The 108,128-nt window shown below is 65.1% G+C and carries 93 protein-coding genes, 1 tRNA gene and 1 pseudogene (1 of these 95 cut by a window edge); 28 read left to right on the top strand and 67 right to left on the bottom strand.

Going from position 1 to position 108,128, the window contains the following annotated elements; all coding sequences use genetic code 11:
* Positions 1 to 597 precede the first annotated feature (597 nt).
* Both D3260_RS07195 and argF read left to right on the top strand, forming a co-directional pair.
* Positions 598 to 1,203 carry a superoxide dismutase gene (locus D3260_RS07195; protein ID WP_120097891.1) on the top strand — a complete coding sequence of 202 codons (606 nt, stop codon included), beginning with the start codon at positions 598 to 600 and terminating at the stop codon, positions 1,201 to 1,203.
* Between the two features lie 192 nt (positions 1,204 to 1,395).
* Positions 1,396 to 2,298, top strand: a complete 903-nt coding sequence (gene argF / locus D3260_RS07190) for an ornithine carbamoyltransferase (RefSeq protein ID WP_120097890.1) — start codon at positions 1,396 to 1,398, stop codon at positions 2,296 to 2,298.
* Positions 2,299 to 2,318: 20 nt separating this feature from the next.
* Here argF and egtD read toward each other — a convergent pair whose 3' ends face one another.
* Entirely contained in the window at positions 2,319 to 3,314 is a 996-nt protein-coding gene (egtD, locus tag D3260_RS07185) for an L-histidine N(alpha)-methyltransferase (protein WP_120097889.1), read from the bottom strand.
* A gap of 69 nt (positions 3,315 to 3,383) precedes the next feature.
* Between egtD and D3260_RS07180 the strand changes: the two genes are divergently transcribed.
* Together D3260_RS07180 and D3260_RS07175 are read left to right on the top strand one after the other, a co-directional pair.
* Complete coding sequence (locus tag D3260_RS07180; RefSeq protein WP_158583427.1) at positions 3,384 to 4,121, top strand: class II glutamine amidotransferase; 738 nt, start codon at positions 3,384 to 3,386, stop codon at positions 4,119 to 4,121.
* A 23-nt stretch (positions 4,122 to 4,144) separates the two neighbouring features.
* Entirely contained in the window at positions 4,145 to 5,293 is a 1,149-nt protein-coding gene (locus tag D3260_RS07175; protein WP_120097887.1) for an SUMF1/EgtB/PvdO family nonheme iron enzyme, read from the top strand.
* Between the two features lie 99 nt (positions 5,294 to 5,392).
* Here the strand turns inward: D3260_RS07175 and metC are convergent, their stop codons facing one another.
* A complete protein-coding gene (gene metC, locus D3260_RS07170; protein ID WP_120097886.1) occupies positions 5,393 to 6,562 on the bottom strand; it encodes a cystathionine beta-lyase in 1,170 nt (389 codons plus the stop codon).
* 101 nt (positions 6,563 to 6,663) lie between these two features.
* Between metC and D3260_RS07165 the strand changes: the two genes are divergently transcribed.
* Positions 6,664 to 7,458, top strand: coding sequence for a glycerophosphodiester phosphodiesterase family protein (locus D3260_RS07165; RefSeq protein ID WP_158583426.1), 795 nt, complete (start codon positions 6,664 to 6,666; stop codon positions 7,456 to 7,458).
* Positions 7,459 to 7,475: 17 nt separating this feature from the next.
* On the opposite strand, the gene D3260_RS07160 is transcribed toward D3260_RS07165, so the two are convergent.
* Together D3260_RS07160 and sppA are read right to left on the bottom strand one after the other, a co-directional pair.
* On the bottom strand, positions 7,476 to 8,447 hold the full coding sequence (locus D3260_RS07160; protein WP_120097884.1) for a glutathione S-transferase family protein: 972 nt from the start codon (positions 8,445 to 8,447) through the stop codon (positions 7,476 to 7,478).
* Between the two features lies 1 nt (position 8,448).
* Positions 8,449 to 10,314 (bottom strand): signal peptide peptidase SppA, encoded by a 1,866-nt coding sequence (gene sppA, locus D3260_RS07155; protein ID WP_120097883.1) that lies wholly within the window; start codon positions 10,312 to 10,314, stop codon positions 8,449 to 8,451.
* A 174-nt stretch (positions 10,315 to 10,488) separates the two neighbouring features.
* Between sppA and trxB the strand changes: the two genes are divergently transcribed.
* Together trxB and D3260_RS07145 are read left to right on the top strand one after the other, a co-directional pair.
* Complete coding sequence (gene trxB, locus D3260_RS07150) at positions 10,489 to 11,505, top strand: thioredoxin-disulfide reductase (protein ID WP_120097882.1); 1,017 nt, start codon at positions 10,489 to 10,491, stop codon at positions 11,503 to 11,505.
* A 69-nt stretch (positions 11,506 to 11,574) separates the two neighbouring features.
* A complete protein-coding gene (locus D3260_RS07145; RefSeq protein ID WP_158583425.1) occupies positions 11,575 to 12,108 on the top strand; it encodes a C40 family peptidase in 534 nt (177 codons plus the stop codon).
* A gap of 235 nt (positions 12,109 to 12,343) precedes the next feature.
* Here D3260_RS07145 and rplS read toward each other — a convergent pair whose 3' ends face one another.
* The 5 genes and pseudogenes from rplS to ffh form a co-directional block, all read right to left on the bottom strand.
* Positions 12,344 to 12,691, bottom strand: a complete 348-nt coding sequence (rplS, locus tag D3260_RS07140; RefSeq protein WP_120097880.1) for a 50S ribosomal protein L19 — start codon at positions 12,689 to 12,691, stop codon at positions 12,344 to 12,346.
* A 246-nt stretch (positions 12,692 to 12,937) separates the two neighbouring features.
* Entirely contained in the window at positions 12,938 to 13,690 is a 753-nt protein-coding gene (gene trmD / locus D3260_RS07135; RefSeq protein ID WP_120097914.1) for a tRNA (guanosine(37)-N1)-methyltransferase TrmD, read from the bottom strand.
* A gap of 539 nt (positions 13,691 to 14,229) precedes the next feature.
* Entirely contained in the window at positions 14,230 to 14,760 is a 531-nt protein-coding gene (rimM, locus tag D3260_RS07130; RefSeq protein WP_120097879.1) for a ribosome maturation factor RimM, read from the bottom strand.
* 205 nt (positions 14,761 to 14,965) lie between these two features.
* Positions 14,966 to 15,202, bottom strand: a pseudogene (gene rpsP, locus D3260_RS17805) (30S ribosomal protein S16); the annotation flags it as partial.
* A 173-nt stretch (positions 15,203 to 15,375) separates the two neighbouring features.
* The gene (gene ffh / locus D3260_RS07120) at positions 15,376 to 16,785 is read right to left on the bottom strand and encodes a signal recognition particle protein (protein WP_120097877.1); all 1,410 of its coding nucleotides are present in this window, start codon (positions 16,783 to 16,785) and stop codon (positions 15,376 to 15,378) included.
* A gap of 212 nt (positions 16,786 to 16,997) precedes the next feature.
* Here ffh and D3260_RS07115 point away from each other — a divergent pair, with 212 nt between their 5' ends.
* Together D3260_RS07115 and D3260_RS07110 are read left to right on the top strand one after the other, a co-directional pair.
* Complete coding sequence (locus D3260_RS07115) at positions 16,998 to 17,804, top strand: inner membrane protein YpjD (protein ID WP_120097876.1); 807 nt, start codon at positions 16,998 to 17,000, stop codon at positions 17,802 to 17,804.
* Positions 17,805 to 17,866: 62 nt separating this feature from the next.
* On the top strand, positions 17,867 to 19,180 hold the full coding sequence (locus tag D3260_RS07110) for an HlyC/CorC family transporter (RefSeq protein ID WP_147418124.1): 1,314 nt from the start codon (positions 17,867 to 17,869) through the stop codon (positions 19,178 to 19,180).
* A gap of 200 nt (positions 19,181 to 19,380) precedes the next feature.
* On the opposite strand, the gene radA is transcribed toward D3260_RS07110, so the two are convergent.
* Positions 19,381 to 20,751 (bottom strand): DNA repair protein RadA, encoded by a 1,371-nt coding sequence (gene radA / locus D3260_RS07105; RefSeq protein ID WP_120097875.1) that lies wholly within the window; start codon positions 20,749 to 20,751, stop codon positions 19,381 to 19,383.
* Positions 20,752 to 21,163: 412 nt separating this feature from the next.
* Here radA and D3260_RS07100 point away from each other — a divergent pair, with 412 nt between their 5' ends.
* A complete protein-coding gene (locus D3260_RS07100; RefSeq protein WP_120097874.1) occupies positions 21,164 to 22,081 on the top strand; it encodes an alpha/beta hydrolase in 918 nt (305 codons plus the stop codon).
* Between the two features lie 211 nt (positions 22,082 to 22,292).
* Here the strand turns inward: D3260_RS07100 and alr are convergent, their stop codons facing one another.
* The 8 genes from alr to rnr all read right to left on the bottom strand — a co-directional run bounded on the left by alr (position 22,293) and on the right by rnr (position 30,344).
* Complete coding sequence (gene alr, locus D3260_RS07095) at positions 22,293 to 23,366, bottom strand: alanine racemase (protein ID WP_120097873.1); 1,074 nt, start codon at positions 23,364 to 23,366, stop codon at positions 22,293 to 22,295.
* The gene (gene dnaB / locus D3260_RS07090; RefSeq protein WP_120097872.1) at positions 23,366 to 24,721 is read right to left on the bottom strand and encodes a replicative DNA helicase; all 1,356 of its coding nucleotides are present in this window, start codon (positions 24,719 to 24,721) and stop codon (positions 23,366 to 23,368) included. The genes alr and dnaB overlap by 1 nt, the downstream gene beginning before the upstream one ends.
* 234 nt (positions 24,722 to 24,955) lie before the next feature.
* On the bottom strand, positions 24,956 to 25,561 hold the full coding sequence (gene rplI, locus D3260_RS07085; RefSeq protein ID WP_120097871.1) for a 50S ribosomal protein L9: 606 nt from the start codon (positions 25,559 to 25,561) through the stop codon (positions 24,956 to 24,958).
* A gap of 9 nt (positions 25,562 to 25,570) precedes the next feature.
* Positions 25,571 to 25,801 (bottom strand): 30S ribosomal protein S18, encoded by a 231-nt coding sequence (gene rpsR, locus D3260_RS07080; RefSeq protein ID WP_120097870.1) that lies wholly within the window; start codon positions 25,799 to 25,801, stop codon positions 25,571 to 25,573.
* 12 nt (positions 25,802 to 25,813) lie between these two features.
* Positions 25,814 to 26,170: a 30S ribosomal protein S6 gene (rpsF, locus tag D3260_RS07075; RefSeq protein WP_120097869.1), complete on the bottom strand. Its 357-nt coding sequence runs from the start codon at positions 26,168 to 26,170 to the stop codon at positions 25,814 to 25,816.
* A 116-nt stretch (positions 26,171 to 26,286) separates the two neighbouring features.
* Complete coding sequence (gene rlmB, locus D3260_RS07070; RefSeq protein WP_120097868.1) at positions 26,287 to 27,045, bottom strand: 23S rRNA (guanosine(2251)-2'-O)-methyltransferase RlmB; 759 nt, start codon at positions 27,043 to 27,045, stop codon at positions 26,287 to 26,289.
* Positions 27,046 to 27,254: 209 nt separating this feature from the next.
* Positions 27,255 to 27,998, bottom strand: a complete 744-nt coding sequence (locus tag D3260_RS07065; protein WP_199671400.1) for an OmpA family protein — start codon at positions 27,996 to 27,998, stop codon at positions 27,255 to 27,257.
* Positions 27,999 to 28,025: 27 nt separating this feature from the next.
* A complete protein-coding gene (gene rnr, locus D3260_RS07060) occupies positions 28,026 to 30,344 on the bottom strand; it encodes a ribonuclease R (protein WP_233543997.1) in 2,319 nt (772 codons plus the stop codon).
* 99 nt (positions 30,345 to 30,443) lie between these two features.
* Here rnr and D3260_RS07055 point away from each other — a divergent pair.
* A tRNA-Leu gene (locus tag D3260_RS07055) sits at positions 30,444 to 30,530 on the top strand.
* 158 nt (positions 30,531 to 30,688) lie between these two features.
* Here the strand turns inward: D3260_RS07055 and D3260_RS07050 are convergent.
* A complete protein-coding gene (locus tag D3260_RS07050; protein WP_120097866.1) occupies positions 30,689 to 30,985 on the bottom strand; it encodes a hypothetical protein in 297 nt (98 codons plus the stop codon).
* Between the two features lie 222 nt (positions 30,986 to 31,207).
* On the opposite strand from D3260_RS07050, the gene D3260_RS07045 reads away from it, so the two are divergent.
* On the top strand, positions 31,208 to 32,203 hold the full coding sequence (locus D3260_RS07045) for an adenosine deaminase (protein ID WP_120097865.1): 996 nt from the start codon (positions 31,208 to 31,210) through the stop codon (positions 32,201 to 32,203).
* A gap of 75 nt (positions 32,204 to 32,278) precedes the next feature.
* Here D3260_RS07045 and uraH read toward each other — a convergent pair whose 3' ends face one another.
* Positions 32,279 to 32,629, bottom strand: a complete 351-nt coding sequence (gene uraH, locus D3260_RS07040; RefSeq protein WP_120097864.1) for a hydroxyisourate hydrolase — start codon at positions 32,627 to 32,629, stop codon at positions 32,279 to 32,281.
* Positions 32,630 to 32,643: 14 nt separating this feature from the next.
* The gene (locus D3260_RS07035) at positions 32,644 to 33,981 is read right to left on the bottom strand and encodes a nucleobase:cation symporter-2 family protein (protein WP_120097863.1); all 1,338 of its coding nucleotides are present in this window, start codon (positions 33,979 to 33,981) and stop codon (positions 32,644 to 32,646) included.
* A 29-nt stretch (positions 33,982 to 34,010) separates the two neighbouring features.
* Here D3260_RS07035 and uraD point away from each other — a divergent pair, with 29 nt between their 5' ends.
* Complete coding sequence (gene uraD / locus D3260_RS07030; protein WP_199671398.1) at positions 34,011 to 34,589, top strand: 2-oxo-4-hydroxy-4-carboxy-5-ureidoimidazoline decarboxylase; 579 nt, start codon at positions 34,011 to 34,013, stop codon at positions 34,587 to 34,589.
* Positions 34,590 to 34,714: 125 nt separating this feature from the next.
* On the opposite strand, the gene pucL is transcribed toward uraD, so the two are convergent.
* On the bottom strand, positions 34,715 to 35,650 hold the full coding sequence (pucL, locus tag D3260_RS07025) for a factor-independent urate hydroxylase (RefSeq protein ID WP_120097862.1): 936 nt from the start codon (positions 35,648 to 35,650) through the stop codon (positions 34,715 to 34,717).
* 224 nt (positions 35,651 to 35,874) lie between these two features.
* On the opposite strand from pucL, the gene D3260_RS07020 reads away from it, so the two are divergent.
* The 3 genes from D3260_RS07020 (at position 35,875) to D3260_RS07010 (ending at position 41,088) form a co-directional block, all read left to right on the top strand.
* Complete coding sequence (locus D3260_RS07020) at positions 35,875 to 38,214, top strand: TonB-dependent receptor (RefSeq protein WP_199671397.1); 2,340 nt, start codon at positions 35,875 to 35,877, stop codon at positions 38,212 to 38,214.
* Positions 38,215 to 38,417: 203 nt separating this feature from the next.
* Positions 38,418 to 39,539 carry a purine nucleoside permease gene (locus D3260_RS07015; protein ID WP_199671396.1) on the top strand — a complete coding sequence of 374 codons (1,122 nt, stop codon included), beginning with the start codon at positions 38,418 to 38,420 and terminating at the stop codon, positions 39,537 to 39,539.
* Positions 39,529 to 41,088, top strand: coding sequence for a hypothetical protein (locus D3260_RS07010; RefSeq protein WP_199671395.1), 1,560 nt, complete (start codon positions 39,529 to 39,531; stop codon positions 41,086 to 41,088). The genes D3260_RS07015 and D3260_RS07010 overlap by 11 nt, the downstream gene beginning before the upstream one ends.
* A 556-nt stretch (positions 41,089 to 41,644) precedes the next feature.
* Here D3260_RS07010 and D3260_RS07005 read toward each other — a convergent pair.
* The 3 genes from D3260_RS07005 to xdhA all read right to left on the bottom strand — a co-directional run bounded on the left by D3260_RS07005 (position 41,645) and on the right by xdhA (position 46,634).
* On the bottom strand, positions 41,645 to 42,616 hold the full coding sequence (locus D3260_RS07005; protein WP_120097860.1) for an XdhC family protein: 972 nt from the start codon (positions 42,614 to 42,616) through the stop codon (positions 41,645 to 41,647).
* Between the two features lie 206 nt (positions 42,617 to 42,822).
* Positions 42,823 to 45,183 carry a xanthine dehydrogenase molybdopterin binding subunit gene (gene xdhB / locus D3260_RS07000; RefSeq protein ID WP_120097859.1) on the bottom strand — a complete coding sequence of 787 codons (2,361 nt, stop codon included), beginning with the start codon at positions 45,181 to 45,183 and terminating at the stop codon, positions 42,823 to 42,825.
* Positions 45,183 to 46,634 carry a xanthine dehydrogenase small subunit gene (gene xdhA, locus D3260_RS06995; RefSeq protein ID WP_120097858.1) on the bottom strand — a complete coding sequence of 484 codons (1,452 nt, stop codon included), beginning with the start codon at positions 46,632 to 46,634 and terminating at the stop codon, positions 45,183 to 45,185. Before xdhA ends, xdhB begins: the two co-directional genes overlap by 1 nt.
* A gap of 113 nt (positions 46,635 to 46,747) precedes the next feature.
* Between xdhA and D3260_RS06990 the strand changes: the two genes are divergently transcribed.
* A complete protein-coding gene (locus D3260_RS06990; protein WP_120097857.1) occupies positions 46,748 to 47,485 on the top strand; it encodes a GntR family transcriptional regulator in 738 nt (245 codons plus the stop codon).
* Between the two features lie 346 nt (positions 47,486 to 47,831).
* Here the strand turns inward: D3260_RS06990 and D3260_RS06985 are convergent, their stop codons facing one another.
* The 22 genes from D3260_RS06985 to pcnB all read right to left on the bottom strand — a co-directional run bounded on the left by D3260_RS06985 (position 47,832) and on the right by pcnB (position 72,848).
* Positions 47,832 to 48,152 carry a hypothetical protein gene (locus D3260_RS06985; RefSeq protein ID WP_120097856.1) on the bottom strand — a complete coding sequence of 107 codons (321 nt, stop codon included), beginning with the start codon at positions 48,150 to 48,152 and terminating at the stop codon, positions 47,832 to 47,834.
* Between the two features lie 124 nt (positions 48,153 to 48,276).
* Positions 48,277 to 49,584: an NCS2 family permease gene (locus tag D3260_RS06980; RefSeq protein ID WP_370456284.1), complete on the bottom strand. Its 1,308-nt coding sequence runs from the start codon at positions 49,582 to 49,584 to the stop codon at positions 48,277 to 48,279.
* 537 nt (positions 49,585 to 50,121) lie between these two features.
* Entirely contained in the window at positions 50,122 to 51,477 is a 1,356-nt protein-coding gene (guaD, locus tag D3260_RS06975; protein WP_120097855.1) for a guanine deaminase, read from the bottom strand.
* 133 nt (positions 51,478 to 51,610) lie between these two features.
* Positions 51,611 to 52,906: an adenylosuccinate synthase gene (locus D3260_RS06970; protein ID WP_120097854.1), complete on the bottom strand. Its 1,296-nt coding sequence runs from the start codon at positions 52,904 to 52,906 to the stop codon at positions 51,611 to 51,613.
* A gap of 11 nt (positions 52,907 to 52,917) precedes the next feature.
* The gene (locus D3260_RS06965) at positions 52,918 to 54,111 is read right to left on the bottom strand and encodes an ATP phosphoribosyltransferase regulatory subunit (protein WP_233543995.1); all 1,194 of its coding nucleotides are present in this window, start codon (positions 54,109 to 54,111) and stop codon (positions 52,918 to 52,920) included.
* Position 54,112: 1 nt separating this feature from the next.
* Positions 54,113 to 54,304 (bottom strand): DUF2065 domain-containing protein, encoded by a 192-nt coding sequence (locus D3260_RS06960; protein ID WP_120097853.1) that lies wholly within the window; start codon positions 54,302 to 54,304, stop codon positions 54,113 to 54,115.
* A gap of 12 nt (positions 54,305 to 54,316) precedes the next feature.
* A complete protein-coding gene (gene hflC, locus D3260_RS06955; RefSeq protein WP_120097852.1) occupies positions 54,317 to 55,204 on the bottom strand; it encodes a protease modulator HflC in 888 nt (295 codons plus the stop codon).
* Positions 55,201 to 56,628, bottom strand: coding sequence for a protease modulator HflK (hflK, locus tag D3260_RS06950; protein WP_120097851.1), 1,428 nt, complete (start codon positions 56,626 to 56,628; stop codon positions 55,201 to 55,203). The genes hflC and hflK overlap by 4 nt, the downstream gene beginning before the upstream one ends.
* Before the next feature lie 283 nt (positions 56,629 to 56,911).
* Entirely contained in the window at positions 56,912 to 58,249 is a 1,338-nt protein-coding gene (hflX, locus tag D3260_RS06945) for a ribosome rescue GTPase HflX (RefSeq protein WP_120097850.1), read from the bottom strand.
* Positions 58,250 to 58,263: 14 nt separating this feature from the next.
* Positions 58,264 to 58,518, bottom strand: coding sequence for an RNA chaperone Hfq (gene hfq / locus D3260_RS06940; RefSeq protein ID WP_120097849.1), 255 nt, complete (start codon positions 58,516 to 58,518; stop codon positions 58,264 to 58,266).
* A 56-nt stretch (positions 58,519 to 58,574) separates the two neighbouring features.
* A complete protein-coding gene (gene miaA, locus D3260_RS06935) occupies positions 58,575 to 59,516 on the bottom strand; it encodes a tRNA (adenosine(37)-N6)-dimethylallyltransferase MiaA (protein WP_120097848.1) in 942 nt (313 codons plus the stop codon).
* Positions 59,513 to 61,396 (bottom strand): DNA mismatch repair endonuclease MutL, encoded by a 1,884-nt coding sequence (gene mutL / locus D3260_RS06930; protein WP_120097847.1) that lies wholly within the window; start codon positions 61,394 to 61,396, stop codon positions 59,513 to 59,515. Before mutL ends, miaA begins: the two co-directional genes overlap by 4 nt.
* A 553-nt stretch (positions 61,397 to 61,949) precedes the next feature.
* Positions 61,950 to 63,065 carry a hypothetical protein gene (locus D3260_RS06925; RefSeq protein ID WP_120097846.1) on the bottom strand — a complete coding sequence of 372 codons (1,116 nt, stop codon included), beginning with the start codon at positions 63,063 to 63,065 and terminating at the stop codon, positions 61,950 to 61,952.
* Positions 63,062 to 64,537 (bottom strand): N-acetylmuramoyl-L-alanine amidase, encoded by a 1,476-nt coding sequence (locus D3260_RS06920; protein WP_120097845.1) that lies wholly within the window; start codon positions 64,535 to 64,537, stop codon positions 63,062 to 63,064. Before D3260_RS06920 ends, D3260_RS06925 begins: the two co-directional genes overlap by 4 nt.
* 220 nt (positions 64,538 to 64,757) lie before the next feature.
* Positions 64,758 to 65,237: a tRNA (adenosine(37)-N6)-threonylcarbamoyltransferase complex ATPase subunit type 1 TsaE gene (gene tsaE / locus D3260_RS06915; RefSeq protein WP_120097844.1), complete on the bottom strand. Its 480-nt coding sequence runs from the start codon at positions 65,235 to 65,237 to the stop codon at positions 64,758 to 64,760.
* Positions 65,234 to 66,754, bottom strand: a complete 1,521-nt coding sequence (locus tag D3260_RS06910; protein ID WP_120097843.1) for an NAD(P)H-hydrate dehydratase — start codon at positions 66,752 to 66,754, stop codon at positions 65,234 to 65,236. Before D3260_RS06910 ends, tsaE begins: the two co-directional genes overlap by 4 nt.
* Positions 66,755 to 66,771: 17 nt before the next feature.
* Complete coding sequence (gene pgi / locus D3260_RS06905; protein ID WP_120097842.1) at positions 66,772 to 68,388, bottom strand: glucose-6-phosphate isomerase; 1,617 nt, start codon at positions 68,386 to 68,388, stop codon at positions 66,772 to 66,774.
* A gap of 162 nt (positions 68,389 to 68,550) precedes the next feature.
* Complete coding sequence (gene panC / locus D3260_RS06900) at positions 68,551 to 69,390, bottom strand: pantoate--beta-alanine ligase (RefSeq protein WP_120097841.1); 840 nt, start codon at positions 69,388 to 69,390, stop codon at positions 68,551 to 68,553.
* Between the two features lie 15 nt (positions 69,391 to 69,405).
* Positions 69,406 to 70,242 (bottom strand): 3-methyl-2-oxobutanoate hydroxymethyltransferase, encoded by an 837-nt coding sequence (panB, locus tag D3260_RS06895; RefSeq protein WP_120097840.1) that lies wholly within the window; start codon positions 70,240 to 70,242, stop codon positions 69,406 to 69,408.
* 8 nt (positions 70,243 to 70,250) lie between these two features.
* A complete protein-coding gene (locus D3260_RS06890; protein ID WP_147418123.1) occupies positions 70,251 to 70,910 on the bottom strand; it encodes a deoxynucleoside kinase in 660 nt (219 codons plus the stop codon).
* Positions 70,892 to 71,425 carry a 2-amino-4-hydroxy-6-hydroxymethyldihydropteridine diphosphokinase gene (gene folK, locus D3260_RS06885; RefSeq protein ID WP_120097838.1) on the bottom strand — a complete coding sequence of 178 codons (534 nt, stop codon included), beginning with the start codon at positions 71,423 to 71,425 and terminating at the stop codon, positions 70,892 to 70,894. The genes D3260_RS06890 and folK overlap by 19 nt, the downstream gene beginning before the upstream one ends.
* 16 nt (positions 71,426 to 71,441) lie before the next feature.
* Complete coding sequence (gene pcnB, locus D3260_RS06880) at positions 71,442 to 72,848, bottom strand: polynucleotide adenylyltransferase PcnB (protein WP_255415811.1); 1,407 nt, start codon at positions 72,846 to 72,848, stop codon at positions 71,442 to 71,444.
* A gap of 308 nt (positions 72,849 to 73,156) precedes the next feature.
* Here pcnB and D3260_RS06875 point away from each other — a divergent pair, with 308 nt between their 5' ends.
* A complete protein-coding gene (locus D3260_RS06875; RefSeq protein ID WP_120097837.1) occupies positions 73,157 to 74,662 on the top strand; it encodes an amidase in 1,506 nt (501 codons plus the stop codon).
* Here D3260_RS06875 and lptG read toward each other — a convergent pair.
* Together lptG and lptF are read right to left on the bottom strand one after the other, a co-directional pair.
* Entirely contained in the window at positions 74,655 to 75,719 is a 1,065-nt protein-coding gene (gene lptG, locus D3260_RS06870; RefSeq protein WP_158583424.1) for an LPS export ABC transporter permease LptG, read from the bottom strand. The genes D3260_RS06875 and lptG overlap by 8 nt on opposite strands.
* On the bottom strand, positions 75,716 to 76,810 hold the full coding sequence (gene lptF, locus D3260_RS06865; RefSeq protein WP_120097905.1) for an LPS export ABC transporter permease LptF: 1,095 nt from the start codon (positions 76,808 to 76,810) through the stop codon (positions 75,716 to 75,718). The genes lptG and lptF overlap by 4 nt, the downstream gene beginning before the upstream one ends.
* Before the next feature lie 201 nt (positions 76,811 to 77,011).
* Between lptF and D3260_RS06860 the strand changes: the two genes are divergently transcribed.
* From D3260_RS06860 to D3260_RS06830, 7 genes are all read left to right on the top strand, one after another.
* Positions 77,012 to 78,520, top strand: coding sequence for a leucyl aminopeptidase (locus D3260_RS06860; RefSeq protein ID WP_120097835.1), 1,509 nt, complete (start codon positions 77,012 to 77,014; stop codon positions 78,518 to 78,520).
* Positions 78,521 to 78,549: 29 nt separating this feature from the next.
* Positions 78,550 to 78,984 carry a DNA polymerase III subunit chi gene (locus D3260_RS06855; protein WP_120097834.1) on the top strand — a complete coding sequence of 145 codons (435 nt, stop codon included), beginning with the start codon at positions 78,550 to 78,552 and terminating at the stop codon, positions 78,982 to 78,984.
* A gap of 154 nt (positions 78,985 to 79,138) precedes the next feature.
* Positions 79,139 to 82,087, top strand: a complete 2,949-nt coding sequence (locus D3260_RS06850; RefSeq protein ID WP_120097833.1) for a valine--tRNA ligase — start codon at positions 79,139 to 79,141, stop codon at positions 82,085 to 82,087.
* 59 nt (positions 82,088 to 82,146) lie between these two features.
* Positions 82,147 to 82,647 carry an FxsA family protein gene (locus tag D3260_RS06845; protein ID WP_158583423.1) on the top strand — a complete coding sequence of 167 codons (501 nt, stop codon included), beginning with the start codon at positions 82,147 to 82,149 and terminating at the stop codon, positions 82,645 to 82,647.
* 139 nt (positions 82,648 to 82,786) lie between these two features.
* The gene (locus D3260_RS06840; protein WP_120097904.1) at positions 82,787 to 83,659 is read left to right on the top strand and encodes a MoxR family ATPase; all 873 of its coding nucleotides are present in this window, start codon (positions 82,787 to 82,789) and stop codon (positions 83,657 to 83,659) included.
* A gap of 1 nt (position 83,660) precedes the next feature.
* A complete protein-coding gene (locus tag D3260_RS06835; RefSeq protein ID WP_158583422.1) occupies positions 83,661 to 84,614 on the top strand; it encodes a DUF58 domain-containing protein in 954 nt (317 codons plus the stop codon).
* Positions 84,611 to 86,593 carry a DUF3488 and transglutaminase-like domain-containing protein gene (locus tag D3260_RS06830; protein WP_120097830.1) on the top strand — a complete coding sequence of 661 codons (1,983 nt, stop codon included), beginning with the start codon at positions 84,611 to 84,613 and terminating at the stop codon, positions 86,591 to 86,593. The genes D3260_RS06835 and D3260_RS06830 overlap by 4 nt, the downstream gene beginning before the upstream one ends.
* Positions 86,594 to 86,619: 26 nt before the next feature.
* Here D3260_RS06830 and D3260_RS06825 read toward each other — a convergent pair whose 3' ends face one another.
* Positions 86,620 to 87,798 carry an MFS transporter gene (locus D3260_RS06825; RefSeq protein WP_120097829.1) on the bottom strand — a complete coding sequence of 393 codons (1,179 nt, stop codon included), beginning with the start codon at positions 87,796 to 87,798 and terminating at the stop codon, positions 86,620 to 86,622.
* A gap of 223 nt (positions 87,799 to 88,021) precedes the next feature.
* On the opposite strand from D3260_RS06825, the gene D3260_RS06820 reads away from it, so the two are divergent.
* Positions 88,022 to 88,582 carry an NUDIX domain-containing protein gene (locus D3260_RS06820; RefSeq protein WP_120097828.1) on the top strand — a complete coding sequence of 187 codons (561 nt, stop codon included), beginning with the start codon at positions 88,022 to 88,024 and terminating at the stop codon, positions 88,580 to 88,582.
* Between the two features lie 184 nt (positions 88,583 to 88,766).
* Here the strand turns inward: D3260_RS06820 and aldA are convergent, their stop codons facing one another.
* Genes aldA through rhmD form a run of 8 tightly spaced genes read right to left on the bottom strand, consistent with a single transcriptional unit; the run spans position 88,767 to position 96,710 of the window.
* Positions 88,767 to 90,209 carry an aldehyde dehydrogenase gene (gene aldA, locus D3260_RS06815; protein WP_120097827.1) on the bottom strand — a complete coding sequence of 481 codons (1,443 nt, stop codon included), beginning with the start codon at positions 90,207 to 90,209 and terminating at the stop codon, positions 88,767 to 88,769.
* 47 nt (positions 90,210 to 90,256) lie between these two features.
* Positions 90,257 to 91,552 carry an MFS transporter gene (locus D3260_RS06810; RefSeq protein ID WP_120097826.1) on the bottom strand — a complete coding sequence of 432 codons (1,296 nt, stop codon included), beginning with the start codon at positions 91,550 to 91,552 and terminating at the stop codon, positions 90,257 to 90,259.
* Between the two features lie 34 nt (positions 91,553 to 91,586).
* Positions 91,587 to 92,393 carry an HpcH/HpaI aldolase/citrate lyase family protein gene (locus D3260_RS06805; protein WP_120097825.1) on the bottom strand — a complete coding sequence of 269 codons (807 nt, stop codon included), beginning with the start codon at positions 92,391 to 92,393 and terminating at the stop codon, positions 91,587 to 91,589.
* 19 nt (positions 92,394 to 92,412) lie between these two features.
* Positions 92,413 to 93,183, bottom strand: coding sequence for an SDR family NAD(P)-dependent oxidoreductase (locus D3260_RS06800; RefSeq protein ID WP_120097824.1), 771 nt, complete (start codon positions 93,181 to 93,183; stop codon positions 92,413 to 92,415).
* Positions 93,184 to 93,202: 19 nt separating this feature from the next.
* Positions 93,203 to 94,261, bottom strand: coding sequence for an L-rhamnose/proton symporter RhaT (gene rhaT / locus D3260_RS06795; RefSeq protein WP_120097823.1), 1,059 nt, complete (start codon positions 94,259 to 94,261; stop codon positions 93,203 to 93,205).
* 33 nt (positions 94,262 to 94,294) lie between these two features.
* Positions 94,295 to 95,194: an amidohydrolase gene (locus D3260_RS06790; RefSeq protein WP_120097822.1), complete on the bottom strand. Its 900-nt coding sequence runs from the start codon at positions 95,192 to 95,194 to the stop codon at positions 94,295 to 94,297.
* Complete coding sequence (gene rhaM, locus D3260_RS06785) at positions 95,181 to 95,519, bottom strand: L-rhamnose mutarotase (protein WP_120097903.1); 339 nt, start codon at positions 95,517 to 95,519, stop codon at positions 95,181 to 95,183. The genes D3260_RS06790 and rhaM overlap by 14 nt, the downstream gene beginning before the upstream one ends.
* A gap of 6 nt (positions 95,520 to 95,525) precedes the next feature.
* The gene (rhmD, locus tag D3260_RS06780; protein ID WP_120097821.1) at positions 95,526 to 96,710 is read right to left on the bottom strand and encodes an L-rhamnonate dehydratase; all 1,185 of its coding nucleotides are present in this window, start codon (positions 96,708 to 96,710) and stop codon (positions 95,526 to 95,528) included.
* Between the two features lie 257 nt (positions 96,711 to 96,967).
* Between rhmD and D3260_RS06775 the strand changes: the two genes are divergently transcribed.
* Positions 96,968 to 97,930, top strand: a complete 963-nt coding sequence (locus D3260_RS06775) for a LysR family transcriptional regulator (RefSeq protein WP_199671393.1) — start codon at positions 96,968 to 96,970, stop codon at positions 97,928 to 97,930.
* Between the two features lie 52 nt (positions 97,931 to 97,982).
* Here the strand turns inward: D3260_RS06775 and D3260_RS06770 are convergent, their stop codons facing one another.
* The 9 genes from D3260_RS06770 to ilvN form a co-directional block, all read right to left on the bottom strand.
* Positions 97,983 to 98,522, bottom strand: coding sequence for a GNAT family N-acetyltransferase (locus tag D3260_RS06770; RefSeq protein ID WP_120097820.1), 540 nt, complete (start codon positions 98,520 to 98,522; stop codon positions 97,983 to 97,985).
* 444 nt (positions 98,523 to 98,966) lie between these two features.
* Positions 98,967 to 100,229, bottom strand: a complete 1,263-nt coding sequence (locus tag D3260_RS06765) for an MFS transporter (RefSeq protein ID WP_120097819.1) — start codon at positions 100,227 to 100,229, stop codon at positions 98,967 to 98,969.
* On the bottom strand, positions 100,226 to 100,696 hold the full coding sequence (rimI, locus tag D3260_RS06760; protein ID WP_233543991.1) for a ribosomal protein S18-alanine N-acetyltransferase: 471 nt from the start codon (positions 100,694 to 100,696) through the stop codon (positions 100,226 to 100,228). Before rimI ends, D3260_RS06765 begins: the two co-directional genes overlap by 4 nt.
* Positions 100,693 to 101,604 carry a uracil-DNA glycosylase gene (locus D3260_RS06755; protein WP_120097818.1) on the bottom strand — a complete coding sequence of 304 codons (912 nt, stop codon included), beginning with the start codon at positions 101,602 to 101,604 and terminating at the stop codon, positions 100,693 to 100,695. Before D3260_RS06755 ends, rimI begins: the two co-directional genes overlap by 4 nt.
* Before the next feature lie 10 nt (positions 101,605 to 101,614).
* A complete protein-coding gene (locus D3260_RS06750; RefSeq protein ID WP_120097817.1) occupies positions 101,615 to 103,225 on the bottom strand; it encodes a hypothetical protein in 1,611 nt (536 codons plus the stop codon).
* A 106-nt stretch (positions 103,226 to 103,331) separates the two neighbouring features.
* A complete protein-coding gene (locus D3260_RS06745) occupies positions 103,332 to 104,105 on the bottom strand; it encodes a phosphatidylcholine/phosphatidylserine synthase (RefSeq protein WP_120097816.1) in 774 nt (257 codons plus the stop codon).
* A 56-nt stretch (positions 104,106 to 104,161) separates the two neighbouring features.
* Positions 104,162 to 104,836, bottom strand: a complete 675-nt coding sequence (locus tag D3260_RS06740; protein WP_120097815.1) for a hypothetical protein — start codon at positions 104,834 to 104,836, stop codon at positions 104,162 to 104,164.
* 36 nt (positions 104,837 to 104,872) lie between these two features.
* The gene (gene ilvC / locus D3260_RS06735; protein ID WP_120097814.1) at positions 104,873 to 105,889 is read right to left on the bottom strand and encodes a ketol-acid reductoisomerase; all 1,017 of its coding nucleotides are present in this window, start codon (positions 105,887 to 105,889) and stop codon (positions 104,873 to 104,875) included.
* Positions 105,890 to 105,968: 79 nt separating this feature from the next.
* Positions 105,969 to 106,496: an acetolactate synthase small subunit gene (gene ilvN / locus D3260_RS06730; RefSeq protein WP_120097900.1), complete on the bottom strand. Its 528-nt coding sequence runs from the start codon at positions 106,494 to 106,496 to the stop codon at positions 105,969 to 105,971.
* 145 nt (positions 106,497 to 106,641) lie between these two features.
* Here ilvN and ilvB point away from each other — a divergent pair, with 145 nt between their 5' ends.
* Positions 106,642 to 108,128, top strand: the 5' portion of a protein-coding gene (gene ilvB / locus D3260_RS06725) for a biosynthetic-type acetolactate synthase large subunit (protein ID WP_120097813.1). It continues 358 nt past the right edge of the window; the window shows 1,487 of its 1,845 coding nt (coding positions 1–1,487); the start codon lies at positions 106,642 to 106,644; the stop codon falls past the right edge of the window.

The raw sequence follows: 108,128 nt of genomic DNA, 5'->3' as shown, positions 1-108,128 counted from the left end.
AACGCTGAGTCGCGCATTCTTGTGCGTGTTCATCCGGGTGGCTCCTTTGGCTTCTGGATTTCAGCACCCATCAGCTTCAAGGGTCGCGGCTCGGATGAACAATCTACTGAGAGGTCACACCTAGGGCCTGTTGATGTTTCGTGCGAGTCCGCGCCAAGTGCGCCCTGAAATTGACGATGGGCGACAAGACGAGGCATGGCACGCATGGCGTGTCATTCTGCGCCAGCGTGCTACAACGCTGGATTGCCGTCGTGTTTTTGATTTTGGGGGCACTTGTCCCTTCGGGTTGGGCCGCAAATCACGTCCGGCGGTGTTGCGAGCCTTGATCGTGGCACGCCACGATAAGGCGACTCGCGCCTTGCCGGACACACGGCGGTCTCTCGACGAAAAGGCGCTCGCACGAAACCTCAACACGCCCTAGCGAACGACAACGTCGGATTGCGGAGAAATACCGCCGTCTCGTCGGGTTGCGCCCAAAAACCGGCCATGCGGCGCTCCACGGCCGTCGCCGGTGTCCGTGAAGCCACGGGTTTGAAAAGCCGACATGAACCTATATAAATGGAATGCGTTGATTCATCCCTTACCAAGGAAGATGTCATGGCATTCGAACTGCCCGATCTGCCCTACGATTATGACGCGCTCGAACCGCATATCGATGCGCGCACGATGGAGATCCATCACACCAAGCATCACAACGCCTATCTGACGAAGTTCAACAAGGCCATCGAAGGCACACCGCTGGAAGACCAGGATCTCGAGACGATTCTGGCCAGCGCCGGCCAGCACGGGGCCGGCGTGCGCAACCAGGGTGGCGGTTACTACAACCACATCATTTTCTGGGAAAGCATGTCGCCCGACGGCGGTGGCAAGCCGAGCGGCAAGCTGGCCGAGGCCATCGATTCGGCCTTCGGCTCGTTCGATGACTTCAAGGAACAGTTCACGGCGGCCGCGACGGGTCTGTTCGGCTCCGGCTTCGTCTGGCTCGTCGTCGATGCAGGCCAGCTCAAGATCGTGTCTACGCCGAACCAGGACAATCCGGTCATGGACGTGGTCGCCGAGTCCGGCAAGCCGATCCTCGGTCTGGACGTCTGGGAGCATGCCTTCTATCTGAAGTATCAGAACAAGAAGCCGGACTACGTGGATGCCTGGTGGCACGTCGTCAACTGGGACGGTGTGGCCAAGAAGTTCGAGTCGGCCAGCTAAGCGCCGGCCCGCCGTCAGGCGAACGAGGCCCCGTCGCATTGCGGCGGGGCCTTTTTTATTGGAGGATGTCGGGCTTGCTGCGTACCGGCCCCGTGCCGGTATCGCCGTCAGTCAAAGGGCCCATCCGACGACGCTGTCGACACCGCTCGACGCATGCCCGCGTCATCGCAAGCAGGACATTACAATTCCATCATGAGTGCGCGACACTTCCTCAGCCTGGACGATCTGGGCGCTTCCGGTATCGATTCGGTGATCGCCAGCGCCATCGCTCGCAAGCGCGAGGCGCCGACCGATCGCCCCCTGCTCGGTCGAACCCTGGCCATGATGTTCGAGAAATCCTCGACTCGGACCCGTGTATCCTTCGAGGCGGGCATGACGCGCCTCGGCGGCCACGCGATCTTCCTGTCGCCCGGCGATACACAGATCGGCCGCGGCGAGCCGGTCGAGGACACCGCTCGCGTGCTGTCCGGCATGTGCGATGCCGTCATGGTGCGCAATCATTCGCATGCCGTGCTCGAACAGTTTGCAGCCTATGCCAGCGTTCCGGTCATCAACGGGCTGACCGATCGTCTGCACCCCTGTCAGCTGCTCGCGGATCTACAGACCTACGTCGAGCATCGCGGCGATATCCGCGGCCGCACGGTCGCCTGGATCGGTGATGGCAACAACATGTGCCATTCGTATATCAATGCCGCGCGCCTGCTCGGGTTCCATCTTCGGATCGCGGCACCGGAAGGCTACGCGCCAGATGACAGCCTCGTGCGCGCGGCCGGCGATCAGGTTTCGATATACGACAAGGCACAGCAGGCCGCCGACGGCGCCGACCTGGTGGTGACCGACGTCTGGGCCAGCATGGGCGACGAGCAGAGCCGCGAGGCACGGCTGGCCGACTTCGCCAACTTTCAGGTCAACAAGGCCCTGATGAGCTGGGCGGCACCCGATGCCCTGTTCATGCACTGTCTGCCGGCCCATCGCGGCGAAGAAGTCAGTGCCGAAGTCATCGACGGGCCGGCCAGCGTGGTCTGGGACGAGGCCGAAAACCGTCTGCATGCACAGATGGCCTTGCTGCTGCACCTGCTCGAGGCCGGCGCCTGAGCGGATCGCGCTGCCTGTTATCAGGCCTCGGCCGCCAACACCAGGGAGTACGCACCGCCCTCGGCTTCGAAATGATCCTGGGCTGACAGCCCGGCCCGATCGAGCAACTGCTGTATCGATGCCGGGCTGAACTTGCGGCTGATCTCGGTCCGGATGCCCTCGCCCGCGGTCATCTCGAATCCGGCGTCCAGGGCCTTGAAAGACACGCGATGGGCCGCCGTGGCGATGAGCCACATCTCGATACGCGATGCCTCGGCGTTGAACACCGATTGATGCCGATACGCTGCGATCGGGAAGTCCCCCCCGAGCTCGCGGTTCAGGACTGTCAGAACGTTACGGTTGAAACGCGCCGTATGCCCGGCCGCATCGTCATAGGCGGCCTCGAGCACGTCCGGGTCCTTGACCCGGTCCATGCCGAGCAGCAGCGCATCCCCCGGATTCATCAGTGCGCGGATTTCCGCAAGCAGCGCCTCACCGGCCGCCGGCTCGAAGTTGCCGATCGTGCCACCGAGAAACACGAACAATCGCCGGCCGCCGTCGGCAGCCAGCGGTAAGTTGGCCAGCCCGCCGGTGTAATCGCCGGTCATGGCCTCGACTTCCAGCCACGGATAGGTCGCCAGCAAGTCGCGAGCCGAGTCCAGCATGATCTGCGTACTGACCTCGAACGGCCAGTAACGCGTCTTGATGCCCTGGCGATCACAGGCCGCGAGCAGATGTCGCGTCTTGCGTGAGCTGCCGCTGCCCAGTTCGATGATGTGATCCGGCGCCACCCGCGCGATCACGGCATGCGCGGATTCGGCCAGCAGCGCGTCCTCGGTTCGCGTCGGATAGTACTCGGGCGTATCGCAGATCGCCTCGAACAGCTGAGAGCCTTCATCGTCGTAAAAATACTTGGGCGGCAGCGCACGGGGCGGCTCGAGAAGGCCGCGACGCACATCTTCGGCGAGCGAGGCCGTCTCGCGCGTGGGACGGACGTCGTGATGACGCAGTCGCGAGTCGTTGTCCGGTTCAGACATGGTGTGTTCATGACGAGAGATACAGCGACGGTATCATGGTCGCAACGATTACCCGCCGACCGCCGCACCATGTGTCGTATCGCTGCCTATCTGGGCCCGCCTCGCCGCCTCGCGGACTTCCTGACCGCGCCGGCGCATAGTCTGGCCCGTCAATCCTGGGACGCACGCGAGATGGCCAGCGCCACCGTCAACGCCGATGGCTGGGGCGTCGGCTGGTTCGATGACGACGGCTGTCCGGCCGTATACCGGCATACGCTGCCCATCTGGGCCGACGGTAACGTCGACGCCCTCGGCCGCAGCCTGACGCGCGGTCTCTGGATGGGCAACGTGCGCAGTGCCACCGCCGGTCTGGGCACCGATCACGTCAATACGCAGCCCTTCGCCGGAGACGGCCTGTTGTTCCTGCACAACGGTTACATCGAGGGATTCGCTCATCTCGTTCGGGCCCGGATGCGTGACGCAATCGCTCCCGCCGTCGAAGAGAGCATCAACGGCAACACCGATTCCGAGTACCTGTTCGCGGTACTCCGCTCGCAGCCCGGCACGCCGGCCGAAAAACTCGAGGCCACGCGGGATCTTGTACATGACTGGCTCGGCGAAACGCCCGAGCGCAAGGCGCTCTTGAACATGATGGTCACCGACGGGCGACGCCTGTCCGCCGTGCGCAGCGCGGTCAACGCACCGGCGCCATCGCTTTACGTGAACCGGGACTGGAACGGCGCCTGCGTGATTGCCTCGGAAGCCCTGGATGACACGCCCGGCTGGCGTGCGAGCGAGACGGAGCGCTCTGTTACCGTATCGATATAACGAATCGACGTTCTCACGTTGCGATGACCGCGAACCCACCCGATCGACTCACCACGCTGCGCGATCTGTCGCGTGCGATGCTCGACGGTTACGATGAAACGACTCTGCGTCGCCAACCGCACCCGGCACTCAGCCCGCTGCTCTGGCATGTCGGCCATGTCTTTTTCGTGGAGAATTACTGGCTGGCCGAACAGGTTTTCGGCGATACCCGGGTCACCGATCCCTGGCGCACGCTGTATTTTCCCGAGCTGTGTGCCAAGGGCGAGCGCAGCGCCCGGCTGCCCGGACCGGCCGAAATGGTCGCATGGACACGCGAGCTGGACGCGGTCAACGATACCTACTGGCAACGTGCCCAGCAGCAGACACACGATCTGCTGGCCGACGGCTATCTGCGCGCGTTTATCCGTCAGCACTATGCCCAGCACATCGAAACCATGCGCATGGCGCGTGCCCAACTGGCTCTCGGCGAGACGCCGCCAGCGCTGACCGACGTGATCTCACCCCGGCCGTCGGTTGCCGATCGGATCACGCTGCCGGCCGGCACGGTCGTGATGGGCACGACCGACATCGTGGCCTACGACAATGAACGGCCCACGGTCGAGCGCTCGTTCGAGCCGTTCGATATCGCACGGCGTCCGGTAGACAACGGGCAATGGCTCGGTTTCATCAACGACGACGGCTACCATGACTCACGATGGTGGGATGCAGCCGGCTGGGCCTGGCGCACACGACACGCCATCACCCACCCCCAGCACTGGCAGCCGACACGCGACGGGCACGGCTGGCATCTGGCCCGGGCCGACGACGCGCCGGTCGAGACCACCGACTCACCGGTCCACGGTATCGGCTGGCACGAAGCGCGAGCCTATGCCCGATGGGCCGGAGCGCGACTGCCCACGGAAGTCGAGTGGGAAGCCGCGGCACGCAGCGGTCGGCTGGAACACGTCGGTCAGGTCTGGGAATGGTGCGACAACGCATTCGCGCCCTATCCCGGATTTCAGGCCTTTCCCTACGACGAGTATTCGATGCCCTGGTTCGACGGCAAACATTTCGTCGCACGCGGCGCGAGCCGCGCCACCGAGGCCGATATCCGGCGGCCCGGTTTCCGCAATTTCTATCCGCCAACCCATCGACATGTCTTCGCCGGACTGCGCCTGGCCTGGTCGACATGACAAGACGGTCGGGCGCGGCACTATCACGACACAGCCACGCCCGGACCGTCACGCCGGCCTGGAGATCGGCTGGCAAGGGACCGGCGTCACTTGGTCAGGTCAGGCCAGCCCGGCCCGAGCCAGTCCGGCGGCCATGTCGTCGATGAGATCGTCGATATCCTCGAGACCGGCATGAATCCGCAGCAGCGGCCCGTCGGCCTGCCAGGCCACCGCACTGCGGCTGTGGGTCGGATCCACCGGCAGCACGAGGCTTTCATAGCCGCCCCATGAGGCGCCGAGACCGTAGAACGACAGCCCGTCGATCAGCGCAGCGAGACATTCGCGGGAGATCGGCGCAAGCTCGATCGCGAACAGCCCACAGGCGCCCGAAAAGTCACGCAGCCAGCGATCGTGTTGCGGATGGTCGGCGCGGGCCGGATGGAAGACGCGAGCCACACCGGGCTGCTCGGCCAGCCAGTTGGCCAGGGCCAGACCGTTGGCCTCGTGCACCGGCAGGCGCTGACCCAGCGTCCGCAGGCCACGCGCGCCCAGATAGACATCGTCCGGCCCGGCACAATAGCCGAGCGCGATCGCTGTCTCGCGCACGGCCCGATAACGCGCCTCGTCCACGGCACTGACGGTGCCGAGCATGGCATCGGAATGGCCGACGATGTATTTCGTGGCCGCGTGGACCGATAAATCCACCCCGTGCCCCAGGGCATCGAAGTAGACCGGCGTACCCCAGGTGTTGTCGGCGATCACCGTCACGCCGTGCTGATGCGCGCATTCGGCGAGCGCCGGCACATCCGCGATCTCGAAGGTCAGCGAACCCGGCGCTTCGACAAAGAGCGCGCAGGTCTGCTCGGTGAAACGCTCGGCCAGTGCCGCGGGCGTGCTCAACGGATCGAAGTATTCGCAGCGCACACCGTGTCGCGCCAGCAGGCCGTCGCACAGCTTGCGCGTCGGCCCGTAGACATTGTCGGCCACGAGCACATGAGCACCGGCCTGCGTCACCGCCAGTATCGCGATCGCGATCGCGGCCAGGCCCGAGCAGGTGCTCACGGTCCCATGCGCGCCTTCCAGTTCCGCGATCGCTGCCTCGAAAGCGAAATGGGTCGGCGTGCCAAGCCGCCCATAGTGCACGCCGGAAAACGGATCGACGCTGGCGGCATCGAATGCCGCCAGCGAATCGAACAAGACGGTGGAGGCATGATAGACCGGCGTATTGACCATGCCGTAATGAGCGGACGGCTGGCGGCCGGCATGAGCGAGTCGAGTGGCGCGCTTCATCGGAGGGCTGACGGTAACAGGACGCTCGCCAGCATACGACATCCACGGTCGCGTCACGACACCCGGCTATACTGTGCCCATCATCCGCCCGCCCGAGCGCCGTGAAACCCTGGCTCGAGGATCTGCTGACATCGGCCTGCGAGACCGTGCTGGCCGCCTGGCCGCGCCGGGCGCCGACGCGCGCCCAGCTCGAACGTGCCGTGATCGTCGCCCATCGCGGCGAGCGAGACGGCGTTGCGGTCAAGGAAAACACCTTCGCTGCCTTTGACCCGGTGATCGCCGCCGGCGTCGGCGCGCTCGAGTTCGATGTGCGCTACACGCGCGATGCGGAGCCCGTGATCAGCCATGACGCCACCCTCAAGCGTGTCTTCGGGCTCGACCGCGCCATCGCCGACATGGACTGGGCGACCCTGCGAGCCCGCGTGCCGGCGGTCCCGCATCTTGATGAGATGCTCGCCCGCTATGCCCGACGGGCGACCCTGATGATCGAGCTCAAGGAACGCGGCAGCGCACGCGGCGAGACGCGCCTGCATACGGCCTTGAGCGATCTGACACCGGCGCGGGATTTCTATTTCCTGTCACTCGAGCCGGCGTTGTTCGCGGCCTGCGGCGACGAGCCGGAGGCCGCACGCATCCCGGTGGCCAAGACGAACTGGGCCCGGATGCGCGACTGGACGCTCACACACGACTGCGGTGGCATCGCCGGGCCGTTCGTGTTCATCGGCCGTCGCGATATCGCCCGGCTGACGGCCGAATCGGCTTTCATCGGCAGCGGCTTCATTCGTCGCCGCGGCCTGCTCATGCGCGAGATCGGCCGCGACATTCCCTGGTTGTTCACCAACCGCCCGCTCGCCCTCCAGCGCATGCTCGATCAGGCTCGGCGACGCCGCGCATGAGATCGCCGTCGGGCGGCTCAATCATCCGCACACCGCAGATGCGAGCGGCCCGGCTCGGCTTCGAAATCCAACACCGGTCCCAGCGGCACGACACCGGTCGGGTTCACGCTTTGATGGCTGCGATAGTAATGCTGCTTGATATGCGCGATATCGACGGTCTCGGCCACGCCGGGCACCTGATAGAGCTCGCGCAGATACCCCGACAGATGCGGATAATCGACGATCCGGCGTCGGTTGCACTTGAAATGACCGTGGTAGACGGCGTCGAAGCGCACCAGGGTCACGAACAGCCGCCAGTCGGCTTCGGTCAGACGTGCACCGGTCACGTAGCGCTGTCCGGCCAGTCTGTCATCGAGCCAGTCGAGCGTTTCGAATAGCTGCATGAACGCTTTCTCGTAGGCCGACTGGGTCGTGGCGAAGCCGGCCTTGTAGACGCCGTTGTTCACGTCGTCGTAGACCCGAGCGTTGACGTCATCGATCGACTCGGCCAGCGCGGCCGGATAGTAATCCCGCTCGGGATGGCCGGCGAACGCATCGAAGGCGCTGTTGAACATCCGCACGATGTCGGCCGACTCGTTCGAGACGATCGTCTCGTGCGCGGTGTCCCAGAGCGTCGGCGTGGTCACCCGGCCGGTGTAGCCCGGTGCGGCCTTCTGGTACAGCTCGTAGAGATAATTCAGGCCATAGAGCGTATCCGGTATCGTGCCGCGCGCTTTTGAGAACCACCAGCCGTTCTCGCCCATGTATGGGTCGACGATCGACAGCCCGATGACATCCTCGAGGCCCTTCAAGCGACGCAGGATAAGCGTACGGTGCGCCCAGGGGCAGGCCAGAGAGACATACAGATGATATCGCCCGGCAGCCGGCTGGAACGGCTGGTCCGCGCCTTCGGCGACCCAGTTACGAAAGCCGGGCGACTCACGAACGAATTCGCCCTCTTTCGTGTCGTAGCCCCGGTCGTGCCAGACGCCGTTGATGAGCAATCCCATGTCACAAACCTCGATACATCGATGAAATCCGCGTCGTCTGCGCCGCGCTCCCGGCCGAATCGAGGCGACAGAAACAACGTGCGTACAGCCCGTTCGGGTCGTTCAGTCGTTTGAGGAACGACAGCGCATCGTCCTGGCTGGCACGGGCCAGCCAGGACGGCAGCATCGCCTCGGCGATGTGCACGCCCAGAGTCTGTGACAGCGCGCCGCGCCAGCTCGACGGCGGCGTCATCGGCTGCAGGCGATAGTCTTTCGGGTCGAGCCCGGCCAGTTTCGCGGCGGCCGCCTCGGCCTGGGTCACATCGCCCAGATGATCGACGAGCCCGATCCGGGCGGCATCCGCGCCGGCCCAGACCCGGCCCTGGGCGATCCGATCGACCTTGTCGATGGGCATGTCGCGCGCTTTGGCCACACGGCTCGTGAACTGGTGATAGCCGTGCTCGATGCCGGCCTGCAGGATCTGCCGGGCCTGGTCCGACAACGGACGATCCAGACGCATGGCCCCGGAGAGTGCGGTGGTACCCACCCCGTCGGTATGGATGCCGAGCTTGTTCAACGGCTCGTTGAATGTCGGCACGATGGCGAAGATCCCGATCGAACCGGTGATGGTCGACGGCTCTGCCCAGATCTGGTCCGCGTTCATCGAGATCCAATAGCCGCCCGAGGCCGCCAGCCCGGCCATGGAGACCACGACCGGCTTGCCGGCTGCGCGCATCGCCACGACCTGACGCCGGATGCGCTCGGCCGCGGTCACCGATCCACCGGGCGAATTCACCCGCAGGACCATCCCCGCGACGTGCTCGTCGCGACGAGCGGAGTCGATCAGCCGGGCGATCGTGTCGCCGCCGGCCGAGCCCGGGGTGCTCTCGCCGTCGATGATGTCACCCTCGACGGTGACCACGGCGATGCGATCGCCGTCACCGGTGGCCGTGTCCGTATCGGCGAGATAATCCGCGGTGTCGACGCGCTTGAAACCATGCGTGCGCTCATCCTGGCCGACGGCCTTGGCCAGGCGCGTGCTCACGGCATCGAGCGAGGCGACCGAATCGACCAGACCGGCCGCCTGTGCCAGTCGGGCCGCGTTGCCGTCATCGGCCGTCAGCCGGTCGGCATAACTATCGATATAGGCATCGATCGCATCCGGGTCGATCCCGCGATCGGCGGTCACTATCGTCTTGTAGGTGCCCCAGAGCGAGTGCATCCAGGAAAGCGCATCGGCCCGGGCCGCCGGCGACATATCGTTTCGGGTGTAGGGCTCGACATACGACTTGTACTTGCCGACGCGGAACACGTTGACGTTGACGCCGAGCTTGTCGAGCGCGTCCTTGTAGTAGTTGTTGTAGACCCCGTAGCCCTGCAGCAGCACGAACCCCAGCGGATCGACCACGATGCGATCGGCCTGGCTGGCCAGCTCGTACTGGGCCTGATTGTAGCCATCGGACCAGGCCACGACCGGCTTGTCCGAGGCTTTCTTGAAGCGCCGAATGGCCGCGACCACGTCCTGCAATTGGCCCGGCGTGGCGCCGTTGAAGTCATCCAGCTTGAGCAGCACCTGCTTGATGCGATCGTCATCGGCCGCCCGATCCAGGGCCGTGACGATATCGCGGGTCACCGACGGTTCCTCGTCGTCGGAGAACAGTCCGCCGATCAGCGAGCCCACGACATCCGGCTGCTCGACCAGCGTGTCACTCGGATCGACCACGAGCACGGCCTGCTGCGGCACCGGTGTCGGCGGTGCGTTGAACACGAAATAGAGCCCTACCGGAATGGCGATCAGTATCGCCAGGAACAGCAGCGAATACAGCAACGCCACCGTGCGCCACAGTCCCCCGATGACACGCCGGAAGAACGACGGTTGTCCAGCCACGCGATTTCCCCTTGGGCCGAGTCGCCCGGCGACACGGCGCTACTTCGATGAGCCAATACCCGCGCGCAGTGTAGCGCGAGTATCCGGCTCATCGGGCATCGCAGGGCCGATCGCTTGAATTCGGTTCCCGACCGCCTCACTTTTCGTTCGACGAATCCGACAGTGTGTCCCGTCATGAGCCAAGCACAGCCACAGCACCATCGTCTGATCATTCTGGGATCCGGCCCGGCCGGGTACACCGCGGCCGTATACGCCGCACGCGCCAATCTCGATCCGGTCATGATCACCGGTATCGAACAGGGCGGACAGCTGATGACCACAACGGATGTCGACAACTGGCCCGGCGACGTGGACGGTCTCCAGGGGCCGGCGCTGATGGAACGCATGAAGGCACATGCCGAGCGTTTCGACACCCGGATGATCAACGACCAGGTTCATACCACAGATCTTTCCGGCCGGCCGTTTCGGCTCGAGGGCGATTCGGGCACCTACACCTGCGATGCGCTGATCATCGCCACCGGTGCGACCGCCCGCTATCTGGGGCTGGCATCCGAGACCGCGTTCATGGGGCGCGGCATCTCGGCCTGCGCCACCTGTGACGGGTTCTTCTATCGCAACAAGAACGTCGCGGTCATCGGCGGCGGCAACACGGCGCTGGAAGAAGCATTGTATCTGTCGAATCTGGCAGCCCACGTGACCGTCGTGCATCGACGCGACAAGTTCCGCGGCGAGAAGATCCTGGCCGACAAGCTCTTCGACAAGGCACGCAACGGCAACGTCAGCATCATCTGGGACCACGAACTCGATGAAGTGCTGGGCGACGAGATGGGCGTGACCGGCGGGCGCATCAAGCATGCCCACACCGGCGCGACGCAGGAGCTGGACGTCGACGGCATCTTCATCGCCATCGGCCACAAGCCCAATACCGACATCTTCGCCGGCCAGCTCGACATGGCGAGCGGTTATATCCAGGTCGCCTCCGGCACCCAGGGCAACGCGACCGCGGCCAGCGTGCCCGGCGTATTCGCGGCCGGGGACGTCATGGACCATGTCTATCGCCAGGCGATCACGTCAGCCGGCAGCGGCTGCATGGCGGCACTGGATGCGGAACGTTTCCTGGATGCGCAGACGGTCGACGAAACGCCGCGCGAAGCGCATGTCGAAAGCCAGGTCGCCCATCGCCAGGTCTGAATGGCAACGGGCTGTCCGGCCAAGCTGCTGGGCAGCCCGTCTCGCTTGCGGCATCATGACGACATTCAGATGACACGTTCGTGTGTTTGCATGTTCAAGCCGTTGATCGGCGGTCTGGCGACTGCCCTGCTCCTGGCAGGCTGTGCCGGCGCCCCGCAGACTGAAAGCGTTGAAAAGAGTCTCGAGCAGACCTCGCCCGAGCGCCAGACCGTGGCCTCCACGGCACTGGCACAGATCGGCGACGCCTACGCGCCCAACATGGCCGGCCCGGATCAGTACGACGATGCCGGGCTGGCCTATTACGCCTATCGACAGAACGGGCGCAGCCTGCCGCGCACCCTGGCCGATCAGCTCAGTGCGGGCGTACCGATTTCACTCGACGCCGCCGAGCCCGGCGATCTCGTGTTCTTCCGCCTGGACACGCCGGACGGCAAGGGCCGACTCACCGTCGGCGTACTGGCCAGCGAGAGCGTTGCCGTGGTCACCCTGCCCGGCGCGACAAACGCCGGTGGCGGCGTACGACGAGTGTCCCTGGCCGGAGACTACTGGCGCGCCCGCTTGATCGGCGTCACGCGTATTCTCGCGGATACCGGCAACGACTGACCGCCGCTTGACCGCTGCCGGGCGCGGTCTGCAACACCTACCCGAGCGGTTACGGAATCGTTCACGCGATCGTCTTCGCGCCATCGCAGACGATATCCAAAAAAAGCGCCCGACGGGCGCTTTTTCTATCGCATCGCGTATCCGCGTGCTCAGGTCGTGTCGTCACGAAGTAGGCCGGGGGCGACCCGAAGGGCCAGCGGCCGTCTATCTCGTGACGAAGCGCCCTAGAAGCGCCCTAGAGCTTTTCGCGAATACGAGCCGACTTGCCGCTGCGCTCGCGCAGGAAGTACAGCTTGGCGCGACGGACGTCGCCCCGACGAAGCACCTTGATCTCGGCGATACCGGGGGAGAACGTCTGGAAGACACGCTCCACGCCTTCGCCGTGGGAGACCTTGCGTACGGTGAAGGCCGAATTGAGGCCGCGGTTGCGCTTGGCGATGACGACGCCTTCGAACGCCTGCAGGCGTTCCCGTTCGCCCTCGACCACACGCACCTGCACCACGACGGTATCACCAGCCGAGAAGTCCGGGATGTTCTTGCCGCTTTTCTGTTCGGCTTCCAATTCGTCGATGATGTTGCTCATGGCCTGCCTCGCAAGTCGTGTTCGAGCCGTGGGTGGGCTTCTAAAGTCGGCGGATTATACCGGAACGCCTGACCTTTGTGACCCTGAAAAACAGTTTTTTCGCCGATTTTTGGACATCGATGCCACACGCTCTCACCCCGGACCGGGCGGCCCGGTCTGGCAGCGCTCGAAACCGGCCGCCAGCCACCTCGCGCAGACACACTCCGCAACGCTTAGCGCGGACACGGCGAGCGCCGGACGGGCGCGTCAATCGGCGTCCTGCTCGGCGATGAATTCCTGCAACAGCCCAACCTGGCGCTCGGAAAGCGCCAGCTCGGCCAGCAGGCCCGGCCGACGCAGCCACGTCAGACCGAGCGCGCGTTTTTCGCGCCAGCGGGCGATCGCGGCATGATCACCGGACAGCAGCACGTCCGGCACCTGCCCTTGTGGCCCGTCGATGACCGGCGGACGCGTATAGTGCGGATGGTCCAGCCCGCTGACGGCGAACGAGTCCTCGGCCGCCGATCGGGCATCGCCGAGTACCCCGGTCTGCAGACGGGCCACCGCGTCGATGACCGTCATGGCGGGCAGCTCACCGCCGGACAGCACGTAGTCGCCGATCGACAGTTCAATATCGACCTCGCTGTCGACAAAGCGTTGATCGATGCCTTCATAGCGCCCGCAGACGACGACGAAACCGGGGCTGGCCGCCAGACGACTCGCCCATGCGTGGTCGAAACGCTCGCCGGCCGGCGACATCAATACGACCGGCGCGCCGTCGTCACCCCGATCGCGCCGGATAGCGGCCAACGTCGTCGATAACGGCGTCGCCTGCATGACCATCCCCGGCCCGCCTCCGTAAGGTCGATCATCGATGCGACGATCGGCACGCACGGCGTGATCGCGCGGATTCCAGGTGGCCAGCGTCAGACGCTGCTCTCTCAGGCCGCGTCCCACGACACCGAACTGCTCGAGCTGGTCGACCCATTCGGGAAACAATGTGACGGCATCAATACGCACGAAATGGATCTCCTGAGACCTGTTGATGTTGCCGCCGAGCAGCCGCGTTGGCATTCGTCAATCGCCCTCGGCACCGCGCTGGTCGCGGCGCCAGGCAGGTACCGACACAGGTCGGCGACACCGCGGGACGCCCCGCGCCGATTCGCACGACACCCCCACAAAACCCGGGGCGTGTCGATGCGACGTGAGTGCGTTCATCGCACGTTGCAGGCCGCCGCTGATGGCACAACCCGTGGACCAGGGCATGTCCTGTCGGCTGCTTCGACATGACTATGCCTGCGGGCAACGGTGACGTCGTCTGAGCGCGTATCCCGATTCGGCACGACTTCGTGCCGGACAGCTTAGCCTGCGAAGACTCGGTACGCGCCCTGGCCCGCGCTGGCTTGCCGACAGACACGCCCTGAGCCGCCGGCTTGAGGCAGACATCTCGAATGGCGCGTTGTGCGTCTGGATCAGGGCGCGCCAAAATACGGCGACACGCGTCTTGGCTGGCCCGGTTCGCGCTCACCAATACGGCGCGAACGACACATCAACAGGCCCTAGAATTCCGGGTCCCAGTCGACGGTCATGCGGTTCGCCTCGAAATCGACATCGATCACGAATTCGTCTGCAACGAGGGGAATGAGCCGTTCTCGATCACCGGTGACCACCAGCACATCGTTCGCGCCTGTCTCCATCATGGCCGTCACCCGGCCAAGCGGGATGTCCTGCGTGGTCTGCACATTCAGGCCGATGAGATCGACCCAGTAGTACTCGCCCGGTGCGGGATCGGGCAACGTTGCCCGCTCGACGGCGATGTCCTGCTCCAACAGGGCAACGGCGGCGTCGCGATCAGCTAGCGGCTCGCCGTCGTCATCGGCAAGCCGGGCAACCAGGGTCTTGCCCTGATAGCGTCCTTCCAGAACACGAAATGGCCGTGCCTCGTCGGCACGGCCGATCCACCAGCGTTCATGGTCGAGAATGGCCTCGCGGGGCCGCGTGAAGGAATAGACCTTGATCCATCCGCGGATACCGAACAGGCCATGCACTTGGCCGAGTACGACGGGACGCTCGGGCGTCGTACTCGCCATATCAGGTCGAAACGCGGCGCGGGACGCCGGTTCAGCCCTGCGGCTGCTCGCCCAGGCCGGACTCGTCGGTCTTCTGCTCGGCGGTTTCCGGGCCGGCGTCGGAGACATCGCCCGTTGCACCTGCCGGGACCTGCTGGTTCGCGGCTTCCTTGGCCTTGGAGACCGGCGGTGCCGCGCGCACTGCGGCTTCACCTTCGCCATGCTTGTTGAACGACTTGACGAGATTCGTCACGCGTTCGGAAAGCTGGGCACCGTGAGACTTCCAGTATTCGACGCGCTCGACGTCGAGCCGGAGCGGCACTTCACCGCCGACGGCCACCGGGTTGAAGAAGCCGAGACGCTCGATGTAGCGACCATCGCGCGCATTGCGCTTGTCGGTGACCACGATGTGGTAGAACGGGCGCTTCTTGGCGCCGGAGCGTGCGAGCCGGATTTTGACCATAGCGGATAGTGACTACTGTTGGGGCCTTAATGGCTTCTAGATCGTCAATGCGACAGCATCGGATGCAAGTGGCCGCATTCAAAGATCGCGCATTGTACGCTTCTTGCCGCGAATTGGAAACTTGTATTGCGCGTTCGACCACCGGCGTCATCCGACCCGGTGCCGGCATTGACTCAGCGGCCCATGCCGGGCGGCAGATTGTTGCCGCCCATACCTGGCGGCATGCCGCCGCCGGCGCCACCGCCGCCCATGCCCTGCATGGCGCGCATCATCTTCTTCATGCCGCCCCCCTTCATTTTCTTCATCATCTTGCGCATCTGCGTGTGTTGCTTGAGCAGACGATTGATGTCCTGGACCTGAGTCCCGGAGCCCGCCGCGATACGTCGCTTGCGCGAGGCCTTGATCACATCCGGGAAACTGCGCTCCTGACGCGTCATGGAATCCACGATGGCGAGCATCTTGGTGACCTGGGTCTCGTCTGCGGCGGCGGCCATGCCCTTGGGCATCTGGGCACCGCCGGGCATTTTTTCCATGAGCGCACCGATACCGCCCATTTCCTGCATCTGGCGCAGCTGATCGGCCAGATCGTCGAGATCGAAGCCCTTGCCCTTCTTGAGCTTCTTGGCGAGCTTGTCGGCCTTGTCGCGGTCGACCTTCTGCTCGGCCTCCTCGACCAGCGAGAGCACATCGCCCATGCCCAGAATGCGCGATGCCACCCGGTCCGGATGGAACGGCTCCAGACCCTCGAGCTTCTCGCCGGTGCCGAGGAACTTGATCGGGCGTCCGGTGACCTGGCGCACCGACAGGGCCGCACCGCCGCGCGCGTCGCCGTCGACCTTGGTCAGCACCACGCCGGTCAGCGGCAGCGCATCGCCGAAGGCCTTGGCGGTGGTCGCGGCGTCCTGTCCGGTCATGGAATCGACCACGAACAGCGTCTCGATCGGGTCGAGCACATCGTGCAGCTCGCGCACCTCGGCCATCATCTTTTCGTCGATGCCGAGACGGCCCGCCGTATCGACGATCAGCACGTCGTAGAAGCCGCGACGCGCCGCCTCGAGCGCCGACTTGGCGATCTTGACCGGCTTGTCGGTGGACGCGCTCGGATGGAAGGCCGCATCGACCTCCCCGGCCACGCGCTCGAGCTGATCGATAGCGGCCGGCCGATAGACGTCGGCCGAAACCACCATCACGGACTTCTTCTCGCGCTGCTTGAGGTAACGCGCGAGCTTGCCGACCGAGGTGGTCTTGCCAGCCCCCTGCAGCCCGGCCATGAGCACCACGCCCGGGGGCTTGGTGCGCAGATCTAGCGATTCGTTGGCCTCACCGAGCAGCTTGGTGAGTTCATCGCGCACGATCTTGACCAGCGCCTGGCCGGGCGTGAGGCTGGACATCACCTCCGAGCCGACCGCTCTGGCCCGGATGTCCTCGATGAACTGCTTGACCACGGGCAGCGCCACGTCGGCCTCGAGCAGTGCCATGCGCACTTCGCGCAGCGTGGCCTTGATGTTGTCCTCGGTCAGACGACCGCGGCCGGACAGCGTCTTGAAGCTGCGATTGAGCCGATCACTCAGAGAGTCGAACATGCAGGGATCCGTTGAATCTCGTATCACGTGGTCCGCGCCGTACGGCACGGAACGTCGTCGCCGGACGGCGCGACGAAGCCATGCGATCGACGATCGATGCCGCCACGGACCGGTCTTTTACAGTGCCATTATAACGATGATGGCGCGTCATCGTTTGTCGGGCACGAAATACGGCACAATGACGGGATGAATGCGCCTGACAATTGTTCGCGATGACGTTCGTGGTCATCGAAGTCCTCATCGCCGCGCTGGCCTACGCCGGCGCCACGCGTGCGGTATGGCAACATCATGCCCGGGGTGCGGCCTATCTGCCGGTCACGCTGCTGGCCGGTCTCGGCCTGCTGATGCAGCTGGTCGCGCTGGTGCACATGACGCTGCACGCCGGGGCGATGATCATCGGCCTGGGCACGGCGTTGTCGCTGTTCGCGTGGCAGGCGGCGCTGCTGCTCTGGCTGTTCTCGCTGCGCGAATCGGTCGGCGCGCTCGGGCTGGTCATGTATCCGGTTGCCGGCCTGTGTGCGATCGCCGGTCTCCTCGTGCCTGATCCCAACGGCGCACGCGAAGCGCTCGACTGGCCGATCCAGGCCCATATCCTGCTGTCGATCCTGGCTTATGGATTGCTCACGCTCGGTGCGGTCCAGGCCGCCGTGCTGTCGATGCAGCATCGCCAGCTGCGGCGACGCCCGCCGTCCGGCGTGTTCACGACCCTGCCGCCGCTGCAGACTATGGAGACGTTGCTGTTCCGGCTCATCGGGGGCGGCTTCTTTCTGTTGAGCCTGGCGATCGCCACCGGCGCCCTGTTCATCGATCATCTGTTCGCCCAGCACCTGGCCCACAAAGCGGTCCTGTCGGTTGTGGCGTGGCTGGTGTTCGCGGTGCTGCTGTTCGGCCGCTGGCGCTACGGCTGGCGCGGCCGGCTCGCGGTACGCGGCGTGCTGGTGGGCTATGTGCTGCTGGTGCTGGCCTATTTCGGCAGCAAATTGGTACTGGAACTGATCTTGGGCGAACATTGGTGGTGATTGCGATGTGCAACGGCCATTCGCCCGTACCACAACTCATTTGATCACGAGCCCCGAAGTCCTTGGACACGATCCCCTTATGGGTGCTGTTCTGCATCCTGTTCTCGATGCTGGCGCTGTCGGCATTCTTCTCCGGCTCCGAAACCGGGCTGATGACGCTCAACCGGTATCGGATGAAGCATCTGGCCCAGACCGGCCACGGCGGCGCGCGCCGGGCGGCAGACATGCTGGAAACACCGGACAAGCTCATCGGGCTGATTCTGCTCGGCAACAACCTGGTCAACATCATCGCCTCGTCGCTGGCCACGGTCATCGGCATCCGGCTCTACGGCGATTTCGGCGTGGTGATCTCGACCATCGTGCTGACGATCCTGGTATTGATCTTTTCCGAGGTCACGCCGAAGACGCTGTCGGCGCTCTATCCGGAACGCATCGCCTATCCCGCCGCGTATCTTTACAAGCCGATGCTGCGCGTGTTCTGGCCGGTGGTCTATCTGTTCAACTCGGCCGGCCGCGGCCTGTTGTGGATCCTGCGTGTCTCGCCCGAGGACGCCGCGTCCCATTCACTGTCGTCGGAAGAACTACGCACCGTGGTCACCGAAGCCGGCGCGATGATCCCGCGGCGCCACCAGCAGATGCTGCTGTCGATCCTCGACATGGAAAACGCCACGGTCGAGGACATCATGATCCCGCGCAACGAGATCGTGGGCATCGATATCAGCAAGCCCTGGCCCGAGATCCTCGAGCAGCTGGTCCACAATCAGCACACGCGACTGCCACTTTATGACGGCTCGATCGACGAGATCCGCGGCATCGTGCACATGCGTCGGGTGCTGGCCCTGATCTCGAACAACGAGCTGGACCAGAACAGCCTGCTGGCGATGGCCCGCACGCCCTACTTCATTCCCGAGAACACGCCGCTCAACCAGCAGCTGCTCAATTTTCAGAATCAGAAGCGCCGTATCGGTTTCGTTGTCGATGAATACGGCGACATTCAGGGCCTGGCCACGCTCGAAGACATTCTCGAGGAGATCGTGGGCGAATTCACCACCGACCCGCTCACGCGCGTGAAGAACGTCACCATGGACGGCGAGAACAGTTACCTCGTCGACGGCACCGTGGCACTGCGCTCGCTCAACCGGGCGCTCGGCTGGCGTCTGCCAGTCGACGGGCCCAAGACCATCAACGGCCTGATCACCGAACAGACCGAAACCATTCCGGAGCCCGGTACACGGCTCAAGATCGACAAATATGTCTTCGAGATCGTCGAAACCAGCGCGAGCCTGGTCTCGACCGTGCGCGTACGCCCGCCGCGTCGCAAGCGCCGGGCGCTGCCGCTGGCAGAACAGACAGCGCAGGCACACGACGAGCGCTGACACATCGGCGCACGCGCCAGCGCCTGCCTGTGCCCACCGGCCATGAGCGCGCACGGCCGACCGGCACCGAGTGCTGATCCACCCTCGGTGCCGGCCCGGCGCGTAACTCAAGACCGGGCCGAGCCGATACGGCGACTGGCCCCTTGCCGGGACACCGGGTATCGCGCCAACGCGGCGCGCATACGCAAAAGCGACGAGCCCTAACCCACCGCCTCGATGGCATCGGCCAGTCGGCCCACGCCGACGACTGCCAGGTCGCCGATCTGTCCGGAGCGCGGTGCATTGGCCTTGGGCACGATCGCCCGCTTGAAACCGTGCTTGGCAGCCTCCGCCAGGCGTTCCTCGCCGCCGGGCACCGGCCGTATCTCGCCGGCCAGACCGATTTCGCCGAAGATGATCAACGCCTCACCCAGCGGCCGATCACGAAAGCTCGACAAGGCGGCCAGCACGATAGCCAGATCGGCAGCCGTTTCCGAAACGCGCATGCCCCCGACCACGTTGACGAACACATCCTGGTCGCCGAGCGCGATCCCGCCGTGGCGATGCAACACAGCCAGTAACATGGCAAGACGCTGAGAATCCGGGCCGAGCGCCACCCGGCGCGGATTGGCCAGCTGCGAGCCGTCGACCAGAGCCTGGACCTCGACGAGCATGGGACGCGAACCCTCGCGGGTGACCATGACCGCACTGCCCGGCACCGCGGCGTCGTGACGCGAAAGGAAGATCGCGCTCGGGTTGGTCACCTGCTTGAGGCCGGCGCCCGACATGGCGAACACGCCCAGCTCGTTGACTGCCCCGAAGCGGTTCTTTACGGCGCGAATCACGCGAAAACGCGAAGAGGCCTCGGCCTCGAAATAAAGCACCGTGTCGACCATATGCTCCAGTACGCGCGGTCCGGCAATCGTGCCTTCCTTGGTGACGTGCCCCACCAGAATGAGTGCGGTCCCCGTAGCCTTGGCGAAACGCACGAGCATCGAGGCCGATTCGCGCACCTGCGAGACGCTGCCCGGCGCCGAGGACAACGCCTGCGAGAAGACCGTCTGGATCGAGTCGACAACCAGCAGTCGCGGCGCCTGCGGCTTGGCCAGCGCCAGCACGCGCTCGACGCAGGTCTCGGCCAGAACGGCCAGATCCGCGTTCGCCACGCCGAGTCGCTGCGCGCGCAACTGGACCTGCTCCAGCGATTCTTCGCCGGTATCGTAGAGTGCAGGTATATCGGCCGACAGCTGGGCCAGGACCTGCAACAACAGCGTCGACTTTCCGATACCGGGATCGCCGCCGATGAGAATCACCGAGCCGGGCACCAGGCCGCCGCCCAGCACGCGGTCGAGCTCGGACAGCCCGGTCGGTGTCCTGGGTGTTTCACGCGGCGTGATGGCGTTGAGTTTCTGAACCTGTGGCGTGGTTTCGCCAAAGGAAACGGGCGGTGCCGCGGCCCCGGGCTTGCTCGGCGCGGCCGGCACGGTTTCGGTCAGCGTGTTCCATGCGCCACAATCGGGACACTGGCCGGACCACTTGGGCTGGGTCGCACCGCAGCTATCGCAGACGAATACCGTCCTGTTCTTTGCCATCCCGTCTTGGATTGATGTAACAAACGGGCATACTAGGGCCTGTTGATGTTTCGTTCGAGCGCCTTTTCGTCGAGAGACCGCAGTGTGTCCTGCAAGGCGCGAGTTGCGGCCCAACACCGTGTTGGCGTTGCGCAAGCCTTGCCCTGCAAGCCGCGCCCTACAGATCGAGATGCGTCACGATCCAGACGGGCAACCGCGGACGACGGGCTTTGTCCCTGCGCCCTTTCGTGTCGGGCGCTGTTGGAGTCAAGCCCGCGCCGGGCACGGTTTGGGGCGAGTTCGGCGCTGCGCTGCGACCGGGCGACGGCGCGGCGAGCGAAATATTGCAGGGGCACGACAGTCACCGGCCGGCACACCGCGCGTCGATGAGCGAGCAGTGTGCCATGGCTTTTCCATCCCAGAACGAGTAGGCATGGTCGACCGCGAAGACTTCGAATTCCAGAGCCACGGCACCACCTGCCGCGCCTGGTTCTATCCGGCACAGCACGACGGACGCGAGGATGCCGCCGGCGTGCCGTGCATCGTGATGGCACACGGCCTCGGCGGCACGCGCGATGCCGGACTCGAACCCTATGCCGAGGCATTCGCCGGTGCCGGCTTCGCCGTGCTGTTGTTCGACTATCGTTACTTCGGCGCCAGCGACGGTCAGCCACGACAGCTGCTCAAGGTCGGCGCCCAACTCGCGGACTGGCGGGCCGCCGTGGCCGCGGCCCGCAAGGTCGAGGGTATCGATCCGGACCGTATCGGCGTTTGGGGCACCTCGTTTTCCGGCGGCCACGTCATCGCCGTGGCAGCTGCCGATGATCGCATCGCGGCGGTGATCGCCCAGGGCCCGATGCTGGACGGCCGTGCCTCGGTGCTGGAAGCCATGCGGCGTAGCGGGCTCTGGCACGTCATCAGACTCGGCTGGGCAGCGATTCGTGATCATCTGGCGAACCTGGCCGGTGCCGAGCCTTATCGCGTCCCGCTCGTTGCCCGGCCCGGTCAGCTCGCGGCCATGAACACCGCCGATGCCTATGACGGTTATCAGGCCATCACGCCGGAGGACTGGCGCAACGAGATGACTGCCCGGCTGTTTCTCACACTCGTGCTCTATCGCCCCGGCAAACGCCTCACCCGGCTCGACTGCCCGGCGCTGGTACAGCTCTGCGAAGCCGATACGGTCGCGCCGGCCGATGCCTCAGCGGCCTTGTTGATGCATGCCGATGATCATGTCATCGAGCAACATTTCGATATTGGCCACTTCGAGATCTATCGCGGCGCCGGCTTCCGAACCGCGATCGCCGAACAGATCGATTTCTGCAAGCGCGCCCTCGCCCGACGCCGTTAGGGCCTGTTGATGTTTCGTTCGAGCGCCTTTTCGTCGAGAGACCGCCGTGTGTCCGGCAAGGCGCGAGTCGCCGACCGTGGCGTGCCACGATCAGACTGACAACGCCGCAGGGCGCGATTTGCGGACCAACCCAAAAGGACAAGCAAGGCGCGGGCCGCCGAGCGGGGGCGGCGCATGAGGCCGCGGCGCGCGACGACAGGCTGGTACCGCGTCAGATGATGTCGAACTGGACGCGCGGGGTGAGCTGGCAGAACAGCTCGTAGGCGATCGTGCCCGCCGCCCGGGCCACCGTGTCGGCGGACAGACCGCGCCCCCAGAGCGTGGCCCGATCACCGATGGCAGCGCCCGGCGCGGTCCGCAGATCCACCGTGATCATGTCCATCGACACCCGCCCGATCAGCGGCACGATGGCATCGCCCAGCCGGATCGGCGTGCCGGAGGGCGCATGCCGCGGGTAGCCGTCCCCGTAGCCGATGCCAACCACGCCCACCGGCATCGCCTCCGGCGTGCTCCAGGTCGCGCCGTAGCCGATGGGCTCGCCGGCCGGCAGGTCGCGGCGACTGATGAGCGGTGCGGTGAGATGCATGACCGGCGACAGATCCAGCGCCTCGGCGTCGCGGTCGGTCATCGGTGAACTGCCGTAGAGCATGATGCCGGGTCGGAGACGATCGGCATGACTGTCCGGCCAGGCGATCACCCCGGCCGAATTCGCGATCGAGCGTTTGCCGGGCAGGCCAGCGGTGGCGTTGTCGAAACAGGCCAACTGGTGCAGGGTCAGCGGCGAGGTCGGATCGTCCGCGCAGCCGAGATGGGTCATCCAGCCGACGAGATCGACCGCGGCCAGGTCGGCGAACCGCGTTGCCAGCGCCCCGGCCTCGTTGGCCGGGAAGCCGAGTCGGTGCATGCCCGAGTCCAGCTTGCACCAGGCCGCAAGCCGCGGGCCGCGATAATCGGCGAGCGCCGCCCAGTGGGCGGCATCGAAGACCACCGGCGAGATCGCATGTTCGCCCATCGCGGCGAGCGTCGGCCCGTCCAGCGGCTGCGATAACGTCATGATCGGCGCCGCGATCCCGGCCCAGCGCAATGCGAGTGCCTCGTCGAGACTCGACACGGCGAACCCGTCGACGCCGGCCTCGGCGAGCGTGGCAGCGACTACGGCGGCCCCGTGTCCGTAGCCGTCTGCCTTGACGGCCGCGAAGATCTCACGCCCCGGCGCCATGGCGCGCACGCGCGCGAGGTTGTGCCCGAGCGCGGCTCGGTCGATCGTGGCAACGGCGCGTGTCATCAGTCGATGAAGTCTTCGTCGTAGTGATCCTGCAGATTCTCAAACCGCGTGAGATGCGACAGGAAGGCCGTGCGGGCGGTGCCGAGCGGGCCGTTACGCTGCTTGCCGATGATGATCTCCGCTACCCCCTTGTCTTCGCTGTCCTCGTTATAGACCTCGTCGCGATAGACGAACAGGATCACGTCGGCGTCCTGCTCGATACCGCCGGACTCACGCAGATCCGACATGCGCGGACGCTTGTTGTCGCGCTGCTCGACCTGGCGGTTGAGCTGGGATAGCGCGATCACCGGGACGTTGAGCTCCTTGGCCATGGCCTTGAGCTGACGCGAGATTTCCGAAATCTCGTTGGTCCGGTTCTCTGTCGTGCCCGGCACCTGCATGAGCTGGAGATAATCGACCACCACCAGGCCGATGTCATGCTCGCGCTTGAGTCGGCGTGCCCGCGCGCGCATTTCCGAGGGCGACATGCCGGCTGTGTCGTCGATGAACAGCTTGGCGTTCTCGTTCATGATGCCGATCGCCGAGGTGATCTTCGGCCAGTCGTCCTCGGTCAGGCGCCCGCTGCGCAGACGCGACTGATCGACCCGTCCCCAGGACGAAATCATACGGATGACGAGCTGCTCGGCCGGCATTTCAAGCGAGAACACGGCGACCGGAATCTTTTCCTTGATCGAGATATTCTCGACGATATTCATCGCAAGCGAGGTCTTGCCCATGGACGGCCGGCCGGCCAGGATCAGCAGATCGGCCGGCTGCAGGCCGTTGGTCAGCTTGTCGAACTCGATCAGGCCGGTCGGTACGCCGGAGAAAGCGCCTTCGCGCGCAACCAGCTGCTCGATGTGATTGACCGCCTTGGTCAGCAGCGCGTTCAGCCCGATCGGCCCCTCGCCGCCCTTGCGGCCGCGCTCGGCGATCGCAAAGATCTCTCTTTCGGCCGAGCCCAGCAGATCCTCGGCGCTCTGCCCTTGCGGGTCGAAAGACGACGTCGTGATCTGGTCGCCCGCCCGGATCAACTGGCGCATGATCGAGCGCTCGCGAACGATATCGGCGTAGGCCTTGATGTTCGCGGCACTGGGAATATCGGCCGCCAGATTGCCGATGTAGGTCGCTCCGCCTGCCTTCTCCAGCAGGTCGGTATTGCGCAACCACTCGGTCAGCGTGACCAGATCCCGCGGCTGGCCCCGGTCGGCCAGATCGGCGAGCCCGCGATACAGCAGGCGATGGTCCTCGCGATAGAAATCCTCTTCGTTGACGGCCCCGGCGATATCGTCCCAGGCCTTTTCGGAGAGCAGCAGACCACCGATGACCGACTGTTCGGCTTCGGTCGAATGCGGGGGCAACTTGGCTTCGGCCATGAAGACTCAGCTGACGGGTGAGCGAAGGTGTGCGCAGTTTACGACAGGAAATCCCCGGAATCATCGGGCGATTGCCGTCAGCGGTCTGCACCGGGGCCCGGCTCGGCCTGTGCCCGAATCACGGGGCGACCCGACCGGCCACGACGGCGCCGCTCGCCGGCGCGACAAGCATGACGAACGCGCAAAAAAACGCCGCCCGAAGGCGGCGTTTTCTGTCGGCGGCATACGATCGCCCTAGGGCGTTTCCCGCTCGCCGATAGGCGCGTCGGCTTCGGTGGCCGAGGCATCGGCGGGTTCGCCGGCATCCTCGACGCGCTCGCCTTCGACCTCATCGGCCGTGGCGTCGTCTTCGGTGTTCTCGTTGACGCGAGCCGGCATGTTGACGCCCATGTCGGTCTGCTGCGCGACGACGATCTCGATCTCGACGACGACTTCGGCGTGCAGGGTCAGCTCGGCCGTGTAGTAGCCGACCTGGCGGATCGTGCCTTCGACCAGCGTGATCTCGCGCGGGTCCAGCTCGATGCCGTCATCGTTGACCGTGGCCGCGATCTCCTGCGGCCCGACGGAGCCGTAGAGCTTGCCCTCGTCCGAGGCACGCATGGCGATGACGAAGCTCTGGTTGCGCAGCTGGCCGGCGCGCAGGTTCGCGCGGTCTTCACGCTGCTGCGATGCGGCTTCCAGCTCGGCACGACGTTCTTCGAACACCGACAGATTGGCCTTGGTGGCCGGCAGCGCCATGCCACGCGGGAACAGATAGTTACGACCGTAGCCGGCACGCACCTTCACGGTGTCGCCGAGGTCGCCCAGGTTGCGGATTTTCTGTAGCAGTACGACGTCCACGTGGATCTCCTACGACGAATGACGGTCGGTGTACGGCAGCAGCGCCAGGAAGCGCGCCCGCTTGACCGCGGTCGACAGCTGGCGCTGATAGCGCGCGGCCGTTCCGGTGATCCGGGACGGAACGATCTTGCCGGTTTCAGTGACGTACTGCTTGAGCGTCTCGATATCCTTGTAATCGATCTCTTCAACGCCTTCGGCGGTGAACTTGCAGTAGCGACGGCGACGGAAAAAACGAGCCATGTCGGTATTCCTTTAGCTGGCGGCCGGGGCCTTGGTGTCCTTTTCCTTCTCCGCGTTCTTGGACAGCGGCGAAGGATCGACATCGGCCTTGTGACGCGAAATGACGAGATGACGGAGCACCGCATCGTTGAAGCGGAACAGGTCTTCCAGCTCCTCGCGGGCTTCCTGGCTGCACTCGACGTTCAGCAGGACGTAGTGCGCCTTGTGGATCTTGGTGATCGGGTAGGCCAGCTGACGACGCCCCCAGTCTTCATGGCGATGTACCGTGCCGCCGTCGTTCTCGACGACGCCGCGATACTTGTCGACCATGGCGGGCACCTGCTCGCTCTGGTCCGGGTGGACCAGAAACACGATTTCATAATGTCGCATGGTGAATTCCTTGTGGTTGACAGCTCCCGGCGATGGACGCCGTGGAGCAAGGACATGCGGCCCTCGGCCGCAAGGCGCGCGATTTTATGCGCTCGACGCCGACAACGCAACGTCTGTCATGCGATCGCGCTGCGGCGACGCACGGTCTCGAACAGGGCCAGGCTCGTGGCCACCGACACGTTCAGGCTTTCCATGGCCGGCGCCATGGGAATCGAGACCAGACGATCACAATGCTCGGCCGTCAGACTGCGCAATCCGCCGGCCTCGCCGCCGGCCACCCAGACAATGGGCTCGGGCAACGCCGCGCTATACAGGCTTTCCCCGGCTTCGCCCGCGAGTCCGATGGCCCAGAAGCCATCACTTTTGAGTCGGTCGATCGCCCGGACGAGATTGCTCACGGGCACGAACGGCACGAGCTCCGCGCCTCCGGCGGCGACCTTGCGGGCCGCGCGGGTCAACCCGGCGGCCCGTTTGCGCGGGGCGATGACGGCACTTACACCGGCCGCGGCCGCGCTACGCAGACAGGCGCCGAGATTATGCGGATCCTGAACCTGATCGAGCGCGAGCACCCAGGGTTGCGACACCGCGGACAGTAGTGCCGGCAGCGCCGATTCCCGGATGATCCGGGTGCCCTCGATCTCCGCGGCACATCCCTGGTGACGGACATCCGGCAACAGGCGATCAAGTGCCGCCCGGTCGCAGTGCTCGACCGTCACCCCGGCCGCGGCCGCTGCGTCGAGCAACGCCCGGGTCCGGCCATCGGCGGTGCCCCGCGCCACGCGCACACGGCGCACGCGTCGCCCCTGCGTCAAGGCCATGGTCACGGCGTGCATGCCGCCGATCCAGTCCTGTTCCTGCTCGTCACGATCGGTCATCGACGCCCTGCGCGAAAATGGATGAAAACAGGCCGCCGTGCACCGCACGACGGCCGATCAGTAGAGACGCACAACACCTGATTTACACAAACGGTCGCCGGAATCTCGAGCGCCCAGGCCAAATCCGGTCGTGCCCAGGTACCGGCATCACCACACGGCTGCGCCGCGGCGACTATAGATACACGGAAATCAGATCGCCTCAGACCGTCTCAGCTGCCGCTCTGATTCTCGAACTGCGGGTTGCCGAGATTGGGCGGCGCGCTGAAGGCCTGCTTCTCCTGGCCCTGCACGATCGGCTTGATCACGATCGCGACGCGCCGGTTCTGGGCCCGACCGGCGGCGGTGGCATTGCTGGCCACCGGCTCGGTCTGTCCCCGCGCCCAGGTCAGAACGCGTTGCGAATTCACACCGCGCGAGTTCAAGAACTGCGCCACGGACTGGGCGCGCGACTGCGACAACGACAGGTTGTGCTGCGCACTGCCCGTACTGTCGGTGAAACCAACGACATGAGTGGCTGTCTTGTCGTAGTCCTTGAGCACGTTGGCGATCGTATTGAACGTGTTCTGGGCGTTCGGGCTCAGGCTGGCACTATCGACGCCGAACGAGGCATCGCTGGCGATGCCGACTTCGAGCGCATCGTTGCCGATCCGTCGAATGCTCAGCTGGTCCGCGGCCTGCTGTTCGGCCAGCTTGGCGTTGAGCTCCTGCTGCTGGCGATCCATGTAATGACCGACCCCCGCACCGGCGAGCGCACCGACGGCCATACCGATGGCACTGTTGGTGGTCGAGTGATCACCCAGCGCGGAACCGATCAGACCACCGACGGCCGTACCGATGCCGCCGCCGATCTTGGCGCGGCGGTTCGGATCGCCCGCGCAGGCGGTCACCGCCAGCGTGACGGCGAGCATGAGAGCGACGGCGGCAGCCGGTCGGCGTCGAACAGTTATCGTCATATCAGGCCTCTCGATGACTTGCGGGTATCAGGAAGAGTTCTTCTTCCGGCGCTTGCCGCCGTTGGACCGCTTGTTTCCGTTTTTGTTGCCGCCCGATTTCTTCTTCGGGCCGCCGCCGGACTTGTTCGTTTTCTTCGATTTCGATGCCCCGGCATCGCCCTCGACCGGCTCGAAGTCGATCTTGCGCTCATCGAGATCGACACGCGCCACGCGTACTCGCATCTTGTCGGCCAGCCGATAGACCCGGCCCGAATGCTCGCCGCGCAGGCAACGTGCCTGGGCATCGAAATGGTAGAAATCACTCGACAGACTGGAGACATGCACCAGACCGGTGGCGAAGATGCCTTCGAGTTCGACGAACAGGCCGAAACCGGTCACCCCGGTGACGGTGCCGTAGAAGACCTGCCCCAGCGAGTCCTGCATGTACTCGCACTTGAGGAAGTCGTCGACATCACGCGTGGCGTCGTCGGCCCGCTGCTCGGCTTCCGAGCAGATCTGGCCCAGACCCTCCATCGCTGCGTTGTCGTAATCGAAGGTCGCCGGCCTGCCCTTGGCCTCGAGATGCTTGATCGCGCGATGGACCAACAGATCCGGGTATCGACGAATCGGCGAGGTGAAGTGTGTGTAGTCGGCCAGCGCCAGCCCGAAGTGGCCATCGTTGTGCGGTGAGTAGACGGCCCGCTGCATGCTGCGCAGCATGACGGTCTGGACCAGATGCGCGTCGGGCCGCTTGGCCGCCTCGGCCAGAAGCCTGGCGTAATCGGCCGCTTCCGGATCGTCGCCGCCGCCCAGGTGCAGACCGCGCTCGCCGAGGAAGGTGCGCAGATCCGCCAGGGCGTCCGCTGCCGGCGTGGCGTGCACGCGATAAAGCAGCGGCATGCGTCGCTTGGACAGATATTTCGCAGTCGCGACGTTGGCCGCGATCATGCATTCCTCGATGATCTTGTGCGCGACGTTGCGCTCGGTCGGCACGATGCGCGCGATCTTGCGATCCTCGTTGAACACGATGCGCGTGGCCTGGGTCTCGAACTCGATCGCGCCGCGATCGCGTCGTTGATCGAGCATCGCCTTGTAGAGCGCATGCAGATCGTCGAGCGGCTTTTTCAGCGCGGCGTACCGGCTGGGCAGGTTGTCGGGGTTTTCCAGCCAGTCGGCGACCTGCTCATACAGCAGGCGCGCGTGCGAGCGGATCACCGCGGAATAGAATTTCGAGGCCTGGATCACGCCCGACTTGTCGAGACGCATCTCGCAGACGAGGCTCAGGCGATCGACTTCCGGGTTCAGTGAACACAGCCCGTTGGACAGGGCCTCCGGCAGCATCGGCACGACGTGATCCGGGAAATACACCGACGTCGCACGCCGCTGTGCCTCGGTATCGAGCGGTGCGTCCTTGGTCACATAGTGCGAGACATCGGCGATGGCCACCCAGAGCTTGAAACCGCGCGGCGTCTCGCGCGCATAGACCGCATCATCGAAGTCACGCGCGTCGGCGCCGTCGATAGTCACAAGCGGCAGGTCGCGCAGGTCGACGCGATCGGCCTTGTCGGCCTCGGCCACTTCGTCGCCGCACTGCTTGGCCTCTGCGATGACTTCGGAGGGAAATTCGTGCGGAATGCCGTGCGACCGGATCGCAACCTCGATTTCCATGCCGGGCGCCATGCGATCGCCCAGCACTTCGATCACCTCACCGACGGCCTGGGCCCGTTTCGACGGCGCCTCGGTCAGCTTCACGGTCACGACGTCGTTGTGCGCCGCACCGCCGCGCGCGCTTTCGGCGATGCGGATCTCGTGCGGAATGCGTGCGTTGTCCGGCACGACGAAATACACGCCGTGTTCTTCGACGAAACGCCCGACGATGGTGTCGTTGACGCGCTCCAGCACTTCGACGATGCGTCCTTCGCGCCGCCCGCGCTGATCACGACCGGTCACGTGAACGACCACCTTGTCGCCGTGCATCACCTGGCGCATCTGGCGCGGTGCGAGAAAGACATCATCGCCGTCGGTGTCTTCGGGCAGAAGAAAACCGAAGCCGTCGCGATGGCCCTGCACGCGTCCGCGCACGAGATCCATCTTGTCGATCGGGCCGAGCGCGCCGCGACGATTCTCGAGCAGCTGGCCGTCGCGCAGCATCGCGCGTAGCCGATGCGCGAACGCTTCGGCTGCGTCATCGACCAGCGCGTAGTATTCGACCAGCTCGTCCTGCGTCATCGGCCGGCCTTCGGCGGCCAGATCGTCCAGCACGAGCTGACGGCTCGGCACGGGCTCGTCGTAACTGCCCTGCTCGGCGCTGTAGTTGGGGTCTCGATCGCGCCAGTCGGCTGCGCGATCGTCCTGTTGCTTAATCAAGATCCTGCTCCATGGGGCGTTACGATACCGGAATGGAAAAATCGCTCAAGCGGTAATTGACAAGCCGCGAATCGATGTCTAAATTACGCGGCTTCCGCAGCCCAGGTGGCGGAATTGGTAGACGCGCTAGCTTCAGGTGCTAGTGACCTAACGGTCGTGGAGGTTCAAGTCCTCTCCTGGGCACCAAGACAAGGAAAAGCCCGGCCCGCGGCAAGCAGGCCGGGTTTTTTTATGGCCGCAATGCGCGCGTGTCCTTCACGAACGGATATGCCCGGTTCGATCAACGCCGGCGGCGTATCCAAGCAACCGTGGTGTTCGACCGGACACACCGGCAGGCGCACAATCTACGACGGCGTGATCTCCAGCGCGCTCAGCAATTCACGGAACGTCTCGGCGCGCGCGACCTCGATACCGTCGGCATCGCGGGCGAGATAGTGGCCCGTATGCGTGCGCAGGAGTGTCAGCGGTTCCCAGTCATTCGGATTGACGACCTCCAGCTCTTCGCACTCCCCGGTGTTGGACAGGGCCCCGTTCCAGCCGCGCCAGCCGCCCGGAAAACAATGGTCCGCCAGCGCGGCCTGGAGCGCATCGACTTCGGCCGGACCGAATGCATAGCGCTGGAAGGGAAGGATCGTGGCCATAACACATGTCCCGGGTCGGTGCCCTGCGTTCCATTATCGAATATCCGGGGACCGCGCATAAGACAGTACGTGCGTACCGGCATATTCGATGCACCCGGTTCATACCCCATGATCGAGCCTTTGCTAGGCTTTTGCACCATAAACCCGCACGGTCTGATGGCCCCGGCGCCGAAACGGGTCGGCCGCATCCGTGCATACAGCCCAAAGATCAGGATTCGCTGCATGAACGACTGGCTGACCGGCCTGCCGAAGGCCGAGCTGCATCTGCATATCGAAGGCACACTCACGCCGCATCAACAGTTCGCACTCGCGACACGAAACGGTGTGACGCTGCCCTACGACGACGCCGAGGCACTGCAGGCGGCTTACGAATTCGACGATCTCTCATCGTTCCTCGCCCTCTATTACCAGGGTATGAACGTTCTGCTCACCCGCGCCGATTTCTATGATCTGGCCATGGCCTATTTCGAGCGCGCTGCCGCCGACGGCGTCCGGCATGTCGATCTGTCTTTCGACCCGCAGGCGCATGTCAGCCGCGGCGTGGCGCTGGCCGATGTATTCGAGGGGCTACGTCAGGCCAGACAGGACGCGGCCGCGCGCCTGGATGTCAGCAGCGCCCTGATCATGAGCTTCATGCGGGATCGCGATGCCGATGACGCCATGACCACATTCAAGGCCGCGGCCCCCTGGCACCATCACCTGTCGGCGATCGGGCTCGACAGCGCGGAAGTCGGCAATCCGCCAGAGAAATTCACTGCCGTCTTCGAGCGCGCGCGGGCCATCGGCCTGCCGCGCGTCGCCCATGCCGGCGAGGAAGGGGGCCCGGAATACGTCCGCGGTGCACTCGATGCACTCGATGTCTGTCGTATCGATCACGGTGTGCGCGCCATGGAGGACGACACGCTGATCGAGCGCCTGCGCACGACCCAGACACCGCTGACGGTCTGCCCGTTATCGAATCTGTACCTGAAGGGCGTCGCCGATCTCGCGGACCACAATCTGCCGTTGATGCTGGAGGCCGGGCTCAACGTGAACATCAATTCGGACGATCCGGCCTACTTCGGCGGCGGCATGGTCAACAATTTCGCCGCCTGCGTGGCAGCTTTCGACTGGGACCGCGAAACCTGTCGTACTGTTGCGGCCAACGGTATCCGTGATGCCTTCATGCCCGAGTCGCGCCGCGCGGCCCTGCTGCTGGAACTGGCCCGCTATGAGTAGGCCGGGTACCGATCCGGACGCGCACCGCCTGTCGTGGTCGCCGTACCGGCCGTGCCGCAACAGCGCCCGGCGCGTTCAGCTGCCACGATAGGTCGTGTAACCGTAGGGCGATAACAACAGCGGCACGTGGTAATGTGCATCTGCCTCGTGGATCCGGAAACGCACGACCACGACGTCGAGAAACCGACGCGCATTGGGGTCGCCGATCGCGGCGTGATAATCGCCCACACTGAAGATCAGCTGATAGGTGCCCGCACGATGCGCCGCCCCGGATAGCAGCGGCGAATCGAGGCGACCATCGTCATTGGTCACCATCGTCGATAGAGACTCGGCCCGGCCGTCGTCGAGCCGTTCGAGCCGGATACCAAGGCCGACGGCCGGACAGCCGCGGGCCGTGTCGAGTACGTGCGTCGTGAGATAACCCATGCCATTGTGCTTTGTCAGTGGCCGGCCGCATCGTGCCGGCACTCTTGCTTCGGGGTGTGATGTCGGCCGTTGAGCAACAGATTGCTCGACACCGCCGCGATTGTCGTCAGCATGATGCCACTGTGCACGATGGGCGCGGCCCAGTCCGGCCAACCGGCGAAAAGCGCCGGTACCGTCTGCGGCATCAGCCCGAAGGCCAGCGCGATCGCGACGACCAACTGATTGGATCGTGCCGAGAGATCGGCCTGGGACATCACGTTCAGGCCAGCCGCTGCAATCATGCCGAACATGATCAGTGACGCCCCGCCGAGCACGGCCTTGGGCACCGCAGCCACGACGAAGGCCGCCTTCGGACAGAGGCTCAACGCCAACAGCACGCCACCGGAAACGACCGTCACGAAGCGGCTTCTGACGCCTGTCATGCCGACCAGGCCAACATTCTGGGCAAACGAGGTGTGCACGAACCCGTTGAACAGCCCGGAGAAGGCCGTCGTCAGACCGTCGGCAAGCAGCCCGCGATTCAGGCGATGCCGATCGACCGGTGCATCGACCATGTCGCCAAGCGCCATGAACATGCCGGTCGACTCGACCAGCGTGACGATCATCACAATGCACAGTGCGGCGACGGCGGCCGGTGGGAATGTCCACATGCCGAAATGAAACGGCGTGATGACCTCGATCCAGGGCCGCTCGGCCAGTCCCTGCCAATTGACCAGGCCAAACGCCGCAGCCGCGACATAGCCCGAAGCCAGACCAATCAGAACGGAGATGTTGACCCAGAAACCACGCCCGAGGCGATTGATCAGCAAGATGATGACGAATACCAGGCCCGCCAGAACCAGATGGCCGAGCGCGGCGAAATTACCGGCCTGCGCCCCGCCGCCGACCCATCGGATGCTCACCGGCAACAACGACAGCCCGATCGAGGTGATCACCAGCCCTGTCACGAGTGGCGGAAAGAACACGAGCAACCGTGAAAAAAGCGGCACGATCAGCATCGCGAACACCCCGCTGACTGCAGTGGCGCCGAACATGCCGGGCAGGCCGATCTGGCCACCGTCAGCCATCGCCACCAGCGGCCCGACGCTGACGAAACTCGCGCCCATGATGACCGGCATGCGAATGCCGAAACACGCCACACCCGCCGACTGGATGAGCGTGCCGAACCCTGCGCACAGCAGATCCGCGTTGATCAGATAAGCCAGTTCATCGTGCGGCAGCGCCAACGCATAACCAATGATGAGCGCCACGGCGACCGACGCGGCATACATCACGAGCACGTGCTGAAGACCGGACAGACCGAGCATCATCGGCGAGCGCCTCGGCACGTTAGCCGGCGTTTTTCGTGTCATCTTGTCCCAGGTCTTGTATACGGTCTGGCATGAAAACCGCACACATTTTCTATGCCACCCCTGCCCTGGAGAGCGACATGCACGAACCCGCCCCGGCAACCGCCGCGTCCCCGAGCCAGTGGTCCCGCGTGGTCTTCGTCGATCGCTTCGCAAGCATCTACGAACATTCGCCCTGGGTCGCCGAGCAGGTCTTCGATGCCGGGCTCACGACCACCGACGACACACTTGCCGGTCTGGCCGCGCACATGGCGGCCGCGGTGGATGCGGCGAGCGATGAAGAACAAATGCGCCTGATTCGTGCCCATCCCGATCTGGGGGCCCGCGCCGGCCGGACCGATCATCTCAGTGCCGCCTCGCAGGCCGAACAGGCCGACGCCGGGTTGGCTCATTGCAGCGCAAGCGAGTACGCCGAGCTGCAGACTCTGAATCGAGCCTATACCGACCGCTTCGGTTTTCCGTTCATCATCGCCGTGAAAGGCATGACACGACAGGACATCCTCGTGGCGATGCGCGCCCGTCTGGAAAACGATGCCGCGACCGAGCGCGCCCGTGCGTTAACCGAGATTCATCGCATCGCGCACGCGCGCCTCGCGGCGCTGATGTCCTGATGACAGAACACAGGCCGCCAACCGGACGGGCGCCCTCGCCCGCCCGCCGTGATCACACCTGGCATGCCCGACGTTGTCGACGTTGCCATCGAGCGACACGCCGAAACCAACCCCGGCCGGCACGCCTAGGGCGTGACCGTGAGCAATATGTGGCCGTAGGGCGGGCGCGGGTCGCAATACACCTTGGCCTCACCGGCGCCGGTTGCCCCGGCATTGGCCTCGAAGGCCGTGTCCCAGAGCCGATTCTGGGCCTCGAAATGCAACCAGGCCAGTTGCGGGAAGCGGGCAAGGATTCGCTGCCCCATTTCGTGCACGAGATGCTGGATGGACAGACTGTTGAACTCGTGAAAGACAACCTGCACGAGATCGCGGACCTGCGCCGCATCCACGTAATCGACCGGGCTCTGTCGCGAGACGGCATCTCCGTCGCGATAGCGCCAGTACACGTCCAGATGAATGAACAACGGCCGATCCTGTCGTTCAGGTAGCGTCGTGTGCGCATCGCGTGGGAAATTCATGAAGGAGCTGCCGGTCAGCTTGATCAGCTGCAGATCGCGGCGACCGCACTGGTGGTCGGTCAACGCCGGGCCGTCGTCTTCGCGCATGACGGTGAGCCGCGCATGGCCATGGTCGCCGCGGCTTCGCGAGAACAGGCGATCGGAGGGAATGAGCGCACCCTCGGCATCGGGCACTGTCGCTGCCAGAAACGGCTGTTCATCGCCCGCAATATGGATGCCGGCCATATCACCGTAGGTCGCCAGGAATTGTTCAGCGATAAAACGCAGCAATCCCTCGAGCGTGCTGCCGGCGAACACCTGCGCCTGATACAGGATGAAGTTCTTCATCGTATCCGTCGCCACGACCGCTGAGTTGTCGCCTTCTGTGTAGGCCGCCTCGACGTGATGGCCCAGCACATGCACCGCAATATTCACGGCGAACAGTCGATTCTCGCGCCCTGTAAACGCGGATTCCGGGATTGGGCGCAGACCGTGCAGTGGCGTGGCATAGCTGCGATAAAGGCTCACCTCGCATTTACCGTATTCGACGTGTTCGATTTTCATCAGGACTCCCGGGTCAATTTAGTCACTTATAAACTGTGACTAATATCAAGCAATATCTGTACACAAAAATCGAAACGATCGAGCAATTTCGTAATCGCTTGATTGATACAACTGCTCATGCCCGCCTCTGCAATCCAACTGGAACATAAATTGCGTCAATCCTGTTGACAGTCGAAAACGCTTAATTGCACCAATCCAGAACGACTGCACTATCAGGGGGAACCATGAAGACAGTAATGGCACGCCAGCCACTGTGGCGTTGGGGGGTTTTTCCGGGGAGTCTGCTGGCCACGATGGTCTGCCCACCGAGCTGGGCCGACGAAGACCGAGAGACCGACAGGCCCCCTGTCGCTGCCGCACCGGCCGAGCCGGCCACATCCGAGTCTGCACCGACCGCCGCCGCGCCTGCCGCTGCGGTGCCGGCCACCGCGAGCACAGCCGCGAGCAGCACATCGCCGGCGCAGACGCTCTCGGCGATCACCGTGACTTCCGACCGGGCACCGGCCAACGTTCAGGACGTGGCCTCGTCGGCCACGGTGATACCGCGGGAAAAGATGGAAGCGCTCAACACGAGCGGTCAGGACATCCGCGTGCTGTCCGGCAACACGCCGAGCCTTTACGTGGAGTCCTCGAACGGACGGACGCTGCCGCGTTTCTATATCCGCGGCTATGGCAATACGGATTTCTCGATCTTCGCCTCGCAGCCCGTCGGGCTGGTCTACGACGATATCCAGCTCAACAACGCGGTCCTGAAGAGTTTCCCGCTCTACGATCTGGCGAATGTGGAAGTGCTACGCGGCCCACAGGGCGCGCTTTACGGCCGAAACACGCCGGCCGGCGTCGTCAAGCTCGAATCGGCGGCCCCGTCCCTGACCGACGACGGCAGTGGCTATTTAAAGACCTCCTGGGGACGCTACAACACCATCAACGTGGAGATGGCACATAACACCGTGCTCAGCGATAGCCTCGCGCTACGGGTCTCTCTACTCGAGGAGCATCGGGACGACTTCATCGACAACACCTATACCGACCAGGATGATCAGCTCGGCAGCTACGACGACCGTGCCTACCGGGTGCAACTGCTCTACAAACCCAACAGTGCTTTCCGTGCGCTGGCCAACGTCCACGGCCGGATTCTGGACGGCACGGCCCGAGTCTTCCACGCCAACGCCTTGAACACCGGTAGCAATTCGCTGCGGCCCGGCTTCGATGTCGACAAAACCGATACCGACGGGCGTAACGACCAGGATCTGTCGACCTTCGGCACCAATCTGCATCTCAGCTACGACACCGGGCATGACATCACGCTGTATTCCATCACCGGCTACGAGTCGGTGCTGAACTACTACAGCCGCGGGGATATCGACGGCGGCAATCCGACCAATACACCTTTCTCGGTGGAAACCGCTTCGCGGATCAACGATCTCGCCCAGATCACACAGGAATTCCGGGCGCAATCAGACTACGACGGCCCTCTCAACTGGCAGGGCGGACTCTATTACTTCTATGAAGACGTCGATGGCTCGAACCTCACCTACGACACGCTGGCCGGCGGCGACGAGGTCAGCAGCATCACCGACGAGCAGACGACCCAGTCCGGGGCGGTGTTCGGTGCTCTGACCTACGACTTCACGGACCGGTTGCAGTTCAAGGCAGGCGTGCGCTACACCTACAATGACAAGAAGTTCGCCGTGAAGCGCATCGACAATCTGTCGATCATTGGACCGCGGCAGGACGACACCAGCGAGGGCAAGGTCAGCTGGGATGCCACCCTGTCCTACGACTGGACCGACGACGTCATGACCTATGCCCGTGTGGCGACCGGTTTTCGAGCCGGCAGCTTCGCCCGACCGGACAGCAACCTGCCGATCACCCAGGCCGGCAGCGAAGACGTCATTTCCTACGAGCTGGGTGCCAAGACCGAATACTGGGATCGTCGCATTCGCACCAACTTCGATATCTATTACTACGATGTCGACGGCCAGCAGCTCACCGCCACCGGCGGGCAACGCAACATCACGCGGCTGCTCAATGCCGATTCCACGCAAGGCTACGGCGCGGAGCTGGATGTCGACGCCTTTCTCACATCGCGTCTGATGATCACGCTCAACGGCAGCTACAACCACACCGAGCTCGACGATAACAACCTGTTCTCGAGCGGTTGCGGTGCCGCCTGCACCGTCACCGACCCGTCCGTCGGAAGCGGGCTGTACGCCCTGGACGGCAACCCGCTGCCGCGGGCCCCGAAGTTCATCGGCACCATCAGCGCGCGCTACGACTGGCCGCTGTCCGACGGGCGCGGTATTTATCTGTACACGGACTGGTCCTACCGCGACGATTTCAACATCTTCCTCTACGAAGCCAAGGAGTTTCGTGCGAAATCGCTCGTTCAGGGGGGCGTGCGCCTCGGCTACACCTGGGATAACGAGAAATACGAAGTCGCTGCCTTTTGTCGCAACTGCACCAACGAGATTCGTTCCAATGGGGCAATCGACTTCAACAATCTGACCGCTTTCGTGAACGACCCGCGGATCTGGGGGGCCCAGTTCAAGATGCGTTTCTAGACGTCCGTCGCCCGGGCGTTGTCTCGGCGGCGACAATACTGAATTGTCGCCGCCGGACCACGGCTCTTTCGAGCCTGACCGGCCGGACGCACCCGCGGCGGGCCGGGATTTACTGACAACGTCGCCTGCGCCGGCCGGCTGCCACACCCACCGGCCGACACGCACCGATGTCGGCCGGCTCATCAAAACAAAAGGGGAAATCATTGATCCGTTTCATCCGCATACACCCGGCCCTGATCGCGGCCGCCAGCCTCCTGCTGCTCCTGGCGACCCGGACGTGGGCGGCCCCCGCCCCGGCGCATGACGATGCATCACCGATTCCGATCAAGGCCGTGGTCGTCACCATGTTCGAGATCGGCGAGGATGAAGGCGATACGGCCGGCGAATTTCAACTCTGGAAGAAACGCGCCGGCTTGACACAGCGTTTGAGTCTGCCCGGCGCCTATCACGATGCCTGGCTCAACCCCAAGACCGGCGTGCTGGGCGTGGTCACGGGCGTGGGCACGGCCAACGCCGTCTCCACGATCGCCGCCGTCGGCTACGACCCGCGGCTGGATCTGTCGCATGCCTACTGGGTGGTGGCCGGTATTTCCGGCGGCGACCCCGCCGATACGTCGCTCGGGTCGGCGGTCTGGGCAGATTACGTCGTCGACGGCGATCTGGCCCACGAAATCGATGCCCGAGAGATTCCCGACAACTGGTCGACCGGCTACCTGCCGATGTGGGGCACCAAGCCATACCAGAAGCCCATCCCGGGCGACTTGAACGCCGTCCAGCGTTTCCGTCTGAACGCCGGGCTGACCGACTGGGCCTATACGCTGACCCGAAACGTCAAACTGCCGGATGCCGACGATGTCGCGGCCTATCGCGACCAGTTCCAGCAGAAAGCGGCCCGACGCCCGCCGCGAGTCCAGAAAGGCGACAATCTGGCTGCGATGACGTTCTGGCACGGCGACCGGCTCAACGACTGGGCCAACCGCTGGGTCAAGTACTGGACCGACGGTCAGGGTGAATTCGTGACCTCGGCAATGGAGGATACCGGGACGCTGCTGGAACTCCATCGTCTGGATACCGCCGGGCGTGTCGATGCCGACCGCGTACTCGTGCTGCGCACGGTGAGCAATTTCACCGTGCCGCACGCCGGCCAGACGCCCGCTGAAAGCCTGGCCAGCGAACAGTCGGGCTATTCGGGACTGGCATTGTCGGTGGAATCGGCCTACCGGGTCGCCTCGCCGGTCGTTTCGGCAATCGTCGACGGCTGGCCGACCTATCGCGACCAGATGCCCGGCACTGGCGAGCGCACCGGGCCCGACCATGCCGATTAAGCCGTCCGGCCGCGCCGCACTCGCCGGGCTTTTGCTCGGTGTCTCGCTCAGCGCCCAGGCCGCGATCGACGACCCACCGGGCGATACCGACGATACGGCCGCGACCGCAGCGACCATGGCCGATCTCGTGGATCAGCCGCCGCAGCTGCGGCAATTTCTGCGCGCACTGCCAAAGGGCGGGGATCTGCATCATCATCTCGATGGCGCTGTCTATGCCGAGCACCTGCTGCGCTGGGCGGATGCCGATCAGGCCTGTATCGACAAAGCCGACCACCGGGCGCATCCCGGGCCCTGCGACGCCGACACGGACGAACCGGCGCGCGGTCTGGCCTCGCGTGCCCCGGCCTTCTACAACGAGACCGTCGATGCCATGTCGATGCGCGATTTCGTGCCCGGGGACGGCGCCGATTCGGGCCACGATCAGTTCTTCGACACGTTCGGCCGGTTCGCTGCGATCAGCGCACGCCATCGCACCGACATGCTCGCCCTGGTGCTTCAGCAGGCTGCAGCCGAGCACGTGCGCTATATCGAAACGATGACGGACCCGGCGGCGCTGGGCACGCTGGCACCGCTGGTTACCGATATGCCTTGGCAGACGGGCGCCTACGACAAGGCCCTGGCCCATATCCAGGACGGGATCGGGCAACGCGTGGCAGCGGCCCGACAGGCGTTCGACGACGACATCGACCGGCTCGATCAACGTCTCGGCTGTGACACGCCCGACGCACAGCCGGCCTGCGACGTCGCCTATCGATTTCAGTTCTATGTGTTGCGCACGTTACCGCCCGAAAAGGTCTTCGCGCAGATGGCACTCGGCTTCGCTCTGGCTGCGGCCGATCCACGCGTGGTGGCGGTCAACATCGTCGCGCCCGAAGACAACCCGACGGCCCGGGCCGATTATCGTCAACACATGGCGATGTTCGCCTTCTTCCATCGACGCTATCCGGACGTCGCGCTGAGCCTGCATGCCGGCGAGCTGACGCCGGGACTCGTGCCGCCGGCCGACCTGCGCTTTCATATCGCCGCAGCTCTCGCCGCCGGTGCCGATCGCATCGGCCACGGCGTGGACATCGCCAGCGAAGACGACGCTGCGGCCACGCTGGCCCGTATGCGCAATCAGCCCGTTGCGGTCGAGATCAATCTCACCAGTAACGACGTCATCCTCGGTGTGGCCGGCGCCGAACACCCGTTGAACCTCTATCGACGCGCCGGCGTACCCGTCGTGTTATCGACCGACGATCCCGGCGTCTCACGCATCGATCTCACCCATGAGTACGAACGCGCCGTTCGTGAACAGGGCCTCGATTATCGCGCTCTGAAGCAGCTCTCGCGGAACAGCCTGATCTATGCGTTTCTTCCCGGCCCGAGTCTGTGGCAGCCCAAGGCACCCCGGCGCGCCGTACCGGCCTGTGCACAAGCACTCGAGGCGCAGCGGATGGATGCGCGCTGTCGACGTTTCATCAAGGCCAGCGACAAGGCACGAAGTCAATGGCAGCTCGAGCAGGACTTTCACCGCTTCGAGCATCGTGTGACAACCGGCCGCTCATGACCGATCCGCCCGCTATCGATACGCGGCCGGTTCGGTGACGATGATCCGGCTGGCGCCTGAGCGGAGCCGGGCGATGGCCGCCGGTCATCGTGTCGGCACCGTTCCCGATCCCGACGCGCCGGCGTCGATATGCCCCAGTTGTATCGTCGGGAGATCAGCAGCCGCATTGGCCCGCCGACGTTGCCAGGCAAGGCGCGCCCGCGGCCTGGCCGCAGGCGCCGCGACGGTCTATCTCGTGACGACGCGCCCGGGCCTGTTGATGTTTCTTTCGAGCGCCTTTTCATCGAGAGACCGCCGTGTGTCCGGCAAGGCGCGAGTCGCCGATCGTGGGGTGCCACGATCCAGACTCGAAACGCCGCCGGGCGCCCATCGTCGATTTTTCATGGGCGGCCCAACCCGAAGGGACAAGCGCCCCAAAATCAAGAACACGACGGCAATCCAGCATTGTAGCCCGCTGGCGCAGAATGACACGCTATGCCTGCGGCGCCTCGTCTTGCCGCCCATCGTCAATTTCAGGGCGCGCTTGGCGCGGACTCGCACGACACATCAACAGGCCCTAGCGTGCCCGACCTTCGATCTGGAGCAACTGGCCCATCACGCTGACCGCGATTTCGGCCGGCGTATCGCTTTTCATCGGCAGGCCGATCGGCCCGACGATTCGGGCGATGGTCTCGTCGGCCACGCTGGCCTCGCCGAGTTTGCTGCGAATGACATGGATCTTGTGGCGGCTACCCATCACCCCGAGCCAGCGCCACGGCAGATTCGCGACGGCCGCCAGCACCGCGACATCCGCCAGCACGTTATCGTTCATGACCACGGCGAACGCCCCGGTCGCATCCCGTGTGACGATATCGGGGATACCGGTCTCCGGCAGCTGGCGTCGTGCGACACCGGCCGGCCACCCTGCATCGGACAACACCTCGCCGCGCCGATCATGGACGGTCACGTGATAACCGATATCGGTTGCCAGACTCGCCAATTGCCGCCCACAGTGTCCGCCGCCGAAAACGACGAGCCGACGCGTCTGTCTCGATGAGATCGTTACCCGCGCGCAAGCCCGGTCGGTGGCCGGCCAGACACCGGTCGGCGTCGCCTCACCGGCCACGAACACGACGGGCGCGTCGGTCGTGATTGTCAGCACGCCGGTTTCACCGGTCACGAGCGCCCTGCCGAAGGCTCGGATGGCGGCGCCGTCGCGCTCGGGTTCGACAACGAACATCACGTTGCACTGCTCACCGGCACAGATCAGTCCGGAGGCTACTTCCCCGGCGTCCGCGCGGTGAACCTCGCGACGCCAGCGCGGCCCATAGGCCGGGGCGCCCAGCGCGGCATGGCCATCGGCGATCAGACGTTTCTCCATGCCCCCGCCGCCGATCGTGCCGCCGACATCGCCGTTGTCGGCCACGTAGAGGACCGCGCCGGTGGTACCTGGCGAACCGCGAGTATGGGCCACGACGGCGACGATCCAGAGCCGCTGGCCGGCGGCCAGACGCTCATCAATCGCCGCCCAGATGGATTGCGCAGTCATCGTGCTCTCCGATTATTAATCCGGCACCAACACCGCTGACGACGTCAGCTGTTTTCAACACCATCGAAAGAAACGCCGGCACCTGCCTGTCTTTTATTTTCAATGGCTTCACGGCCGTTGGCCGTGGCGCGCGTGCTTTCGCACACGCGTGTTATCAACCCGAAAAATCATCTATTTTCATACCGCGTTGATAACGAGACAGACCGTCACTCGGCCGGCTCCGGCAGTGCGGAAATACTTCGTCGCGCGGCCCGCTCGGCCATGGCATCGGCCGCCGCCAGAACTGCCTCTGGCGTGGCGGGCGCGTTCAGAGGCGCGGCGCTGCGATACCCGTCGATGGCGGCCAGTGCGTCCTTGAGGGCATGCAAAACCGACAGGCTCAGCATGAACGGCGGTTCGCCGACAGCCTTGGAACGATAGACCGCGTCCTCCACGTTCTCCCCGCGCTCATAGATGCGGGCAGTGAATCGCGCGCAGACATCCGAGGCGACCGGGATCTTGTAGGTCGAGGGGGCGTGCGTGAGTAGCTTGCCGGATGCATCCCAGACGTTTTCCTCGGTCGTCAGCCAGCCCACGCCCTGGATGAAGCCGCCTTCGATCTGGCCCATGTCGATGGCCGGATTCAGCGATTTCCCGACGTCGTGCAGAATATCGACACGGGTCATCCGGTGCTCCCCGGTCAGCGTGTCGATCACGACTTCCGAGCAGGCCACGCCGTAGGCGAAGTAGAAAAACGGGCGCCCCCGGCCCAACGCGTCGACTTCGATCTTGGGCGTGGCATAGAACCCGGCCGCCGATAGCTGGACCCGGGCCCGGTGCGCGATCTGCACGATGTCGGCGAACGAGCCCAGACGGCGCGGCCCGGCATGGACCGCGTTCTCGCCAAAACGGATGGCATCTTCGCTGGGCACATCGAAATGATCACGAATGACCGGCAGCAGCCGATCGACGATCTTGCGGGCGGCGTTGTAGGCCGCAGCCCCGTTCAGATCGCTGCCCGACGAGGCGGCCGTGGGCGAGGTGTTGGGCACCTTGCCAGTGTTCGTCGCGGTGATCCGCACCCGCTCGAAGTCCAGCCCGAAAACCTCGGCGACGACCTGCGCAACCTTGGTGTGCAGGCCCTGGCCCATCTCTGTCCCGCCGTGGTTGAGCTGGACACTGCCATCGAGATAGACCAGGACCAGCGCGCCGGCCTGATTGAGAAACTTGCTGGTGAAGGAGATCCCGAACTTCACCGGGGTGAACGCCAACCCTTTCTTGAGCACGGCATTCGCGGCGTTGTCGTCCGCGATCGCGGCCCGGCGGCGGGCATAATCGACCGAGGCCAGCAGTTCATCGGTCAACGGATCGAGGATGTTGTCGTCCACCGTCATGCCGTACGGCGTGCGGTTGCGATTCTCGGTGCCGTAGTAGTTGCGCCGACGCACGGTGAGCGGGTCCAGACCAGTCGCTCGGGCGATCTGCTCGATGATCTCCTCGATGCCGATCATGCCCTGCGGCCCGCCGAAACCGCGGAAGGCAGTGTTCGAGACCTTGTGCGTGCGACAGCGATGCGAAGTCACCCGGACATCGCCGAGATAATAGGCGTTGTCGGCGTGATACATCGCCCGATCCGCGATCGAATGCGACAGATCCGGCGCATAGCCGCAGTCGGCGGCCTGGATCACGTCGAGTGCGACGATCCGGCCGTCGGCGTCAAAGCCCACGTCGTAATCGATGACAAACGGATGCCGCTTGCCGGTCATCGTCATGTCATCGTCGCGATCCAGGCGATACTTCACTGGACGCCCGGTAGCCGCCGCCAGCCAGGCCGCGATCACCGCGAACCAGGCCCCCTGGGTCTCCTTGCCCCCGAAACCGCCGCCCATGCGTCGGTTCTCGACCGTCACCGCATGATCGGCGCGGCCGAGCACGTGAGCGATCGCCCGCTGGACTTCGGACGGATGCTGCGTCGAGCTGTGGACCAGCAGATCACCATCCTCGCCGGGCACGGCCAGTGCAACCTGGCCCTCGAGATAGAAATGCTCCTGGCCGCCGACCGTCGTTCGTCCGCTCAACCGATGCGGCGCGCTTGCCAGAGCCCGGTCCGGATCGCCCTGGCCCCAGGTCTTGGACGGCACAACGAACGCCTCGGCGTCGATCGCCGCGTCGGTGGTCAGAATCGCCGGCAGATCCACATATTCGACGATCGCCCGACCCGCGGCTCGACGCGCCGCGGCGATTGATTCGGCCGCCACGGCGAACAGCGGCTGGCCGTAGAACAGGACCTCGCCATCGGCGAACACCTGGTCGCCCGGAAAGACCGGCCCGATATCGTTGGTCGTAGCCGCCAGATCGGCCGCCGAGACGACCGCAGCCACGCCCGGCGCCGCCCGGACAGCCGACAGATCCAGTCGACTCACACGAGCATGGGTGCGTTCGGCCGGAAAGGCATAGGTATGCAACAGACCGCGCGGCTCCGGGATATCGTCGCCGTAACGGGCCGTACCGGTGACGTGTTTATGCGCACTGTCGTGCGCGATCGGCTGACGGGCGCTGGGATTGTGCTTCGGGGTGGGCTGATCCATCACACCGGCTCCGCCGCCAACACGCGTGTCGATGTCTCCGGCGTGGTGGTTTCTACCCAGAAACGATGCAGAAGCTGCGCGGCCGCCCGCTGTCGGTACGACGCCGAGGCGCGCATGTCACTGATCGGCGACAGCTCCTCGGCCAGCGCATCACGGGCAGCCGCGACACTCGCCTCGTTCCATGCCTGTCCCACCAGCGCGGCTTCGGCCCGGCGGGCGCGAATCGGAATCGCGGCCATGCCACCGAAAGCCAGCCGGGCTTCGATGACGCGCCCTGCATCCAGCGTGATGCGAAACGCAGCACAGACCGCCGAAATATCCTGGTCGAAACGCTTGGAGAGCTTGTAGCAGCCGAATCGCTGATTCGCGCTCAGACGCGGCACCACGATGCGAGCGACGAGTTCGTTTGATGCCCGGGCCTGTTCCTGATAATCACGGTACAGCGCCTCGAGCACGACCCGGCGCCGATCCACCGGGCCCGCCAGTTCCACCTCGGCCCCGAGTGCGATCAGCACCGGCATCGAGTCACCGATCGGCGAACCGTTGGCGATGTTGCCGCCCACCGTCGAGGCATTGCGGATCAGACAGGAACCAAACCGACGAAACAGCTCGCCGATATCCGCATGCAGCGCGGCGAGCCCGCTCAGGGCGGTTGCATGTGTGGTCGCCCCGCCGATGATCAACGTCGTCGGCGATGTCGCGATCCCCTGCAATTCGCTGACCCGCGACAGATGAATCAATACCGCCAGGTCACGATGTTGCTTGGTCACCCACAGACCGACATCCGTGCCACCGGCCACCAGCCTCGCCGTGGGATGACGCGCCAGCGCCTGCTGTACCCCGGCCAGATCGCGCGGCGCGATGAAGCGGCGATCACCGTCGCCGACATCCATCGGCTCGCCGTCGTCCAGGGCGCGAAGACGGGCGGCAATGGCCGCGGTATCGCCCGCATCGACGACCGGATAGTCGTGCATGCACAGGGCGGCATCCACGATCGGACGATAGCCGGTACAGCGACACAGATTGCCCGCGATGGCGTCCGACACACCGGCTCGCGTCGGCGTCTGGCCACTGCGATAGAAACTGTAAAGCGACATCACGAAGCCCGGCGTACAGAAACCGCACTGCGAGCCGTGGTGATCGACCAGCGCCTGCTGGACCGGGTGCAGGGTGCCGTCTGCGGCGGCCAGATGCGCGACAGTCAGCAACTGTGCGCCGTCGAGCATGCCGACAAACATGATGCAGGCATTGAGCGCACGATAGACCATAGCCCCATCGGCATCCGCCCGACCGATCACGACCGTGCAGGCCCCGCAATCCCCTTCCGCACAGCCTTCCTTGGTTCCGGTGTGTCCGTTGGCACGCAGCCAGGCGAGTACGGTCTGAGTCGGATCGACGCCGGTCAGCTCCTGCAGCGTATCGCCCAGGAGGAAGCGTAGAGTATGGCGCACTGTCACCTCCCATACAGACGCCGGCGAAACGATTACCGGCAATATATGACTATACTTGTTAACAATTTCCGTGCCATTCAGCGAACAAGAGTGCTCTGCCAGACGGCCTTCTCATGAGTGAATTTCTGCAGCAATCCGAGCCACCGACCGCCACGGACGATCCCGCCTGGCGTATTGCCCGATCAGTGCGTCACGCCATCCTCAATCAGCAGCTGCCGGCCGGGACGCGGCTGCCGGAATCCCGGCTTGCGCAGGTGTTCGCGGTCAACCGGGCGATCGTGCGCAAGGCGCTGGTACGGCTGACCGCCGACGGCATCCTCACCAGTCGTCGCAATCAGAGCGCGACGGTGGCCGAGCCCAGCCGGGAAGAAACCGCGGAACTGTTCGCTGCGCGCCGGCTCGTGGAATGTGAAGTCGTGCGCCTGACGGCCGGCGCTCTATCCGCCGGCCAGCGCCAGGCGCTGGAAAAAACGCTCGATGACGAACGCAGCGCGCACGAAGCCGGCGCACACGACCAGCGTATTCATCACTCGCTGGCCTTCCACCAGCAGCTTGCCGCGGCCTGTCCCAATCGCGTTCTGGCCGGCATGCTGGACGGACTGATCCTGCGCACCTCCATCGCGGTCGCACTTTATAAGGTCCCGGGGATGGCAGCCTGCTATCGCGAAGACGACCATCGCCATATCATCGAAGCGCTCGATGCCGGCGACAGCAAACAGGCCGCCGCGCTCATGACGGCCCATCTGTCGCATCTCGAAGCGCGACTCGATTACGCCCGCGCGCAGAATACGGTCGATCTCGCCGCGATCTTCGGCGCGGCCACTGACACGCAGCCGGCAAGCCCGGGATAACGCGGCACATCGCGGCCGCACGGCCGATTGAAGCATCAGACCTGTCGAGGCTGATTCGTCGTCGCGCGCCCGGAGCGTTCGTCGCGAAACAAGGCGTGGCCGTACGAACGGTCCGAGCCCGTCAACGGACAGGCGAGGCGCCACGCGCGGCCGGGGCCACGACCGCGCTCCGAAATTGCGCCGTTGGCGCCGCGCATCCGCCGGCCCGGACCCACAACAGCTACGCCGTGACGCCACGAGAAAAATTCAGGCCCGGTTATCGCCTACACAGAAGACGGTCGCGTCGCCAACTCGACCCGCGGCCGCGCTCTGGACGGTGGATCGCAGCGAGCCGATGGGTACTCGGTCAGTGCCCTTCTACAAAAAAGACGCCCAGGCACAGGCTGAAAAACAAGACGATATATATAACGAAAACCGCCATCGCCGTATCGCTGAGATACCCCAGACGCGGATCCTTCAAGCTGCGATGCTCGCGTCTGATGACAAATCTCAAGGTCGCAAAACCTGTCTTCATCGCGTGGTTCCGGAACAGGTCGGGCCTGCCCATCCGCGTATATCGATGCGGGTGTACTTTTTCGAGTCGACGGAACAACAACGTCAATAAGACAAACCAGACGATGCCGAGCACAAGAAGACAGATGAAGGTTGCCGAAAGCGCCGTGCTCATGCGTCTCGCACCTGCCGGAGTTGATACGCACGTGCCATCGCCGCGCGAGCTCGGTGATCAATCACGCCGGATTGCTCTTCTTGGAGCGTTTGCGACCACGGCCGGTCTTGCCTGACGCGATGCACTACGACAGAAAGGCGAAATACGCCACGAAGATCGCGAACAGGATATACATGACCGGATGCAACTCCCGCCCGCGGCCGGCCACCACCATGGTGATCGGATACATCACCAGACCCAGCGCGATGCCGTTGGCGATGCTGTAGGTCGCCGGCATGGCGATCAGCGTCAGAAATGCCGGCACGGCGATCTCCAGCCGTTTCCAGTCGATTTCTCCAAGCGAGGAGACCATCAGCACGCCGACGATGATCAGCGCGGGCGCGGTCACGTGTGCTGTCACCACCGCCAGCAGTGGCGAGAAGAACAACGCGGCAGCGAACAGCAGCGCCGTGACGATCGAGGCCATGCCGGTGCGGGCGCCGGAGGCCACTCCGGCCGTGGACTCGATATAGGAAGTGGTCGGCGAGGTGCCGATCAGCGCGGACGCGACCACGGAAGACGAATCGGCGAGCATGGCCGGCCGCGCACGGCGCATCGTATTCCCCGCCATCAGTCCGGCCTTGTTCGCCACGGCCATGAGCGTGCCGGCCGTGTCGAAGAATTCGACGAACAGAAAAGTCAGCACCACGACCAAGAAGTTGAGCGTGAACAGCGATTCGGGGTGCGCGAAAAGCTGGCTGATGGCGGTCCCGAACACCGGGGTGACGCTCGGCGCGAGGCTCACCACGGCATCGGGCATCGCGATCACCCCCATGGCGATTCCCAGCAGTGATGTCACCACCATGCCGAAGAAAATGGCACCGGGCACGCGTCGGAGCATGAGCCCGACCGAGACGATCAGTCCGACGACGGTGAGCAGCGTCGCCGGCGCCGTCAGATTGCCGAGCATGACGAGTGTCGCCTGGTTATCGACAACGATACCGGCATCCTCGAAACCGATGAGCGCAATGAAGAGCCCGATGCCACAAGCCGAGGCGAGCTTGAGATCCAGCGGGATCGCATCGAGAACCATCTCGCGTATCCGCAGCGCTGTGATGGCCACGAAGATCAACCCGGAAAACAGCACACCGACCAGCGCTGTCTGCCAGGACACGCCCATGCCGAGCACCACCGAATAAGCGAAAAAGGCATTGAGCCCCATGCTGGGGGCGATGCCGACGGGATACCGCGCAACCAGCGCCATGAGCAGTGTCCCGACGATCGCCGACAGGCCGGTGGCCGTGAACAGCGCGCCCTGATCCATGCCGGCCGCCGACAGGATGGTCGGATTGACGAACATGATGTAGGCCATGGCCAGGAACGTCGTCACCCCGCCGACGATCTCGCGCTGCCAGGTCGTCCCCTCGCGTGCGAAATCGAAGTAACGGGCCACGGGATCCTGTGGGGTCGAGGCTATTGCCGGTTCACGGTCAGGGGTCTGGCTTTCGCTCATATCGCGTTTGTTCGGTGCAGTCGTCATCAGGTTACCGGCATGAAACGATTGATGTGAGCGCGCACGCCGGCCGGCGGGTCACGTTCCGGCGCTGACCCGGGCAAAACAGCCGACGGCATACGGAAACGCGACCGGACTGTTAACAATCAAAGGCCTTTGGTGGAAGCAGAATCCGTGCCACGTGATCTTCAATCCTGCGGGCTAGGGCCTGTTAGGGAACCTCTGATCTATTCATCTACGGTCGCGCCGGTGTCTTTTGCGCGCGTCTGACAAGACGCCGCGAGCGCCGTTTGCTGAATGCAAATGAGCGAGCGGCAACGCCGCTCAGGCGCGCGCAAAAGCCCGGCCGCCAAGCGGTTTGGCCCAAAAGGCCGCGCTACGGCCTTGCATGGCTGGATCATGGAGTGGCTATGACGCGGCGCCATGCGCCTTGTATCGTGGCCTTTTGCGACTCGAACGCGACCGTGGATGAATAGATCAGCGGTTCCTTAGGTTAGCCGTGTGCGCGTGCGGATGTGTCGGCGCGCGCCGATGACGCCGCTGACCGGCAACCCAGGTTTCGAGCACGCTACGGTCATCGCCCAGAACGAAGGTCATGAACAGCCGGGCGGCAATATCCGACGCGTGGCGTGCACGCCGTGCCATCAAGGGCGTCGCGGCCGGGTCCAGAACCACGAAATCCGCCTCGTATCCCGGCATCAAGCGGCCGATGCGATCCGCCACATCCAGCGCTTCGGCCCCGGCCAGCGTGGCCAGATACAACATGCGCGCCGGTGACAGCGTCTGGCCCGTCAGCTGGGCGGTCTGATACGCCGCGGTCGCCGTTGTCAGCATCGAAAAAGAAGTCCCGGCCCCGACATCCGTCGCCAGTCCGACGGTCGTGCCGTGCCGGTGCGCTGCACCGAAATCGAACAGGCCGCTGCCGAGAAACATGTTCGATGTGGGACAGTTCACTGCCACGGCACCGGCCTCGGTCATCCGACGACGATCGACGTCATCCATATGAAGACAGTGCGCAAAGACCGCCCGCTCCCGCACCAGGCCGGCCCGATCGTAGACATCGAAGTAGCTGCGTGATTCCGGAAAAAGCGCGGCCACCCAGGCGATCTCGTCGTGATTCTCGGCCAGATGGGTATGAATATAGGTGTCCGGATAGGCGGCCGCGAGCGCGCCAGCCGCGGTGAGCTGTGTGGCCGAGCAGGCCGGCGCGAAGCGGGGTGTGATCGCATAGCTCAATCGATCGTACCCGTGCCAGCGTTCGATCAGATCGCGGGTCCGGGCCATGCCTTCGTCGCGATGGTCACAGAGCGCCGCAGGCGCATTGCGATCCATCAATACCTTGCCCGCTGCCAAGCGCATGCCGTGACGGGCCGCCTCGGCGAATATGGCCTCTGCGGAGTGCGCGTGCACCGTTCCCAGAACCAGCGCCGAAGTGGTGCCGTTACGCAACAGTTCGTCGATAAAGAAAGCAGCCGTATCCTCGGCCACGGCACGATCCGCGAACGCTGCCTCCGCCGGAAACGTATAGCGTTCGAGCCAGGTCAGCAGCTGCTCGCCGTAGCTCGCGATCATATCCGTCTGGGCGTAGTGGATATGCGTATCCACGAACCCGGGCACGATCAGGCAGCCCCGATGATCGATGATCGGTATGTCTTGCCCGAGCCGATCCTGCACGGCCTCGAACGGGCCGACATCGACGATGTGGCCATCGGCGGCGACCAGCAGGCCGTCCTCGTGCACAACGAGCCCCTGGCTCGCGCCCGCCGTGTCCGGGTCACGCTGACAATGGACGAGTGTGCCCCGGACGGCATGCGGCTGACTGGCTGATCCCATGATGGCTGGCGCTTGTGATTGTCGACAATCTGTTTTATCGATTGTCGACAATCATCTCAAGCGCTGGATCGAATCGCACCCCACCCATCGTCCGCTCGACGCGGCCCAGGCGCAGGCACACGTTTCCGGAGAATCAGTCCATCAAGGGGTGGCGAAGCACGATGGTGTCGGCACGATCCGGTCCGGTCGAGACGATATCGATCGGTACGCCGACGATCTCGGCCAGACGATCAAGATAGGCGCGTGCGTTGGCCGGTAGCTTGTTGTAGTCGCGCACGCCCGAGGTCGACTCGGACCAGCCGGGCATCTCTTCGTACATTGGCTCGCAGTCTGCCAGGGCTTCGGCGCCGGAGGGCGGCACCGACAGCAGTTCACCGTTGCTGCGATAGCCGGTGCACAGCTGGATGGCATCGAGCCCGTCGAGCACGTCGAGCTTGGTGATGCACAGCCCGGACAGGCTGTTGGCGAATGCCGCTCGCCGCAGGCCAACGGCATCGAACCAGCCGCAGCGACGCGGCCGCCCGGTCACGGCACCGAACTCGGCCCCGCGGTCGGCCAGATGGCGCCCGTAGTGATCGTCCAGCTCGGTCGGGAACGGGCCGGAGCCCACCCGGGTGGTATAAGCCTTGACCACACCGAGCACGTAGTCGAAGTACGTTGGCCCGACGCCGGAGCCCGTCGCCGCCCCACCCGCGGTCGTATTGGACGACGTCACGAACGGATAAGTGCCGTGATCGACGTCGAGTAGCGCCCCCTGTGCGCCCTCGAAAAGGATCGACTCGTCGGCGACATAAGCCTGGCGCAACAGCTCGGCCACGTCGGCCACCATCGGACGCAGCTGCTCTGCGTGCTCGAGACAGGCATCCAGCGTGGCCTGGAAGTCCACGGCCGGCTGGCCGAGATACTGCTTGAGCACGAAATTGTGGAAATCCAGCGCCTCGCCGATCTTGGCGGCCAGCAATTCACGCCGGAACAGATCGGAGACACGCACCGCGCGGCGGGCCACCTTGTCTTCGTAGGCCGGACCGATGCCGCGTCCGGTCGTGCCGATCGCGGTCTTGCCGCGGGCCGCTTCCCGTGCCTTGTCCAGGGCGACGTGATACGGCAGGATCAACGGGCACGCCGGGCTGATGCGCAGCTTCTCGCGCACCGGCACGCCGCGCGCGTCCAGCTCGCCCATTTCGGAAAGTAGCGCCTCGGGAGAGAGCACCACGCCGTTGCCGATATGACAGGTCACGCCCTCGTGCAGGATGCCCGAGGGAATGAGTCGCAGAATCGTCTTCTCGCCGTTGATGACCAGCGTATGGCCGGCATTGTGGCCGCCCTGGAAGCGTACGACGTGCCTGGTGCGATCGGTCAGCAGATCGACGATCTTGCCCTTGCCCTCGTCGCCCCACTGGCTGCCGATGACGATGACGCGTTTACCCATGAGTTTGGTCTCTATGCTTGCAGAGGACGGACCTGCCAGCGTCCGTCGATATGATCGATAATCCGGTCACAACCGGCCTCGGCCGTCTCGTGATGCGCCGGCGTGGCCACGACGACCCGCTCGCCTGCTGCCCTGAGCCGGCGTATTTCAGCGAGCAGCGCAGCATCGTCGTTGTCAGCCGGGGCCGCGATACCGCACTTCGCCGGCCGGTCGTCGGCGAACTCGCCCAGTGCCGCCAGCAGATTGAGATCGGCGGAAAAGCCCGTGGCCGGGCGCGGTCGCCCGAACGCCTGACCGACATCGTCATAGCGGCCGCCGCGCGCCAGTTCCCGACCGAGTCCCGGTGCGAAGGCCGCAAACAGCAAGCCGGTCTTGTAGCGATAGCCGCGCAGCTCCGCCAGGTCCAGAAACAGCGGCATATCCGGATAATGGGTGGCAATCAACGCGGCCATGTCCTCGATCTCGTCGAGCGCTCGATCGATGGCGGTATCGATGCCGCCGAGTGCTTGACGGGCCTCGGGCAGTACCGCCACCGGCCCGTTGAGATCGATGAGCGCGACGAACCGCGCATGCGTGGTCGACTTGATGCGCCCGGCCTCGGCCAGCGCGTCCAGGTCGGGGCGCGACTTGCGCTGCACGATGTCGAACAGCGTCGGTTCAAGCTCGGCCTCGATACCACAGGCCGCGCTCAGCTGTCGGTAGATCGCGACGTGGCCCAGATCGAGATAGCTGCGCTCGATGCCCATCACGGACAGGGTTTCGAGCATGAGCGACACGATTTCCAGATCGCTGTGCAGATGCGAGTCGCCGAACTTCTCGACGCCGACCTGCAGGGGCGAGCGCGAACCGCCCGGCTCCTCCGGTCGCGTGCGCAACACGCTGCCGATATAACAATAGCGCGCCGGACCGTTCGCACCCAGCCGGTGTGCATCGATACGCGCGGCCTGCGTGGTCATGTCCGAGCGCACGCCCATCATGCGACCGTTGAGCTGGTCGGTCAGTTTGAAGGTCAACAGATCGAGCTCGTGGCCGGCGCCGGTCAGCAGACTGTCGAGATACTCGATCAACGGTGGCCGAATGAGATCGTATCCCCAGCGCCAGTACAGATCGAGCAGCGACCGGCGGGCGGCCTCGAGCCGCCACGATTCGGGCGCGACAGTTTCCTGGACGCCCTCGGGCAATAGCCAGCGTTTGGATTGCATCATGCTAGAACTGATGGATTAACTGCAGCACCACGACCCCAATGGCAATGGCCACTGCGCCGCCGATGCGAAGCTGGCCGGCCGGCATATCGGCCAGTCGCAGCATGGCCGCACGCCAGCGTTCGGGCGCGACGAAGGGCGCCAGCCCCTCGATTACCGCCACGAGCGCCAGCGCCCGGATGAGATCAAGCCACACGACAGCGCAGGATCAGGGCGTGCCCGACCCTGCGCCCTTGGCGACGGCCGGATTGAAGTACTGGAACAGTGCGCCATCGGGCTTGAGCAGCAGGAAATCGTCCTTACCGATACTGTCCCGATAGGTCTGCAGACTACGATAGAACTTGTAGAAATCCGGATCCTGCGAATACGCCTTGGCGTAGATTCCGGCCGCCTGGGCATCGCCCTGGCCCTTGATCCGCTCAGCCTGGTTGTACGCCTTGGCCAGCACCACGGTGCGTTCACGATCGGCGTCCGATCGAATTTCCTTGGCCGCGGCGTCGCCCTGGGCACGCAGCGTCCGGATGACCTCCTGTCGCTCCGAGCGCATCCGCTCATAGACGGTGTCGCTGACCTTGTCCGGCAGGTCGAGTTTCATGATGCGGACATCCTCGACCTCAATCCCGAGCTGCTTGGCGGCCTGACTCACCTGAACCTGCACGGCCGCGACGATCTCGTTGCGGTCGTCGCCGACGGCCTGGCGGATCGTGCGCTTGGAGAATTCGGCGAGCAGATCGTTTTCGACCGATTCCGTCAGCAATCCACGCGCTCGAGCGGCGTCGCCGTGCGTGGCCAGGTAGTACTTGACCGGGTCGGCGATTCGCCACTTGACGAAATAATCCACCGACAGGTTCTTGTTCTCCGACGTCAGCACACGTTCGATATCCCCGGTCAGCGTCATGACGCGACGATCGAATCGATGCACGGTCTGGATGAGAGGCCACTTGAAGTGCAGGCCCGGCTCATAGTCCGAGCCCACGATCTCGCCCATCTGTACGAGAACCACACGCTGCTTCGGCGTCACGATGAAGGTCGAGCTATAGACCAGCGCGGCGACGATCAGCACGGCCACGAGAATCACGGTCTGCTTGGCATTCATGAGTTACGGCTCCGGCTGCGCAGGGCGTCGATGTCGTAGGCGTTGCTGTCACTGGAACGGCTGTTGCCGTTCGAGCCGCTACTGCTGTTGCTGTTCGTGCTGCTCTGGCCGGATCCGTCGTCGCTGGATCCGCTGCTGCTCGAACCGCTGCTGTCGTTGCCGCTGTCCTGGCCGGACGATTCACTCGTGTCGTCATTGGCCGACTTGCGGCTGGCCTTGTCGATCAGCTTGTCGAGCGGCAGATAGGTCATCGAATTGCCGTCGCCGTCATTGAGTACCAGGTGAGACGCCGACAGGACATCGCCCATCGTCTCCAGATACAGACGGGTACGCGTGACCTCCGGTGCCTTCTGATACTGCGTGAGCAGATCGTCAAAACGGGCGGCCTGGCCTTCCGCGCGGTTGATCTTGCGCGACTTGTAAGCCTTGGCCTCGGCGATCATCTGGGCCTTGTCGCCCTGGGCGCGGGCCACCACGTCACGGGCGTAGGCCCGGGCGATGTTCTTGGCACGCTCTTCTTCCTCGCGGGCCTTGATCGCTTCCTGGAACGCGCCCTGGACCTGCTCCGGCGGCTGTGCGTACTGCACGTTGACCGCAACGATGTCGATGCCGGCGTCGTACTTGTTCAGCGTGTACTGCATGATCTGCTTCACGTTCGACGGCAGCTTGGCGCGCGAACGATCGGTGATCTGCGGGTACTCGTTCTGTTTTTCCTTGATCTGGCCGACGAGCTTCTGGTCGATGTCCTTCAGCCCGTCCTTCTTCTTCGGCTGACCGGTTCCCTGCTTGAGATCGACATTGCCGATCGCCGGATCCTCGAGCTGGTTGACCTGTACGCCTTCCTGAATCACCTGATTCATGTTCGAGGTGCCGACGATCTCGCGCACCGCCGAGCGCAACACCTGCTGAACCGTCTGATCCGGATCCTGGAGATTGAACAGGTAGTTCATCGCATTGGAGATGCGGTACTGCGCCGATATCTCCACGTCGACGATGTTCTCGTCCTTGGTCAGCATCACAGCGCGATTGGAGACCCGACGCACCTGCTGGACATCCACCTTGGTGACCGAGGCGATCGGGTACGGCAGATGCCAGTGCCAGCCGGGTGAGGCGGTATCGGCATATTCGCCGAAGCGCAGGACCACGCCTTTCTCGCCGGGCTGGACCACGTACAACCCGCCGACCACGAGCCATGCAAGCACCAGCACACCGACGATGCCGGCAATCAGCCCGGTCGGGATGCCGCCGGAGCCGTTACCACCGCCGCCGTTGTTGTTCGAGCCGCCGCCGTTGCCCGAATTGAATCGAGCCTTGAGGCGCTTCCAGATCTGATCCAGATCCGGCGGCCCACCACCGTCGTTGTTGCGGTTGCCACCGCCCCCGCTCCAGGAATCCTTGCCCTTGCCGGGCTCGTTCCACGCCATGCTGAAAAGCCTCTGATCGAGTCGATCGACGACCTTGGCAGGTCGCCCCCGTCCTGTTCGCAAAGCATCGCCGATACGCCCGAAAACGCGAGCGACTCGTCGTTGATGAATTCGTGGCGCGGCAGCGCGCGACACATCCGCGAATCGGCCGCGATCGCGGAACACGCGATGCCGATCACGCCCGAAACCGAGCGCAATACGCTGGCCAGGGCGCCAGTCTATCGAGCGTCCAATACCCTGTCGAACCCTGTGACGACCGCTCGGTCTTCCGCGGCCGTTTTGTTCATTCGATGCCCGTCTCTGCCATGCCCGTTGCGTCGATGTGCACCGGTCGTCTTTCGACCAGCACCGCGTCGACCGAAAGCCCGGCCTGGGCGGTGATGCGCTCCAGATCGGCCTGGGAAAGCGTGACCGAGAGCAGCACGTTGCCCGCCGTATCGTAGTCCTCGCCGGAGACCACACCCAACTCGAACAACTGGGCCCGGAGCCAGCCGGCAGCCGGCGGCAGACGCAGCGTGCCGGCAATCGTATCGGGATGACAGAATGCGGCCAGCGCGTGTCGCAGGGCATCCAGGCCTTCGCCCGTGGCCGCCGAGACATAGACCCGCACCGGCTTGCCGTGCGCGTCATATTCAACGCGCGGCTGCTCTCCCGGCACCTGATCGATCTTGTTGAAGACTTCCAGCTGCGGGACTTCGCTCGCCCCGATCTCTTCGAGTACGGCGTTGACCTCGCGTGCATGGGCACGTCGTTCCTTGTCGGCCACGTCGATGACGTGAACCAGCACGTCAGCCTCGCGCGTCTCCTCGAGCGTGGCACGGAACGCGGCCACCAGTTCATGCGGGAGATCGCGGATGAAACCGACCGTGTCGGCCAGGATCAACGGCTCACCGACCGGCACATCCATGCGTCGCAAGGTGGGATCGAGCGTGGCGAACAACTGGTCCGCGGAATAGATATCCTCGCCGGTCAGGCGGTTGAACAGCGTCGATTTACCGGCGTTGGTATAGCCGACGAGCGAGACCACCGGGGTCCGGGCCCGACGTCGCGAGGCGCGGCCCTGATCGCGCCGGGCCAGCACCTTGTCGAGCCGGTCGCGCAGCATCTTGATGCGATCATTGAGCAGACGGCGGTCGGTCTCCAGCTGGGACTCACCCGGGCCGCGCAGGCCGATACCGCCTTTTTGTCGCTCCAGGTGCGACCAGCCACGCACCAGGCGCGTGGCCAGATGCTGCAGCTGGGCGAGCTCGACCTGCAGCTTGCCTTCGTGCGAGCGCGCCCGACGCGCAAAGATATCGAGAATGAGACCGGCGCGATCGAGAACGCGTGCCTGGAGACGTTTTTCCAGATTGCGTTCCTGACTCGGAGACAGATCGTGGTTGAAGACCACGAGTTCGGCCCCGTGCTCGGTCACCGCGGCCGCCACTTCATCGACCTTGCCGCCGCCGATGAAGTAACGCGGATCCGGCACGCGGCGAGAACCGCCGATGTGCGCAAGCACATCCGCGTCCGCCGATCGGACCAGTTCGCGGAATTCACGATCGGCCTCGGCATACTCGTCGTTGCCGAAGCCGATGTGAACGATCACGGCACCCTGGCCGACCGCCGGCCGCTCAAACATGCTGGGCTACTCGTTTACGAATCGTCCTCGGACTCCTGCGACATCTCGTCGCGTATCTCGCTGCGCACGTTGCGCGACGGCACGATGGTGGAAATCGCGTGCTTGTAGACCATCTGGCTCACAGCGTTGCGCAACAGCACCACGAACTGGTCGAAAGATTCGATCTGGCCCTGCAGCTTGATACCGTTCACGAGATATATCGAGACCGGCACGCGCTCCTTGCGCAGTGCATTGAGGAATGGTTCTTGTAATGTTTGACCTTTGGCCATGGACCGGGCTCCGACTCAAGGGGTTTAATAAATCGTTAAGAATGTTATCACGCCCGTCACGTGCCGGCTCGCATGATTAACGCCTCGGCGCGCGCGGTGTTGTTGTCATCATCACTCGCCAGCCAGTGGGCATCCGCGAGTGAACGCAGCCATGTCAATTGACGCTTGGCGAGCTGCCGCGAGGCGATGATCCCGCGGGCGACACCGTCGTCGAGCGACAGATCACCATCGAGTACTTGCCAGAGCTGACGGTAGCCAACCGAGCGCATGGACGGCTGCGACAGATCGAGGTCGGGCCGCGCGTGCAGTTTTTCAACCTCTGTGAGCAATCCTTCACTCATCATCTGCGAAAAACGCTGCTCGATGCGGTCATGCAGCGCTGCACGCGACGCCGGACAGACCACCATCCGGACCAGCCGCTGCCCGGCCAGGCCCTGTGTACCGCGGGCATGCAGCACGCTCGGGCGCTCTCCGGTCAGCGCCATGATCTCCAGCATCCGCTGGATACGCTGGGCATCGTTGGGGTGGATACGCGCCGCCACCGCCGGATCGGCCTCGGCCAGCCGGGCATGGAGCGCCGCCCAGCCGAGCGTTTCGGCCTCCGCCGACAGGCGGGCGCGCACGTCCTCGTCCCGCCCCGGCAATGCCGAAAGCCCGTCGGTCAGGGCACGGAAATACAACGAGGTGCCGCCGGTCAGAATCGGGAGCCGGCCGGCCGCCCGGATGCGGGCGATCTCGCGCCTGGCATCGGCCACGAATTCCGCGGCCGAATAGGTCTCGGCCGGATCCCGCAGATCGATGAGCGCGTGGGGGGCAATCGCCTGCGTGGCGGCATCGGGCTTGGCAGTGCCGATATCCATGTCCCGATAGACCATGGCCGAGTCCACCGAGACGATCTCGGCGTTCAAGCGCGCGACCAGATCGATGGCCAGCGCGGTCTTGCCGGAGGCCGTCGGCCCCATCAACAGCACCAGCCTGTTGTCCTCGCTGGCCGTCATTTGCCGCGCATGAACAATCGATCGAGCCCGGCGCGATCGACGCTCACCCAACTCGGGCGGCCGTGGTTGCAGTGCCCGGCCCGGTCGGTGTGTTCCATGTCGCGCAGCAGGGCATTCATCTCGTCCAGCGTCAGACGGCGCCCGGCCTTGACCGCGGCCTTGCAGCCGATATCGGCCAGAACATCGTCGAGGGCGTCCCGTACGGTATCGGCCCCGCGCGCGCCGTCATCGATCTCAGCGATCACATCCCGCGCCAGGGCCAGATAATCGCGATCAGCCATCAGCGTCGGCACGCCGCGCAGCAGCGCCTCGGTCGGGCCGCTCTGGGTGATCTCGAAGCCGACCTGCGATAACGCTTCGCTGGCCGATTCGACCGTTGCTGCTTCACTTTCCGAAAGCGACAGCGTCTCGGGTACGAGCAGATGCGTGCACTGAATCGTACCCGCCGAGAACTCGGCCTTGAGCTGCTCGTAGAGCACCCGTTCGTGGGCCGCGTGCATGTCGACGAGCACCAGCCCCTCGGCGTTTTGCGCGAGGATATAAATGTCGTGGAGCTGGCCGATCGCATAGCCAAGCGCCGGGGTCGCGTCGGTTTCCGGCAACGACGCTGCCTCGCCCGCCGACGGGGACGCAGCGGCCGCAGGGGCGATGTCGGTCGCCTCACGCGTACCCGGTGCCCGGGTTGTCGGCGCATGGTCGGCAGCCGCGGGCGCGGTCGATGCCGGCGTATCGTCCGGCGCCTGAAATCGATACGCGGCAGCCCGCTCGGACACGCCGGATCGCTCGCTGCGAAAATCGAAGCCTCGCGGCGTCATGGCAGGCCGTGGCGACTCGGCAGCCGACCCCGGGCTCGGTGACAGATCGACCGTCCGGGCCTCGTGTGGCTTGGCCTCGACCGCCGCGAGTGCCCGCGAGACACTGCGAAAGACGAAGTCGTGAACCAGCCGGGATTGTCGGAAACGCACTTCGGCCTTGGCCGGATGCGCGTTCACATCCACCTGGCGCGGGTCTACGCTCAGATACAGCGCATAGGCCGGGTGGCGCTGATTGTGCAACAGATCGCGATACGCCAGCCGCACCGCATGGTTGAAGACCTTGTCCCGAATCGGCCGGTTGTTGACGTAGCTGTATTGTCGATCGGCCTGGCCGCGCGAGAATCCCGGCGTGGCGATCCATCCGGTCAGCCGCATGCCGGCCGCGGCTTCGTCCACCGCCACCGCGTGGTCATCGAATTCCGCGCCGAGCACGCTGGCCACGCGACGCTTGGCCCCGGCCTCGTCCGTGGCCACCGGTAGCGCGGCATTCTCCACGCCGCCGTGGGAGAGCTTGAAAGCCACATCGAAGCGCGACAGCGCGAGCTGCTGGAAGGCCTGTCGGACGTGCTTGAACTCGGTAGGCGGCGCACGCAGGAACTTGCGCCGCGCCGGGATGCGCGCGAACAGTTCACGCACCTCGACACGCGTGCCGTATTCACCGGCCGCCGGGCGGACCACGGTCTCGCGGGCCGCCGCGATCTCGCTGGCGTGCGGGGCATCGCGGGTTCGCGAGGTCAAGGTCAGTTCGGCCACCGAGGCCATACTGGCCAGTGCCTCACCGCGAAAGCCCAGGCTGCCCACCGATTCGAGGGCCGACAGGCTGTCGATCTTGCTCGTGGCGTGTCGCGCCAGTGCCAGCGGCACTTCGTTGGCCGCGATACCGCAGCCGTCGTCGATGACCGCGATACGTCGCAACCCGCCCTCTTCGACAATGACCTCGATACTCGTCGCCCCGGCGTCGAGCGCGTTCTCCATCAGTTCCTTGACGATGGAAGCCGGGCGCTCGACAACCTCGCCGGCGGCGATCTGGCTGACCAGCGTATCGTCGAGACGTTGTATGGCCATGGCAGTTGGGCGGCCGAGCCGCGCGGACAAACGATTAGCCGACCAGTTTCGGGCAAACCGTCGGCCGATGGCAACGCCGCGCCGCATGTGTTTGCGGTCGCACACCGCGAATGCGGATATCGACAGGCCGTTCCCATCGCACCGTCGTGCGAGCCGCCACGCGGAGCGCAGGTCGCGATGCCGGCACGCCGACGGCTCATCGAACAGCGTGCGCAACACCCGGCGCGGCGGGCCGATCAATCCCGCGGCTGGACCATCGCAAGCGGACGTGGCTCATCGATCCGAGGGAGTTTCGCCCGCCCTGCGCGAGCCGGTCTTGCCGCCCGGCAGACCGTCGCCGCCGATGGATGAACACGTCGTCGCCCGGCTCCCGAACATGGGCCAGACCAAGGCGTCGAACCGCCACACCGCCGGCGACGCGATCGTTCGCCTGGCGTGTTGCAAACCGTATCTACAGCCGAGAAAAAGTCGCCGACGACACACACCGTATCCGAGCAACGAACGTGCCCCGACTGCCGGCCGCGACGGCGCGCGATGCGTGCCGCCGTTCTCGTCATCGCGCCCCTGTTGTCGCCCGGCGCCGCGACGACCGGAACGGGATCTCGGCCCAGTCGCGTGCATCGATTACCGAATCGAGACGCGGCCCCTTGAACCAACATCTGAACGCGCCTGCCATCGGCCGGTCGATCGGATCCGTGTGCTCGAGACGTCGGGTCGGTCGGTAGCGTCGCAGCCCCCGCGCATCGAACAGACCGGCGATGTTGCTGGCCAGCACGACAGCCTGTCGGCGGGCATCCCGACCGGACAGCGCGCGCCGGTTGTCGAAGCCGGCGGTCGCACCGCTCGCGAATGTTTCGCGCATTCCCTGCATCCGGAGTTGTCGATCGATACGCAGATCGGTCGGCGCGCGGTCGGCGCGCGGCCCCTGCCCGATCGCATACGCCAACGCACTCGGCGTACCGGTCCCGGCCCACAACAGATGATCGGCGAAAAAACGCCGACCGTCGGTGGTGATCACTGCGTTGGGCGCCAACCCCGTCGCCACGGTCTCGCACACCACATCCACACCGCGCTCGGCGAGCCGTTTGAACCAGCGCAGGCCTCGCCGACCCGGTGTCTGACCGGACCAGAGGAGCGTGCACGGCACCGGCCCTGCCACACGACGCGACAACGCCTCGGCGACAAGCAGGGCCTGACGTGTCCCACCAGCAATCACCACGCCGGCCGATCCGGCGCTGGCCTCCAGAACACGCGCCAGGCCGAACAGATCATCGACCGAGTGCGCGGACCAGACGGCCGGCGGATTCATCCGGGTCGATATTGCCCAGTCGGGGAGACGACGATGACCGGTATTCAGGCTCGCGGCGTCGTATTCGAGTGCCTGGCCATCGGCGATCCACAGTCTTCGATGCAGCGGCTGCAGGCCGATCACGCGTGTTCGGCGAATCTCCACGCCCGGCGGCGGCACATAGCGCGGCTGCGCCTCCGTCTGCACCGACGTTTCGGCCAGGCACGCCAGCGCATGCCCGATGTAACGGCCGCCATGGGGAGCCAGAACGGTCAGATCAAAGATTTCGGCAAGTGTGCGTTGATGACGCGCGAGCAGCTGCATGTGCACATGGCCGAGCCCGACCAGCAGCAGTCGACGTCGCCCCGCGGGCGCGATCACTGCCGGCTGGCGAGTTGCTGCGGTTGGGCCGCGTCGATTCTCAGCTCCTGACCGACACGCAGACGGGTATTGTCCAGATCGTTGTTCTGCTTGAGCACGGCCGGACTCACGCCAAAACGCTCGGCGATTTCCGAAAGCGTGTCGCCGGGCTTGACGCGATAGACCTGCGCGGCGGTGATGTAGGTCGAGGGTCGATAGCTCGCGAAATATCCCTTGATGCCGCGCAGCATGGCGCTGGCGAGCTGTTGCTGGTAGCGCGCACTGCCGAGGCGGCTCGCCTCGGCCGGGTTCGAGATGAAATTGGTCTCGACGAGAATCGAGGGGATATCCGGCGATTTCAGCACCATGAAACCGGCCTGCTGCACATCGGACTTGTGCAGATCGCCGAGCCCGTCGAGCTGGGTCAGTACCCGCTTGGCGGCATCGAGGCTGGCATCGATACTCGCGCTCTGCGACAGATCCAGCACAAACGACGCGAGACTGCTGTTCTTGCCCTTGAGGCTGACGCCGCTGACCAGATCGGACGCATTCTCGCGACGTGCAAGCCAGCGCGCGTGCTCGCTCGTCGCGCCATGCGGCGAGAGCGCATAAACCGAGGCGCCGCTGGCCGATACGCCACGCGGCGAGGCATCACAATGAATGGAAATGAAGAAATCCGCCTTGTCGCGCCGCGCGATCACCATGCGCTGACGCAGCCCGACGTACTCGTCGCGATCGCGGGTCAGCACGCCCTTCATGTGCGGCTGGTCATCGACCATGGCCTTCAATCGGCGTGCAATCGCCAGCGTGACAGTCTTCTCAAGCAGGCCGTTGGGCCCGTGGGCGCCGGGATCCTTGCCGCCGTGGCCGGCGTCGATCGCCACCACGATGTCGCGACCGGCTGCCTGTGCCCGCTCGGCGCGGGTCGGCCCATCGACATCGCGAGCCGTGGCGGAGTTCTTCTGGCCATGTGTATCGGCCAGAATTTCGGCAGCGGCCTCGGCAGTGTCGTCGCTGTTATCCGGGGACGGCTCGGGCTTGGCGGGTTCGGGATCGCGCTCGGCCACCCGTGTGCCGGGGGCCTTGGCCGCGCTGTCGCCGGGATACAGATCGACGACGAGCCGATAGCCGTGCTGGCCATCCGGGTCGAGCATGAAGCTCTTGGCCTGGACGCGCTGTGTCAGATCCATCACCACGCGCACGTCGGTACCATGCCGGATTCCCGCGCGCACGCCGCGGATCAGGGACGAATCGGCGCTATTCTGGGCCACACGTCCCAGATTGCGCGTGTGCGGCAGATCCACGACCAGCCGGTTCGGGTTGGCGAGCATGAAGATATCGGGCTGCGTATCGGCGGACAGATCCAGCACCACGCGCGTGCGGGCATCAGTAGCCCACAGGCGGGCATCCTGCAGCTTCACGCTGCCGGCGAATGCCGGCACGCTGAGCCACACGAGTGCCAGAACCAGCAATCGCGCCGATCGGAACCACATGCGTGCTTGCCCCCGAAACCCCGAGAAAGCCATGAAACGCGCCTCTTCCAAGACTAGCCGCGGCGCGGCGTCAAGGCAACATTTTCGCCAGCGCGACCTGAACCGGAACGGTCCGCATGACGGCTGGCACGGCATACGCGGTCATTGACAGCACCCCACATCGTCGTCGATACCGACCATGCGGTCGACGAATCGGGCTAGAGCCGCGGCAATGAAGGCGTCAGCGACCGGGTTCGCCGGGCGCGTCCAGCCGCGCGAGCATGGCCTGACCCGCCGGGCTTTCCGGCTCCAGCACAGCGCAGCGTCCATCGCCGTCATAGTCGAGCGTGATGAGCAGATCCGGCGACGGCAGGAAACCGGCGCCGCGCTCCGGCCACTCGACAAGAACCAGATCCGTTGCCGGGTTGAGCTCGCGAATGCCCAGAAATTCCAGCTCCTCCGGATCGCCCAGCCGATACAGGTCCAGATGAAAGACCTGCCGGGTGCCGATCGCGTAGGGCTCGATGAGCGTATAGCTGGGCGAAACCACCGCCCCCTCGTGGCCCAGCCCCTGTAGCGTGGCGCGCACGAGCGCGGTCTTGCCGGCGCCGAGCTCGCCGCGCAGGTGTACCACGGCGCCGGCCGTGTCCAGTGCCAGCGCCCGGGCCAACCGATGCCCGAGCGCCTCGGTCTCGGCCGGGCCGACCAGTCTCAGATTCATCGCCGGACCGGGTTGAGTTGCGACGGCAGCGCCGTCACCAGGTCGCTGGGCAGCATGCCACGCTCCCCGGCGCGAGCCGCGATGGCATCCCCGGCCAGGGCATGGGTATACGTGCCGAAGACGGCGGCATCCGACAACGTGAGATTCTGGGCCACGAGCGCGGTGATCACGCCGGTCAGCACATCGCCCATGCCACCGACCGCCATGCCCGGATTGCCTTCGGCACAAAGCCAGATCTCATCGGGTGTGGCCACCAGACTGCCGGCCCCTTTCAGAACCACCACCGCCTTATAGCGATCCGCAAGATCGCGCACCGCGGCAACGCGATCCGCCAGGATATCGGCGGTCTGCACACCCAGCAGGCGCGCGGCCTCGCGCGGATGCGGCGTCAGAATCCAATGGCCGCGCTGGACAGGGTCGACGGCCAGGCGATTGAGGGCATCGGCATCGACCACGAGCGGCTTCGAGCTCGCCAGCGCCTGCTCGAACAGCCGGTCGCCCCAGACATTCTGGCCCAGACCCGGGCCGACCGCGATGACCGAGGCCGCCGCGATCTGCGCGTCGAGCCGGTCGGCCATATCGGCCTCATCCGACAGCCCCAGACACATCAGCTCGGGTCGAGCCTGCGCCATCGCCCCGGCATGATCCGGGTGACAGACCACACTGACCAGACCGGCGCCGGCCCGCAGTCCGGCTTCGGCGCACAGGCGGATCGCTCCGCCCATGCCACGATCGCCGCCCAGACAGAGCCCGTGGCCATTGTTGCCCTTGTGCGCGCTCTTGGCCCGCGCCGGCAATGCGCGGCGCAGATCGCGATGCGCGATCCGACGGGCCCGATACGGCTGATCGACGTAGAGCGCATCCGGCGCCCCCAGGTCGTCGAAGGCCAGCGCGCCACAGTGCACCGGGCCGTCTCCGGTCAACAGACCGAGCTTGACGCCGATGAACGTCACGGTCGTGTCGGCCTGCACGGCATCGCCTCGCCGTTGTCCGGTGCCGGCATCCAGCCCCGAGGGAATATCCACCGAGAGGATGCCGGCACCATCTGTGCCGGCTTCGTTGATCCGCGCGATCGCCTGTGCCATCGCGCCTTCTACATCCCGATTGACGCCCGTACCGAGCAAGGCATCGATGATGAGATCCGCGCCCTCGATCGCCGCATCCTCGAATGCGACGACACGGCCGCCAGCGCCGCGATAGGCCTCGAAGGCCCGCGCCGCCTCGCCTTCGGCCTCGTCCAGCCCGGCCGGGGCAACAAGCCGTACATCCCAGCCGTTGGCCTGCGCCAGCACTGCGATCAGGGCGCCATCACCGCCGTTGTTGCCAGGCCCGCAGAACGCGACCAGCCGGCCCGGCATGGGCCAGCGAGCAACGAGCTCGTCGTAGGCGGCGCGTGCGGCGCGCTCCATCAGGCTCCGCCCGCTGACGCCGAATTCGGCAGCAAAACGCGCATCAAGCGCGCCGACCTGCGCGCCGTCGTAGAGTCGCGGCGGCAGATAATCGTTCGTATCGTGCATCGCCGTCCTCCCTTGGCTCATCGCTGCCAGCGTTGCCGCACGCGGGACAGAAGTGCAGCCGTCGAGGCATCGTGCGCCGAGGGCGTGCCCGCGGTGTTCAGATCCTCGACCAGCTTGCCGGCCATGGTCTTGCCGAGCTCCACGCCCCACTGATCAAAGCTGTTGACGTTCCAGATGATGCCCTGGACGAACACCTTGTGCTCGTAGGCAGCGATCAACGCGCCCAGATGGTGGGCATCCAGCCGGTCCATGACGAGCATGTTCGAGGGCCGGTTGCCGGCGAACTGACGCGCGGCCAGACGATGCGACAGGGCATCGCCCGACAGCCCTTCCGCCTTGAGCTCTTCGGCAAGCGCCTGACTGTCACGGCCGCACATCAGCGCTTCGGCCTGTGCCAGACAGTTGGCCACGCGCTCGACTTCGCGTTCGTCGCCGGCCTGATCGGCATCGGACAGCGGCAACACGAAATCCAGATCGACGGTCAGATCGCCCTGGTGAAGCATCTGGAAATAAGCGTGCTGGGCGTTGGTCCCCACACTGCCCCAGATGGTCGGCACGGTCGCCACGGTCGTGGGCTGGCCGTCCCGCGTGACCGATTTGCCGTTGGATTCCATCTCCAGCTGCTGGAGGAACGAGGCCAGATTGGCCATGCGCTGGGCATACGGCACGACGCAGTGGCTGGTCAGATCGAGGAAGTTGTTGTTCCAGATTCCAGCCAATGCCAGCCAGATCGGCAGATTGTCCTCGACCGGCGCTTCGCGAAAATGCGTGTCCATGGCATGCGCACCGCCCAGCAGAGCTTCGAACACATCCGGACCGAGTGCGAGCTCGATGGACAGGCCCACGGCCGACCAGAGCGAATAACGGCCACCAACCCAGTCCCAGAACCCGAACATGCGTTCGATGCCGAACGCCGAGACCTTCTCGCGATTGCTCGACACCGCCACGAAATGCTTGGCGACATCGCCCTCGCCGGCGCCCCCGTCGATCAGCCACTGGCGCGCCACGCGCGCGTTGGCGAGCGTCTCGGCCGTACCGAACGACTTGGAGGTGACAATGACGAGCGTCGTCTTCGGATCCAGCCGGGCCAGCGTGTCATCCAGATCGTGCGGATCGACGTTGGCCACGAAATGCGGCCGCGGGCCGTCACCGGTGTACAGCGACTCGCAGATCAGGCGCGGACCGAGATCAGAACCACCGATACCGATGTTGACGACGTCGGTGATGGCATCGCCGGCGAACCCGCGCCACTGGCCGGCGCGTACTTCCTGTGCGAAGTCGGCCATGGCATGGCGAATTTCGTGCACTTCGTCGTACATCGGCGCTGCCTCGGGCGCACGCAGCGCCACATGCCAGGCCGCCCGATCCTCGCTGGTGTTCACATGATCACCGGCGAACATCGCATCGCGGGCCTGTTCGACGCCGCACTCGGCGACCAGTCCGGCGAGCTGAGTGCGGATGTCGTCATCGATGCGCTGCTTCGAATAATCGAGCGTGATGCCGGCCGCTTCCAGGCGATAACGCGTGGCCCGCTCGGGATCGCGATCGAACAGCGCAACGGTACGCTGGTCGCCTCGGTCGGCGGCGAGTTCGGTCAGGGCCTGCCAGCTCTGGGTCTGTGTCGGATCAATCATGGTTTGCCTTTCGCGTTGTCGAAACGCGGCTGTCTCGCAATATCATCGGGTGCCCCGCAGCCTAGCCCACGGCGTCAGTGCAATCCACAGATCGCGGGCACAGACGAAGCGGGACGTGGCACCGCATGTGCACCGGCTTACCGTCCAATCCGCCGCCGGTAATCACGCGGTGCGCGCGGCGCCCATGTTATCGATCAGGCGGGTACGGCCGAGGTAACCAGCACCCAGCACGCGGAACTGCTGCGTCTGAGGCGTCGCCGGTGCCAGTGTGGCGTCGCGTATTTCAAAGTAGTCCGGGTCGAAGCCGGCATCGGCCAGCTGGGACCAGCCGCGCGCCTCCAGACCGCGATAATCGGTCTCGCCGGCTTCCAGCCGCGTGCGCACGTCGCGAATGGCCGCGGACAGAGCCAACGCCTGCTTGCGCTGGGATACGTCCAGATAGCCGTTGCGCGACGAATAGGCCAGGCCGTCGTGCTCACGCACTGTCGGCACGCCGATCACCGCCACGCCGAAGGCCAGGTCGGCGACCATCCGACGGATCACCGCCAGCTGCTGGTAATCCTTTTCACCGAAATACGCTGCATCCGGCGTCACGATGTTGAACAGCTTCGAGACCACCGTGGCCACGCCGTCGAAATGCCCCGGCCGCCGCGCGCCACACAGCATCTCCGTGATACCCGCCACATGCACCGTCGTGGCACTACGCGCCTCGTCCGGATACATTTCGGCCACGTTCGGCGCGAAGACCGCCGCCACGCCGGCATGTTCGAGCGCGGCCCGGTCGGCATCGAAAGTACGCGGATAGCTGGCCAGGTCCTCGTTCGGGCCGAACTGCAGCGGATTGACGAAGATGCTCGCAATGACCGAGGTCTGTTCGGCCGCGGCGGCCTCGACCAGCGCCAGATGACCGGCGTGCAGGTTGCCCATCGTGGGGACCAGGCCGACCCGCTCACGCGTGCGCCGCCAGGCGCGCACCTCGGCGATCGTTCTCAGAATCTGCATTGTCTGTCTGCCGGGTTACTTGAAACCGTGTTCGTCGCGCGGATAAGCCCTGCTCTTGACCGCGGCGACATAGTCGGCCGTCGCCGTGTCCAGGGAGTCGGCATCGGCCATGAAATTCTGGACGAAGCGCGGCTTCTTGCCGGGCGACAGCCCCAGGATGTCGTAGATCACCAGGATCTGGCCATCGGTATCCGGACCGGCGCCGATACCGATGACCGGTATCGACAGCGCCGCCGCCACGCGGGCCCCGAGCGACGAAGGCACGCACTCCAGCAGCACGATATCCGCGCCGGCCGCTTCCATGCGCTTGGCATCGGCGAGAATCGTCTCGGCGTCGGCAGCATCGCGCCCCTGAACCTTGAAGCCGCCGAGTTTGTGCACCATCTGCGGTCGCAACCCGAGATGCGCGCAGACCGGCACGCCATACGTGGTCAGAAAATCCACGGTCTCGACGATTTCCGCGCCACCCTCGATCTTGACCATCTTGGCCTGGCCTTCAGCCATGAGCCGATGGGCGGCCGAAAGCGCGGCTTGCGGCGTGGCATAAGTCAGAAACGGCAGATCGGTCATCAGAAAGGCGCGAGACAGACCGGCGGCCGTGATGCGGCTGTGATAAACCATGTCATCGAGCGTCACGCCGGTCGTCGAGGCGCCGCCCTGGACGACCATGCCGAGACTGTCACCGACGAGTACGACATCCACGCCGGCCCGATCCTCGAGCGCGGCGAAACTCGCGTCATAGGCGGTCAGACACGCGATCCTGTCACCGGAGTTCTTCATGGCGCGCAGATCGCCCAGCGTGACGGGCCGGGCCGATTGCTGCTGCAGATGGGGGTAAGGGCTTGTATTCATGGCCCGGACTATAGCATCGGCGTCCCAGTCCCGGGCAGCGCGTGCACCGTCCCGGGGCATGCAATCGCCTCGCGCAGGCGCGTATAGGCACCCTCGTCGCCAAGGAGATCGAGCGCATCCGTATCCACCCGCACCACCGGCGCGGCCGCATAATCGATGAAATGCGTCTCGTAGGCAGCCTTGACCTGCGCCAGATAGGCACGCGTCAAACCGGCCTCGGCGGTCCGGCCACGTCTTGCCACGCGCTCGACGAGCGTGTCGATACCGGCATCGAGATAGACCACGCAGTCCGGACACGGCGCCTGCCACGCCAGTCGGGCATGGATATCTTTATAGAGTGCCAGCTCGGCGCCCGACAGGGTCAGACGGGCGAACAACGGATCCTTGTCGAACATGAAATCGGCCACGCAGCCGGCCGAGAACAGGTCCGATTGCCGCAACGTATCGATCTGACGTGCCCGCTGGAGCAGAAAGAACAGCTGCGTCGACAACGCCTGGGCTTCCGGATGATCGTAGAAATCGGCCAGGAACGGATTGTCGTCGGGCTGCTCGGCCAGCAGGCCGGCGCCGAGATCGGCAGCCAGACGCGTGGCCAGAGTCGTCTTGCCGACGCCGATCGGCCCCTCGATCGCGATATAGGCGCCCGGCTTCATCCAGCCCCCCGCCACGGCGCGATGTCATTGGCATCCACGCGGGCCAGACAGTCGATGACACGTCCGGCCGGCCCCAGCGAGAGCGCCGGCGCAATCTCGGCCAGCGGCACCAGAACAAAAGCCCGCTCATGCGCCCGTGGATGCGGCAGCGTCAGTCGCGGATCCGCCGATCGGCGATCGTCGTAGGCGATGATGTCGAGATCGAGCGTGCGCGGGCCCCAGCGGACGTCGCGGATGCGCCCATGCGCGGACTCGATGGCCTGCAGGTACGATAACAGCGCGGGGGCATCGCGTGTGGTGGCCACCGCCGCAGCGGCGTTGCAGAACATCGGCTGATCGGCCGGGCCGCCGACCGGCACCGTCCGGTAGCAGCGCGAGCGCGCCAGCAGTCGCGGCTCGGCGCCATCGGCGAGTGTGGCCAGGGCGTCGGCGACGTGGCGGGCCGGATTGTCGAGATTGCTGCCGATGCCGATCCAGGCCACCGCGCGGTGCCGCCGATCCTCACCGGCCCTGTCTGACCGATCGCTCATGTCGAGGCGCCGCGCCTCAGCTGGTCTGGTCGACCTGCGGCTTGCGACGACGGCCGCCGCGGCGCTTGCGTTTCTTCGGTACCGCGCCGGAGGCCGGCTTCGGCGTGGACGGATCGTCCTGCATGACAGTCCACCAGTCGGCCAGTGCCTGGTCGACTTCACCGGCCTCGGCACGCAGCAGCAGGAAATCGTAGGCCGCGCGGAAACGCGGATGCGGAATCAGACGATTGGGCTGGCGTCCGCGTCGTTTGTGAAAGCGTGGCTGCAGTTGCCAGATCTCGCGCATCGGAATGGAAAAACGCTTGGGGATCGCCACGCGCTGGGCCTGGCGTGTCACGACATAACTCTGGGCGCTGGCCAGCGCCGGTGCCGGCGGCATGCCCTCGCGTTCCAGATCGGCGGCACGTTCGCGCACCGCCGGCCACAACAGGGCCGCGAAGATGAAGGCCGGCGTGACCGGCTTGCCGGCCTCGATGCGGGCAGCGGTGTTGAAGATCGCTTTCTCGATCAGCGTCTCGCTGGAGGCGCCTGCCGGCGAGGCGAGCACTGCGCCGGTCTGCGGGAACAGCGGCCGTAGCAGGTCGTAGTGCTTCAAACCGGCATAGACCGCCGGGCCGGCCGGATGCATGAGCAGCTTGAGCACTTCGTCGAACAGACGCGCGGCCGGCACATCGGCCAACAGATCCACCATATCGGCCGGCGGCTCGGCCGGCGGATCGATCGTGAGCCCGAGCTTGGCCGCGATGCGCACGGCCCGGATCATGCGCACCGGATCCTCGCGATAACGCACCCGCGGATCGCCGATCAGACGCAGCCGGTGGGCTGCGATGTCGTCCATGGCACCGACATAGTCGTGGACGCATTCATCGGCCACGTCCCAGTAGAGCCCGTTGATCGCGAAATCGCGTCGGCGCGCGTCCTCGGCGATCGAGCCGAAGACGTTGTCACGCAGCACGCGCCCGGCCTCATCAACCTCGCGCGTGTCGTCGCCGTCCGCGGTGCCGGGATCGGCCCGGAAGGTCGAGACCTCGATGATCTCGCGACCGAAGCGGACATGGCAGATCTGGAAACGTCGGCCGATCAGGCGTGCCTTGCGCCCGAACACGTCGACCACGGCCTCGGGCTCGGCGTCGGTGGCAACATCGAAATCCTTGGGCACGACGCCCAGAAGCAGATCGCGCACCGCCCCGCCGACGAGGCAGGCGCGATAGCCGGCCTCGTGAAGCCCGTCAAGCACGGAAAGCGCGGCATCGGACAGATCTGCGCGGGCGATGCCATGCTCGCTCGCCTCGATGACTTTTAACTCGTTAATGAATCCGCCCCGAATGAAGATGACTTGCGAAACGGCCGCTAGGGCCTGTTGATATTTCGTGCGAGCCCGCGCCAAACGCTGTTTTGCGGCAAGACGAGGCGTAGCACACATAGCGTGTCATGCGGCGCCAGCGTGCTAGAACCCCGGATTGCCGCAAAACAGCGGTCGTCTCGAAGAGTTGGGCCGCAAACCCTGCCCTGCGGCGTCGGCAGGCCGGATCGTGGCACGCCACGATGCAGCAACGCGCGCCTTGCAGGACACGATTTACGAACGCCAACGCGGCGCTCGCACGAAACATCAATAATCCCTAGTTTACATGCTGTGGCCCGAAACGGCGCATTATCCCGGTCGGCGACATATTTCGCGACCGACCGCGCGAAGCCGTAATCTGGCCGGACAGTCACCGACGGGCCGCAACGATGCGCTTCGAGGAATACGTCAAACACGATGCCACTGCCCTGGCCGACTGCATAGCACGCGGCGAAGTCCGGGCCACCGAACTCGTCGACACGGCGCTGGCCCGTCTATCGGCGATCGATCCGGTCCTCAATACGGTGGTCACCCGCATGGACGATCACGCCCGGCAACGCGCGGCCAAGCCGGCGCCCGGGGCGTTTTCCGGCGTGCCGTTTCTGCTCAAGGATCTTTTCCAGGACTACGCCGGCGTACGCAGCACCTACGGTTGCAAGGCATTGCGCGCGGCCGATTTCCGGCCCGAACGCCACGCCGAAATCGTTGCGCGGTTCCTAGCAACCGGCGTCAACGTGCTCGGCAAGACCAATACGCCCGAGCTCGGCGCCAAGGGGGTGACCGAAACTGCGGCCAACGGCATCACGCGCAATCCGTGGGATTCGACACGCACGCCGGGCGGCTCGTCCGGCGGCTCGGCCGCTGCCGTGGCCGCCGGTGTCGTTCCGATGGCCGGTGCCAACGATGGGGGCGGCTCGATTCGTATTCCTGCGGCTTGCTGCGGCCTGTTCGGCCTGAAACCGGGGCGTGCCCGCGTACCGGCCGGTCCGCATTTCACCGATCAGGCTCACGGCATCGCCACCGATCATGTGATCAGCCGGTCGGTGCGCGACAGCGCGGCAATGCTCGATGCCGTGGCCGGCTACGAGCCCGGAGCGATCGCCCATATCACCCCGCCGATACGGCCTTATCGCGAGTCGGCCGAAATCGACCCGGCGCCGATGACGATCGGCGTGATGGCGGAATCCCCCCTCGGCTTGCCGCTGGCGCCCGAAGCCCACGCCGCGCTCGAAATCACGACGAAACAGCTCACGGATGCCGGTCATCACGTCGAACGCATTGCGCCGCGCATCGACGGCCGGCAGCTGACACAGGATTTCCTGATGACCTGGTATGTGCGCATCGCCGTCGCCCTCGACGAGATCCGCGCCCGGACACACGGTCACTGGCGGGATTTCGAGCTGGACACACGGGCCATGGCGCATGTGGGCCGGGCGTTTTCGGCCACCGAATACGCCGCCATGCACGAGCGCTGGCGCGGTTATCGCCAAGCCCTTGCCGATTTCCATACCCGATGCGACCTGCTGCTCACGCCGACGCTGGCCGGCCCGCCATGTCCGGTCGGCTCGTTCGACACGCCGGCGATCTTGCGCGCGCTTCTGCCCGTGATGCTTCGCCTGCCGACCGGCCGCGCCCTGATCGCCAGCGGTATGCTCGATCGCGTGGCCGAAACCAATCTGGCCTGGGTGCCGTTCACGCAGCTGGCCAATCTGACCGGCACGCCGGCCGTGTCGGTACCGTTGTACTGGACGCCCGAAGGGCTGCCGCTCGGCAGCCAGTTCGTTGGGCCACCCGGCGGCGAAACCCGACTTTTCGAACTGGCCGGCCAGCTCGAGCGCATGGCGCCGTGGTTCGATCGACGCCCGGTGGTGCCGGGCGTCGATGACATCAATTGAGACGCCGCATCCAGTAACCGGTGCCCAGGGCCAGCAATACGGTCGGCAGGCTGGCAGCGAACCAGGGCGGGATGCCGTAAACGGGCCCGGTCGAGGCAACGATCTCGTTGAACAGGAAGAACAGCAGCCCGATCAGCCCGCCGACGAACAGACGCTGGCCGGCGCTGGCGCTGCGCAACGAACCGAAGGCGAACGGTAGCGCGAAGACCACGAGCGCCCAGACCGTGAACGGCGTGACGATATTGCGCCACAGCGCGAGCCGGTAGTCGTCGGCATCGATATCGTTGGCATCGAGATAGTCGATGTAACGCCACAAGCCGCTGGATGACAGCTCGTCCGGCTGCGTGACCGCCAGTTCCAGCACGTCCGGGGAAATCTTGATCGGCAACGCCAGATGCTCGGGCGTTTCGGTCTGGCTTTTCGTCGGCGAAAGCACCGTGATCTGCGGCGAGTCCAGAATCAGCTGATTGCCATCGGTATGCGCCGATCGGGCCTTGACCGATTCGGTGAGCTGGCCATCGTCGTTCAACTGATACGCGTACAGCCCGTCGATACGCCCACCCGGCAGTACGGAATCGATACGCAGATACCACTGCTGCTGGCGCAGCCAGAGGCCGTCGTCCACCGAACGCTTCGCCTCGCCGTGGCGTGCCTTGTCGCGCAGCTGCGTGGCATCGGAAACCCCGGTGGGGGCCACGAATTCGCCGAGCAGCACAGTGACGATCGCCAGCGCCAGACCGGCGAAGCTGACCGAGATCGCCAGCCGCTTCATCGATACGCCGGCACTGCGAATCACGACCAGCTCACTGCCGGCTGCCAGCGCCCCGAGTGCAAGCAGCGAACCAAGCAATGCCACCACCGGCAGGACCAGATAAAGGCGTGCCGGCAGCATCATCGCCACCCAGGCCAGAATCTTGAGCAGTCCGTAGCTGCCGTCGCCGATGTTATCGACCTCGCTGATGAACAACATCAGCGACAACAAGGCGCCGATGACGAGAATCACGACCCCGGTGGCCGCAACGATGGTGCGCGCGATATAGCGATCGATGAGATTCATCGCTGCCTGTCCTTCGGCTGCTGGCCGAACCCGTTCTCGCGGGCGATCAGATACATCGCGATACCGGCGACGACGACATGCACCCACCATTCGCCGATGATCGGCGGCAGAAGTTCACTTTCCAGCGCCTGACCGGATAGCCGGACCAGATTGAGATAAACCACGAAAAACAGAATCCCGACGATGATGCGCCCGTAACGACCCGCCCGCGGCGGCACGCGGCCGATGGGCAGCGCGATGAGCGCCAGAATGATGATCGACAGCGGCACCGAGACCCGTGTCTGCCAGGTCGCGATGTATTCGCCATCGTCGCTGGCCATCAGTGCGAGCGTGGACATCGCATCCTCATCGTCCTTCTTGACGGCATTGCCGGGCAGCAGATGCACACCGTGCTCGCCAAAGCGCACCATGCGATAGTCCGCCTGGCCCGGCTGGCCCTCGTAGCGCCAGCCGTCGGTGAGCACCAGCGTGACGGCCCGCTGATTGTCGATCTTCTGTCGGGCCTTCCGGGCCGTGACCACCGTCTGGACCTTGCGGCCGGCCTCGTTCTCGCGCACGACGCGAATGAAGACATCATGCAGATTGCCGGCATCGTCCCGGCTGCGGGCATAGAATGCGATGCGCCCGTCATCGAAGCTCGCGAACCGCCCGGGTGTGACGGACTGCACGGCATTGGCCACGGTCTGCGCGCCGAGCTGGTTCATCGTACGTTCGGCGTAAGGCGAGACGACCAGCGATAATGTCCCGGCGATGACCGCGACGCCCACCGCGACCGTGAGAAACGGCCGATAGATCACCGATAGACCGGCGCCGCCGGCCATCAGCGCCGCCATTTCATTATCGCGGCACAGCCGTCCGACCACGAGCATGATGGCCAGCAGAATGGACAACGGCATGACGATGTCCATGTTGCCGACCACCGAAAGCACGGCGAGCGTGATGACGGTGTTGACCGGAACCTGTCCGGCCGCGGCGTCACCGATGAAACGAGACAGACCGATACCGAGCGTGAGAAACACGAATACGGCAGTGATCACGAGCCAGGTCTTGGCCGTTTCACCGAGCAGATGACGGAAAATCACATGAGGCATGAACAGCGGCTATTCCAATAACGAGAATTATTTATTTAAATAGTTGGGGCGTACCCCGGGGGATGATTTTTTTTTGAGTTTAGGTAAACTTCGCGCTTTCGCCAATTCGGCTTGCGTCATCGCCTTTCGACTTCAAGGAAATGACATCGCAAAGCGTCGGTTGGCAACAGCATTTTTAACTTCGGCTTCGCAGGAGCAAGCATGGAATATCTCGTCAAGAGCGGCAGCCCGGAAAAACAGCGTGTCGGCTGTGTCATTGTCGGTATCTTCGATCGGCGCAAGCCGTCGGCGCAAGCCGAAGCACTCGACGAAGCCAGCGGTGGCCTGATCGCCTCGGTGATGCGCCGGGGTGACATGGACGGCAAACTCGGGCAGACCACACTGTTGCACGGCCTGGATGATCTTTTCTGCGATCGTATCCTGCTCGTGGGCTGCGGCAAGGAACGCGACTTCAACACGCGGGCCTATTACAAGGCCTGCAAGGCAGCTGCGGCCGAACTGGATGTCATGGGCGGCGTGGACGCAGCCTGCTATCTGACCGAGCTCAACGTCCGCGGGCGCGACGACTTCGGCTGGAGCGTCAAGCAGGCGCTGCTGGCGGTCGAGGAGACGTTCTATCGTTTCGAGGCCTGCCGCGGCCCGGAATACGAAAAACACTCGCGCAAGCTGTCTCGCCTGACCTTTCAGGTGCCACGTCGCTCCGACCTGCCGCGCGCCGAGCGCGGCGTCAACGAAGGCGTGGCCACGGCCAACGGCGTCAAGCTGGCCAAGGATCTGGCCAACATGCCGGGCAACATCTGTACGCCGACCTATCTCGCCGAACAGGCCGTCGCCCTGGCCGATCGCGAGAACAGCGTCAAGACGACCGTGCTCGAGGAAGCAGACATGGAAGCGCTGGGCATGGGAGCGCTGCTGGGCGTGTCGCGCGGCTCCAGCCAGCCGGCCAAGTTCATCGTCATGGAATACATGCAGGGCGCGAAGAACGACAAGCCGACGGTGCTTGTCGGCAAGGGCGTGACCTTCGACGCCGGCGGCATCAGCCTCAAGCCCGGCGCGGCCATGGACGAGATGAAATACGACATGGGCGGCGCTGCCGGTGTCTTCGGCGCCATGCAGGCTGCCGCGGACCTGGACATGCCGGTCAATCTCGTCGGTGTCATCGCGGCAACCGAAAACCTGCCGGACGGCAACGCCTTCAAGCCCGGTGACGTGCTGACCAGCATGTCCGGCCAGACGATCGAGATCCTGAACACGGACGCCGAGGGCCGGCTGGCCCTGGCCGATGCCCTGACCTATGTCGAGCGCAACTACGACGCGGATGCCGTCATCGACATGGCCACCCTGACCGGGGCCGCCGTGGTCGCGCTCGGCCATCACGCGGCCGCGCTGTACGGCAACAACAGCCCGTTGCGTCGTGCCCTGCGCGATGCCGGCGACGTGGTAGGCGACCGGGCCTGGCCGATGCCGCTCTGGGAAGACTATCAGTCGGATCTGGATTCCAACTTCGCCGACATGGCCAACGTCGGCGGGCGCGCGGGCGGCTCGATCACGGCGGCCAGTTTCCTGCATCGCTTCGCGCGCAAGCTGCGCTGGGCGCATCTGGACATCGCCGGCGTGGCCTGGAAATCCGGCAAGGAAAAAGGCGCGACCGGCCGCCCGGTCGGCCTGCTCGTGCAGTACCTGATCGATCGCGCGACGCCCTCGTCGTGATCGGCTAGTCGAGGCGACGACCGGACCCGATGACCGAAGTCTTCTTCTACATACTCGAAGACACCGCGCCCGAGGCGTGCACGCACTTCGCGTGCCGCCTCGTGGAAAAAGCACACGGTGAAGGGCATCGGGTCTATCTGCACGCCGGCGATCAGGCCCAGGTCCAGACCCTCGACCGCCAGCTCTGGACCTTCCGTCAGGGCAGTTTCGTGCCGCATGTCGCGGCCGATGATCTGGCCGCCGACGATGACCTGACGCCGGTGGTCATCGGCAGCGCCACACCGCCGGACGGCTTTGACGACGTGCTCGTCAACATCGGCGGCGATGTGGGCGCCTTCTTTTCACGTTTCTCGCGCCATAACGAAATCGTCGGCCCCGACGACGTGGCTTCGGCGCGCGAACGCTATCGCTATTTCAAGGATCGTGGTTATTCATTGACCACGCACAAGATTCCGGCGCGCTGATCCGCAGGCGCGGAGCGCAGCGCGATCGACAGCGACCACCTCTTTCAGTGCGCGGTCCTTTGCTGCCGTGAGAGGCATGGTCCGCCGTACCGACCCTCGAACCCAAAGACGACAGTCAATAGAATCGCGGCGACAGCCCGGACAGAGAGACCCCATGGCCGAATTGGACAAGACCTTCGACCCGCATGCGATCGAGGCCCGTTGGTACCCGGTATGGGAGGAGCGCGGCTATTTCGCGCCCGACTACAACGCGCCGGGCGAGCCGTACAGCATCATGCTGCCGCCGCCCAACGTCACCGGCAGCCTGCACATGGGACATGCCTTCCAGCACACGCTGATGGATGCGCTCACGCGTTATCACCGCATGCGCGGTCATCCCACGCTCTGGCAGCCGGGCACCGATCACGCCGGCATCGCCACACAGATGCTGGTCGAGCGCAAGCTGGAGGCCGAGGGCACGTCGCGCACGACGCTCGGGCGCGAGACGTTCATTGATCGCATCTGGGACTGGAAAGCCGAATCCGGCGGCCATATCACGCGCCAGATGCGGCGCATGGGCGCATCCGTCGACTGGTCGCGCGAACGCTTCACCATGGACGACGGGCTCTCCGATGCGGTCCAGGACACCTTCGTCGCCCTGTATGACAAGGGGCTGATCTATCGCGGTCAGCGTCTGGTCAACTGGGACCCGGTGCTCAACACGGCGATCTCCGACCTCGAAGTCGAGAACATGGATTCGCCCGGCCACATGTGGCACTTCAAGTATCCGCTTGCCGATGGCGCGATCTACGAATACGTTGAACGCGACGCGGACGGTGTCGAGACATTTCGCGAAACCCGTGACTACATCTCGATCGCCACCACGCGTCCGGAAACCATGCTCGGCGACGGCGCGATCGCCGTACATCCGGACGATGCCCGCTATGCCCCGCTCGTCGGCCATCGGTGCGAGATTCCGGTCGGCCCGAAGGCCCAGCGCCGATTGATCCCGATCATCACCGACGACTATCCCGATCCGACGTTCGGCTCCGGCGCGGTCAAGATCACCGGCGCCCACGATTTCAACGACTACGCGGTCGCCACGCGCAACGACATCCCGATGTATCGACTCATGGATACGCGGGCCCATCTACGCGACGACGGCGAACCCTACGCCGAGGCCGCCGCCCGGGCCGCGGCGATCGTGGCCAGCGGCCAGACGCCGGACGCGATGACCGTCGATGCCATCAACCTCGTGCCCGACGACTATCGCGGGCTCGACCGATTCGCCGCACGCGAGCGCATCGTCGCCGATATCGATGCCGAAGGCCTGATGATCACGGTCGAGGACAAGGCCATCATGCAGCCTTACGGCGATCGGTCCGGCGTGGTCATCGAACCCATGCTGACCAATCAGTGGTTCGTCGATGCCAAGACCCTGGCGAAACCGGCCATCGCGGCCGTCGAGGACGGGCGGATCCGCTTCGTGCCCGGCAACTGGGACAAGACCTATTTCGAATGGATGCGCAACATCCAGGACTGGTGCATCTCGCGCCAGCTCTGGTGGGGGCACCGCATTCCGGCCTGGTATGACGAGGCCGGCCATGTCTATGTCGCTCGCTCCGAGACCGAGGTCCGGGAAAAGCACGGGCTGTCCGCCGACGTATCGCTGACCCGGGACGAGGATGTCCTCGATACCTGGTATTCCTCCGGTCTGTGGGCCTTCTCGACGCTCGGCTGGCCCGAGCACACCCAGGCGCTGTCGACCTTCTACCCGACCAGCGTGCTGGTCACCGGTTTCGACATCATCTTCTTCTGGGTTGCCCGGATGATCATGATGGGCCTGGAATTCATGGGCGATGTGCCATTTCGCGAGGTCTACGTGCACGGCCTGGTGCGCGATTCCGACGGCGCGAAGATGTCCAAGTCCAAGGGCAACGTGCTCGACCCGATCGATCTCATCGACGGCATCGATCTGGAATCGCTGGTCGCCAAGCGCACCGCCAACATGATGCAGCCGCAGAAGGCCAAGGCGATCGAGAAAGCCACACGCCGTGCCTTTCCCGACGGCATCGCGGCCTACGGAACCGACGCTCTGCGTTTCACCTTCGCCGCCCTGGCCTCGCCCGGGCGCGATATCCGCTTCGATCTCGGCCGCGTCGAGGGCTATCGCAATTTCTGCAACAAGCTCTGGAACGCCGCGCGTTTCGCGCTCATGCAGGTGCCCGCAGATTTCGAGCTGCCCGACGACGCGGCGATCGAGCTCTCGGCCGCGGATCGCTGGATCGTGTCGCACCTCCAGCGGGTCGAGCGCGAGGTCACGACCCAGTTCGATGCCTATCGTTTCGATCTGGCCGCCAGCGCCATTCACGATTTCGTCTGGCACCACTTCTGTGACTGGTATCTCGAACTGATCAAACCCGTGCTGTCCGGGCCCGCCAGCGCGGCCGCGAAAGCCGGCACGCAGCGCACGCTGGTCCGCACGCTGGAAACCACACTGCGCCTGATGCACCCGTTGATGCCGTTCATCACCGAAGAGATCTGGCAACGTGTCGCGCCGCTGGCCCGGGGCGATGCCGAGACAGCCGGCCGCAGTATTTCCCTGGCCCCGTTCCCGGTAGCCGACGAGGCGCGCATCGACCCGCAGGCCGAAGCCGAGATCGATTGGCTCAAGAAGGTCATCGGCGGGCTGCGCACGATCCGCGGCGAGATGGATCTGGCACCGAAGCAGCGTGTTCCGGTCCTGGTGGCCGGCGCCGATGCCGCCGATCGTGACCGACTGCGCGCCAACCGCGCCGCGATCGATTTCCTGGCTGGTGTGGCCTCGATCGACGAGCTGCCGGCCGCCGAGATCCCGGAATCGGCGGTCGCACTCGTCGGCGACATGCAGCTGCGTGTGCCGCTCGCCGGTCTGATCGACACCGAGGCCGAACTGGCACGCCTGGACAAGCGTCTGACCAAGCTGGAAAAGGATCTCGCCGGCACGCGCAACCGGCTGGCCAGCGAGTCGTTCGTGGCCAAGGCACCGGCCGAAGTCGTGGACAAGGCGCGTGCGCAGTTGCTTGAATTGGAGCGCGAGCACGGCGAATTGACCGAACAGCGAGCGCGCATCGCGGCCCTGTAGACAGATCGACCATGCCGAGGCCGCACCGACAACATTCACGAACCCGACGAGACAAACCCATGGCTGCCCGATTGCTTCTGTTGTTCATCATCGCGCCGATCGTCGAGCTGTTCGTGCTCATCAAGATCGGCGGGCTGATCGGCATCGTGCCGACCATCGCGCTCGTACTGCTGACCGCCGTGATCGGCAGCCAACTCGTACGGCGTCAGGGGCTGACCGTCATGGCCCGGATCCGCGAGGCCCAGGCGCGTGGCGAAGCCCCGGCACTGCCGATGGTCGACGGCGCCGCGCTGCTGTTCGCGGGGCTTTTACTGCTCACGCCGGGCTTCATCTCCGACATCCTCGGGTTCTGCCTGCTGGTACCGAACCTGCGTGAGCGCATCGCCCGCGGATTGTTGTCCCGACTCGTCATACTCGCCCCCGGCGGACGCGGTGCCGGAGCGGCCGGCGGCTGGCGGCGTGGCCCGGGCAGCGGACGTGACGGCAGCATCGAAGGTGAATACCAGCGCAAGAATGATCCCGACCGCAGCCACGACGATCGTATCGGACGCGGCGATTGAGCATCGCATCGTCTTTGCAGGCCGGGTAGGCTGACCCTATCGCTGTTCTGTTGTCACTTCGATGATGCGCGAGCGTGGTTCCTCGCAGACCGCCGCCCGGCCCGACCCGCAGTCGCCGGGCCGGCTCACCGATATCCGCATGTGGCTTGCCGAGACATTGCACGGCAAGCCCGAGCCGATCGATCTGTCGTTGGTCTGCCTGCTGGCCGGCGGACATCTGCTGATCGAGGATGTGCCCGGCGTGGGCAAGACCACACTGGCCCAGGGACTGGCCCGTGTCTTCGCCCTGGATTTCACTCGGATCCAGTTCACCAGCGATCTGTTGCCCGGCGATATCGTCGGCGTCTCGGTCTTCGACAGCCACCGCACGGCCTTTGTCTTCCGCCGTGGCCCTCTGTTTCATCGGCTCGTTCTCGCCGACGAGATCAACCGGGCAAGCCCGCGTACCCAGAGTGCGCTGCTGGAGGCCATGGCCGAAGGCCAGGTCACCGTGGAGGGCGCCACGCATGTACTCGAAAAGCCTTTCCATGTGATCGCGACCCAGAACCCGGTTGACCGCAGTGGCACGTTCGATCTGCCCGATTCGCAACTCGATCGGTTCCTGATGCGGATCCATATCGGCTATCCGCCGGCGGATGCGGAACGTCGCCTGCTGGCCGCCGCCGGGCGGCCGGCCGATCCGACACTGGTTGCCGTCGCCGATCCGGCACAACTCATCGCCTGGCAACAGGCCGTCGCAGACGTCGCCCTGGCCCCGCCGCTGATCGATTACCTGCTGGCCCTGATCGTACGGACCCGAACGGATAACGCGTTCGCCACCGGCTTGTCGCCGCGAGCCGGTATCGCCCTGCGCCGGGCGGCCCAGGCGGCCGCCTGGCTGGCCGGCCGGGATCATGTCACGCCCGAGGACGTTCAGACCGTGCTGCCGGCCGTCGTCGACCATCGGCTGCATCTGGCCGCCGATGACGGGCTCGCCTCGGCCCGTCTGCTCGCCGCCGTCGATCTGCCCTGACATGGCAGCGCCGAGGCGCGGCATCGGCGGTTTCGTCGCGCGCCAGATCGACCGTCGTACGCCGCGCACGCCGCCGCCGCTGGCCGTCTCGCCGCGTCGGCTGTACATCCTGCCGACGGCCGCCTGTGGCCTGTTCGCGCTCTTGTTGCTCGTCATGACGCTCGGCGCGACCAACTACGGCAATAACCTCGCCTTCGTGCTGACGTTCTGGCTCGGTGCCGTCGGCCTGGTCTCGATGCACCGGGCACATCGCAACCTGTCCGGTCTCACCCTGGACGAAATCCAGGCCGCGCCGGTCTTTGCCGGGGACACCGCTCGGCTCAATCTCGTGTTCACGCGCCGTGCCCGCCGTGATCGGCGCCGGTTGGGTATCACGCTCGGGTCGACCGCAACGCGTTTTTTCGATGTCGGCCCACACACCACGGTCGAGATCGACCTGCCCACCACTCGGCGTGGCCGGCTGGCCCTGCCCACCATGAGGCTCGAGTCGCGCTATCCGCTCGGCCTGTTTCGATGCTGGACGCAACTGGCGCCGGATGTTTCGGTCATGGTGCATCCGCGCCCGCACGGTGATTCGGCGACCCCGACGGGCCCGGCCGACGGGGCAGTCGAATCCAGCCCCCACGGTGGCAACGAGACAGAATTCGCCGGGCTGCGCGCGTATCGCGACGGCGACCCGGCCCGCGATATCGACTGGAAACACAGCGCGCGTCGACCGCATCTGCTGGTTCGCGAACGCGCTCGATCCGGCGGTGCGCCGAGTGCCTGTTTCGACTACGGCGCGCTCGACCATCTGGCCCTGGAAGCGCGGTTGTCGCAACTCGCGTTGTGGATCGTCGAGGCCGATGCAGCCGGCCGGCGCTACGAACTCGTGCTGCCCGAGGCCCGCTACGGTCCGGATCAGGGCCCGCGCCATCGTCGTGTCTGTCTGGACGCGCTGGCGGTCTTCTCATGAGCCGGCACGTTTCCGCGATGCGCCTCGGCACGCGAGAGCGCGGCGTGCTCGTCGGACTCGTGGCGTTGATCATGGCACCACACGTCATGCATCTGCCGTGGTGGGTCAGCGCGCTCGTTGCCGCACTGCTAATCTGGCAGGGCATCGCCCTGGCCAGACGACATCGCCCCCCGCCGCTCATCGTCCGAGCGTTGTTGACCGCGGCCTGCTTCGCGGGCGTTTTCGCGGCCTTCGGCCGGGTCAACGGCCAGGATGCCGGCGTGTCGCTGCTGGTGTTGATGCTGGGCCTGAAGCTGTCCGAACTGACACGCGCTCGCGATGCGTATGTCGTGCTGACGCTGTGTTGTTTCGTGCTCGCCACCCAGTTTCTGTTCTCGCAGTCGATGGCCATGGCGGCCAGCCTGGTCATCGGTGTCTGGGCCGTGATCGCGGCCTTCGTATATCTGCACACACTGCCCGGCGCCCACCGGAGCGGGCACGCGCTGCGCGAGTCGGCGGCGCTTCTGGGCCTTGCCGTGCCCATTGCCGTGGCGCTTTTTCTCCTTTTTCCTCGCCTGCCGGGCCCGTTGTGGGGCCTGCCGGCCAACGACGGCCGCACCGGGTTGACCGGACTGTCCGATCGCATGTCGCCCGGGGCGATCGAGCGACTGGCGCGTTCGGGCGCAGTCGCTTTCCGGGCACGCTTTGACGGCCCGGTGCCATCCCCCGATCAACGTTACTGGCGCGGCCCCGTGTTCTGGGATCTGGCCGGCGGGACCTGGCAGAACCGGGCTGCGCCCCCGCCGCCCGGCGATGTCGAGGCCCTGTCCGCGCCGCTGCGCATTGACATCACGCTGGAGCCGAACGGCAAGCGCTGGCTACTCGCTCTCGATGCGCCGCTGAAAGCGCGCCCCGGCGATGGGCGCACCACGGGCGGTACGCTGGTCGCCGAGGCGCCGATTAAGGAACGCATACGCTACGTCGAACGTTCAGCGACATCGTATCGGCTCGGGCTGGACCTCAGCCCGGCCACACGCCGGCGCGCACTCGCCCTGCCGACACACGGCAACCCCCGCGCTCGCGCACTGGCACAACGCTGGGCCGCCGCGGCCGATTCCACACCGGCGATCGTGAACCAGGCCCGCGCGCTTTTTCGCCACGAGCCGTTCCGCTACACGCTCAGTCCGCCGCGCACGCCGCGCGAAGACAGCATCGATGCGTTCCTGTTTCGCACCCGAGCCGGATTCTGTGAGCATTACGCTGGCGCCTTCACGTTTCTCATGCGAGCCGCGGGCGTGCCGGCCCGTGTGGTCACCGGTTTCCTTGGCGCCCGCAAGGCCGACTACGGCGATTACTGGATCGTGCGCAATGCCGACGCCCACGCCTGGTCCGAGGTCTGGATCGCCGGCCGGGGCTGGGTGCGCGTCGACCCCACGGCGGCGGTCGCCCCCGCGCGTATCGACGACAGCATTGCCGCGGCCGTGGCCGACCGCGGCGATCTGGCCTTCATGGCACGCGGCGACGACCGCGACCCCTGGTTTCAGGCACGCATGGCCTGGGACGGCATCAACGCCGCCTGGAACCAGTGGTTTCTGGCCTATGGCCCGGCTCTGCAGGAGAAACTGTTCAGCCGTCTCGGTCTCGGCGGCTTCGGGCCGGCGCTGGCCGTGCTCACCGGCCTCATCGTCGCCGCCCTCGGTCTGATTTCCCTGCTGCTGGCCTGGCGCATGCGCCCGACGCGCTCTCCCGACGGCGTGGTGCGTGCCTGGCTGCGCGTGGAACGCCGGCTGGCCCGTCGTGGCTTGATACGCATAACCGGCGAAACACCAGGCGCCCTGGCCGCCCGAGCCGTCCGGCGCCGACCCAGCCTGGCGCCCGAGCTGCCCGAGCTGGCCGCGCAATACACCCAGATGCGCTATGCGTATCCGGCTCCCGGTCCGGCTGCCCGCCGGGCCTTCATGCGCCGCGCTGCGCGCTTTCGGATCGGCCGTGGTCGCTGATACGGTCCGGCGATGGCCATGGCACATCAAGCGCTGTCGTGCAGCCCCCGTGTCACGAAGCCCAGCGCCACGAGCGCGCTCACGGCTGCACTCGCGAGGAAGACCGCGGGGATGCCGACCGCTGCCGCGATCAGACCGGCCCCGAGCGGTCCGGCGACCTGGCCGACGTATTGTGCCGACGTCGACCAGCCGATCACACGACCGATACCGGCCGGATCGCTGATCTGCTTCAGCCGCGCGCGGATACAGGGCAACGCGCCGCCGATCGACAGACCGAGCAGACAACGCAGGACGACCAGCGTGCTCGACCGGTCGACGAATACATGCGCCACGAGCCACACCGCCGACAGCCCGAAGGCGGCCGCCAGCACACGCTCGTAACCGATGCGGTCGGCCAGGCGCCCGGCGATCGACGACGAGACGACGCTGCCGAGCGCCATGGCCGACAGCGCCAGCCCGGCCGCGGCGAACGGAGTCTGCCCGCCCTGCAGGGTGCTGACGTAGGCATAGATGATCGGCTCGATCGATACGCTGACGATCATCACGGCCGCGGCAGCAACCAGCAGCCCAGCGTATCGCCCATCCAAGGCGGGCGACGGCCGCGTGCACGAGCGAGCGTGACCGGGAACGGCTTCCGGCCGGTCCGAGGTCAGGCCCAGCGTGGCGATGACATTGACGAGAATCAGCGCGCTGGTGATCGCGATCACGCCGCGCATCCCGATGCCGACCGCCAGAAAGCCACCGATCGCTGGCCCGGCCAGACTGCCGAGCAGGACGCTGGATGCCAGCAGGCCCTGGGTGAAACCGCTGTGTGTGCGGCTCTGCTGTGCCACGAGAATGGCCGCCCCCGAAGTGTAGCCACCGGCCGCGCCGACCAGGGCGCGCAACAGAAACAGTTGCCACACCGAGTCGGCCAGCGCGATCAGGCTCATACAGACAAACATGCCGCAGCTGGCGCGAATCAGATTGGGCTTGGAGCCGTAGCGGTCGGCCAATCGTCCCCAAACCGGTGCCAGCACCGCGGCCGTCAGAAACGTCACCGCATAACAGGCCGCGGAGGCGACATAGACCTGATCCGGCGAGTAATCGCCGAGCGACTCGACATAAGCCGGCAGGAACGGCATGAACACCGTCATCGCCACGATATTGATGAACGATCCGAAACAGCAGATCGCCAGATTCGTCGAGAATCGCGTGTCGCCCACTCTTGTTCTCCTTGCAGGGCCTGACTTGCACGGTTCGCATCACATCGACGATAGACATCGCCGTGATCGCGCCGGCGGATGCAGGCTAGGCGTGGACGATCGATCACTCAAATGAATTTGTTTCTGTCATCGATTCGGTTCTGGAATGACCGTCGGTCGGTGGCCTGCGGCATGGTCTCGTCGCGGCCGGGATCGCGTAGGATAGGCGCGCACTGGAGGAACCATGGATGACCGTCGCCGCTATTGCCCCGTCTGCGCCACCCCGCTGATGACCAAGCGCCTGTCCGGAATCGATCGGCGCGTCTGCGGCGATCCGGGCTGTGGTTTCGTGTTCTGGGACAACCCCATCCCGGTCGTCGCCGGTATCGTCGAGCACGAGGGCCAACTCGTCTTCGCGCGCAATGTGCGCTGGCCAAAGGGGATGTATGGCGTGGTCACCGGCTTTCTCGAGCCACGCGAAGAACCGCGCGATGCGGTCGTGCGGGAAGTCGCCGAGGAACTGGGGCTGGCCGCCGAGATCACCGAGTTCATCGGCGTATACGGTTTTGCCCGCAAGAATCAGATCCTGCTGGCCTATCACCTGGTCGGCCACGGCGAGATCACCCTGCCCGACGGCGAACTCGCGGAATACTTCCACGTGGACAAGGCCTGCGCGCAATACTGGCCGGGCGGAACCGGGCTGGCCGTACGCGACTGGCTGCAACGCCAGGGCTTCGATCCGCAGCCGCGCCAACTGCCGCCCGAGGTCGAGGCCTGGTTGAAAGCGCCCCCAGAACTGGACTGAACGGGCAGCGCTGCGCCGCATCCACAACCATCCGCGATAGCGATCGGCCGGCCCCGGTCATCGCGCGTCAGCGCAAACCGGCTGACGCTCGTGCCTGGCTGATGGACCGCCGAGCGCCGCCCGATGGCATGGTCGACAAGATACCCGGCAGACCATAACGGTCCGCCGAGCGACGACGCCTGTCTTACGTCTGGATATAGGCGACGTGTGTCCGGGTGTATTCGTACAACCCGTGCTTGCCGTCCGCGCCGCCGATGCCCGACTTGCCGGTGCCGGCGTGGAAGCCCTGCATGGCCTCGAAGTTTTCGCGGTTGACGTAAGTCTCGCCGTATTCCAGTTCGCGCACGGCCTTGAGCGCCTGATTGAGGCTGGCGGTATAGACCGATGAGGTCAGGCCATAGTCGGAGTTGTTGGCGAGTGCGATCGCCTCGTCCAGATCGTCGACGACCTGGATCGGCAGGACCGGGCCGAAGATCTCGTCTTTCATCACGTCCATGTCGGGCGTGCAGGCGGCAAGCACCGTCGGCTCGAAGTGATAGCCCTGGCCGACATCGGCCACGCGACCGCCGGTCAACACTTCGGCCCCGGCCTGTTTGGCCGAATCGACCATGCGCGAGACCTTGTCCAGGCCGGCCTGGTTGATCAGCGGGCCCATATCCACCGACGAATCCGCGCCCGGATCGCCGTAGCTGGTGGCCTGCATGGCCTTGGCGATCTTTTCCTGGAAGGCCTCGGCCACGCCGCGCTGCACGTAAACCCGCTCGGCACAGTTGCAGACCTGACCGTTGTTGATCACGCGCGAGTCCTTGATCGCCTGGACGGCCAGATCGAGATCGGCATCGTCCAGCACGATCGCCGGTGCCTTGCCGCCCAGCTCCAGGTTCACCTTGGTGATGTGGTCCGCGGCGTTGTGCATGATCGCCGAGCCGGTGCCCACGCTGCCGGTGAAACTGATCAGATCGACATCCGGATGGGCCGTAAGCGCGTTACCGGTGCTCGCCCCGCCGCCGGAAACAACGTTGAACACGCCCTTCGGCAAGCCGACGGTATCGGCCAGTTTCGTGAACTCGAAACAATTGTTCGGCGTTTCCTCGCTGGGCTTGACCACGATGGTGTTGCCGGTAACCAGGGCCGGCGCCATCTTGCGGGCGATGAGGAAGAACGGGAAATTCCAGGGCAGGATGCCGGCCACGACGCCGAGCGGCTTGCGAAACAGGAACATGTGCTCGCCGGGGCGATCGCTTTCGATGATCTCGCCCTCGATGCGTCGGGCCCAGCCGGCCATGTAGTCGAGATAGTCGGCGGTGAAGTTCACTTCGGTCTCGGCCAGGGCGCGCACCTTGCCCTGCTCGGCCACAATGACGCTGGCCAGATGATCGGCGTTGGCCCGTAGCTTGTCGGCGATCGCGGTGAGATACCCTGCTCGTTCGACCGCCGGTGTGGCCGCCCAACCGGCCTGCGCGGCGCGCGCGGCTTCGACCGCCCGCTGGACATCGTCGGCATCGGACTCCGGCACCCGTGACAACAACGCATCGTTCGCCGGATTGCGATTGTCGCGCAGCTCACCGGCCACCGACTCGACGAACGTGCCATCGATGTAGTTCTGGTAGGTCGTCACATCACTCATTGCGTTCTCCTTGCTTTGGTTTTGCAGTGCTGCTGCGGCCAGCGCACCTATCCATCCACCTTGCCAAATGCCGATGTCGCCCGCGTTTTCCCCGGCGCACCGCCGAGCCCGAAGAGCAGTGCGGCGCCGAGCACCGCGACTCCGGCCAGCGTTATCAGCCCGGCCACCTGATTGCCGAACAGCGCATCGGCACGAACACGAATCATCGGCGCCAGAAAGCCACCGAAGGCGCCGAACATGTTGACGAAACCGATGCCTGCCGCCAGCGCGGTCCCCGACAAAAGCCGGGTCGGCAGCGTCCAGAAGATCGGCTGGACCGCGATGAAACCGATCGCGGCCACGCTCAGCGCCACGATGGCGGCCAGCGGCGAGACAAGACCCGATATGCCGATGCCCAGTCCGGCCAGGAACAGCGTGACAGTCGCGGTCACGCGCCGCTCGCCGGTCCGGTCCGAGAATTTCGGGATGAGCCACGTGCCCAGAAGGGCTGCGAGCCAGGGAATGGCGGCGACCACCGAAGCCCGGAAGCCGACCTCGGTGCCCAGAAGGGCCGCGACCTGAGTCGGCAGGAAGAAGATCAGCCCGTAGACCGCGATCTGGATCGTCATGTAGATGATCGCCAGATGCCAGATGCGCGGCTGTCGAGCGGCATCGCGTATGCGGCCGGTCGCGGCGTCCGCCTTTTCGCCCGTGAGCGTCTCTCGCAGCACACGTTTTTCCTCGCCGGTGAGAAAACGCGCTGTCTCGGGCGTGTCATCCAGCCAGACGAACGTGAACACGCCTGCCACCACGGCCATCAACCCCTCGACAAGAAACATCCAGAACCAGCCCGGCTGACCGACAAAGCCGTGCATTTCCAGCAACGCGCCCGACAGCGGCGAGCCGAAAGTCAGCGCCAGGGGCGCGCCCATGTAGAACAGGCCCATGATCCCGGCGCGCTTGTCGCGCGGGAACCACAGCGAGGTCAGATAGATCATGCCGGGGAAGAAGCCGGCCTCGACCGCCCCGAGCAGCGTACGCACGACAAGGAATTTCGTCTCGGTATCGGCCCAGGCCATGGCGGCCGACAGCAGGCCCCACAGCACCGTGATCGTGCCGATCCATTTCTTCGCGCCCCAGCGATGCATGATCAGATTGGCCGGCATGCCGAGAAAGGCATAGAGCACGAAGAAGATACCGGCACCCAGCGCATAGACCTCGTTACTCAGCCCTGTATCGAGCTGATAGGCATCCTTGGCAAAACCGATGTTCGACCGATCCAGGAACGCCAGCACATAGAGCGCGAGCATGAACGGCACCAGTCGCCGACGATTCTTTGCAACGGCCCGATCGAGCGCCGTCATGCCGGAATCTCGTCTGGCGCGACCATCACGACCCTCAATAGGTCCGGCTTGCGGACCCGCCTGCCCCCGCGCGCTCGCCGCCGCGATGGCGTCTTGCGGTCGCACGTGCCGTATCCGCCAGCATCACGATATCGATGCCGGTTGCGATGAACTGAAAACCGGCCTGCCCGTAGGCATCGGCATCCGAGGCGGCGGGCGCCAGAATCCCGGCCGGCTTGCCGGCCCGGCGTGCCGCCTCCAGCGCCTGATGAATCAGTCGCTGGACGGTCTCGTGGCCGGGCGCCCCCGGATGACCGACGCTCGTCGACAGATCGGCCGGGCCGACGAATACGCCGTCCACGCCGTCAACCGCGGCAATCGCCTCGGCGTTCTCGACACCGGTTTGGGATTCGATCTGAACGATCAGGCAGATTTCATCGCGCGCTTCAGCCTGATAGTCGGCCACCGCGCCCCAGCGGCCAGCGCGAATCAGACCGCCACCGACACCACGAAAGCCCGCGGGCGGATAGCGTGTGGCCGCCACCAGGGCCTCGGCCTGTGCGGCCGTCTCGACCATCGGGATCATCAGCGTCTGCGCACCGATATCCAGCAACTGCTTGATCAGCGCCGGGTCGTGATTGACCGCACGCACGACCGGCGCCGTGTCGTAGGGCGCGATCGCCTGGAGTTGGGCCAGAATGCCGGGCACCGTGTTGGGCGCGTGTTCGCCGTCGATCAGGAGCCATTCGAAACCGGTGGTCGCCACGATCTCGGCGACGTAGGCACTGCCCGTGCCGAGCCAGCAACCGTGCACCGGTGCTCGGTCCAGCGCGGCGAGAAAACGATTCTTGGGATGTTCCATGGGGAGCTACTCCGCGAAATTACTGCAGATTCACGAACAGACCGCCGTCGACCAGCAGCGCCGCGCCGGTGACGTATTGCGCCAGATCCGAGGCCAGAAACACCGCCGGTCCGGCCAGGTCATCCGGCGCGCCGAGTCGGCCGAGCGGCGTGCGGCTTTCCATATAGGACCGCTTGTCCGTATCGGCCAGATCGGCGCGATTGATGTCGGTTTCGATCGTGCCGGGCAACAGGGCGTTGCAACGGATGCCGTGCGGACCCAGGGCCACGGCCGTCGATTGCATCAACGACAGCACGCCGGCCTTGGTGGGCGTGTAATGCGTCTGCATGCCGCCGCCGACCAGCGCCGAAATGGAGCTGACCGCGACGATCGCGCCGCCCTCGCCCTGCGCGACCATCTGGTTGGCTGCGGCCTGAACGGCGAAGAAAGCGCCGTTGAGATTGACGTCGACCGTCTTCTGATACGTCTCGCGTGGCATGTCCAGAAACGAATGGAACGGACAGATGCCGGCGTTGTTGATGAATGTATCCAGCCGACCGAAGGCACGGACGGCCGTATCCACCAGTCGCTGCCCGGTTTCGGGATCCTCCGCGGGTGCAGCGATCCAGGCCGATTTCACGCCGTGGGCAGCGATAGCCTCGGCGGTCGCGGCCAAGGCGCCGCGGGATTCGGGACTGTCCTCGGCACTGATCGCGACGTTGGCGCCGTGCTCGGCGCACTTGAGCGCGATGGCGCGACCGATGCCCTTCGATCCGCCGGTGACAAAGACGTTGCGATTATTGAGCAGCATGCGTTTTCCCGTCCTTTCGTTAACGCAGATAATTGCCGAAGCCGACCATCACCACCGAGACCAGGATGATCACGATGCCGGCCAGCAGTACTTGGCGATTGGTCCGGGACGTGCCCTGCCATTCCTTGAAGAACAGCCCCCACAGGCTCGACACGATGATGATGAACGACATGTGCAGCACCCAGGAGCTGGCGTCGTTGGCCAGTCTCGAAGCCCCCATGCCGTAGAAGAAGAACTGCAGGAACCACGTCGTGCCGGCGATCGCGCACAGCAGATAATTACGCACCAGCGGCGTGTCGGTGTTCACGTAGTCGGTGTAGCTGCGGTTGCGGATATTCATCGCGACACACCAGATGGCATTGGTCGTCAGTCCGCCCCACATGATCAACATGAAGGTCACATTGTTCTGGAACAGCGAGTTGGCGCCGCTGTCCAGGGCCGCCTGAGCCAGCGGGTGGCCGGCGTTGATGCCCCAGTTGAAGGCCGCCGACAACACGCCCGAGACAATCGCCACGGCCAGCCCCTTGGGCAACGAGAACTCAGCCACGCCGGCATACTTGTCGGCATCCGAGACCTCTTTTTCCTTCATCATGCCGGCCCGGCCGCAGACGCCGATACCGACCAGCGACACCACCACACCGCCGAGCACGAGCAGCCCACCGGTCGTCGAGAACATGTAACTCAACGTACCGGTCGTGGCGTCGGTGAACAGATCGCGATACAGCGGCGGCATGAGCGCGCCGAAGGCCGAGGTCAGGCCCATGACGATCGCCATGCCCAGGCTCAGACCGAGATAACGCATCGTCAGGCCGAAGGTCAGCCCGCCGACACCCCACAGCACGCCGAAGATATAGGTCCAGAACAGCGTGGACGTGTCGGCATTCGACAGGATCGAACCGTAGCCCGGGACCGTGATGAGTGCCGCGATCCAGGGTACCAGGAGCCAGGAGAACAGCCCGCCGAGAATCCAGAGGCTTTCCCACGACCAGCGTTTGACCTCCTTGTAGGGGATATAGAAGCTGCCGGCTGCAAAGCCGCCGACGAAATGCAGGAACACCCCGAGTAGCACGGCGCCCATGAAGCAATCTCCTCTGTTTTGTGTCTCGTCTTGTTATGTCGCGTCCAGGCGATAGACCCGGCGCGCGTTATCGGCGAAAAGCGCCGCGCGATCCGACGCACTCGCCCCGCCGAGGATCTCGGCATAGGCCGTCCAGATCGTCGGATAGTCGGCATAAAGCCCGTCGACCGGATAGTTCGAGGCGAACAGGCACCGCTCGACGCCGAACGTATCGATGGCCTGGAGGATCAGCGGCCGGATGCTGCCGTGCGTCCAGTCGTGATCGAGCATGCCGAACCCCGAGAGCTTGATCGTCACGTTGGCCCGTGCGGCCAGTGCCGCCAGCCCGTCGCGCCAGGCCCGCCAGCCGGCTGTTGTATGTCGATCGACATACATGCCGGCGTGGTTGATCACGAAGGTCACGTCCGGAAAGTCGGCTGCCAGCTGCGCGGCCGAGCCCATCTGGTCCGGATAAAGCTGCAGATCAAACGACAGGCCCTGCGCGGCGAGCTGTTCAAAACCGGCTCGCCAGGCCGGCTCGCGCATGTAATGTCGGCCGACGTAATCGAATAACGGATCGGCGTGCACGTTCAGGATCTGGCGTACGCCGCGCACCCGATCGCTGGCCGCCATCTGTCTTGAAAGCGTCTCGCCGACGTCCGGCGCCGACAGATCAGCGCCGACCACGAGCGCGCTGGGCAGATCGTGCGAGGCATCCGCGCCGGGTAAACCAGCCAGCCATTCGGTCTCGGCGACCGGATCGATGGCATCGGCCTCGACATGCACGACGGCCTCGATCTCTATATCGCCGGCCGCGGCACACAGCTCGACCGGCCCGAAATCCCGGGCCATCGGCGAGTAATCGCCGAGCAGATTGGGTTGGGGATTCTCGAGCCAGGGCTGGTTGCCGCGATCCAGCCGCCAGAAATGAACATGCGGATCAATCACGCGCATCGTCGCCCTCCTCGATCAGTGAAAAGACCGGCGTCAGCGGCACTTCGACCGGCGCATCGTCGGCTTCGGTTTCCATGATGTCCGCCATATGAGCCCACCAACGCTGCATGACGGCAGCCTGCGGCAAACCGTCGGCCCTGTGATCGTCGGCCAGGGTCATGACCGCGAACAGGGTGCCGGTCGTCTCGTCGCAGAAGATGCGATAGTCGATGATGCCCGCGGCTCGCAGCGCGCCCGCCAGCTCCGGCCAGATCGCGTCGTGCCGACGTCGATACGCGTCGATCTGGCCGGGATAGAGCTGCATTCGAAACGCCCGAACGATCATGGCCGATCAGTGCGTATAGGGCCGAGCCAGATCGGCATCGGCAGCGATCGTCACCCCAAAGCCCGGCGCGTCGAGCGCGCTGGCCTTGATGCGACCGTTTTCGGGCACCGGCTCGCCCTCCAGCAACGGCGTGAACATCGGCACGACCCGATCGGCCTCCGGCGCCATCATCAAAAACTCCGAGAACGGGCTGTTGTGGCGCGTGATCACGAAGTGATAGCTATAGACCGACGAGCCGTGCGGGATGACCAGCTTGTTGTGGGCATCGGCCAGCGCCGAGATCTTGATCAGCTCGGTCACGCCGCCGCACCAGCCGACGTCCGGCTGGATCACGTCGCAGCAGTCCATTTCCAGCAGCATCCGGAAGCCCCAGCGCGTGGCCTCGTGTTCGCCGGTGGTCGACCACATGCCGGCCGGCATGTTGCGGCGCAATGCCGCATAGCCCCAGTAGTCGTCCGGCGGCAGGGCCTCCTCGATCCATTTCAGGCCGAGTTCGGATGCGCCGTGGGCCAGGCGCGTGGCGTATTCCACGTTCAGACTCATCCAGCAGTCGAACATCAACCAGAAATCGTCGCCTACGCGAGCCCGCATGTCGGCCAGCTGTTCGAGATTGGCCTGCAAACCGGTATCGAATTCGGCCGGGCCGTGCTTGAGCGGCAGCTTGCCGCCGATGAAGCCCATCTCCTGGGCCAGATCGGGCCGCGCGCCGGTGGCATAGAAGGTCAACTCATCGCGTACCGGACCGCCGAGCAGGGCGTGCACCGGCTCGCCCCGCACCTTGCCCAGCAAATCCCAGAGCGCCAGATCCACGCCCGAGATCGTGTTCACCACGATGCCCTTGCGGCCGTAGAACAGGGTCGCGTGATACATCTGGTCCCACATCTTTTCGATGTCGGTGACCTTTTTTCCCTCGAGAAACCGCGACAGATGTTTCTCGACGATATAGGCCCCGATCTCGCCGGCCGTGGTCACGGCGAAGCCGATCGTGCCGTCGCTGGCCTCGATCTCGACGACCAGCGTGCCCAGCACGTTGAGCCCGAAGCTGCGGCGCTGCATGCGATAGGCCGGATACTTGCTCATGGGCGTGGCGATCTGGCCGTCGATCCAGTGGCCCTCGCCCTGATCGTGATAATCGGCCCCGCCACCGCGAACGGTGTAGGCACGCACCTGCTTGATGGTCGGCATGGCCATGAGCAACTCCTTATCAACGGCTTTTGGTTTTCTCGATGCAACGAGAAAACCAGCCGGCTTGCCCGAGACGCCAATACGCGCACGACACAAAGCAATGCATTTTTGTTATCGATAAACCAAAGCCTTGCCCAGCAGGCTTTGACAGGGGATGGCTCAATGCCGTCTTCAACCCTCTAAGACCAATGTCTCAGCCGCGATACGAGCAATAGCATGAAGGTATTGCTAAGTTCTGCGCGCACTTCTCAACGGGGCTCGTCGTGGCAGCCGTCTCTCAAACCGCCCTGCTCAATCGCCTGCGTTACAAGCATCTGTTGATGATCCGACTGCTCGACGAGCGCCGGAATCTGCATCGCGTGGCCGAGGCGATGAACATGTCGCAACCGGCGGCCACACGGATGCTGCGCGAGATCGAAACCACGTTCGACAGCACGCTGTTCACGCGCGAGGCGCGCGGTGTGGTCCCGACCGGTCTCGGCGAAGTGCTGATCGGCTTCGCCCGCAACGCCCTGACCCGCCTGGACCGGTGCGCCGGGGAACTGCAGCGGTATCGCGACGGTGACGGCGGCGAGCTGGTGGTGGGCGCCATCATGGGTGCAGCACCGGATCTCGTCGCGCGTGCGGTCATCGACATGAAACGCCAGCGCCCCCTGCTGCGAATCCGGCTCATGGGCGAAACCAGCGATCAGTTGCTGGATCTGCTGGCCCGCAGCCGGATCGACATGGCGATCGGGCGTTATGCCGCGGCGTTGCAACACAACGAGTTCGATTTCGAGCCCCTGGCCAATGAACGCATGATCGTGGTGGTGCGCCACGACCATGCACTGGCCGGCACGTCGCGGCTGGACCTCGCCCGTCTTCTCGAGGACTGGCCGTGGCTGGTCCAGCCGATGGCCACGCCGGCCAGACAGGCTTTCGAGAAAGAACTGGAACGCCGCGGCCTGGTCTCGCCACGCGATACCATCGAATGCGGCTCGATTTTCGCGGCCCTGCAACTGGTCAGGCGCGGCGACGGCATTCTGGTGATGAGCGAATCGGTGGTGCGGGATTATCTCGACATGGGGCTGATCGTGCGTCTGCCGGTCCAGCTCGACGAAGTGATGGCGCCCTTCGGCATTCTCACACGTCGCGGCGAAGCCCTGTCGACCTCGGCGCGCCAGTTCGCCGAGCTCGTACGCACGATCGCCGCCGACGAACACGACCACCTCGCCGGCAACGGGTAACGTTCGCGGCAGCCAGAGACGGCCACCAGCGTTTGTCGATACCGTGACGAGACTACGCGGCGTGCGGCGTCTTCAACCCGTAGATCGCATGATCGATGAAATGATCGTAGAGCCATTCGCGGTCGTGCAGTATGCCCTCGAGCGAAAAGCCGAGCCGCTCGGCGACCCGTCGACTGCGCTCGTTGTCGACCCCGCAACGGATCTCGATTCGATTGAGCCCCAGCGTATCGAAACCGTGGGCAAGATAGGCCCGGCAGGCCCTCGTCACGATGCCGCGGCCCTGGGCATCGGCAATCAACCAGTAGCCGAGCGTGGCCAGCCGGTTGCCGGCATCGATCTGGTTGAAACCGACCATGCCGACCAGAGCGTGGTTTTCGTAGATCGCCGTCTGCATTTGCCCGCCCGCATGGTAGGCCGCCTGCATCGCGACGATCGCGCCTCGTGAGTCATTCACCGACCGTGTGCGATCGACCCAGGGGTGCCATTGCCGCAAGTGGGTACGATTGGCATCGACGGCCGCGAAAAGATCGGGGCCATGTCGAGGTGCGACCAGGGTAAGCTGCAGCGCGTCATCGAGCGGATAGGCGAACATCGTCGAACTCCGAATCTAGGGCCTGTTATTAATCCGGCACCAAAACAGCTGACGACGTCAGCTGTTTTCAACGCCATCGAAAGAAACGCTGGCACTTGTCCGTCTTTTTATCTTCAATGGCTTCACGGCCGTTGGCCGTGGCGCGCGTGCTGTCGCACACGCGCGTTATCAACCCGAAAAATCATCTATTTTTAGGCCGGGTTAATAACAGTTCGCACGTGACCGCGTTGCCGCCCAGAAACCGGCCAGGCAAGGCGCCGGCCTTGGTCACACCAAGGTCAAGCCGTGCAACGCCGCACGGCCGGTTGTTGGACGCCACCCGACGGGACGGCGGTCATTTTCCGCAATCCGGCGTTGTCGTTCGCGACGCCAGAATGACGGCCGTACGCGCCCGATGCCTTGTCTTGCAAAAAATGAGCGCCGGCGCGGCGCACGCGGGACGTGTTAACAGGTCCTAGACTCCACGCGCGTCAGACACCATCCCCCCGCGATGAACAGAATGACCACGGAAACGATCGACAGCCGCGCGCTGCCGGAAACGGCGGCCACGACACCGACCAGCAAGGGCCCGAGAACCGCGGCGAACTTGCCGAGCATATTGTAGATACCGAAATACTCGCCGGCCTTGCCTTCGGGAATCAAGCGCGCGAAATAGGATCGCGACAGCGACTGCACGCCGCCCTGCACCAGCCCGATCGCCACTGCCATGGCATAGAATTGCCAGACCGCCTGCAGGAAATAGGCCCAGGCCGAGATCGCGCCGTAGACACACAGACCGAGATAGATCGCTTTTTTCGTATCCCAGCGCGCGGCCAGCCAGCCGAAGGCGATCGCCGCCGGAAAACCGATGAACTGCACGAGCAAGAGCGCCAATATCAGGCTCTCCTGACCGAACCCCAGCGAAAGTCCGAAGTCCACCGCCATGCGCACGATGGTGTTCACGCCGTCTATGTAGAGCCAATAGGCCAACAGAAACAGCCAGACCGCACGCTGGGCGAGAATCTCGGCCACCGTGACACGCAGATCGCGCAATCCGTCGATCAGCGCCCGGCCGATCGGCGCACGAGCCGCGCCGCGCGGTTCTCGTGCCAATCCGAAGACGGGCAATGAGAACAATGCCCACCAGACCGCCACGCTCAAGAACGACCAGCGCACCGCGGCCGTCCGATCGGCGAGGCCGAACATTTCGGGACGCAGCGTCATCGCGACATTGACAGCCAAAAGAATGCCGCCGCCCAGATACCCGAGGCCATAGCCAAGCGCCGAAGTCCGGTCATAATCCTCGGGCGAGGCCACGTCCACGATCAGACTGTCGTAGAAAACCATCGCCATGAAGAAGCCGATCGAGGCCAGCACGAACAGCGTCATCGCGCTCAGCCAGGCGCCCTGACCGACCCAGAACAACGCCGCCGTCGCCCCGACCGCCAGACCGGTCGACAGTCCGAGACCGGCTTTCTTGCGATGCCCGCGATCGGCAATGGCGCCGCCGACAGGGGCAAGGAACAGAACCAGAAAACTGGCCAGTGCGCTGCCGAGCCCGAGCTGCAGCGTGCTCGTCGCAGCCGGATAGTCGGCACTCCAGTAAGTCTTGAAGAATACCGGGAAGAAGCCGGCCACGACCGTGGTCGCGAAAGCCGAATTCGCCCAGTCGTAGAATGCCCAGCCCCAGCGGGCACCTGCGGAGAACCGGGGCGTCGATCGGCTCATGGCGTAATGTCCAGCGACAACAACAAGGCATCCTCGCGGACGGTTTCGCCGGGATAATAGCCGGGCCGCCGGCCCTGTTCGATAAAACCGTAGCGTGCATACAGCCGCCGAGCCGCGGTGTTCGAGGGGCGCACTTCGAGCATCACCACCGCGGCCGCTTCACGCCGCGCCTGGGCCACGAGCGAATCCAGCAGACGCGTGCCCAGACCACGGCCGCGTGCGGACTCGGCCAGACAGAGATTGAGCAGATGGGCTTCGCCCACCGCGATCGAAGCCAGTGCATAGCCGGCTAGCGGTCCATCGACGGGCTCGATCACCCAGGCGCGGTATCCCACGCGCAGGCAATCGCGAAAGATCCGCTCACTCCAGGGATAATCGTAGGCCGTGGACTCGATGCCTCGGACCGCGGCGATATCGTCGCGACGCATCCGACGGATCTGCCAGGTCTCATCGAGCCGCGCACTCACGAGTCCAGCGAGCCGATATGTCGGGCGATGCGCTTGAGATCGGCCCAGGCGCGTGCCTTCTGGTCGGGGCTGCGCAGCAGATAAGCCGGGTGATAGCTCACCAGCACATCGAGATCGCGCCGCGGATACCGATGCAGCGCGCCGCGCAACTTGCCGAGCGGCGTCTTGCAGTCGAGCAGCGTCTGTGCGGCGATCCGCCCGACCGCGACCACCAGCTTCGGCTGCATGAGATCGATCTGGCGTTCGAGCACCGGCCAGTCGGCTGCGACTTCGTCGGCATTCGGATCGCGATTGTCCGGCGGTCGGAACTTGCAGATATTGGTGATATAGACGTTGGTCTCACGCGAACAGCCGATGGCGAACAGCATTCGATCGAGCAGCTTGCCAGCACGCCCGACGAACGGCACGCCTTGTGCATCCTCGTTGGCACCGGGTGCCTCGCCGACGATGAGCACATCGGCATCGCGTGCCCCGATGCCAAAGACCGGGCGGCTTGCCCCGCGATGGTCCTGTTGGCCCAGCCAGGCTTCGAGTGCGTCCCAGCCCAGTGTGGCCGGGTCTTCGGAAGACGACGGGGGCGTCGGCCCGATGGCCGCGGCTGCCGCGTCCGAGGCGAACCGTGCCTCGGGCTCGGCTGCGGCCGACGACTCGGGCGCATGCGACGTGTCGATCGGCTCATCGGTCGCGCTCGGGGCGGCCATCGGGGGCTCGACCGTCGATGGCGGTTCGCCCGCTGTCTCGGCCGGGTCCGGTGCCGGGTCCTGCATCGACGGACCAAGCGCGGCGGCCGATCGCTCATCGGCCGCCTCGGCCGCACGCGCGAGGCCGAGGGTACCGGCATCGCGGATCCGCCAATCCGTCAGGCCCAGCGCAGCCAGTAGCGCCCTGCGATCGAGTGTTTCGTCCATCTGCGTCAGCCTAACCGCTCTGCTCGGCTTTGCCAGCCCCACAGTCTGTCGACGTCGGCCGGAATTCGGTCACGATGATCGAATTCTCACCTGAGCCCGGTGACTGCAGCACCGCATGGAACGCCTTCGGCTCGCCGGCCTGTGTCAATACGCCCGGCGCGAGCATCAGCACCGGGCGCGACGCGGCGGGCAGATTCTGTGCCCAGCGACATGCGGCCGATAGATCCTCGGCATGATGAATCGGGCGATCGAGCGCAATCCGCCAATAGACGGCTCCCACCGGGGATACCGCAGCGATCGGTCGTTTGGCGAGTGGCTGCATGTCAGCGGCCAGCTGAGCATGGAAGACACGCGCCGGCAGCCAGCGCACCGGATGGGCGATCCATATCGCCACCGCGCAGGCCAGACCAAGACCGCATCCAAGTGCCGTGATGGTGCCGGCACCCGAGCGCCCGGCGCGCCAGCGCAGCCCGCCGGCCACCAGGCCGAGCACGACCAGGCCGGCCGCCGCTGCGCCGAGCCCCACGTCCAGCCCCGGCCACGGCGCGCCGTCAACCGGCCGCAGGCGCGCCACGAGCAGTCCGCCAACCGCGAGCGCGACAAGCGCAAGCACCGTGCTCGTCACCGTGTGCAACCGCGTGGCGGTCAGCGACGAGACCGCCCAGAGCAGGACCAGGGGCGCGATCACGGTCGGCCCGATGGGCGAGGCCATCGGGGCGGTCGCGGCGATGATGAACGCGATCAGCACAACGAGCGGAACGCGCCCGCCATGGCCCAGTCGATCGAGCGCCGCGCCCGAGAGCCCGCCCAGAACCAGCGCCCCGACACAGCACACGACGAGCGGCGCCCAGACCGGATGTAGATCGAACCACAGCGGCCCGAGCGTGAAGGCACGAACGAACGTGGCGAGCGCCGGCTGTTGCAGATGCGGCGTCAGCGTCAACGCAGCCGTGGCGATCAGGGCCAGCGCCGTCAGGCGCGTGCTGGCCAGCACGCGCCAGTTGCCGTGACAGAGCCCGGAATGCAGCAACACGCCGGCGCCGATCGCGAGCGCATAGGCCCCGACGCCGTTGACGACGAGCCCGGTGACCGCGGCCAGGGCGAGTAGACGCACGCCCAGGCCCGGCGAACGCGTGACGATCAGGGCCCGGTAGAGGATGAGCCCGGCCAGCATGTCGATACCGATGCCGGCCGATGCCACGGGCGCGTACCAGGTCAGCGGCGAGAGCGCGAATACCAGTGTGGCCAGCCCGCGGGGCGCGCGTGGTGGCAGACAGGTCGCGAACACGATACCGGCCGCCAACACGGCGAGCGCATCCGGTAACCGCAATATCCACAGCGCCGGTCCGAGCACGAGACTCGGTACGCCGGCCAGCACCAGATTTACGATCGGCAGGCCGTCGGCAGCAAACTGCGACAGCGCGCGCCAGATCGATGTGCCCGGGGCGACCAGATCGCGCAGGCCGGCCAAGGCGCGGGCTTCGGATGCCCCGAGCGGCACCGCCCACATGGCCATCGCCAGCAGCAGCGCGGACGCCGCCCCGGCAAGTGCGACCGACCACCAGACACGCGTCGGGGACGCGTGCGAACGCGGATCATCGACGATCAGGGACGCAGACAATTCAGGATACCACTGCCCCGACCGGGCGAAACGAGCGAACCGATGGACGAGAGCTTACGCGGCCGACGCTGGAGTCGCGTTACACCGCATCGATCCGCGACCGCATCTAGCGCTCGCGGGCAGCGCGGCGACGGTGCCGCTTGAGCGCCATGACCGGCCCGGACAGCGCATACACGAGAAAGCCGATGAACAGCACGCGCGGCGGATCGATGACGATGAGCACGAAGGCGACCACCATCATCAGGATGTAGCGAAACGGCACCCGCCCGCCGATGTTGAAGTCCTTGAAACTGTTGTAGCGCACATTCGAGACCATCAGCGCCCCGGCGCCGATGGTCAGCAACAGCACCGGAATCACCAGCTCGTAGCCGGCAATGCCGAAATCCGCCCCGACCCAGATGAAACCGACGAGCACGCCGGCCGCGGCCGGGCTCGGCAGCCCCAGGAAAATCTTCTTCTCGACGGCGCCGCCACGCGTGATGTTGAAACGCGCCAGGCGCAGCGCCGCTGATGCCGTGTAGAAGAAGGCTGCCAGCCAACCTAGCTTGCCGAGCGTATCGGACAGACCGGCCAGCGAGTGCAGGCTGTAGTTGTAGGCGAGCAGCCCGGAGGCCAGCCCGAAAGCGACCAGATCGGCGAGGCTGTCGTACTGGATGCCGAAGTCGGACTCGGCGTTGGTCAGGCGCGCGACGCGCCCGTCCAGCATGTCGGTCAGCATGGCCACGAAGATCGCGATCGCGGCCACCGCGAAACGATCCTGCGACGAGGCGATGATCGAATAGAAACCGGCGAACAACGTGCCGGTCGTGAACAGGTTCGGCAGCAGATAGATGCCACGCTTGCGGCGCGGCCGCGATGGCATTTCCGACGATTCCGACATGGCAGGCTCCCGAGCAGAAAATGACCGGGCGCGTGCCCGGAACGGCGCGGCGCGGTTCAGGCCGGCCGCGGCGTGGAATTGTGGACGCCGCAGACGACGTTGCAGCTGCCGTTCTTCTTGTGCACGAGCTTGGCCAGAACACAGGCGCCGGCCCGCACATGATCGCCGAGTTCGACCTCGACGCGCGAATTCATGGGCAGGAACAGATCGATACGACGCGTCAGGCGTCGGTTGCCGCAGCAACGCCCCTGGCCAACGCGTTCGCCGTAGTTGCTGCGGCAGGGCCGCTGGCCGAACAACGCCCCGTCGCGGACCGCCATGATCAGCTCATCGCCTTCATCGGTCCGGATCCAGGAGGCCGTGCCGCCCAACTCGGCGATCGTCTCGCCGGGCAACTCGAGCACCGTGCCCTCGACCGGAGAGCGAAGCAGATACGCGCCGAAGAAATCGACATCGATCGACAGCTTAATCGCCTCTCGATCGAGGTACGGGTCATAACACTCCCGTCGATGGCGTATGACGCCATCGACGGGGGCGATGACCGCGAGCGGCTCAGCCGGCACATCGCGCGGCGCATCCCGGAAATAGGCCGTCGCCGCCACGATGAGGGCCGCCGCCGGGATACCGGCGAGCACGCCCAGCCAGGCGTTGAACACCACGAGTGCCACGAGGAGTCCGGCCAGTATCAGCCACCCCTCGGGCACGATATGCAACAGCGTCTTGCGCTGCATGAACCGTCGTCTCGCGCGGTGTCCCGGGCGTCGCGCTTAGTTGCGCGACTTGTCCACGATCTTGTCGGCAGCGATCCACGGCATCATGCCGCGCAGCTTCTCGCCGACCCGCTCGAGCTCGGAGTCCGCGGCGATGCGGCGCCCGGCCTTGAGCATGGGGCTGCCGGCCTGATGCTCGGCGATGAACTCGCGCGCGAACGAGCCGTTCTGGATCTCGGTGAGCATCTTCTTCATCTCGGCACGGGTCTCGTCCGTGATCAGACGCGGGCCGCGGGAGATGTCGCCGTATTCGGCGGTGTTGGAGATCGAGTAGCGCATGTTGGCAATGCCGCCCTCGTAGATCAGATCCACGATCAGCTTGACCTCGTGCAGGCACTCGAAATAGGCCATTTCGGGCTCGTAGCCGCCTTCGACCAGGGTGTCGAAACCGGCCTGGATGAGCGAGACCAGGCCACCACAGAGCACGGACTGCTCGCCGAACAGATCGGTCTCGGTCTCGGCCTGGAAGGAGGTCTCGATGATGCCGGCACGACCGCCGCCGTTGGCCACGGCATAGGACAGCGCGACATCCTTGGCGTTGCCCGAGGCGTCCTGGAAGATCGCGATCAGGCTCGGCACGCCGCCGCCTTTTTCATAGGTCGTGCGCACGAGATGGCCGGGGCCCTTCGGCGCGATCATGATCACATCGAGATCGGCGCGCGGCTCGATGAGCTGGTAGTGCACGTTGAAGCCGTGCGCGAAAGCCAGCGTGGCGCCCTGCTTGATGTTCGGGGCGATCTTCTCGTTGTAGATCGCGACCTGGTGCTCGTCGGGCGTGAGCAGCATCACCACGTCCGCCGACGCGGTCGCGCCTTCGACGCTGTCGACCTTCAGGCCGGCCTCTTGCGCCTTCTTCGCCGAGGACGAGCCTTCACGCAGGCCCACCACCACATCGACGCCGGAGTCCTTGAGGTTGTTCGCATGGGCATGGCCCTGCGAGCCGTAGCCGATGACCGCGACCTTCTTGCCCTGGATCAGGGACAGATCGCCGTCCTTGTCGTAGTACACGTTCATGCTCACGTTGGATCTCCTGCTGGATGATGATGGGGCAGCGCATCGCCGCCGCCCGGATTGACACTGCCTGGCGCCGTGGTCAGCCCTGTCCGGCCACGGCGAGTACGTCGGCACGGCGATAGCGCAGCACCGAAGCACCCGGCGTCATGGTCACGGCACCGCTGCGGGCGAGCTCGACCAGCAGTCCGGCGGATTCCAGCGCGCCGATGAAGCGATTGAGCTCGTCGCCGCTGCCCAGGAATCGAAGCAGCGCCAGACCGTCTTCCTCACTGATCAGGGTTGTCTCGTAACCACGCGAAAGCGCTTCGAGCGATTGGTCGGCAGTATCGCGACGGACCTTGATCAGTGCCAGTTCCGATTCGAGATGTTCGTCGCCGGTCATGTCGAGCACATCGATCACGTCCACCAGCTTGAGCAACTGACGGTTGATCTGTTCGATCACATTCTCCGTGCCTTCGGTGACCAGGGTCAGCCGCGACATGGTCGGGTCTTCGGTCGGACCGACGTTCAGGGTCTCGATGTTGAAACCGCGCTGGGAGAACAGACCCGCGACGCGCACCAGCGCCCCGGCCTCGTTCGCCATGAGAATCGATATCACGTGTCGCATATTCGCACCGTACAGGGCACGCCACCGGCAGAGCGCGCAAAATACGCGCATCGGGAAAGTGAAGCAAACCGTGGCTTCATTTCCGTCGGAAAAGCCGGATTTTCGGCTATAATGGATGCTTTTCAACGGCCGCAGGAAGACTGTCATGAGTCACGCCGAACAAGCCCCTCGCTCGCAAGATCGCCACCCGATGGCCGGCACGGTAATGACCGGCGCCGACATGATCGTACAGGTGCTGGCCGACGAGGGCGTGGACACGGTATTCGGCTACTCGGGCGGTGCGATTCTGCCCACCTACGACGCGATTTTCCGCTTCAACGAAGCACACCACGATATGATGCCGCTCATCGTGCCCGCCAACGAACAGGGCGCGGGTTTCATGGCCGCCGGCTATGCCCGTGCATCGGGCAAGGTCGGCGTGGCCATGGTCACCTCCGGGCCCGGAGCGACCAACGCCGTGACCCCGGTGCGCGACGCCATGGCCGATTCGGTCCCGATGGTGGTGGTCTGTGGCCAGGTCGCGACCGCGGCCATCGGCACCGATGCCTTTCAGGAGGCACCGGTATCCAACATCATGTCCAGTGCCGCCAAGCACGTCTTCATGGTCACCGACGCGGCCAAACTCGAATCCACCGTGCGCACGGCGTTCGAAATCGCCCGCTCCGGACGGCCGGGCCCGGTCGTCATCGACGTGCCCAAGGACGTGCAGAACTGGGAAGGCGCGTTCGAAGGCGAGGGGCTGCTGCCGGTGCCGGGTTATCGCCAGCGCATGCACGAACTGCGTGCCAGCGAATTGTCGGATGCCAAGTGCGCGGAATTCTTCTGCCTGCTCGGCGAATCGCAGCGGCCTCTGATCTATGCCGGCGGCGGCGTGATCAACGCCGATTCGGCCGCCGAGATGCGAGCGCTCGCCCAGGCCTTCGGCATCCCTGCCGTGACCACGCTGATGGGCATCGGCGCGGTCGACACGACCGATGCGCTGTCGATGCACATGCTCGGCATGCACGGCACCGCGTTTGCCAACTATGCGGTCGAGGACTGCGATTTCCTGATCGCCATCGGTGCCCGTTTCGACGACCGCGTAGCCGGCGTCGCGCACAAGTTCGCGCCGAATGCGAAGGCGATCGCCCATTTCGATGCCGATGCCTCGGAGATCAACAAGGTCAAACAGGTCCAGTGGCACCACGTCGGGCTGTTCGCGCCCAGCCTGTCGCGCATTCTGGCCTACGGCCGCGAGCACGGCGTGGCCACCGATTTCGGGGCCTGGCATCAGCATCTCGCCGGGCTCAAGCGCGATCATGCAATGAACTACGATCGCGACAGTGCGCTGATCCAACCGTATGCCGTGATCGAGCAGATCAATGCGCATACCGACGGACGGGCCGTGATCGCGACCGGTGTCGGCCAGCATCAGATGTGGGCTGCACAGTATTTCGATTTCCGTGAACCGCGGCTATGGCTGACCTCCGGCTCCATGGGCACGATGGGCTTCGGCCTGCCGGCCGCTATCGGCGCCGCCTGTGCCCGACGGGATCGATTGGTCATCGACATCGACGGCGATGCCTCGATCCGCATGAATATCGGCGAGCTGGAAACCGCGACCACTTATAATCTGCCGGTCAAGGTCGTCGT

This window comes from Salinisphaera sp. Q1T1-3, from assembly GCF_003602005.1.
Lineage (GTDB): Bacteria > Pseudomonadota > Gammaproteobacteria > Nevskiales > Salinisphaeraceae > Salinisphaera.
Note: the sequence above shows the minus strand (reverse complement) of the source record. Positions and strands in the feature narration are given on the sequence as shown.

Bases quoted from the DNA above. Each gene is read 5' to 3' on its own strand.
- D3260_RS07195 (WP_120097891.1), top strand. From the start codon at position 598: ATGGCATTCGAACTGCCCGATCTGCCCTACGATTATGACGCGCTCGAA.
- argF (WP_120097890.1), top strand. From the start codon at position 1,396: ATGAGTGCGCGACACTTCCTCAGCCTGGACGATCTGGGCGCTTCCGGT.
- egtD (WP_120097889.1), bottom strand. From the start codon at position 3,314: ATGTCTGAACCGGACAACGACTCGCGACTGCGTCATCACGACGTCCGT.
- D3260_RS07180 (WP_158583427.1), top strand. From the start codon at position 3,384: ATGTGTCGTATCGCTGCCTATCTGGGCCCGCCTCGCCGCCTCGCGGAC.
- D3260_RS07175 (WP_120097887.1), top strand. From the start codon at position 4,145: ATGACCGCGAACCCACCCGATCGACTCACCACGCTGCGCGATCTGTCG.
- metC (WP_120097886.1), bottom strand. From the start codon at position 6,562: ATGAAGCGCGCCACTCGACTCGCTCATGCCGGCCGCCAGCCGTCCGCT.
- D3260_RS07160 (WP_120097884.1), bottom strand. From the start codon at position 8,447: ATGGGATTGCTCATCAACGGCGTCTGGCACGACCGGGGCTACGACACG.
- trxB (WP_120097882.1), top strand. From the start codon at position 10,489: ATGAGCCAAGCACAGCCACAGCACCATCGTCTGATCATTCTGGGATCC.
- D3260_RS07145 (WP_158583425.1), top strand. From the start codon at position 11,575: ATGACACGTTCGTGTGTTTGCATGTTCAAGCCGTTGATCGGCGGTCTG.
- rplS (WP_120097880.1), bottom strand. From the start codon at position 12,691: ATGAGCAACATCATCGACGAATTGGAAGCCGAACAGAAAAGCGGCAAG.
- rimM (WP_120097879.1), bottom strand. From the start codon at position 14,760: ATGGCGAGTACGACGCCCGAGCGTCCCGTCGTACTCGGCCAAGTGCAT.
- ffh (WP_120097877.1), bottom strand. From the start codon at position 16,785: ATGTTCGACTCTCTGAGTGATCGGCTCAATCGCAGCTTCAAGACGCTG.
- D3260_RS07115 (WP_120097876.1), top strand. From the start codon at position 16,998: ATGACGTTCGTGGTCATCGAAGTCCTCATCGCCGCGCTGGCCTACGCC.
- radA (WP_120097875.1), bottom strand. From the start codon at position 20,751: ATGGCAAAGAACAGGACGGTATTCGTCTGCGATAGCTGCGGTGCGACC.
- D3260_RS07100 (WP_120097874.1), top strand. From the start codon at position 21,164: ATGGTCGACCGCGAAGACTTCGAATTCCAGAGCCACGGCACCACCTGC.
- alr (WP_120097873.1), bottom strand. From the start codon at position 23,366: ATGACACGCGCCGTTGCCACGATCGACCGAGCCGCGCTCGGGCACAAC.
- dnaB (WP_120097872.1), bottom strand. From the start codon at position 24,721: ATGGCCGAAGCCAAGTTGCCCCCGCATTCGACCGAAGCCGAACAGTCG.
- rpsR (WP_120097870.1), bottom strand. From the start codon at position 25,801: ATGGCTCGTTTTTTCCGTCGCCGTCGCTACTGCAAGTTCACCGCCGAA.
- rpsF (WP_120097869.1), bottom strand. From the start codon at position 26,170: ATGCGACATTATGAAATCGTGTTTCTGGTCCACCCGGACCAGAGCGAG.
- rlmB (WP_120097868.1), bottom strand. From the start codon at position 27,045: ATGACCGATCGTGACGAGCAGGAACAGGACTGGATCGGCGGCATGCAC.
- D3260_RS07065 (WP_199671400.1), bottom strand. From the start codon at position 27,998: ATGACGATAACTGTTCGACGCCGACCGGCTGCCGCCGTCGCTCTCATG.
- D3260_RS07050 (WP_120097866.1), bottom strand. From the start codon at position 30,985: ATGGCCACGATCCTTCCCTTCCAGCGCTATGCATTCGGTCCGGCCGAA.
- D3260_RS07045 (WP_120097865.1), top strand. From the start codon at position 31,208: ATGAACGACTGGCTGACCGGCCTGCCGAAGGCCGAGCTGCATCTGCAT.
- uraH (WP_120097864.1), bottom strand. From the start codon at position 32,629: ATGGGTTATCTCACGACGCACGTACTCGACACGGCCCGCGGCTGTCCG.
- D3260_RS07035 (WP_120097863.1), bottom strand. From the start codon at position 33,981: ATGACACGAAAAACGCCGGCTAACGTGCCGAGGCGCTCGCCGATGATG.
- uraD (WP_199671398.1), top strand. From the start codon at position 34,011: ATGAAAACCGCACACATTTTCTATGCCACCCCTGCCCTGGAGAGCGAC.
- pucL (WP_120097862.1), bottom strand. From the start codon at position 35,650: ATGAAAATCGAACACGTCGAATACGGTAAATGCGAGGTGAGCCTTTAT.
- D3260_RS07020 (WP_199671397.1), top strand. From the start codon at position 35,875: ATGAAGACAGTAATGGCACGCCAGCCACTGTGGCGTTGGGGGGTTTTT.
- D3260_RS07010 (WP_199671395.1), top strand. From the start codon at position 39,529: ATGCCGATTAAGCCGTCCGGCCGCGCCGCACTCGCCGGGCTTTTGCTC.
- D3260_RS07005 (WP_120097860.1), bottom strand. From the start codon at position 42,616: ATGACTGCGCAATCCATCTGGGCGGCGATTGATGAGCGTCTGGCCGCC.
- xdhB (WP_120097859.1), bottom strand. From the start codon at position 45,183: ATGGATCAGCCCACCCCGAAGCACAATCCCAGCGCCCGTCAGCCGATC.
- D3260_RS06990 (WP_120097857.1), top strand. From the start codon at position 46,748: ATGAGTGAATTTCTGCAGCAATCCGAGCCACCGACCGCCACGGACGAT.
- D3260_RS06985 (WP_120097856.1), bottom strand. From the start codon at position 48,152: ATGAGCACGGCGCTTTCGGCAACCTTCATCTGTCTTCTTGTGCTCGGC.
- guaD (WP_120097855.1), bottom strand. From the start codon at position 51,477: ATGGGATCAGCCAGTCAGCCGCATGCCGTCCGGGGCACACTCGTCCAT.
- D3260_RS06970 (WP_120097854.1), bottom strand. From the start codon at position 52,906: ATGGGTAAACGCGTCATCGTCATCGGCAGCCAGTGGGGCGACGAGGGC.
- D3260_RS06965 (WP_233543995.1), bottom strand. From the start codon at position 54,111: ATGATGCAATCCAAACGCTGGCTATTGCCCGAGGGCGTCCAGGAAACT.
- hflC (WP_120097852.1), bottom strand. From the start codon at position 55,204: ATGAATGCCAAGCAGACCGTGATTCTCGTGGCCGTGCTGATCGTCGCC.
- hflK (WP_120097851.1), bottom strand. From the start codon at position 56,628: ATGGCGTGGAACGAGCCCGGCAAGGGCAAGGATTCCTGGAGCGGGGGC.
- hflX (WP_120097850.1), bottom strand. From the start codon at position 58,249: ATGTTTGAGCGGCCGGCGGTCGGCCAGGGTGCCGTGATCGTTCACATC.
- hfq (WP_120097849.1), bottom strand. From the start codon at position 58,518: ATGGCCAAAGGTCAAACATTACAAGAACCATTCCTCAATGCACTGCGC.
- miaA (WP_120097848.1), bottom strand. From the start codon at position 59,516: ATGACGGCCAGCGAGGACAACAGGCTGGTGCTGTTGATGGGGCCGACG.
- mutL (WP_120097847.1), bottom strand. From the start codon at position 61,396: ATGGCCATACAACGTCTCGACGATACGCTGGTCAGCCAGATCGCCGCC.
- D3260_RS06920 (WP_120097845.1), bottom strand. From the start codon at position 64,537: ATGTGGTTCCGATCGGCGCGATTGCTGGTTCTGGCACTCGTGTGGCTC.
- tsaE (WP_120097844.1), bottom strand. From the start codon at position 65,237: ATGAATCTGAGACTGGTCGGCCCGGCCGAGACCGAGGCGCTCGGGCAT.
- D3260_RS06910 (WP_120097843.1), bottom strand. From the start codon at position 66,754: ATGCACGATACGAACGATTATCTGCCGCCGCGACTCTACGACGGCGCG.
- pgi (WP_120097842.1), bottom strand. From the start codon at position 68,388: ATGATTGATCCGACACAGACCCAGAGCTGGCAGGCCCTGACCGAACTC.
- panC (WP_120097841.1), bottom strand. From the start codon at position 69,390: ATGCAGATTCTGAGAACGATCGCCGAGGTGCGCGCCTGGCGGCGCACG.
- panB (WP_120097840.1), bottom strand. From the start codon at position 70,242: ATGAATACAAGCCCTTACCCCCATCTGCAGCAGCAATCGGCCCGGCCC.
- folK (WP_120097838.1), bottom strand. From the start codon at position 71,425: ATGAGCGATCGGTCAGACAGGGCCGGTGAGGATCGGCGGCACCGCGCG.
- pcnB (WP_255415811.1), bottom strand. From the start codon at position 72,848: ATGTGTGCTACGCCTCGTCTTGCCGCAAAACAGCGTTTGGCGCGGGCT.
- D3260_RS06875 (WP_120097837.1), top strand. From the start codon at position 73,157: ATGCGCTTCGAGGAATACGTCAAACACGATGCCACTGCCCTGGCCGAC.
- lptG (WP_158583424.1), bottom strand. From the start codon at position 75,719: ATGAATCTCATCGATCGCTATATCGCGCGCACCATCGTTGCGGCCACC.
- lptF (WP_120097905.1), bottom strand. From the start codon at position 76,810: ATGCCTCATGTGATTTTCCGTCATCTGCTCGGTGAAACGGCCAAGACC.
- D3260_RS06860 (WP_120097835.1), top strand. From the start codon at position 77,012: ATGGAATATCTCGTCAAGAGCGGCAGCCCGGAAAAACAGCGTGTCGGC.
- D3260_RS06855 (WP_120097834.1), top strand. From the start codon at position 78,550: ATGACCGAAGTCTTCTTCTACATACTCGAAGACACCGCGCCCGAGGCG.
- D3260_RS06850 (WP_120097833.1), top strand. From the start codon at position 79,139: ATGGCCGAATTGGACAAGACCTTCGACCCGCATGCGATCGAGGCCCGT.
- D3260_RS06845 (WP_158583423.1), top strand. From the start codon at position 82,147: ATGGCTGCCCGATTGCTTCTGTTGTTCATCATCGCGCCGATCGTCGAG.
- D3260_RS06840 (WP_120097904.1), top strand. From the start codon at position 82,787: ATGTGGCTTGCCGAGACATTGCACGGCAAGCCCGAGCCGATCGATCTG.
- D3260_RS06835 (WP_158583422.1), top strand. From the start codon at position 83,661: ATGGCAGCGCCGAGGCGCGGCATCGGCGGTTTCGTCGCGCGCCAGATC.
- D3260_RS06830 (WP_120097830.1), top strand. From the start codon at position 84,611: ATGAGCCGGCACGTTTCCGCGATGCGCCTCGGCACGCGAGAGCGCGGC.
- D3260_RS06820 (WP_120097828.1), top strand. From the start codon at position 88,022: ATGGATGACCGTCGCCGCTATTGCCCCGTCTGCGCCACCCCGCTGATG.
- aldA (WP_120097827.1), bottom strand. From the start codon at position 90,209: ATGAGTGATGTGACGACCTACCAGAACTACATCGATGGCACGTTCGTC.
- D3260_RS06810 (WP_120097826.1), bottom strand. From the start codon at position 91,552: ATGACGGCGCTCGATCGGGCCGTTGCAAAGAATCGTCGGCGACTGGTG.
- D3260_RS06805 (WP_120097825.1), bottom strand. From the start codon at position 92,393: ATGGAACATCCCAAGAATCGTTTTCTCGCCGCGCTGGACCGAGCACCG.
- D3260_RS06800 (WP_120097824.1), bottom strand. From the start codon at position 93,183: ATGCTGCTCAATAATCGCAACGTCTTTGTCACCGGCGGATCGAAGGGC.
- rhaT (WP_120097823.1), bottom strand. From the start codon at position 94,261: ATGGGCGCCGTGCTACTCGGGGTGTTCCTGCATTTCGTCGGCGGCTTT.
- D3260_RS06790 (WP_120097822.1), bottom strand. From the start codon at position 95,194: ATGCGCGTGATTGATCCGCATGTTCATTTCTGGCGGCTGGATCGCGGC.
- rhaM (WP_120097903.1), bottom strand. From the start codon at position 95,519: ATGATCGTTCGGGCGTTTCGAATGCAGCTCTATCCCGGCCAGATCGAC.
- rhmD (WP_120097821.1), bottom strand. From the start codon at position 96,710: ATGGCCATGCCGACCATCAAGCAGGTGCGTGCCTACACCGTTCGCGGT.
- D3260_RS06770 (WP_120097820.1), bottom strand. From the start codon at position 98,522: ATGTTCGCCTATCCGCTCGATGACGCGCTGCAGCTTACCCTGGTCGCA.
- D3260_RS06765 (WP_120097819.1), bottom strand. From the start codon at position 100,229: ATGAGCCGATCGACGCCCCGGTTCTCCGCAGGTGCCCGCTGGGGCTGG.
- D3260_RS06755 (WP_120097818.1), bottom strand. From the start codon at position 101,604: ATGGACGAAACACTCGATCGCAGGGCGCTACTGGCTGCGCTGGGCCTG.
- D3260_RS06745 (WP_120097816.1), bottom strand. From the start codon at position 104,105: ATGTCGGAATCGTCGGAAATGCCATCGCGGCCGCGCCGCAAGCGTGGC.
- D3260_RS06740 (WP_120097815.1), bottom strand. From the start codon at position 104,836: ATGCAGCGCAAGACGCTGTTGCATATCGTGCCCGAGGGGTGGCTGATA.
- ilvC (WP_120097814.1), bottom strand. From the start codon at position 105,889: ATGAACGTGTACTACGACAAGGACGGCGATCTGTCCCTGATCCAGGGC.
- ilvN (WP_120097900.1), bottom strand. From the start codon at position 106,496: ATGCGACACGTGATATCGATTCTCATGGCGAACGAGGCCGGGGCGCTG.